Genomic DNA, 87,481 nt, shown 5'->3' on the forward strand with positions numbered 1-87,481 from the left:
GAACCGCTGGTCGACTACATCTCACCCACGGGCGGCGGCTACTTCTTCGCCCTGCCGGGCGCCAAGGACAGCGCCGACTGGCTCGGCCGGGGGCTCTTCGCCGCAGCGGTCTGACGGGCTCCCGAACCCGCGAGCTCTCCCCGGGCTCCGGCTCCCTCGCGCCGATCATGACGGTCCACACCTCGTCAGAGCGGTTCGCGACCGGGAGCCGGAGCCCGGCTTTTCCCGGCTTGTCACAGGCACCAGCGATGATGGTCCGGACACGACGACCGACGGATGGAAGGACACCCCGCATGAGCTGGTGGAAGGAGCCACTGGTCGGCTTCGACCTGGAGACCACGGGCACCGATCCGGCCGAGTCCCGGATCGTCACCGCCGCGCTGGTGGACACCCTCGGCGGTCACCTCGAGCTGGTCACCAACTGGCTGATCGACCCGGGCGTGCCGATCCCGGCGGAGGCCGCGGCGATCCACGGCATCACCGACGACCAGGTCCGGGCCAAGGGCCGCAAGCCGGCCGAGGCCGTCGAGGAGATAGCCGAGGCGCTCTGCGCCCGGTTGGCGGCCGGACGGCCGGTGGTCGCCTTCAACGCCCCCTTCGACCTCTCGCTGCTCGACGCCGAGCTGCGCCGGTACGGCCTCCCGGACCTCGCCGAGCGGCTCGGCGGCAGTGTCGGCCCGGTGGTGGACGCGCTGGTGATCGACCGCTCGGTCGACAAGTACCGCAAGGGCTCCCGGACGCTGCAGCACGTCTGCACGGTGTACGGGGTCGAGCTGGCGGACGCCCACGAGGCCGGCAGCGACGCCCTGGCCGCCGTCCGGGTCGCGGTGGCCCTCGGCGAGCGCTATCCGGCGCAGGTCGGCGACCTGACACCGGACGAGCTGCACGGGCGTCAGGCCGGTTGGTACCGGGACTGGGCCGAGGGCCTGCAGTCCTGGCTCCGCAAGGGCAAGGACGCCGAGGCGGTCGTCGACCAGCGCTGGCCGATCAGGTAGCCGCCGCCGGTTACCGGTCGGTCTCAGCGCCTGGATGTGTACCTGTGCCGGTCAGGCCACGGGTGTACTTCCAGGCTCTCAGAGCGCCGGGAAGTCCACGGAAGAAGCCCTGGGCGACGAGCCGGGGCAGCAGTTGGCGCAGCGTCGCGACGCCGCCCACCATCTGCCGGTCGGTCTCAGAAGGGGTACCAGCGGACGGTCGCCCGGCCGTCCCGGAGCGAGCCGACCCGGCGGCGGAACTCGGCGGCCGCCGCCGGGCTGCCCGGCACCCGCTGGGCGACCCAGGCGGCGCTCGCCGTCTCCCGGGCGCCGCGCAGGACCGCGAAGCCGGGCCAGTCCCGGACGTCCCAGCCGTACCCGGCGGTGAAGGCCCGGTACTCCTCGGCCGGGACGCCGTAGCGGTCGTGGCTCAGGGCGAGCACCACCAGATCGTGTTCCCGCAGGTCGGCGGAGACCGTCTCCAGATCGAGCAGGACGGGCCCGTCCGGGCCGACGTGCACGTTGCGCGGCAGTGCGTCCCCGTGGATCACGCCGGGGGTGAGCTCCGGCGTCAGCCCGTCCAGTGCGGCGGCGAACTCGTCCTTGCGGTGGCGCAGGAACTCGGCGTCCGCCGGGTCGAGGTGCCCTTCGGCGGCGGCCAGCCAGCGGTCCACCGGCCCCAGCAGGTCGCGCCGCCCGAGCGGGAAGGGCGGTTCGGGCAGCCGGTGCAGGGCCAGCAGCAGCGGCGCGAGGTCGGCGGTCCGGGCCGGGGCCACGGCCGGGGCGAGCCGGTGCCAGAAGGTGACGGGGTGTCCGCCGGCCGGCCACGGTTCGGGCAGGTACGGGCGGACCACCGGCACCCCCTGCCCGTCGAGCCACCGGGCCACCAGCAGCTCACGCCGGGCCCGTTCGGCGAGTCCGGGCCCCCGCCCGACCTTCGCCACCACCGCCGTCGGCCCGAGGTCGAACACCGCGTTCTCCCCGAGCGCCAGCAGCCGGGCGTCCACCGGGTCCGGCAGCCCGGCCGCCGCACAGGCGGTGGCCAGCAGGGCCCGGGCGAGTGGTTCGTCGAAGGCGGCGGTCATACCCCGCAGGGTACGAGGCCGAACCTCGCGCGGAGCGAGGCCCGGCCGAGGTGACGCCGGCTCAGGCCCGCGCACCGAGCTCAGGCCCGCGCACCGATCGGGGAGGGCCCGAGTAGGGGTTTTCCCTGGCTTCGACCCTGGGTCTCTCCTGCTTGCGGGAGTCGCGGGATCCACCCTGAGGCGTAGGCGTCTCCACCCGGAGTACGAGGTGGGAAAGGGTGGGCACAGGTCAGGATGGAGCGGGGCCGGTTTCAGCGGTTCCTAGGGGGCGTACACCCGGCGGGGGTCGCTTGCCGGGCGGCAAGCAAGCTGCCGTAGGATGCTCACACTTACTTACTTACTTACCTGCCGACCGGCTAAGAGCTCGCCGCTCCGTCCCGGTCCAGCCGTCGCCCGGCTTCCCGTCCCCCAGGGCTGCGGTGAACCATGCCCAGGAGGCACACGAGCATGTTCCACCGAATCGGACAATTCGTCGTCAGACGGGCATGGTGGGTGATCGCCGCGTGGGTCGTCGCCGCGATAGCTATCGTCGCCAGCGCGCCGACGCTGACCGCACAGACGGACGAGAGCAGCTTCCTCCCCAAGCACTACGAGTCCATCCAGGCCTCGGTGCTGCAGGAGAAGGCGTTCCCGGCCAACTTCACCCCCTCCGCGATGCTGCTCTTCGAGCGGACCGACGGCGGCAAGCTGGACCAGGCCGACCAGACTGCCATGAACAAGGTGGTCAAGGGTCTCGCCGACGAGCACATCAACCTGGTCGAGACGATCCTGCCGGTCAGCGAGAAGGCGATGTCGAAGGACGGCAAGTACGCCCTCTCGATGATCGCGTTCGACAAGAACTCCCAGCGTGACCCGAAGGCCGTGGACGCGGCGCAGAAGCTGCGCGACGACTCCAAGACGCTCGCCTCCGGCAGCAACCTGAAGGTGCAGCTGGGCGGCCAGGCCGCGCAGAACCTGGACCAGCAGGACTCCTCGAAGCTGGCCAACGCGCTGATCGCGTTCGGCACCGTCGGCATCATCCTGCTCACGCTCGGCCTGATCTTCCGCAGCCCGATCATCGCGCTGCTGCCGGTCCTGTCGATCGCCGTCTACTCGATGGTGGCCAACGGCCTGATCGCGGACGCGAGCAAGGCGTTCGGCCTGAACGCGGACAGCTCGGTCTCGGCCATTCTGATCATCGTGCTGTTCGGGGTGGGGACGGACTACTTCCTCTTCCTGATGTTCCGCTACCGGGAACGGCTGCGTGCCGGTGACGACCGCAAGACGGCCGTGATCAACGCGGTCGGCCGGGTCGGCGAGGCCATCGCCTCGGCGGCCGGCGCGGTGATCGTGGCGTTCAGCGTGCTGCTGCTCTCCAGCCTCGGCATGTTCAAGGCGCTCGGCCCGTCGCTGGCCATCGCCGTCTTCGTGACCGCGCTGGCGTCCATCACGCTGGTGCCCGCGATCCTCTCGCTGATCCCGGAGAAGGTGCTGTTCTGGCCGTCCAGGGCCTGGCAGCGCGAGCCGAAGAACGCCCGATTCGCCGCTCTGGGGAACACCGTCCAGCGCAAGCCCGGGCTGGTCGCCGTCGTCTCCGGTGGCCTGATGGTGGTCCTCGCGCTCGGCGCCTTCGGCTTCAAGGGCACCTTCGACCTGGCCTCCGGCTCGATGCCGAAGACCAAGGAGTCGATGGTCGTCCAGAACACCCTGATGGCCAACTTCTCGGCCGGTGCGTCCGCTCCCTCGGAGGTCTACCTGACCTCCGCCGCCGGCACCCCGCTCGACAAGGCCGGTTTCGCCTCCTTCACGGCCACCCTCGGCAAGGTGAGCGGCGTCGGCCAGGTCGTCCCCCAGCCCAAGCTGAGCAAGGACGGCCAGACGGCCGACTTCACCGTGCTGCTCAAGGACGACCCGGCCAGCAACGGCGCGATCGACGCGGTCGGCAAGCTCCGGGACGCCGCGCACGCCGCCGCTCCGCAGGGCACCCAGGTGTACGTCGGCGGCATCACCTCGGTCTACAAGGACATCAACACCGCGATGGCCCGCGACTACTCGCTGGTCTTCCCGATCGCCGCACTGTTGATCATGGTGATCCTCGGCCTGCTGCTGCGCAGCGTGGTCGCGCCCTGGTACCTGATGGCGGCCGTCGGGCTCGGCTTCGGTGCCACCGTCGGCGCCACCAGCCTGCTCTTCCAGCACGTGGAGCACGAGTCCGGCCTGATGTTCATGCTGCCGATGTTCATCTACCTCTTCGTGGTGGCGATCGGCACCGACTACAACATCCTGATGATCGCCCGGCTCCGTGAGGAGGCCGCCGAGGGCCACAGCCCGCGGGTGGCGGCCGGCCTGGCGATCCGGCACGGCGGTCCGACCGTCGCGGCGGCCGGCGGGATCCTGGCCGCCACCTTCGCCACCATGCTGCTGGCGGGGAACGTGCTGTTCAGCGAGATCGGTTTCTCGGTCGCGTTCGGCATCTCGGTCTCGGCCTACGTGATGGCGCTCTTCTTCACCCCGGCGCTCACCGCGCTGCTCGGCCGGGCCGCCTGGTGGCCCGGTCACGGGGAGCTCTCCGGCCACGGCGAGCGCACTGAGCTGCGCATCGTCCAGGGCGATCCGGAGCCGGCCGGTCGTCGCTGACGGTCCGTGCTGCTCCGCTCTTCGAGGTACTTCGGGGCGGAGGACCTGCCCAGGTCAGAGGGGGTACTCGGTGCTCGCGCCGGGTGCCCCCTCGGGCGTTTCGGCAAACCTGATCGGGGGCCGATGTGGTGAAGAAAACTTCTTCGATCACCCGGGCCGCACCGTGCTACAGTCGAAGCAGTTGCAGTTTTGGTTCCCATGAACGTACGTGTGCGCCTGCTGGTACCAACCAACAGGCGCATTTGTTTTGTCCGGTGTTTTGTCTCCGGATGGGGATCGCGGCTACTTGGAGTCCACGAGGTGTGGGCTCTGATGCCCCAGAGAAGGAGACGGTTATGGCTACCGGCGTCGTGAAGTGGTTCAACAGCGAAAAGGGCTTCGGCTTCATCGAGCAGGAGGGTGGCGGCCCGGACGTCTTCGCCCACTACTCGAACATCGCTGCCCAGGGCTTCCGTGAGCTCCAGGAGGGCCAGCACGTCGAGTTCGACGTGACGCAGGGCCAGAAGGGCCCGCAGGCCGAGAACATTCGCACCATCTGAGTCCAGCCACTGAGCTGACTCACACAGCGCGAAGCGAGGGCCCGTACCGCACGGTGCGGGCCCTCGTCGTGCATGCCGCCGAACGGCCGAGGCGGCGCAGCAGTCCTTTCCTGTCGGCCGACCCCACCAGGTCCTTCGCCACGGCGTCCTCGTACCCGTGGCCTTCGGCCGATCAGGAAAGAGAATCCTGGATGTCAGATCAAGCACGCCCGCAGCGCGACCGTTCCGCAGGCCGTCCCCAGGGCGGCGGCGGCCAGGCAGGCCGCAGTGGCGGCCGTGGCCGTTCCGGTGCCACCAGCAGCAGCGGCGGGTTCAGTGACGCTCAGCGGCGCAGCGGTACCAGCAAGGGCGGTCTGCGCAGCTCCGGTTCCGCCTCCGGTGGTGGCCGTGGCCGTGGCGGCTCCTCCCGTGAGCGTGCCGTCGAGGCGCCCGCCGACTTCGCCGTCGTCGAGGGCACTCCGGCCCGCCCGCCGGCCGCGACCTTCGCCGAGCTGGAGATGCCCAAGGGGCTGCTCTCCTCGCTGACCCGCGAGGGCGTCACGGCGCCGTTCCCGATCCAGTCGGCCACCCTGCCGGACGCGATCGCCGGGCGCGACGTGCTCGGCCGTGGCCGTACCGGCTCCGGCAAGACCCTCGCCTTCGGCCTCGCGCTGCTGGCCCGCACGGCCGGCAAGCGCGCCGACGCCCGCCGTCCGCTGGCACTCGTCCTGGTGCCGACCCGCGAGCTGGCCCAGCAGGTCACCGACGCCCTGACCCCGTACGCGACCGCCGTGAACCTGCGGATCGCCACCGTGGTCGGCGGCATGTCGATCACCCGGCAGGCCAACGCCGTCCGCCGTGGCGCCGAGGTCCTGGTCGCCACCCCCGGCCGCCTGGACGACCTGATCAACCGTCAGGACGTCCGGCTCGACGACGTGCAGATCACCGTCCTCGACGAGGCCGACCAGATGGCCGACATGGGCTTCCTGCCGCAGGTCACCAAGCTGCTGGAGCAGGTCGCCGAGGGCGGGCAGCGGATGCTGTTCTCCGCGACCCTGGACCGCAACGTGGACCGGCTGGTCCGCCGCTTCCTGACCGACCCGGTGACGCACTCCGTCGACCCGTCGGCCGGCGCGGTGACCACCATGGACCACCACGTGCTGCAGCTCGAAGCCGCCGACAAGGCCTCGGTGGCGGCGCACATCGCCTCCCGCGAGGGCGGCGTGATCATGTTCGTGCACACCAAGCACGGCGCCGACCGCCTGGCCAAGCAGCTGCTCGCCACCGGTGTGCGGGCCGCCGCGCTGCACGGTGGCAAGTCCCAGCCGCAGCGCAACCGGACCCTCGACCAGTTCCGTGAGGGTCACCTCACCGCGCTGATCGCCACCAACGTCGCGGCCCGTGGCATCCACATCGACGGCCTCGACCTGGTCGTGAACGTCGACCCGCCGATCGACCACAAGGACTACCTGCACCGTGGCGGCCGCACCGCCCGGGCCGGCGAGTCCGGCACGGTCGTCACGCTGGTGCTGCCCGAGCAGCGCCGCGACGTCAGCAAGCTGATGACGGTGGCGGGCATCCGCCCGACCACCACCAAGGTGCGCCCCGGCGACGCCGAGCTGGCCCGGATCACCGGCGCCCGTACGCCTTCGGGTGTCGCGGTCACCGTCGCGCTGCCCGCAGCGGCCGCGCCCGCCCCGGCGGCCGCCGGCGCCCCGCGCCGCCGTCCGGTCAAGCGTTCCGGCCTGCCCGCCGACGTGGACATCAACGGCAACGCGCGTCGCCCCCGCCCCAAGCAGCGGATGGGCGCGGGCGGTGGCGGCGCGAGCGGCGGCACCGGTGGCGGCGCCCGTACGGCGGCCGGCTTCCTGGGCAAGTCCTCAGCCGGTTCGAAGCCGGGCTCCGGCTCCCGGAGCGGCTCCAACTACGGCACCGGCCGCCAGCGCCGCAAGTCCGACTGACGTTCGGTCGGTCGGCCGGTCTTTCGGTCGGACTCTCGGTCGGTTCAAGGCCACGCCGCAGGGGCACCGGATCCACGTGATCCGGTGCCCCTGCGGCGTTTCCGTGCTGCCTGACTGCCTGACTGCCTGACTGCCTGACTGCCAGTCAGGGCCGCCGCAGCGCCCAGGGCAGGACGAACCAGAGCCCGGTGAACATCAGCGCGCTGGCTGTGGTGATCGCGATGGCCGGGGTCCGGCCGAGGACGACGTCCGTCAGCAGCGCCGCCCGGCTGCCGACCCCGGGTGGCCGTCGGGAGGGGGCCGGAGGGGGTGGCCGGAGGGGGTGGCCGGAGGGGGTGGCCGAAAACCATCGGTGCTGCGTACACTCACCGCTGTTCCGTTTCACCGTACGCCGGTGTGCGGTCCATCATCTGCTGTACCTGTTCCGGGCAGGATCGGGCGGGGCGCTTCGGTGGCCGTCCTACCGGCTTTGCCGCGGCAGGTCCAGAGCTATGTCAAGGGGGAGAGCATGGCAGCGGCACTGTGGCTCGAAGTACGGCTCGGCGGCGTGGAGGATCTTGCTCCCGAGGAGCTTGAGGAGCTCACCCGCTCGTTGCTGGAGGAATTGTCCGCCGCAGGTGTGGATGAGCTGCGGACGCCGTCGATGGCGTCTCCTGCCGGGGCACGTTCCGCCGGGACGGCCGCACTCGGAGCGCTGCTGGTGGCGATCGCGCCTCCTCTGTTCCAGCACACCGCCGCCACGATCCAGGCGTGGTTGGCACGTGCCGGGCAGCGCAGCGTGGTGCTGGTGAAGGGTGACAACCGGCTGGAGCTGACTGCGCTGCCCACTGCGGACATGAAGGACCTCGCCGAGCGGTTCATCACCGCCTGCCTCGACGAGGACCGGGAGCCCCGGGCGCTCGGCGAGGACCGAGAGCCCCGGGGATGAGGCGCGCCCTGCTCATCGGGACGACGCGGTACACCGATCCGGGCCTGCACGACCTGCCCGGAGCACGTGAGGACGTGAGGCTGCTCCAGGGGTTGCTGGAGGACCCGCTCGTCGGCGCGTTCGAGGTCCAGGTACTGCTCGATGCCACCAAGGAGCAGATCGAGTCAGCCTTGGAGACGCTCATCCAGGGGACTCGGCGCGGTGACACGGTCCTGATCCACCTCTCCGGCCACGGCTTCAAGTCTCTCGGCGGCGAACTGTACTTCGCGGTCCGGCAGACGCGCCGGGAGACACCGGTGTCGACTGCTGTCTCCGCCCAGGACCTGCGTAGTTTCCTCCGCAGCAGCAAAGCGGGCAGCAAGATGGTGCTGCTCGACTGCTGCTACAGCGGGGCGGTGGCCGACGGGTTCGCCGGGCGGTCGTCCGCCGACTCGCTGGACCTTCCCGCGCATTTCAAGGACAGTCAGGGCACCCACATCCTCGCGGCCGCCGGGCCCACCCAGCAAGCGCTGGAACCGGCACCGCAGGCCGGGATCGCGCAGCCGTCCGTGTTCACCAAGGCGGTGGTGGACGGCCTGCGGAACGCCGTGGACAGCGACCTCGACGGGTGGATCAGCTCCTCCGATCTCGCCGACCACGTGGAGCAGGCCCTCGCCGAGGAGGCGCAGCGGCCGACGAACTTCGAGCTGACCCGGCAGGGAGCGATCCGGATCGCGCAGAAGGCGCGCCGGGGCGGTCCACCGGCCGGCCCTGCGAACGGCCCCGCGAACGCGCGGGCCCAGCAGCCGGAACAGGCACGGCGTCGCAGTGCCGGCTCGCCCGCACAGAGCGTCGCGACGGCCGCCGGCGAGCCGGACGATCCCGCCGACGCGCCGTTCGACGCCGTGCGCTGGCAGCGGCTCCTGCACTACTACCGCGACTGCCTGCTCCGGGAGGGTGCGCTGAGCGAAATCCTCCCCTTGAAGAGTGCCGACCGCTTCGCCCTCGTTCCCGGCGGGCCGGAGGAAGTTCTCAGCGGCGCGGCGGGGCGGCTCGCGGTGCGCGGGGAGCTCACCGGGATCGTGGCCCGGGGCGTCGCAGCGGGACAGCAACTTCGCTACGGCTACCCGGTGGTGCTGTCCGGACCCAAGGGCAGAAAGCAGAGCCGTGACTCGGACTGGGGCCTGGCCCCGCTGCTCACCGTCGACTTGGAGATGCGCCAGGACGGGGCAGGCGAGCCGGAGCTCGTCCCGGTCGGGGACTTCACCCTCAACCTGGGCGCCCTGCAAGCGGTGACCGGAGTCTCCGCCGGGGAGCTGGAGGAGATCGAGGCCTGGTTCTCGATGCAGTGGCCGCAGGGCGACCATGCGGCGTTGACCTCGCAGATCGCCAATCTCCTGACCATCACGGACCTACCCGCCCGGCACGCCGTCGACGCCGCCGCTCTCCGCCCGGACCTGGAGTTGACCCCACGTCAGGAAGGCGCGCAGAACGCAGCCGTCCTCTACCTGGCCGATCCCGGGAGCAGCGCGTCCAGCGGCCTGCTCGAAGACTTCGACAAGGAGCTGATCGACCAGCCCGCGAGGCTCGCCACGACGGCGCTCAGCGGTCTGGGCGGCCCTGACGACGCCCGGAAGGGCGACCCGCGCCCGTGGCAGCTGGTGTCCGCCGGAAAGCCGCTCAACCAGGGACAGGAGGCGGTTCTGCAGTCTGCGATGTCACGTCGCCTCACCGTCGCCACCGGTCCCCCCGGCACCGGCAAGAGCGAGCTCGTCGCTGCGGTCGTGACCACGGCGGTCGCGGCCGGACAGACCGTGCTGGTCGCCTCCACCAACAACCAGGCCGTCGACGTCGTCGCCACCCGGGTCGGCGAGCTGGTCCCCGGCAGCATCATCAGAACCGGCGCCCAGAGGTACCGGGAGCAGGAACCCGAGCTGCTCGGCAAGCTGCTGATGCAGACCGCGCAACCCGGGCTCAGCCCCGCGACCGCCGCGCACGGCCTCCGACTCGTCGAGCAGCGGGTCGACCGGGCTCGTGCCGCTCTCGCGGCGCGAGCCCGTGCGGAGGGCCGCCGGTACGAGGCATGGCTCGCGCTCCGGGACCACGCCGCCGTACTCGGCTGGGACCTCGACTCGCTCCCTGCACAACTGTCCGACCCCGGCTGGCTCGGCCGTTGGCGCAGGGCGGCGGAACGTGCGGCCGGCAGCGGAGTCCGTGCGAACTGGAACCAGCGGAAGGTGCGGCGCGAGCTCGGAATCGATCTGGACGAGGAACGGCTGAGCGCCCTCGCGAAGCTGCTTGCCGCCGAAGAACGCCGCCTGGAGGCGGCCGCCGAGCCTGCGGCGGCTGTTCTGCTCGATCTGCAGGCCGGGGAACTCCTCGACCTTCAGGAGGAGCGACGGCTCGCCGGCGGTGATCTCGTACGTGCCGTGGTGGCGGACGCGCTCGTCCAGGGGCGGCCCGCGATCGAGCGTCGCATCGTACGGCTCCAGGTCAACGCACGCAGAAGCTGGGACGGCTTTGCCGAGATGCTGCCGTACGTGCGGGCCTGGGCGGTCAGCTCGCTGTCGGCCCGCAGGCTGCCGCCCCGGGCGGCGCTGTTCGACCTGGTGGTGATCGACGAGGCCAGCCAGTGTTCGATCCCGGCCGTGCTGCCGTTGCTGCTCCGGGCGAAACGCGCCCTGATCATCGGTGACCCGCAGCAGTTGCGCCACATCGCGACCATCGAGGCGGAGCGGGCGGATGGGCTCCGCCGAGCCTCGGGGCTGTCCGCCGAGTGGATTTCCGAGCGCCGGCTCGACTTCCGCGAGCACTCGGCCTTCGACGCCTTCGCGGAGGCCGCCGGCGAGGTCCTGCTGCTGGACGAGCACTACCGCTGCCACCCCGACATCGCGGGCGTCGTCAACGAGCGGTTCTACCGGAGGCAGCTCCAGGTGCTCACCGATCCGTCCCGGCTGGCCTGCCGGATGGACCCGGCCGTGCGCTGGGCGGACACACCCGGGAGCAGAGCCGAGCCGTCGGGCAGCTCCTGGGTCAACCACGCCGAGGCGGCGGCACTTCCGCGAGTGCTCCGGCATGCCGCCGGGCTGCTGCCGGCCGACGGGAAGATCGGCGTGGTCACCCCGTTCGCGCCACAGCGCGCCCTGCTGGAACGCAGTGTTCCGCAGGAGCTGAGGGACCGGGTCACGGTGGGCACCATCCACACGTTCCAGGGGGACGAGAAGGACCTGATGGTCTTCTCACTCGTCGCGGCACCGGGGATCCAGCAGGGCAGTCTGAACTGGCTGCTCTCCCAGGCGAGTCTGTGGAACGTGGCGATCACCCGGGCCAAGTCCGTGCTGGTCGTACTGGGGGACCGTGACTACTGGGCTCAGCAGACCGGCCCAGTGAAGGATCTCCTGCGGGTCGCTGCCTCGGCCGGCCCCGCCGCGCACGCGGCGTCCCCGGACCTCGCGACGCCGTCGGCCGCGAACACCTCGGCGGACCTCCTCCACCAGGCCTTCCGGGCCCGCCGTCTGGACTTCGAGCGCGATGCACGGATCGGCGGCTACAGGTGCGACTTCATGGTCCGCACCGCTCTGGGCACCGTCGCCGTCGTCATCGACGAGCCGGAGCTCTCCCGCTCGGCCCAGGAACGGGCGCGGGCGATGCTCCTGCTGCGGCAGCGGTGTGTGCTGCTGGAGAAGTCCGGCGCCGATCGTGCCCTGCTGGTTCCCGCATGGCGCTGCGTGGAGCAGCCGGAGGCCGTGGCCCAGGAGGTTGGTGGCCGGTGATCCCGCTCGCAGACGGCACGTTGCCATCCGTACCCGGCCCGCTCCTCGGCGCTGCGGCGATGCTGCTGGCCATCCTGGCCGTCCGCCGCCGACGCCGCCGCGAGCGTCTTCGGCACATCGCCCGGGCCGAAGCCTGGGCCTGCCTCCAGCGCGACCTGCCCGCTCTTCGCGCTCAAGGCGTCCATCTCGCCCAGGTGACGCGGGTCTACCAGCGCGCCCGGACCGGATCGAAGGCCATCGTGGTCTGGCACGACACCGGGACGGCCCAGGACACCTGGTTCGAGGGACGACAGGTGCGGCCCGGCGCCTACCTGCTGCTGAGGGGCAACACCGGATACGGCCCGCACAACCGCAATCCGAAAGTCTTCTATGTCGAGCCGCGAGGGGTGGTCCAGGAACTCTCCGGGTAAGCGGGACCCGCGGCAGATCCCGTGCCGCCGGGCCTTCCAGACGGCGGGTCACCCGGACCGGACCGGTGCGGCCTGCGTGCCCTTCTGCCCTTGCCCGGCGACGAACGAGACCATTTGTATACCGTGCGTATCGGCCACCACAGGCCGTCACGGACCCGGTCGTGCCCAGGCTCCTCCTCCGGTAGGGGTTGAGTAGTCTGTTCGGATGAAGTCCGGCCGCCAGGCGCGGGCGGCCTCACCGTTCGACAACCGGGCCGGACCGGCTCTCCGAGGGACGGATGTACGGGAGATGGATCAGGGTGCGCGGCTGATGCTGCAGGAGAGCCACCTCGACAGCCTGCTGGCGGCGCTCCGCCTGGAGTGGGCCGAGCCGGAGGACCCGCGGATCGCCGCGCTGGCGGAGCGGGAGCCGCTCTTCCCGCAGTACCACCGGATCGGCCACAAGCGGCAGTCGGCCGTGCGGGCGCTGACCGGGAACCGCGCGCTGGTCGAGCGGCACTACGAGCGGGTGCTGTCGGCGCTGGTCCACGACGACGGTCCGAGCTCGCCGCGCTGGTTCGCCGCCCTGCTGGTACCGGCGGTGAGCCGGCGCCGGGTGCTGGAGGACCTGCTCCGGGTGGTCGAGGACGGGACGCCCTACCCCCGGGCTTGCGCGGCGGCGGCCTGGAAGTGGCTGGAGCCGCCGCTCAGGTACGCGAGCGAGGACGACCTGCGGGCTGGGCGGCCGACGCTCAGCAGCCTCGCGGAGCGGGCCGCGCTCGCCGATCTCGAAGCGCGCTTCCGGGCGGCCCGGCCCGAGGCGTAGCGGCTCCACGGCCTGCCCGCTCCATGGCCTGCCTGCCTGCCTGCCCGCCTGCCCGGCGGGTGAACAGACGGGCAGGCAGCCTGCCTTCAGGCGATCAACACCTGCCAGTCAGGGCCGCCGCAGCGCCCAGGGCAGGACGAACCAGAGCCCGGTGAACATCAGCGCGCTGCCGGAGGTGATCGTGATCGCCAGGGTGCGGCCGAGTACGACGTCGGTCAGCAGCAGGACGGCGCCGTTGAGCGCCAGGGCGAGGAAGACCAGCCCGGCCTGGGTGAGCTTGGTGGACAGGGCCACGATCCGCTGTTTGGCGCCCCGGTGGAACAGGCCCCGGTGCACGGCCACGGGGGTGGCCAGGACCGCCGATGCGACGACGGTGAGCAGCAGGGTCGCGACGTAGATGTCCTGCTGCGCGTCGTCGAGCCGCGCGAAGCGGTCGGTGAACGCCACCCCGAGCAGGAACGCGAAGACGATCTGCACACCGGTCTGCAGGACCCGCAGCTCCTGGAGCAGCTCGATCAGGTTCCGGTCGGCCCGCTCGTCGGCGGTCTCGTGACGCGGTGGTGGGGTGCCCTCCGGCTGTACGGTCATGAGCCAAACCCTCTCCCGGTGCCAGTGCGGCGGCCACTCGTTTCCGGCGGTGATCAGGCGCGCTCACCACCCTCGGACCGTGACCGGTGGGGCAGCGGGCTGCGGCCGCCCCACCGGATGCCTCAGCTCACTCGGCCCGGACCTGTGCGGCTTGCATGCCCTTCTGCCCCTTCTCGGGGACGAACGAGACGGCCTGCCCCTCCGCGAGGGACTTGAAGCCCTCCGATTCGATCGCCCTGAAGTGCACGAAGAGGTCATCGCCGCCACCCTCCGGGGTGATGAAGCCGAAGCCCTTCTCGTCGTTGAACCACTTCACCGTGCCGCGCTGCCTGTCTGCCATGCCTGCTCCTGGAATCGTCCGTACGACGTGACGGCCGCGCCGGCCGCCCGTTGACCGAACTGATCATGCCTCAGCCGTAGCGGTCCGCGCACGGAACCTGACGAAACGTAAGGAACGGACTGACCGTCAGTACGCCCGCCAGCCGCCCGGGTCGACTCCGCCCGGGATCGGCGTGCCGGGGTCGTACGGTGCGCGGGTCAGCACGAAGCTGCCGATGTCGAGGTGGCTCGCCGTGCCGTCCGCCGCCCGGACCACCCGGAGGGTCTCGCCCGCGTAGTAGCCGTCCAGGCCGGTCCAGGTGCCGTCCGCCTCGGCTCGGAAGCCGGCGCCCCGGCCCGGTCCGTTCAGCGGTGCGAGTTCCAGGGCGCGGTCCGCGCGCAGGCGGAGGATGTGCGGCGACGCCCCCCAGTACCAGGGACCGGTCAGCGCGAGAAGCTCCGGGTCGGCCTCGGGCAGTGGGCGCCACGGCGCCGGGAAGCGCGGTTCGTGCTCGACGACGATCCGGATCAGGTCGGCGGCGATCTCCCCGACCGGTGTCCCGGAGGTCGCGTTGGCCAGGACGACGGCGCTCACGTCGTCCTGCGCGCTCACCCAGAGGGTGGCCAGGAAGCCGGGCATCGAACCGGTGTGCCCGTACAGCACGCGGCCGTCCCGGCGCAGCAGTTGCAGGCCGAACCCGTACGCCGAGGTCCACTCCGCGCCGTCGGGCTCCGAGGCGGGACGCCGCATCTCGGCGATGCTGCCGGGGCTCAGCACCAACTCGTCGCCGGCGGCGAGAAACGCGGCCCAGCGGCACAGGTCGGCGGCCGTGGACCAGAGTTGCCCGGCCGGTGCCATCACCTCGGTGTCCTCAAGGGGCTCCGGCAGCATGACATCGGCCCACGGGTGAACCGCGAAACCTCCGGCGTGCGGCGCCTGCGGCGCCAGAGTGGTCCGGGTCAGGCCGAGCGGCTCCAGCACCTCCCGGCGCAGTACCTCGCCCCACGGCTCCCCGCGCAGCCGCTCGACCAAGGCGCCCAGCAGCGCGAACCCGGGGTTGGAGTAGTGGAACCGGCTCCCGGCCGGGTGCCGCACCGGCTGCTCGCCGAGCACGTCCGCGAGCTCGGGCCGCAGCGTCCCGGTGGTCCGCTCCCACCACGGCCCCGGCGTCTCGGAGGCCAGCCCGGAGGTGTGGGCGAGCAACTGGGCGATCGTCAGCCGACCGGCCGCAGTACCGGGGAGGTGCTGCTCCAGCGGATCGGTCAGGCTCAGCAGCCCCTCGTCACGAAGCCGCATCACCAGCACCGCGACGAAACTCTTGGTGATCGACCCGATCCGGTACTGCACGTCGTCGTCCGGGGCGTGACCGTCGATCATGCTCCGGCCGTCCGTCCAGACCGGGTGTCCACCCCGGACCACCGCGCCCACCAGGGACGGTGTCCGCCCCTCCGCCTGCCCGACGGCCAGCCGGTGCAGCAGAGCTCGGCGGGTTCCGGCGAGCAACTCCTCGGGGGGAAGGGCCATCTGACTCCTCGATCCTGTCTCGTCCGACCTGAACCGACCGACCCTACCCCGGCCCCGGTCGGGCCTGCTCCCAATTACCGCCCGGCCCGTTGCCTGCGGCGGCCGTGATCACGGCGGCCGTGGCGGAGTACCAGCACCGCAAGGCGTCCTGAGACCGACCAGCAAGTGGTGGGCGGATGAAGGACCGGTCAGGCGCTGAGTGCGGGTGCGGCCGGGACGGCCAGGCGGGCCTGGTCGTAGCGCTGGAGCAGCAGGCGGGCGATTTCGGGGGCCGCGCCGAGGACGGGCGCGACGATGTCCGCGTCGCCCGCCGCGTCGGCGATGCGGTCCGGGAGGACTCCCGGCGCCAGCAGGTACGGCGCGACGGCGACCCGGGCGATGCCCCGGGCGCGCAGGGCTGACACGGCGTCGGGCACCTGCGGGGGAGCGGCCGAGGCGTACGCGACCTCGACGGCAGCCCAGCCACGGGTGCGCTGCCACTCGGCGGCGACCGCGCGGGTGGTGGCGTTGGCCGTCCGGTCCGAGGACCCGGCGGCGGCGAGCACGACGCCCGTCCGGGCGCGGACGGCGGCGGAGCGTACGTCGAGCCCGGTCTCGGCGAGCCGCCGGTCCAGCGCGTCGAGCAGCAGCGGGGACGGGCCGAGCACGTCCGCGAGCGGGAGGTCCGCGCCGGCCGCCCGCAGCGCGGCCGGGATGTCGCTCTTGGCGTGGAAGGCCCGTCCGAGTAGCAGCGGCACGGCCACCGCCGCGCCGTCGAGCCGGCCGACGACCTGCGGGACGCGCGGGGCGCAGTGCTCCAGGTACGCGGTGGCGATCTCCGCCGAGGGCCGCAGCAGCCGGAGCCGCCCGGCCAGCGCCTCCACGGTGGCGGCGTGCCGGGGGTCCCGGCTGCCGTGGGCGATCAGCAGCAGGGCAGGGGAGCTGTACGTCGGAGAGCCGCGCATCAGCGGCTGCCGGCCAGCAGGCCACGGCTGCGCAGCACGCGGCGTTCGATCGGGGAGAAGACCAGCAGGTCGATGGCGATGCCGACGAACAGGATGATGACGATGCCGAGCAGCACGCCGGGCATGTCGTTCTGTTCGCGCTGGTTCTCCAGGTAGCGGCCGAGGCCGAGGCCCAGGTCGGGGGAGGAGGCGACGAGTTCGGCGGCCATCAGGGAGCGCCAGGCGAAGGCCCAGCCCTGCTTGAGGCCGGCCAGGTAGCCGGGGAGGGCGGCGGGCAGCAGGACGTGCCGGGCGCCGGCGAAGCCGGTGGCGCCCATCGTCCGGCCGGCGCGCAGGAAGAGCGGCGGGACCTGGTCGATGCCGGCCACCAGGCCGTTGGCGATGGAGGGGACGGCGCCGAGCAGGATCACGGCGAACATCATCTGGTCGTTGATGCCGAGCCAGATGACGGCGGCGGGGACCCAGGCGACCGAGGGCAGCGACTGCAGGCCGGAGAGGATCGGGCCGATCGCGGTGCGGACGGGCTTGACCCGGGCGACCAGCAGGCCGATCGGGGTGCCGATCACCACGGCGGCGGCGAAGCCGGAGACGCCGCGCCACAGGCTGGTCCAGATGATCGAGAAGAGTGTGCCGGCCTGCCAGAGGTCGACCAGGCTCTGCCAGACCATGGCGGGGCTGGGCAGCTTGTAGGAGTCGGTGAGCTTGAGGTCGAAGGCGAGCTGCCAGGCGCCGAGCACCAGCACGACGGCGAGCACCGGCGGCAGCACCTTCTTGCGCAGCGTCTCGCTGAGCGGGACGCGCTGCAGGACGACGGCGTCGAGCGCGTCGAGGCCCGCTCCCAGGTCGTCGGTGGTCGCCGGGGCGGCGGGTGCGGGGTTCGGTGCGGGGTTCGGGGCGGGGGAGGTGTCAGTGCTGGACATGGCGGCGGATCTCCCCACGCAGTTCTTCGGTGATCTCGATGGAAAGCTCCGCGACGCCGGCCGACTCGATCCGGCGCGGCTGCGGGAGGTCGATCTGCCACTCGCGGGCGACCCGGCCGGGGCGGGAGGAGAGCAGGACCACGCGCTGCGCGAGCCGGACGGCTTCGCGCACGTTGTGGGTGACGAACAGGACGGTGAGCTTGCGTTCGGCCCAGATCCGGGTGATCTCGTCGTGCAGCACGTCGCGGGTGATGGCGTCGAGGGCGGCGAACGGCTCGTCCATCAGCAGGACGTTGCTGCCCTGGGCGAGCGAGCGGGCCAGGGCCACGCGCTGGCGCATGCCGCCGGAGAGCTCGTGCACGCGCTTGCCGTACGCGCCGCCGAGCCGGACGAGGTCGAGCAGGCGCTCGGCCTCGGCGCGGCGCTCGGCGCGGGCCACACCGGCCAGCCGCAGCGCCAGTTCGATGTTCTTCCCGGCCGTGAGCCAGGGGAAGAGCGCGTGCTCCTGGAACATCAGGGCGGGACGGGCACCCGGGACCTCGATGGTCCCGGCGGTGGGCTTGTCGAGCCCGGCGACCAGGTTGAGCAGGGTCGACTTGCCGCAGCCGGAGGCGCCGAGCAGGGTGACGAACTCGCCGGGGGCGACATCGAGGCAGATGTCGTCGATCACGTGGTTTGCGGCGCCGGGGCGGCCGAAGGACTTGTGCACGTGCGAGATGCGGATGGCGGGCGGGCCGTCCGGCGCCTCGACGCGGGGGGCGTTCTCCGAGATGGTGGTCAGTACCTGGGACATCTGGGCACCTCCTGCTTTGAGTGGTCCGGCGAGTCGGGCGGTGAGCTTGGCGCTGAGCTTGGCTGGGAGCCGGGGTCCGGCCCGCCACGCCTCGTGATTGGGCATCGACTGAGGCGGGGCGGGAGGCCGGACCACGGAGTCTGGAGTGGGTTACCCGGTGAATGTCACTGCGCTGCGAGGCCCGCGTCCGCGACGGCGGGCAGACCCTTCGCGGTGAGCACCTTGTCGAGCAGGGTCAGGTCGTAGATCCCGGCCAGGTCCGGCTTCTTGAGCAGACCGGCGGTCACCGCGTGGTCGGCCTCGGCCTGCAGGGTGCCGGCCAGCGGGTCGTCCAGGAAGGTGATGCTCTGCCAGGCCGGGTCGAGGATCGCCGGGTCGAGGGAGCCACCGCCGTTCGCCTTGATGGCGTCGTTGGCGTCGGTCCTGGCCTGGGCCGGGTTGGCCTTGATGAAGGCGTTGGTGTTCACCGAGCCGCGCAGGACGGCCTCGACGACGTCCGGGTGCTCCTTGAGGAACTTCTGCGAGACGACGATGTTGGTGATCACGAACTTCTTGTCCGGCCAGAGGTCGCTCTCGTCGAGCAGCACCTTCGCACCGAGGGTGACCAGCTTGGAGGCGGTCGGCTCGGGCACCCAGGCGCCGTCGATCGAGCCGGACTTGTACGCGTCGGGGGTGACCTTGTTGTCGGTGCGCAGCACCGAGACGTCGCCCTTGCCCGACTGCGGGTCCTCCTTGAATCCCTTGCCCGCAAGGTAGTTGAGCAGTGCCACGTCCTGGGTGTTGCCGAGCTGGGGGGTGGCTATCTTCTTGCCCTTGAGGTCGTCCAGGCTCTTGACCTTGTCGGGGTTGACCACCAGCTTGACGCCGCCGGAGGCCGAACCGCCGATGATCTTCAGGTCCTGGCCGCTCGACTTGACGTAGCCGTTGATCGCGGGGGACGGGCCGACCCAGCCGATGTCGATCGAGCCGGCGTTCAGCGCCTCGATCTCCGCCGGACCGGCGTTGAAGACCTGGGGCTTGATCTGGGTCGCGCCCAACTCCTTCTGGAACAGGCCCTCCTTGAGGCCGACCAGCGGGGTGCCGTGGGTCAGGTTGGCGAAGTACCCGATCTTCACCGTGCTCGCCGAGAGCTTCGCGCCGGAGGCGGCGGCGACGGGCGCCACCGACGAGTTGTCGGTGCTCTTCGAGCCGTAGCCGCAGGCGCTCAGCAGGCTGACGGCGGTCAGCGCGGCGGTGACGGCGACGGCGGACCGTCTGATCCGGCCGGCGCCGAGGCGGGTCACTATATGGGGGAAGGGCGAGTTCTCAGCCATGGGAGTCGTCCTGTTCACGGACGGACCGTCAGGTCCGGGAGGGAAGATGGTGGTGGTGCCTTCGGCATCGCGATACCGGGCAAGCCGGGCTGTCACGGGAGTGACGGCCCGGTGGCAGGGGTCAGAGCCCCTGTCCGCCAACACATCGGGTCAGTCCGCCCTGGCCGCTGCCGAGGACGCCGCTGCCGATGCGGCCGCCTTCCTTGTCCATGTCCGAGAACGCCTCGCGGGCCATCAGACCCAGTCCTCCTCTGCCGCCGGGATGGCGACGGTCTTGAAGGACTCGCCCGCCATGCCGGCGGTGAGGGTGGTGCCGTCGGCCGGGTCGATCAGCAGGAAGGACCCGGTCCGGCGGTTCTGGGTGTAACCGTCGAGCGCCAGCGGCTCGGAGGTGCGCAGCACCACGCGGCCGATGTCGTTCACGCTCAACCCCTCGGCGCCGGAACGCTGTTCGAGAGTGTCGATGTCGATCCGGTAGGTGATCTCCTTGACCAGCGCGCGCACGGTCCGGGTGGTGTGCTTGAGCAGCACCTTGTCCCCGGCCCGCAGCGGGCGCTCGTGCAGGTGGCTCACCGTCGCCACAACATCCTTGGTGGGTACGGGAGTCGGCCCGGCCGCGATCAGGTCGCCGCGCGAGACGTCGATGTCCTCGGTGAGCCGGACGGTCACCGACTGGGGGGCCCAGGCGATGTCCGTCTCCCTGCCGAGCGCGTCGATGCCCGCGACGGTCGTGGTGTGGCCGGAGGGCAGCACCGTGACGGTGTCGCCGGTGCGCAGGACGCCGGACGCCAACTGGCCCGCGTAGCCCCGGTAGTCGCGGTGCTCACCGCTCTGCGGGCGGATCACGTACTGGACGGGGAACCGGGTCGGCTCCGCGCTCGGGTCGCTGCCGACCGGGACGGTCTCCAGGTGCTCCAGCAGCGTCGGGCCGCCGTACCAGTCCATGTGCGCGGACGGTTCGACGACGTTGTCGCCGGCCAGTGCGGAGATCGGGACGGCGACGATGTCGTCGATGCCCAGCGAGGCCGCGTACGCGGTGAACTCGGCTGCGATGGCGGCGAACACGGGCTCGGCGTACTCGACCAGGTCCATCTTGTTGACCGCGAGCACCACGTGCGGGACGCGCAGCAGCGCGGCCACGGCGGCGTGCCGACGGGTCTGCTCGACCACGCCGTTGCGGGCGTCGACCAGCACGACGGCGAGTTCGGCGGTGGAGGCGCCGGTCACCATGTTGCGGGTGTACTGCACGTGCCCCGGGGTGTCGGCGAGGATGAACCGCCGCCTGGGGGTGGCGAAGTAGCGGTACGCCACGTCGATGGTGATGCCCTGCTCGCGCTCGGCCCGCAGGCCGTCGGTGAGCAGCGCCAGGTCGGGCGTCTCCTGGCCCCGGCCCAGCGAGACGCGCTCGACGGCCTCCAACTGGTCGGCGAGCACCGACTTGGAGTCGTGCAGCAGGCGGCCGACCAGGGTCGACTTGCCGTCGTCGACGGAGCCGGCGGTGGCGAAGCGCAGCAGCGCGGTGCCGGAGGCGGCGCCGAACACGTCGGTCGGGATCACGTCTGCCGGGATCACCTTTGCCGGGATCACGTGTGCCGGGATCACGTGTGCCGGGATCACGTCCGTCGGGGTCACGGTGCCCGAGGCCACGGGATCCGAAGGCGCGGCGTCTGAAGTCAGGTTGGTCGGCATCTTAGAAGTACCCCTCGCGCTTGCGGTCTTCCATGGCGGCCTCGGACATCTTGTCGTCCGCCCGGGTGGCGCCGCGTTCGGTCAGGCGGCTGGCCGCGATCTCGGCGATCACGTCGGCGATGGTGGTCGCGTCGGAGTCGACCGCGCCGGTGCAGGACATGTCCCCGACCGTGCGGTAGCGCACCAGGCGCCGCTGCGTGCTCTCGGTCTCCTTGGGGCCGCCCCACTCGCCGGCGGTGAGCCACATGCCGTTGCGGGCGAAGACCTCGCGCTCGTGGGCGTAGTAGATCCCGGGGAGCTCGATCTTCTCCCGCTCGATGTACTGCCAGACGTCCAGCTCGGTCCAGTTGGAGAGCGGGAAGACCCGGACGTGCTCGCCGACCGCGTGCTTGCCGTTGTAGAGGCTCCACAGCTCGGGGCGCTGGCGGCGCGGGTCCCAGGCGCCGAACTCGTCGCGCAGGGAGAAGACGCGCTCCTTGGCGCGGGCCTTCTCCTCGTCGCGGCGGCCGCCGCCGAAGACCGCGTCGAAGCGGTTCCGCTCGATGCCGTCCAGCAGCGGCACGGTCTGCAGCGGGTTGCGCAGGCCGTCCGGGCGCTCGCGCAGCCGGCCGTCGTCGATGAAGTCCTGGACGTGGGCGACGTGCAGGCGCAGGGAGTGCTCGGCGACCGCGCGGTCGCGGTACTCGATGACCTCGGGGAAGTTGTGCCCGGTGTCCACGTGCAGCAGCGAGAACGGTACCGGCGCGGGGTGGAAGGCCTTCAGCGCCAGGTGCAGCATGACGATGGAGTCCTTGCCGCCGGAGAACAGGATCACCGGACGCTCGAACTCCCCCGCCACCTCGCGGAAGATGTGGACGGACTCCGCTTCCAGGGCGTCCAGGTGGGAGAGCGCATAGGGGTTCTCGAGCGCTGCTGCCACCGGGGTGTCGGTCACGGTCGTCATGCCAGGCCCCTCGTCGTCAGGAATGCGTGCAGGTCGGCGGCGGACTCGGCCACCGAACGGTTGTGGGTCTCGATGCGGAGCTCCGGTACGACCGGCGCCTCGTACGGGTCGTCGACGCCGGTGAGATGCGCGATCTCGCCCGCCGCCTGCTTGGCGTACAGGCCCTTGACGTCACGCTCCGAGCAGACCTCGACCGGCGTGGCGACGTGGACCTCCAGGAACTCCGTACCGGCCACCGCGTGTTGGGCGCGGACGGCCGCACGGGAGTCGGCGTACGGGGCGATGACCGGGGCCAGCACCTTGACGCCGTGCGAGGCCAGCTTCTGCGCGACGAAGCCGATCCGGGTCACGTTGGTGTGCCGGTCCTCCTTGCTGAACCCCAGTCCCTTGGACAGGAATTCGCGGATCTCGTCACCGTCGAGGACCTCCACCTTGTGGCCCTCGGCGCGCAGGCGCTCGGCCAGGGCGAAGGCGAGGGTGGTCTTGCCCGCGCTGGGCAGCCCGGTCAGCCACACGGTGGCGCCGAGTTCGCAGGGGGCGGCCGTGCGGGCCGCCTCTGCGGCTCCGCCGACGGCCAGTGTGTCTGTCGTCACGGTGGACTCTCCTGAAGGTAACCTGGGGAAACGGGATATGACGATCGGTCAGAGATGTATGCCGCACTCGGTCTTGCCCGAGTCGGCCCAGCGGCCGGAGCGGCCGTCCTCGCCTTCGGCGGGCTTGCGGGTGCAGGAGAGCGGCGAGCAGCCGACCGAGGTGTAGCCCTCCCACAGCAGCGGGTTGAGCAGTACCCCGTTGGCGGCGACGTACACGTCGACGTCCTCCTGCGTCCAGCGGGCTATCGGGGCGATCTTCACCTTGCGGCGCTTGGCGTCCCAGGCGACCACCGGGGTGCCGGCCCGGCTCGGCGACTCGTCGCGGCGCAGCCCGGTCGCCCAGGCGTCGTACGCTCCGAGCCCCCGGTTCAGCGGCTCGACCTTGCGCAGCGAGCAGCACAGGTCCGGGTCGCGGTCGTGCAACTGCGGTCCGTACTGCGCGTCCTGCTCGGCCACGGTATGCAGCGGCTTGAGCGTGATGACGTTGACCGGCATCACCGCCGCCACCGCGTCCCGGGTGCCGATGGTCTCGGCGAAGTGGTAGCCGGTGTCGAGGAACACCACGTCCACGCCCGGGAAGACGGACGAGGCGAGGTGCGCGACGACCGCGTCCTCCATCGAGGAGGTGACGCAGAACCGCTTGCCGAAGGTCTCGGCGGCCCAGCGCAGGACGTCCTGCGCGGACGCCTCCTCCAGGTCGCGAGCGGCCGCGATGGCCACCGCCTCCAGGTCAACCGTGCTGGTCATTTCCCTTACCCCCGTTGGTCGGTGACAGCAGTCCGAGGAACTTGAGCTGGAAGGCGCGTCGGCAGGACGCGCACTCCCAGGCGCCGTGGCCGCCCTCGGCGGAGGGCCGCAGATCCTCGTCGCCGCAGTACGGGCAGTAGAAGGGGGCAGCGCGCTCGCTCACGACAGCGCCTCCTCACTGGCCCGGGCCGTCCACTGGGCGAACCGCTCGCCCTCGGCGCGCTCGGCCTGGAAGCGGGTGAGCACCCGCTCGACGTAGTCCGGCAGGCCGGCGCTGGTGACCTTGAGCCCACGGACCTTGCGGCCGAAGCCGGCCTCCAGGCCGAGCGCGCCGCCCAGGTGGACCTGGTAGCCCTCGACCTGCTCGCCGTTCTCGTCCGTCACCAGCTGGCCCTTGAGACCGATGTCCGCCACCTGGATACGGGCGCAGGCGTTCGGGCAGCCGTTGATGTTGATGGTGAGCGGCTCGGCGAACTCCGGGAGGCGGGCCTCCAGTTCGTCGATGAGCGTGCGGCCGCGCTCCTTGGTCTCGACGATCGCGAGCTTGCAGTACTCGATGCCGGTGCAGGCCATCGTGCCGCGCCGGAACGGGGACGGCGTGACCCGCAGGTCCAGCGCCTCCAGCCCGGCGACCAGCGACTCGACCTGGTCCGCGGCGATGTCCAGGACCAGCATCTTCTGCTCGGCGGTGGTCCGCAGGCGGTCCGAGCCGTGGGCGGCGGCCAGGTCGGCGATCTGCCCGAGCAGCTTGCCGTCCACCCGGCCGACGCGCGGCGCGAAGCCGACGTAGAAGTTGCCGTCCTTCTGGCGGTGCACGCCGACGTGGTCGCGCCAGACGCCGGTGGGCTGCTCGGGCGCGGGGCCGTCGATCAGCTCGTACTTGAGGTACTCGTCCTGCAGCACCTGGCGGAACTTCTCCACGCCCCAGTCGGCGACCAGGAACTTCAACCGCGCGCGGTTGCGCAGGCGGCGGTAGCCGTAGTCGCGGAAGATGCCGATCACGCCGCCGTAGACATCCGCGACCTCGTCCAGCGGAACCCAGGCCCCCAGTCGCACACCCAACTTGGGGTTGGTGGAGAGCCCGCCGCCGACCCAGAGGTCGAAGCCCGGGCCGTGCTCGGGGTGGTTCACGCCGACGAAGGCGACGTCGTTGATCTCGTGCGCCACGTCCAGCAGCGGCGAGCCGGAGATCGCCGACTTGAACTTGCGCGGCAGGTTGGAGAAGTCCGGGTTGCCGATGAAGCGGCGCATGATCTCGTCGATGGCGGGGGTGCCGTCGATGATCTCGTCCTCGGCGATCCCGGCCACCGGGGAGCCGAGGATGACACGCGGGGTGTCACCGCAGGCCTCGGTGGTGGAGAGACCGACGGCCTCCAGCTTCTGCCAGATCGCGGGGACGTCCTCGATCCGGATCCAGTGGTACTGCACGTTCTGACGGTCCGTCAGGTCGGCGGTGTTCCGGCCGTAGAGCTCGGAGACCTCGGCGATGGCCTTCAGCTGGGCGACGGTGAGCCGGCCGCCGTCGATCCGCACCCGCAGCATGAAGAACTCGGCGTCCAGCTCGTGCGGGTCCAGGATCGCGGTCTTGCCGCCGTCGATGCCCTCCTTGCGCTGGGTGTACAGCCCCCACCAGCGCATCCGGCCGCGCAGGTCCGACGGGTCGATCGAGTCGAAGCCGTTCCGCGCGTAAATCGTCTCAATACGTGTCCGCACGTTGAGACCGTCGTCGTCCTTCTTGAACTGCTCGTTGGCGTTGAGCGGCGTGAAGTGGCCCATGCCCCACTGGCCCTCGCCACGATGGCGGGTCACCTTGCGGGCGGCGGCGGGACGGCGCGCGTCGGCGCCGTCGACCTGGGGCTCGGCCGTTTCGGGGGTGGGGGCCATGGTGTCGTCCTTAAGGCAGCTGGCTCTGGGGCGGAACGCTGACGTGCTCTGAGCATGGGCCTGCCTCTGACCTGCTCGTTCACGGTTTTGCCGTGGCAGGTGCGGGGGAGACAGTGACCTGGCCCGAATGGCGCGCGGGCACCCGCGGAACGCGGGTGGGGCGAGGTGGTGCGCCGGGTGCGGTGGTGGCAGCGGGGTGGGGCTCAGGTCACCGGACAGATGGCGCTGGCCACGCGAAGCAGGTCGACGTGGAGTCGACCGACCAGGGTGGTTCCGGCGCTAGGCATGGCAAGAGATTCGCATGGCGAACGACCCACGGTCCACTAACGTCCGTATGCTGGACATTCTTGTTTCGTATGTCGAGATGGAGGTCACGTTCCCCAGTATGGAGGCCTGCTGGGTGTCGGTGGGTGAGGCGCACCGATCGGCTCCGGGCCGGGCCGACGTGCGGCCGACGCGCGAGCCTGGACGGGCCTCGCGGGGATCTCGGCCGATCAGAATATGGCAGTTCGCTGTGTTGTGGCGCGGTAGGTGGTAGATAACGTGAGAGCTGGGTGCCTCCTGGGGGGGAGCGCGGCTCGTGATCATCCGTCCCGGACCGTTGAGAGGCATCCTCCACATGCGCGACCAGGCACCGAGCACCGCCACCGATCCAGGATCCGACCGGCTGCGGGCGGTGCTCGACGGCTGGCGGGACTCGCTGCTCGACCTGGGCGGGCGTAACCGCCTGCTGAACTTCAGACACACCAGAACGGCCACCCTGGAGCTCAGCGCCCCCGCCGCGCCCGCGCTGCTCGCGGGCCTCCCCCGGGGCTGGGACTTCGCCCCGGTGGTCGAGGCCAACGGCGTCGTCGACCGGGTCACCCATCGCGTCGCGGACCGGGTCACCGACCGCGTTGCGGATCGCGTCCCGGGCCTGGTCACCCAGAAGACCACCCAGTCCGGCCTGGACGCGGCGCTCACCCAGCTACGGCGCAAATCCGGCCAGATGTTCAACGACTACGGCCTCTGGGTGCTCTGGCTCGGTGTCGGGATGCTGGACTGGCGCGAGCAGGGGGCGACCGAAGCCAGCGCGGCCCCCCTTGTCCTGGTGCCCGTCGAGCTGTGCAGGGACCGCGCCGGCCGGACCAGGCTGCACGAGGCCGAGGGGCAGGACCCGATCCACAACCCCGCCCTCGCGGTGAAGCTCGGGCGCCTCGGCGTCGACTGGAGCGCGGTCGGCGAGGTCGACTGCACGGACGTGACCGCCGTCCTCGCCGCCGCCCGGGCGGCCGTCCGGCGGCAGGACGGCTGGGAGGTGGGCGAGCGCGTGGTGCTGGGCCTGTTCGCCTCGCACCGGGAGGCGATGTACCGCGACCTCCAGCAGAACGAGCAGCTGATCCTCGCCCACCCCCTGGTACGCGCCGTCGGCCTGGGACCGGACTCGGGCCTGCCGGACGACCTGATCGGGTTCGAACCGCCCGCCCTCGACCGGATCGACGAGATCCAGCTGCCCGAGCAGACCCCGCTCGTCCTGGACGCGGACGCCTCCCAGCGGCAGTGCATCGCGGCGGCGATGGCCGGCCGCTCGTTCGTCATGAACGGCCCACCGGGCACCGGCAAGAGCCAGACCATCACCAACATGATCGCGGCCCTGATGCACGCGGGCCGCAGCGTGCTCTTCGTCAGTGAGAAGGCCGCCGCCCTCGACGTCGTCCGCAACCGCCTCGCTGAAGTCGGCCTCGGTGACTTCGTGCTGGCCCTGCACAGCAGCGACACCGGCAAGCGGGCCGTCGCGCAGGAACTGAACCGGGTGCTCACCACCGAGCTGCCCGCCGCCGGCGCCGCGCCGCACGAGCTGGAGCAGGCCCGGCGGCTGCGCGAGCAGCTCTCGGCGTACGCGGCGGCGATGAACGAGCTGCGCCCGCGCCTCGGCCGCAGCCTGCACGACGTCCTTGGCCGGATCGCGCTCCTCGAACGGGAGCTGGAGCGGGCGGGCGTCCCGCGCCTCGCGCTCCGGCCGGGCAGTGGCGAGGCCGCCACGGCGCTCAGCGCCGAGAGCCTGCAGGAGCTGCTCACGGCGGCCGACTCGGTGTCGCGCAGCTGGCGGCCGGTCCTGCTGGGGGAGGAGTTCGTCTGGCACGGGCTGCGGAGCCGCGCCGAGCTGAACGCCTCGCCGACGACCGTACTGGCCGAGGCGGAGGATGCGCTGGCCGAGCTGGGCGTCGCGGCGGAGCGCCACCCGCTGGGGGCGGCCGTCCCCGCCCCGCGTGGCGCACAGGAGTTGGACCGGGCGGCCACGGCGCTGCGCGCCCGGCTGCCCGAGCGCCGGCCGGCCCCGGGCCGGGCGCCGGCCCTGCCGGGGGACCAGGGCGCGGTGCTCACGGAGCTGGCGGGCCGGTTGGGGCTCGCTGAGCCGCCCGGCGTGGACGAGGCGCTGGCGCTCTGCGAGCTGACCGACCTCGCGCAGGCACCGCATCGCCCGCTGCCCGGCTGGTTCGAGCCCGCGACCATGACCAGAGTGGTGGCGGCCGTGGCGGAGCTGCGGGAGGCCGTCGCGGTCCGGGACGCCGCCCGGGCGGCGGCAGCGGACCTGTTCGGGCCGCAGGTGGTGGCCTTCGCCGAACTCCCCGAGCTGGCCCGGCGGCTGGCCGAGAACCACGGGCTGCTGGCCCCGCTGCACAAGCAGTACCGAGCGGACAAGGCGGCGGCGGCCGGCCTCACCCACGGCGGGCGCTGGAGCAAGCAGCTGCTCACCCGCCTGCCGCAGGCCGTCGCCTGGCAGGAGGCCGAGACTCGGGTCGGCGGGCTCGCCGCAGGCCACCGCGAGCTGCTGGGCCGGTACACCCCGGAGGCCCGCGACGCCTTCGAGCCGCTCGACCGGGCCGTGGCGACGGCGGGCCGGATCGCCGAGCTGACCGGGGGCACGGCCCAGCCCGCGCTGCTGGCGACCCGGCTCGGGGACGGCGCGCCACCGGACGGGCTCGCCGAAGCGCAGGTCCAGGCGGTGCGGGCCGCGCTCGCCGACTGGTGCGAGGTGGCGCTGACGCGGGGCGATCGGTGGCGCGGCGCGGTCGACGCGCTGCTCGCGCTCTTCGAGGACGCCCGGCGGACGCGGCTCCAGCCCGCCCTGCTCGCCGGTCTCGGCCAGGCGGGGGAGACGCTGGCCGTGCTGCGGTCGGACACGGCCGGAGTGGAGGAGTGGCAGGCGTACCGCAGCGGGCTGGCGGTGCTGGCCCGGCACGCCCTGGACGACCTGCCGGCCCGCAGCGCCGAGCGCGGCGTCGCGCCGGAGTGGTTCACCGGTGCCGTCGAGCGGGCGGTGCTGGGCCGCTGGGCGGACCGGCTGCTCGACACCGACCAGCGGCTGGCCGTCAGCCGGGCGGCAGACCTCGACGCGCGGGTGGCGGCGTTCAAGGAGGCCGACCAGCTCCTGGTCAAGGCCGCCGGAGGCGCGGTGGCCGCCGCGTGCAACGCCCGTCGGCCGCGGAACGTCGCTGCGGGCGCGGCGGCCCGGATCACCCGCGAGGCGGAGAAGAAGAGCCGTCACCTCCCCGTGCGCGAGCTGCTCGGCAGCACGCGCGAGGTGGTCGGGGCGGTGAAGCCGTGCTTCATGATGAGCCCGTTGACGGTCAGTCAGTTCCTCCCGACCGACTACCGGTTCGATGTGGTGATCTTCGACGAGGCGTCGCAGGTCAAGCCGAGCGACGCCGTCAACTGCATCTACCGGGGAGCGTCCCTGGTCGTCGCGGGCGACGAGAAGCAGCTGCCGCCCACCTCGTTCTTCGGCTCCTCGGCGGACGACGACTCCGACGAGTACGACGAGGAACTCCCCGACTCGTTCGAGTCGCTGCTGGACGCCTGCAAGGCGGGTGCGATGCGTGCCCTGCCGCTGCGCTGGCACTACCGCAGCCGCCACGAGGACCTGATCACCTTCAGCAACCGGTCCTTCTACCGGAACTCGATGATCACCTTCCCAGGCGCACAGGAGCGCGGCGCGGACGTGGGCGTCGCCTTCGTCCACGCGCACGGCGTCTACGACCGGGGCGGCCGCCGGGACAACTGGATCGAGGCCGAGGCGGTGGCGCAGCGAGTACTGCACCACTTCGCCACCCGCCCGGGCCGCAGCCTCGGCGTGGTCGCGCTCTCCCAGGCCCAGGCAAGCGCGATCGAACTCGCCGTCCAGCAGGCCCGGTTGGCCCGTCCGGAGCTGGATCACTGCTTCACCGAGAGCCGCCTCGACGGGTTCTTCGTCAAGAACCTGGAGTCCGTCCAGGGTGACGAGCGCGATGTGATGATCATGTCGATCGGCTACGGCCCGGACGAGCGGGGACAGCTCGGCCTCAACTTCGGCCCGATCAACAAGGAGGGCGGCTGGCGCCGGCTCAACGTCGCCGTCACCCGCGCCAGGTACCGGATGGAGGTCGTCTCCTCCTTCCAGGGCGTCCAACTCAAGGAGAGCGGAAACCCTAGCGTCCAGCACCTGAAGCGCTACCTGGAGTACGCGGAGCAGGGGCCCGCCGTGCTCGCCCGCGACCTGCTCCAGGCCGACGCCGAGCCGGACAGCCCGTTCGAGGAGTCGGTGCTGGATGTGCTGCGCGACTGGGGCTACCAGGTCCAGCCACAGGTCGGCGTGGCCGGCTTCCGGATCGACCTCGGGGTGCGCCATCCGGCCGCCGAGGGCTCGTACGCCCTCGGCATCGAGTGCGACGGGGCGATGTACCACTCCTCCCGGGCGGCCCGGGACCGGGACCGGCTGCGCGAGCAGGTGCTGATCGGCCTCGGCTGGCGGCTGCACCGGATCTGGGGCACCGACTGGTACCGCAACCGCGCCGAGTCCGAGACCCGGCTCCGGGCGGCGGTGGAGCGCGCGGTCGCCGTCTCCCCGCTCGCCGAGCCGGCCCGGACTGCGCCGGTTGACCCGCCTGCCGGGACTATCCCGCCGGCCGGGTCGGCCGTCGAGGCGGAACCAGCAGTAGAACCCGTTGCAGAATCTGCGCCAGAACCCGTCCGGGTACCGGTCGGCCGCGACTACGTCCGGACCTGGAGCAGCGTCTACCGCCCGGCCGACGTCCAGGTCACCGGCTCGGTCGAGCTGCACACCCTCGAGGCCCGGCGGCCGTTGCGGCGCGCGCTGGTGCAGATCATCGAGACCGAGGGGCCGATCCACCCGGACCTGCTCGTCCAGCGGGTCCGCGAAGCCTGGCAGGTCGGTCGGGCGGGCAGCCGGATCCGGGAGAACATCGAGCAGGTGCTGCGCGAGCTGGTGAGCAGTGGGGCCGCGAAGCGGACGGGCGAGTTCCTGAGCAGCGCCGAGGGCCGTGAGCTGACGGCCCGTGAGCCCGTCGAGCGCTGCGCCCGGAAGGTGAGCCAGGTGCCCGGGGCCGAGCGGCGGCTGGCGGCGGTCGAGCTGGCGCGCGAGTCCCCGGGGATGAGCGAGGACGAGCTGATGCAGCAGGTGCGCGAGTTCTTCGGCTGGAAGCGGATGGGCGCCGAGATCCGGGAGGCGCTGGCCGGGGACATCGCCGAACTCTGCGCGACGGGGCAGCTCTCGGACTCCCACGCGGGGCTGGTGGCCGTGCGCTGACCCGCCGGGCGGCGGGCCGTCTGCCCCGGACCGCTACCGTAGGGGCGTGCAACCAGCAGGGGAAACGACCAGGACGGCGGCCGAGCGGCCGTCGCGGCGACGAGGCAAGGGCTCACGACGCGCGGCCAGACGCATCACCTGGCGCAGCACGATCTGGGCGCTGCTGAAGGACACCACCAACACCTGCGTCGAGTACCGGGTCACCGGGCTCGCGGCGGAAGCGGCGTTCTTCACCCTGCTGTCCATTCCGCCGCTGCTGCTCTGCCTGGCGGGCACCCTCGGCTACCTCGACGACATCCTCGGCGCGGGCACCATCGACAAGCTCAAGGAGGACATCGTCTCGGCCGCCGGGACGGTCCTCTCGCCGAGCTCGGTCAGACAGACCGTCCAACCGCTGCTGACGGGCGTCTTCGACAACGGCAGACCGGACCTGATCTCGATCGGGTTCCTGCTCTCCCTCTGGTCGGGGTCGCGGGCGCTGTACATCTTTATCGACACCATCACCGTGATGTACGGGCTGGACGGCAAGCGCGGCCTGGTCAAGACCCGGCTGATGTCGCTGGGCCTCTACCTCGGGGCGCTGGTGATCGGCTCGCTGGTGCTGCCGCTGCTGGTCGCGGGCCCCGGGCTGGTGGTGGCCGCGCTGCCGTACTCGGCGGGCGTGGTCAGCGCGCTCTACTGGCCGGCCGCGATCCTGCTGCTGGTGGTCTTCCTCACCACGCTCTACCACCTCGCCGTCCCGGTCAGCACACCGTGGCGCGAGGACATCCCGGGTGCGCTGGTCGCACTCGGGATGCTGGTGATCTGCAGTGTGCTGCTCCGGCTCTACCTGGTCAGTTCGGTCGAGGGTCACTCGGTGTACGGGTCGCTGGCCGCGCCCGTCGCGGTGCTGCTCTGGATCGGCGTGGTGGCGCTCGCGGTGCTGATCGGCGCCGCGATGAACGCCGCGATAGACCGACGCTGGCCGACCGTCGAGACGGCCGACGCCCGCGCCGAGAACGAGCGCGCCAACGAGGAGGCGGCAGTGGCGGTGGTCCGCGAGGTCACCGCCCGGCGCGCCGTCGAACGGGCCCGGCGGGCGCGTGAACTCGGGTTGGCCGAGGGCATCGAGGACGAGTTCGACGAGGACGACGACGAAGGCAACCCGCCCTCCGAGTACCCCGAGCGCTGGGCCGACTTCCTCCCGCCGACCAACGTCCGCAGCCGCCTGCGCCCGTCCGGCATCCACCGCCGCCGGACCCCGCCCCCACCGGACAGCGACCGCCCCGCCCCCACCCCGGGCAACCCGCACCGGGGCCCGTGGGACGGCATTTAGACCGACTGCGAGACCCCGATCCTGATCGGCGCGTCCACCGGCCGGGTCACCGGGCCCCTGCGGGTGGACCGGCCGAGCCGGCGGGCGGACAGCAGTGCCGCCCCCAGCAACAGCAGGTCGCGGGCGGCCAGCAGCCCGGCGGCGGTCGGCGATCCGTCGACGAGCGCGCGGCCCATGAACGGGAACACCGCCATCGTCAGCGGACAGGCCGCCAGCACCAGGTACGCCACCGGCCGCTGCGAGGTCCCGGGGTGCACCAGGCACACGGCCGCCAGCGCCACCAGCCAGACCAGGTACTGCGGACTCAGCACCCGGCTGGTGACGGTGAACAGCAGCACCGCCGTGAACGCGGCGTCCGGCAGCACCCAGCCGGGCCGCAGGTCCGACCTGAGCCGCCACCGCACCAGCCAGACCAGCGCGAGCACGGTGGACGCCTCGCTCAGCCGCGTCACCACCCCGACGTACGGTCCGAGGAACTCCGTCGAGCCGTAGTGCACCGCGAGCCGCCCGGGCCAGCCGAGGTGACGGACGAGGTGGAACGGCAGGGCTCCCAAGGACTCGAACTGCACGCCGCGATCCCGCTGCGCCGTCAGAAACCCGAAGGCCCCCGGCATGGCCAGGGCCGCCGTGCCGGTCAGCAGCACCACCGCCGTCAGCGCGGCGAGGGAGGAACGGCGGGTGCGCGGACCGCGTTCCGTACCGATCAGCAGCAGTACCGGCCACGCCTTGACCAGTGTGCCGAGCGCCACGAGCACGCCGAACCACCGGTCCCCGCCCGGGCGGCCCCGCCCGGCCGCCAGCAGCGCCGTCACGGTGAGAGCGGCGGCCGCGATGTCGAAGCGGGTCCACGGGACGGTCCAGAGCAGTGGCAGTCCGAGAGTCCAGAGCCAGCACGCTGCAGGCCCGGCGGTGCGTCCGCCGTCGGCCGGGGGACGGCGGCTCGCGCGGACCAGGGCGGCCAGCACCACGGCGTCGCAGAGCGCGCACAGCAGCACGAACGCGCGGTCGTACCCGACGAACGGCACCAGCCCAGGGGCGAGGATCACCCCGGCGGCGCCGGGCGGGTACTGCCAGGTGACGTCGCCGATGGGGAAGCTGCCGGAGGTCAGCACGTCGAACCAGCCGTGGTAGACGTGCGAGACCGAGTAGTCGAGCGGGTCCTCGGTGGCGAACGGCCCGGCCTTCAGCGCCCCGGTGACCAGCACGGCCCGGCTGAGCAGCCAGCAGAGCACGGGCCACGCCAGGTCCGGGACACGGGACAGGAACCGTCGGTGCGGGGAGGAGGGCATCACATCAGTCTCCAGTACCTCTGGTACCTCCAGTACCTTCCCCACCCCTCCCGCGTCTCCGGCACCGGACTCCGGTGCCTGTGCGCCGGACAGCTGTCCGCATACTGAGTGATCATGATATCTACTGACTCGTCACCGCCCGCCGCGATACGCCCGTGGGCGGTCGCGCTCGCCCCGGCCGCGCTGACGCTGGTGCTCGGCCTCTGGGGCATCGAGCGCGGGGGCAGCATCTGGCGGGACGAGGTGGTGACGTATCAGGTCGCCCACCGAAGCCTCCCCGGGATCTGGCGGATGCTCGGCGGGATAGACGCGGTGCACGGGCTCTACTACCTCCTCATGCACGGCGTCTTCGCGGTCTGGGACGGTGGTCTGCCCGCCCTGCGGCTGCCGTCGGTGCTCGCGATGGCCGCCGCCACCGCCACGCTCGCGGAGATCGGCCGCCGCCTCGCCGGAGTGCGGGTGGGGCTGCTCGCGGGGCTGGTCTTCGCGCTGCTGCCCGCTGTGCAGCAGTACGCGCAGGAGGGGCGCTCGTACGCGCTGGTGTGCGCGGCCGTGGTGGGCGCCACCCTGCTGCTGGTCCGGGCCTGGCGGCGGCCGGGCCCGGCGGCCTGGGCCGGGTACAGCGTCACCGTGCTGGTCGCCGCCGTGCTGCACGAGTTCGCCGTACTCGCGGTGGCCGCGCACGGGCTGACGCTCTGGTGGGGGCGGGCGCCGCGCGCGGTCCGCCGTGGGTGGGCGCTCGCGACGGCGGCCGCGCTGCTCGCACTGGCACCGCTGATCCTGATCAGCCGTCAGCAGGCCGACCAGGTCTGCTGGATCAGCACGCCGGGCTGGTCCGACCTCTGGGCCCCGGCTCTCACCGCCGTCGTCGGCGCGCTCTGTGCCTGCCTGCCCTCGGTGCCGGGCAGCGCCGAGAGCGTCGTCCGGCTGCGCGCGGTCGCGTTGCCGCTGCTGGTCCTGCCGCCGGTGGCGCTGATCCTGGTCTCCTACCTCGACCCGCTCTACGTGGACCGCTATGTGCTCTACAGCTACGCCGGGCTGGCGCTGCTGCTCGGGCCGGTCCTGGACCGGGCGTGGTCGCGCCTGGGGCCGGCCGCCGGTCGGACGCGGTCGGCACTCTCGATCGCCGTACTGCCGGTCGTCCTGCTCGCGCTGCTGCCCGTGGAGCTCGGTCTGCGTTCACCCACGGCCAGGCCCAACGACGTCGCGGCGGCCGCCAGGGCAGTGCGCGACCTGGCCAGGCCGGGCGACGGAGTCCTGTTCATCCCCTCGGCCCGCCGGGAGGCCGCCCTCTACGACCCCGGTGCCTTCGCCGCGCTGCGGGATCTCGCGCTGGCCGAGACGGGGAACGACTCAGCGACGATCAACGGGGTCGAGGCCGAGCCGGGCCTGATCCGCTCGGCGCTGACGGCGGACCGGGTCCAGCGGGTCGTGGTGGTCACCGACCCGAAGCCGCGCCCGAACCCCTCGGCCCGTGACCGCGTGAAGCTGACCGTGCTCGCCGAACGCTTCCGGCTCTGCCGCACCGAGTTGGTCCACGGCCTGGAAGTGGCCCGCTACGCCACCCCCGGAGGGTGCGGTGATCAGGACGAAATCGCAGGTCAAAAATAGGATGCGGGCATTTCCTCGGACCCCGTAGGCTCTGACCTGACATCAGATCGGGGCCCTGTCACAGGGCCGGTACGAAGTGGGAGGTGAGCCTCATGGCTGTCGCCGTGATTTCGGCTGCCCAGGGCAGCAAGCGCACTCACCTCACCCTCCCGGCCGCCGGCTGACGCACGAGCAAGCCGCTCGCGCAGCCGTAGACCCGCCGGGATCGCATTCCTCCCGAAGGGCCCCACTGCGTTGTCGTACGCGACTCCGAGCACCACCAGCACCACTGCTCTCTCCGGCTATGGCTGGACTCCCGAGCTCGAAGAGCTCTTTGCCCCCCTCGCCGAGGCCGGGCTCACCCCTGCCCGGATCGCCCGGGTCGACCGTGGCCAGTGCGATGTCGTGCTCGCCGACCCCGGCACGGGCGAGCTGCGCACCGTCCGGACGGACACCCGTCCGGTCGGCGATCCCGATCCGATCAACTGCCCCTGTACCGGCGACTGGGCGGCCGTCGACCTGGCGGCCGCGCCCATGCCCACCGTCTCGGCCCTGCTGCCGCGCGGCACGGCGATCATCCGCAAGGGCGCGGGCGCGCGCTCGGACGGCCAGGTGCTGGCGGCCAACATCGACACCGTCCTGATCGCCGTCTCGCTCGCCGCCGAGCCGGATCTCGGCCGGATCGAACGCTTCCTCGCCCTCGCCTGGGAGAGCGGCGCCGAGCCCCTGGTCGTCCTCACCAAGGCCGACCTGGTGGACGACGCCGACTTCGTCCGCTCGGACGTCGAGGAGATCGCGCCCGGCGTCACCGTCCTGGTGGTCAGCGCCGAGACCGGCGAGGGCGTGGACGTGCTGCGCGCCTGCGCACCCGGCTCCACCGCGCTGATCGGGCAGTCCGGCGCGGGCAAGTCCACGCTGACCAACGCGCTCGCCGGCACCGACGTGATGACCGTCCAGCAGACTCGGGCCGCCGACGAGAAGGGCCGGCACACCACCACCACCCGCGAGCTGATCCCGTTGCCCGGCGGCGGCGTGGTGATCGACACCCCCGGCTTGCGAGGCGTCGGCCTCTACGGCGGGGAGGGCCTGGCACACGCCTTCTCCGACATCGAGGAGCTGGCGGAGAACTGCCGCTTCCACGACTGCGGCCACCGCTCCGAGCCGGGCTGCGCGGTCGGCGCCGCCCTCGCGGACGGCACCCTGCCGCTGCGCCGGATGGACAGCTACCTGAAGCTTCAGCGCGAGAACGAGTGGATCGCCTCGCGCAGTGACGCCCGCCTCGCGGCCGAGCGCCTGAAGAAGTGGAAGACCATCGTCAAGTCGGCCGGCAAGGTCCGCCCGTAGCTAACGGATCAACCCCAGGCAGGGGCGCGGGAACCCTCCCGCGCCCCTGCCTACCACCGGAGCCTCCTACGCGGGGTTCACCAGCCGGAACCGCACCAGCACCACGGGCGTGGTGTCGTCGACGGTGAACCCGGGGTCGCCGAGCGCCTCCACGGTGATGTCCGATTTCCGCCGGTCGAGTCCCGGGCGGTGCCGCAGACTGGACTACGTGATCGACGACGAGACCAGATACCGGGCCGTGGGCAGCCGGGACGCCCGCTTCGACGGCGTGTTCTTCACGGCAGTCCGCACCACGGGCATCTACTGCCGCCCGAGCTGCCCGGCGGTGACACCGAAGCGGGTCAACTGCGCCTTCTACCCGACGGCCGCCGCCGCCCAGGGCGCGGGCTTCCGCGCCTGCCGCCGCTGCCGTCCGGACTCCGTGCCGGGCTCGCCCGAGTGGAACCACCGCGCCGATCTGGTCGGCCGGGCGATGCGCCTGATCGGCGACGGGGTGGTGGACCGCGAGGGCGTCGCGGGCCTCGCCGGCCGCCTCGGCTACAGCTCCCGGCAGCTCCAGCGGCAGCTGACCGCCGAGCTGGGCGCCGGCCCGATCGCGCTGGCCCGCGCGCAGCGCGCACAGACCGCCCGACTGCTGCTGCAGACCACCGAACTCCCGGTCACCGAGGTCGCGTTCGCGGCCGGCTTCGCCTCCGTACGGCAGTTCAACGACACCGTCCGCGAGGTCTACGACCGCACCCCGAGCGGCCTGCGCACCGAGGTCTCGGCCGATCGGCGCGGCGGGGCCCCGGCGGGCACGCTGAGCCTGCGACTGGCGTACCGGGGCGCGCTCGACAGCGACCACCTGATCGACTTCCTCGCGCTGCGCGCCGTGCCCGGCGTCGAGGAGGTGGTGGCCGGCGGCCGGCCCGGTGTCCGGACGTACCGCCGCACGCTCACGCTGCCCTACGGGCACGGCATCGCCGAGGTGGACGGACTCGGGACCGGCGTCCGCCCCGACCGGGGGTGGCTGGACTGCCGCCTCCGGCTCACCGACCTGCGCGACCTGACCACCGCCGTGCACCGGCTGCGCGCGCTGTTCGACCTGGACGCCGACCCGGATGCCGTGGACGGGCAGCTGGCCGCTGACCCGCTGCTCGGCGGCCTGGTCCGGTCCCGTCCGGGCCTCCGCTCCCCGGGCCACGTCGACCCGCACGAGCTGGCCGTGCGGGCGGTGCTCGGCCAGCAGATCACCGTCGCGGCCGCCCGCACCCTGGCGGCCCGGCTCGCCGAACGGTACGGCGCCGCGCTGCCCGAGCCGAGCGGCGGGCTGCGCCTGCTCTTCCCGACCGCCGCCGCCCTCGCCGACGCGGAGCCGGCCGACCTCGCCATGCCCGAGGCCCGCCGCCGCGCGCTGCGCGGCCTGTGCGCGGCGCTGGCGGACGGCACGGTCCGCCTGGACGGCGGGGTCGAGCGCGAGCAGGCGGCGGCGGAGCTGCTCGCGCTGCCCGGCATCGGCCCGTGGACCGTGGGTTACCTTCGGATGAGGGCACTCGCCGACCCGGACGTCTTCCTGCCGGGCGACGCCGGAGTGCGGCACGGGCTGCTGCGCCTGGGACACCCCGGCGACCCGAAGGCGGCCGCTGCGGCGGGCGCGGCGTGGGCGCCGTGGCGCTCCTACGCCGTCCACCGGCTCTGGGCGGCGGCCTCCGCCGCGCCTGCCCCTGCTGCTACCTCTGCTTTCTCCTCCTCTGCTTCCGCTTCTGGCTCGGAGAGTGACAACGCATGACAACTGTGTTCACGACCATGGAGAGCCCGCTGGGCCGACTGCTGCTGAGCGGTGTCCTGGACGGGAACGGCCCGGCGGCGCTCGCCACGGTCACCGCTCCCGGACAGAAGGGCGCACTCGCGGAACCGGCCGACGACTGGACCCGCGACCCGGCGCCGCTCGCACCGGCCGTCGAGCAGCTGACGGCCTACTTCGCGGGGGAGCTGACCGCCTTCGACCTGCTGCTCGCACCGGTCGGCACCGAGTTCCGGCACCGGATCTGGGACGCTCTGGACGACATCCCGTACGGCGTGACCGTCACCTACGGCGAACTGGCGGCTTCGGCCGGGCAGTCGCCGCGCGCGGTACGCGCGGTGGGCGGCGCGGTGGGGGCCAACCCGCTGTTGGTGGTCCGGCCGTGCCACCGGGTGATGGGAGCGAACGGCACGCTCACGGGCTTCGCGGCCGGCGTCGACAGCAAGCGCTGGCTGCTGGAGCTGGAGAGCGGATCGCCGGGGAGCAGCCCGGCGGGGACGCTGTTCTGAGCCGGTCGGCTGATGGGCCGTCAGTTCGTACGGTCGTCCGAAGCGGTGTCCGTGGCGGTGTCCGAAGCGGCGTCCGTGCCGGTGATTCCGCTGCCGCTGCCGCCGGCCAGGGCCTTGGCCAGCAGCTCCAGGCCGGGGAGCGCACCCATCACGGCTTCACGGTTCGCGGGCGAGAGGCTCTCCAGAGCCTCGGCCAGGCGGCGCTCGTGGGCCCGTTGCCAGTCCCGCAGCTGCTGGTGGCCCGCTTCGGTCAGCGCGATCCGCGCGGTGCGGCGGTCGCCGGGGTCGGCCTGCCGGTCCACGAAGCCGGACTCCAGCAGCTTGCCGATCAGTCCGCTCACGGTGTTCGGCGCCAGCCGCTGGCGGGCGGCGAGTTCGCCGACCCGCAGCGGTGCCGCCGCCAGCGTCTGGAGCAGCTCGACCTGGGCCATCGGCAGCGACTCCCACGGATAGTCGGTGCGGATGCTGCTGCGCAGCGCCCGGCGCAGCCGGGTGATCACGTCGGTGAGGCGCTGTGCGCGCTCGATCGCCGCAGTCTCCTCCAGCGCTGAGCCACCGTCGGAAACGGCGCTGGTGGGGGTGGGTGTACCGGGGCTGGGCAGCGACGACATGGCGGAAAGCGTAGCGCTTGCCGGCACCCACCTCGTCCGCTGACCAGTAGGCAGGACGGGGCATCCCAGGGCGCGGGGAACTGCGCGAATCGGAAGGCCGCTGACCGTTGCATTCCGACCCTTGCGCGGCCCCCGCGCCCCCTCGGTTAGCGAATGCGTCAGGCGAGCGGCTTCGCACCCCGCTCGGCGAGCATCTGCGTGATCATGTCGATCTCGGAGAGCTGCCCGTTCACCATGGTCTGGGCGAGCCGCTTCTCGACCGGGTCGGTGCTGACGTCCACGTACCCCTGGGCCATCTCGACCCCGCCCTTGTGGTGCTGGACCATCAGCTGCAGGTAGAACACCTCGGCGTCCCGCCCGCTGAGCGTACGCAGCTTCGCCAGGTCGGCGTTGGTCGCCATGCCGGGCATCAGCGAGCCGTCGTGCGCCACGTAGGTGTGGTCCATCTTCATCCAGGCCATCGGCTGGTCACCCGAACTCTGCGGCAGCCCCCAGTGGTCGAGCCACCCCATCAGCATGCCCCGCTGGTTGGCCTGGGTGTTGATGATGTCGAACGCCAGGTTCCGGACCGCGCTGTCCTGCGTACGGTCCCGGACGATGAACGACATGTCGATGGCCTGCTGGTGATGCGTCGCCATGTCCCGCGCGAACCCGGCCTCGGGCGAGCTGTTCGAGGGCGCGGTCGCGGACGTACCGGAGGCGGACGGGCCGCCCGCCAGCAGCGCCGGAACGCCCAGGCAGAGCGCCACGGCCGTGGCCAGCGCGGCCGGCCACCACACCCGCCGCGCGCGGGAGCGCGGCGGGGTGGTTGCGGTGGTTCCAGTGGTGTCGGCGGCGGCGTCGAGCTCCTCGGTGCCGGTCACCGGCTCGGACTCGCTCACTGGGTGCTGCACGACGCGCCCGGCTCCTGGGTCTGCGGACCCTGGACGTACTTGGTGAAGAACTCGGCGACCCGGGGGTCACTCGCGCTGTCGAGCACCAGCTGGGTGCCCCAGGCGGTCAGCGTGATGGTGCCCTTCTCGTCCGGGTACGGGCTCATCAGCGAGTACGGCGTCTTCGACACCCGGTCCGACAGCGTCTTGATGTCGGCGGCCGACGCCTTGGCGTTGTAGGTGACCCAGACCGCGCCGTGCTCCATGGAGTGGACGGCGTTCTCGTTCACGACCGGCTTGTCGTAGACCGTGCCCATGCAGTTCAGCCAGACCGGGTTGTGGTCACCGCCGACCGGCGGGGTCTGCGGGTAGTTGACCTTGGTCTGGACGTGGTTGCGGGTGAGCTTGTCGTAGGTCTGCACGCCCGGGATCGGGGCCTTGGCCGCAGCGATCTTGGCGTCCCGCTTGTCCTTGGCGTCCACGGCCAGGTAGACGCTGCCGCCGATCATGCCCGCCACCAGTACCGCGCCGACGCCGATCGCGATGAACTTGTTCCGGCGGTCGCGACGCTGCTCCTCGGCGCGCAGCTCGGCGATTCTGGCGCGGCGGTCGGTCTGGCCGGGACGGCCTCCGGACGTACGGTTTCCCGACTTACTGGACTGCTTGGAGGCGGAACCCATGGAAAGTGTCCTTGTCCCCGCCGGCGCTCAGGGCACGGCGGTATGAGGGAGTGGCAGGGGTGGCGGAGCCGCCGGGCCGCCCACGACGTGGGGCCGGCGGTGGGTTCCGCTAGGTCCGGTGGACCTGAAGGGCATGGAGATCGGGCGCGTGATCGGGACCGACCTGGGCCGTGAGCGCTGCGTGGCCCGGCACCGCCCGCTCCAGCACGAGCTGGCCCGGCACGGTGGCCGTGGGCTGCGGTGGCGGGTTCGGGAGCTGGCTGTTGGCGCCCCGGAACGGCTGGTTCGAGCAGCCGTCACCCGGGCGCGGGTGCTCGCCGTCGGCGGAACACCAGGTCAGCGCCGGACCGGCGGCCACCTGGGTGCGCGCCGGTGCCTGGGCACCTGCCCGTGTCCGGGTGCTTGCTTGTACCTGGGTGCTCGCCTGTACCGGCATGCCCGTCCGTATCTGGGGATGGGCTGAGTGCAGCGCGCTGCTCTGTGAGATCAGGGTGGTCACGGTGGTCGGGCCGACCATCGTCGTAGCGGCGCCCGCCGGGGGTTCGGCCGTCATGGCCCCGGCGCGGCCCGCACACGGCAGCAGCGCCAGCAGTGCCACGAGCAGCAGCGCCCACACCGCGTACGCCGGGTGGCCCACGTGGGTGGTCCTCCCCGGCTGCGGTGCGGTCGTTCCTGGCGCGGTCATGCGCACATATTAATCAGCCGAAGGAGTGAAGCGATGCCCCTTACCGGCCTTCATTTTTCCGCTCTCCTCCTGCTCAGCGCCGGTGAATCACCCCTGCTTGGGGCACTTCCGGGCAGGTCGGACGGATCGGACCACGGTTCGGCCGGAACAGTGCACCCGCCGGGTGATGGGTTGTCCCCGAATCCCGGACACCGTCGTTCTCCTTGGGGACAATGACGTCGAGTCCGGCACAGAGCCTGCTCGGCAGACGGCACACACGGACGAGGAGCCGCCAGATGAGCAAGCAGGGCGCACCCCCGCAGCAGCACCGGCCGGAGGACGGCTGGTGGCAGGCGGTCTACACGGGCCCGGCGGACACCCTGCCGGACACCCCGGGCGCCGTGGCCGACGAGGGCAGCGTCGACGACTGGTTCGACTCGGCGGCGGGCATGATCGGCACTCAGCGCACGGGACGGCAGGCCCCCGCCCCTGGGACGGTGGTCGAGCTGACCAAGCCGGTGGAGCCGGCCGATCCGGGTGAGCCGGGCGAGGGTGGTGAGCCGGGTGAGCCCGGAGATCCTGGTGATCCCGTCGAGGTGACCGTCGACGAGTGGTTCGACTCCGCCGTCGGCATGATCGGTGCGCAGCGCCAGGAAGAGGCACCAGATCAGCCCGCCCCTGCTCCTGCCCCGACCCCCACTGTCCCGGACGAGAAGCCGGCTCAAGCCCTGACCCCGGCGCCGACCCCAGCCCCGGCCCTGTCGCCCTCCCCGCCCTCGTCCCCGCCGCTGCCTCCGCGCCCGTCCACCCGCAAGCCGGACCAGCCCCCGGTGCCGCACGTCGGAGAGCGCCCGCCCACCTACGGCCCCGAGCCCACCGCGCTGCCCGACGCCGACCCCGACGAGCTCACCACCGTCGTCCCCGACACGGTCCTCGAAGGCGCGAGGTACGGCGTCGCCACCCTCCGGGCGGTCTCCGTCCGGGGCGACTCGGCCCGCTACCGGGGGGAGCCACGCCGCGACACGCTCCTGGTCACCCGCTTCGGCGACGGCCCCGACGGCCTCCTGCTGGCCGTGCTCGGCGCGCCGAGCCGCTCGCAGCCGCCGTCCTCCGCAGCGGCCGAGGCCGCGCGTCAGCTCACGGCCGCGATCGGCCGCAGCAGGCCGGAGCTCGCCGCCGACCTGCGCGACGGCGCCCGCGACCGCCTGCGCTACGGCCTGCAGCGCCTGGCGGCCCGCGCCGCCGCCCCCCTCCGGGCTGCCGCCACCGCCTCAGCCGCCACCGCCACCACCGACGAGAACCCGCCGTCCGACGGGCCGTCGTCGGACCTGCCGTCCCCGGACGCGGGGTCGTTGCACTGCCTCCTCGTCCCGCTCGACCCGGCCGCCACCCACCGCGCGGCGTTCGGAGTCGGCCCCGGCGGGCTCTACCTGCTGCGCTCCGGGCACTGGATCGACGCGTACGCCGCGCGCCTGCTGCACCATCCGGACGGGGAGCAGCCCGTCCCCGCCGTCGGTACGGCCCCGCCGCGTCCGTTCCGGTTCCGGCTCGTCCCGGCGACCCCCGGTGACATCCTGCTGCTCTGCACGCCCGGGCTGGCCGATCCGGTCGCCGACGAGCCGGCCGTGGCCCACTTCCTCTCCAGCCACTGGGCGCACCCGCACCCGCCCGGCACGGTCGACTTCCTGCGCCAGGTGCAGGTCCGGGCGAAGGGGTACGCCGACGACCGTACGGCCGTGGCGCTCTGGACCGAGTAACCCGGGGCGTAACAGGGCGTCAGTGCCCGCCGCCCAGCAGTACGGCCGCCACCGAGGCCACCTGTGCCGCAGCCGCCCGGCGGCCGGCGCCGGGCAGTCCGATCGCGACGGGCACGGCGAACCCGTCCAGCAGCGCCCGGAGCTGGACGGCCCGGTCGTCGGGGGCCACCGCCGAGAACGTCCCGGCCGCCACGCCCTCCTCGATCAGGGCCACCAGATCGGCCTGCCAGGGCGCCTCGATCTCCAACTGCCCCTGCCGGATCTCCGCACTGGCCGGTGACCGGCCCCAGACCTCCAGCCAGAGGATCCAGCGCGGATCGCCGGGCCCCTCGGGCAGGTACAGCTCCGTGTAAGCCGCCAGCCGCTCCCACACCCCGGCGCCGTCCCGGTCGAGCGCGGAGCGGCGGCGCTCGCCGAGCTGCTCCTCGCTCCAGCGCAGGGTCTCCAGCAGCAACTGGTCCTTGCTGCCGAAGTAGTAGAGAAGATGACCGGCACTCATCTGGAGCTGCTTCCCGAGCCCGGCCATGGTCAGCTTCGCGAGCCCGTGCTCGGCGATGGCCGCCCGGGCGACGGCGAACACCTCTTCGCGCGGTCGCGCAGCGCGGCGCGCCCGTGGCTCCGCCATCTGCTCTTCCTCCTGGCTACCGGGACCGGCCCCCCACGATACGGCCGAACCGGCCTCCGCCCCGGCACCGGGAACCGGACGCCGGACTCGCGCCCCCACCGCACTCACGTCCCGGACCGACGTCCGCCTCGACTTCCCGCCAGGCCGGTCCGTGCAGCTGGGGCCCGGTGAGCGGCGTACGACCGACAGTACCGGCAGCGCCGCCGGGGGTCGGCAGAGCGGGTGGGATCCGTGCGTCAGCCGGCGCCGGCGTGGGTACCTTCCCAGTGCCTGTACGGAACGGAGTCAGTATGTCCCGGAGCACCACCACTGCGGTGGGGTTGCACCTTGTAACCGCCCGCAGCAGACACCAGTTGACCCACCAGATATCGGCAGACCCGTCAGCACCAGTCCGCAGAGCACCACTTGGCGTCGGCGTGGTGCCGACCGGCCGGGCCGGGGGTGCGTAGTGGGCATCTACGGCCAGGACTGGTCCTCATACCAGGACAGCCAACCGGACACCAGCGGCCTGAGCTTCGCGTTCGTGAAGGTGACGGAGGGGCTGGGGTACGTCAATCCGGAGTGGGTCTCGCAGCGGGACCACGCGAAGGCCAACGGCCTGGTGTGGGGCGCCTACCACTACCCCCACATGCACAACAGCGACCGTAGCGAGGCCGACTTCTTCCTCTCCCAGGTCGCCTGGCAGCCGGGCGACCTGGTGGTCCTCGACTGGGAGGGGTACGACTCCGCGAACCAGGACGTCGGCGCAGCAGACCAGTTGGCGTACAAGGAGGACTATCTCGCCTACCTCAAGAGCCGGTTGCCGAACAACCCGACCGGGCTGTACTGCAACCTCGACTACTGGAACCGCGTCGACACGACCGGCCACGTCGGTGACTTCCTCTGGATCGCCACCGCCGGACGCGGCGCCGGTGACCCGGGCATAAGAGCGAGCTGGCTGTTCCACCAGTACAGCGACAACCCCGTCGACAGCGACTACTGCTATCTCGGCAGCACGGACGAACTCCGTTCGTGGGCACTGTCGTTCACTCCCCAGACCACACCAACACCGGCGCCCCCACCCGTCGAGGAGGACCCTTTGGCCGCATTCACCGAAGCCGACCTGCGTCGCTTCATCCACGAGGAGACCCTCAACGCGGTAACCTCCGCCCCCGGCCGCGACGCCGTCGCCTTCGCCGTCTGCTGGTGGCTGCAGAAGGCCCTCACCGGCACCCCGGTCCCCACCGACGCCGGCCAACCCTGGGCCGACCTCCTGCCCAAGCTGACCGCCGCCCTCAACTCGCTCAGCCCAGCGGTCCGCGCCGAACTGGAAGCCGCGATCGCCACCGCCGTCAAGGACGCGACCGTCCACGTCACAGTCTCGGACACCAGCACCACCCCGCCCACCAAACCGCCCACCACTGTCTGAACGGCCCGCCGGCCGAGCACGCGCCACGCGGTACAACGGTGGTGGCAGCCGGGGTCGTTGGCGTAGTACCGACCGGCCCTTGTCCTACATCTCTCGTCCTCGCCCTGAAGCACCGCGCCCCTGCTCTCCTTCGGGAGGGCAGGGGTCTTGTCGTGCTGGCGGTCACCTCAGGGCCGCAGCGGCGTTGCTGAGCTGCGACCGGTGCGGTCCGGCCGCCGTAGTCCCCGCAGTCGTCCGAGGTCGGCTCGGCCATCATGTGATGGCAATCCCGAGAATCGGCCCCGCACTTGGGCTCACCACGTCATCCTGGTCCGGCGAGAACTTCGTCGTCGTCCCCCGCGACCCGCACTTCGACCAGGCCGATAGCTACCTCGGTGCGGAGCTCGTCGAGGACGAGGCTGCGGTTGTGAACGCCTGCCAGATCCGTGATGCCGCTTGGCACTACGCAGTGTCCCGCGAGGAGTTCGCGAAGGCGGTACTGTCCACCACGTGACGACGGACTCCTCGACCTTCACCCGGTCGACTCTATGCCAGGATCCACCGCCAGGGACCCGACGAGAGGCACGACGTTGAGCGAGTGGACCATCCACGGCAGCCGGACCATCTACACCAGCCCCTGGGTCGAACTCGACCTCGTCGACGTCGAACCGCCAGGCCACCCCCGCTACGAGCACCACCTCGTCAAATGGGCACCTGTTGCCGCCACCGTCGTCCTCAACGAACGCGACCAGGTGCTCATGATGTGGCGCCACCGCTTCGCAACCGACACCTGGAACTGGGAAATCCCGAGCGGGATCGTCGAGGCCGGTGAGTCTCTGGAAGCAGCCGCCATTCGCGAGGTCGAGGAAGAGACCGGCTGGCGTGTCACCACGGTCGAGCCCCTCGCCTACAACCAGCCCGTGGGCGGCATGTCCAACGCCGAACACCACGTCTTCCTCGCCCGCGAAGCCACGTACATCGCTCCGCCCGTCGACACCCACGAAGCCGACCGCATCGAATGGATCCCCCTCGACCGGGTCCAAGAGATGATCGACCGGCGGGAGATCGTTGCCGGAGTCGCCGTCACCGGCCTTCTCCAACTCCTCGCCCGCCACCCCTAACCCGGCAACGCGAGCACAGCCGACCCGACGATCGCCTCACGGAAGTCCCGCACCGAGGGCATCCGCGAGGCCCGTGCCGGAATTGCCGCCGCCACCTCCCGGGCACGCGACACCACGATCCCCGTCCGATGCTCGGCGGGCAGCGTCTCCAGCGTCAGCAGCCCGACCTGCGCAGCCGTCGCGACCTCGCCCACCTTCAGCAGCCCTGCCGCCTGGTCGAACGTGATGAGCGCCCGGTCCAGGTGCTCCACGGGCGCGTACATCGTCATCGCCTCGTCCAGGGACGCCTGTGCGCGTCGGGTGTCACCGAGAACCGTGTGCATGCTGCCGATGTGCCAGCGGAGCTGACGCTCCGTGTAGCCGTACGCCGTATCACCCGTGTCGTGAGAGCTGAGCCGCGCGAACGCCCTCTCCGCGATGCGCATCGCCTCGCGGGCATCATCAGCGCGCCCGAGCCGAGCCAGAGACCGGGCCTCAAGCGCGGGCGCCCACGCCGCAGTCGCGCACGCCGTACTGCCGGCCACCAGCCGGGCGCGCTCCGCCAGATCGGCAGCGGCCTGAGGCGACCCGAAGTAGAACGGGATGACCGCCTCTCTCGTGAGCAGCCACGCCCGAAGAGCCCGGTCGCCTGTCTCCTCCGCAGCCAGGTGGGCGCAGCGGAACCACCCCCGCGCTTCCCGCTGTTCTCCCAGTGCGACCAGCGCGATGCCAGCCGTGCCGGCAAGCTGGGCGGCGACGCGGCAAAGGCGCAGCCGGTAATCGGCGGGCTGACGGCGGCCGAGCAACTGCTGCACCTCGACAAAGTCGAGGACGCTCTCGGCGAGCAGCTGGTTGGGTGGGCTCATCTGGTAGGCGTGGCCGTACTCCCCGGCTGAGCGTTCCCACTGTTCCATCGTCGTTTCGGACAGGGACTCCCCAAGGGTGTCGGCCATGCTCCGGCGAACTTCGCCGAGGGCGTCCAGGACCGACCCGGACAGGGCGATCCCGGCGGTGGCGAACAGGCTGCGCAGTATCGCGCGCCTCTCCGGGTCCTCCGTCGTCTTCGCGCTGTTGGGCTCGGGGCGCCGGGGTGACGCCTTAGGCGCCGAAGGCTGAGGTTCCGTGCCGTTGGTGTAGTCGGCGCCGAAGCCAAGCCGGTCCGGGCGTGTCCGATACAGCTGGCACAGGCCGTCGAGATGCAGCTCACCGGGCCGTCCCGGCCCGTTCTCCCATGCGGACAGCTGCTGCACCGTCAGGCGGCCCCGGATCTCCGCGTACGCCGTCACGGCCGCGTCCAGCGTCCAGCCCCGGGCCAGGCGGTGAGCGTGCAGCAGGGACGTCCCGCACTCGGCGGCGATCGCAGAAGCCAGCTGCCAGGGCGACCATCCGTCTGTAGTGGCCTGCTGATGCAGCCGGTTCGCTGCCGGCTTGTGGTTGACGCGTGGCATCGCGAGCTCCGGGCATCTGGGTGAAGGGCTGTGCTCACGGTAGCCCGGCGGTGACGGTCCGGGGCGCCGGCTTCACGAGCCCCGCGTGATTCAGGCTCAGCCTTTCCTGGGCAGCCGGCGAAACCCTGGCAGTTTCACGAGCCGACCGTCATTGCCGCACGCGGGTGTCCGGGCCGATGCTCTCGGCGTAGCAATCGGCCGACGGCTCGAGGAGCAGAACATGGCAAGAGAGCACACGGGTTTCACCGTTGAGATCCGGGAGGTGACGGCGCCCGCGACGTTCAACCGGCTGCCTGCTGCGCTGGGGGCTCTCTGGGAGTCGCTCCGGGCTCTGCCGTTGGGTTGGGAGCAGTTTGATGCGGCGAGCTACGTCCTTGGGCCCGGTTCGGTGGAGCGCGTCGAGCGGACATTGGCTCGGGACGGCGAGCTGTCCCTCACCTTCACCCTGAAGGGCTGTTCTCACACGGTGTCAGTGCGTCCTGCCACTGTCGGGGGCGATCGGTGAATGCCCGCGAGCGGTATACCGTGGAGCGGCAGGCCCCCGTCGGGCGGCAGCCCGGCCTGTACGCGATCCGCGACAAGGCGACCAGTGAGCTGGTTCTCGGAAGTGACGGCCGGTTGGAACTCTTCACGATGGATTTCAGCGCCGAACGCTGGATCATCAGTCAGATCTCCAACGGCCGGCCCGCGCCGGTGGTGCGGGGAGCGGTGAGCCGCAGTCAGTGGCCCGCCGTCACGGTGAGCGTAGACGGCATTCTGGACCCGCTCGCCGCACCACTCCCGCAGGCCCTCGGCGCCCTCTGGGAGGTTCTGCGTGCACTGCCGCTCGGGTGGACGCAGTTCGAGGCGTACCGGTACTTTTTCGACACTCCGGGGGCCGAGGAGCGGGTGAGCACGTTCCTGGAGCGTGACAGGTGCCTGGTCCTGTCGTTCGCCATGGACGGCCGCTCGCACGTTGTCCGGGTGGAGGTCCCGAGGTGACTGCCGTGTGGATTCCGACGGCAGGGCAGACCGCGTACCTGCGCTCCACCGGCGAGTCCGTCAGGGTGAAGGACTTCAGCGAGGAGCGCGTGTACGTCCGGGCGCTTCGGGGTGGCACCGAAAGGGCGCTCAGGGTGGGTGAGTTGATTCCGCCGGACGACGCTCCGGGCGGCCTGCACGACTGGCAGGTGTCGCGCGGATGAGGCGGCCACCGGCTCAGGTGAGCGAGCTGGCCCGGAACGTCAGGAGGATCCTCGGCAGCCGCGCGCCGGCCCGCATCTGGCGCTCTGCCGGGGACGGGTATCGCGTGGTGGTCGACCTCGAAGCCCCACCGGACTCCTACAACACCGCTCAGGTCCTCGCCCTCCAGGCAGCCCTGGCCGATGCCCGGACGTGGGGTGTCGCCACCAGGAGCAGGGCCCGGAAGGTCATTTGGGCCGAGGTGGGTCGGGTGGCGAAGTGAGCGCGATCACGGGCAGCGAGTCGATGCTGTCCGTGATCGCGCAAACTGTTATCGCGGTGACCTCTGCTTTCAGCCCGCCTGCGGCTGCTGCTGGGTGATGCAGTGGATGCCGCCGCCGTTGGCGAAGATCTCGCGGGCGTCGACGAGTTCGATCTTGCGGCCCGGGTAGGCCTCGGCCAGGATGCCTGCGGCGACCTGGTCGCGGGGGTCGTCGAAGGCGCAGAGGATGACCGCGCCGTTGGCGACGTAGTGGTTGATGTAGGAGAAGTCGACCGGCTCGCCGTCCTCGTCGGTGAGGACGGTCGGTGCGGGCATCTCGATGACCTCGAGCAGGCGTCCGGCCGCGTCCGTGGAGGTGCGGAGGATGGCGACCAGTTCCTTGCAGACCTCGTGGTCCGGGTGGGCCGGGTCGGGCTGGACGTGGGCGACCACGACGCCGGGGCGGACGAAGGAGGCGACGATGTCGATGTGGCCCCGGGTGCCGAACTGGTCGTAGTCGCGGGTGAGTCCGCGCGGGAGCCAGATGGCCTTGGTGGTGCCGAGGAAGGCATGCAGCTCGGCTTCGACGGCCTCCTTCGTCCAGTCGGAGTTGCGTCCCTCGCCCAGCTGCACGGTCTCGGTGACCAGGACGGTGCCCTCGCCGTCGACGTGGATGCCGCCGCCCTCGTTGATCAGCTTCGAGGCGAAGCGCTGTACTCCCGTCAGCCCCACGCTGGTCAACTCGACAATAGCTTCCGCGATGTGCTGGTCGTGCTCCCAGCGGGCCCAGGACTGCGCGCCCCAGCCGTTGAACACCCAGTCCGTGGCGGCCAGTTCACCGTTCTCGCCGAGCAGGAAGGTCGGGCCGATGTCGCGCATCCAGGCGTCGTCCAGCGGGCGCTCGACCAGCTCGACCTCCGGTGACACGTACCTGCGCGCGTCGGCCAGCTCACCGGTGTTGACGATCAGCGTCACCGGCTCGTACCGGACGATGGTGTTGGCGACCCTGGCCCAGGCCTCGCGGGCGGCGTGCAGGTGCGCGGGCTCGTCGAAGGTCGGGTTGTCGGTGGGGAACGCCATCCAGGTGCGCTCGTGCGGGTGCCACTCTGCGGGCATCCGGTAGCCGAGGGAAGCGGGAGTCGTCATGAGGGTGGAGTCCTAAGAAGTGGGGGAGGCAGGGGAGTTACAGGGTCTGCTTGATCACAGGAAGTACAGGCGGCTGAGCGAGACGCTGTCGGCCGGCTCCGAGCGGAGCGGCGATCCGTCGAGCGAGACGAGTCCGGTGGCCGCCTCGACCTGGACGTTGCCGATCCGGGCGTTGCGCACCATGTCGCGCGGCCCGATGCCACGGGTGTTGCGTACGCCCACCCGGCGCCTGCGGGTTGGGAGTTGGTCGGCTGCGCGGTCCAAGTACGAGCCGTCGGCGGCTGCTTGGGCGACGAAGGCGACCGAGATGTCCGCCGCAGTGGTGCCGTGGGCGCCGAACTGGGGGCCCAGGACGAGGGGTTCGCAGCGGTCGGTGGAGGCGTTGGGGTCGCCGGTGACGCCGTAGGCGGGGAAGCCGGCCTTGAGGACGAGTTGCGGCTTGGCGCCGAAGTGGTCGGGCCGCCAGATCACGATGTCGGCGAGCTTGCCGATCTCGATCGAGCCGACCTCGTGGGCGAGGCCGTGTGCGATGGCGGGGTTGATGGTCAGCTTGGCGATGTAGCGCAGCACGCGCTCGTTGTCGTCGCCACCCTGGTTGGTGCCGTACGATCCATCGCCGTCGAGCGGGCCGAGTTCGGCCTTCATCTTGCCGGCCATCGCGAAGGTCCGGCGTACGGTCTCGCCGGCCCGGCCCATGCCCTGGGCGTCGGAGGAGGTGATGCCGATGACCCCGAGGTCGTGCAGCACGTCCTCGGCGCCCATCGTCCCGGCGCGGATGCGGTCGCGGGCCATCGCGGCGTCGCCGGGCAGGTCGACCTTGAGGTCGTGGGCCGAGACGATCATGCCGAAGTGCTCGCCGAGCGCGTCCCGGCCGAACGGCAGGGTCGGGTTGGTGGAGGAGCCGATGACGTTCTCGACGCCCGCCATCTTCAGGACGTTCGGCACGTGTCCGCCTCCGCAGCCCTCGATGTGGAAGGCGTGGATGGTGCGGCCGTCCAGCACGGAGAGGGTGTCCTCGACGGAGAGGCACTCGTTCAGGCCGTCGGTGTGCAGGGCGACCTGGACGTCGTACTCCTCGGCGACCCGCAGCGCGGTGTCGAGGGCCCGGGTGTGGGCGCCCATGTCCTCGTGGACCTTGAAGCCGGACGCTCCCCCCTCGGCCAGCGCCTCGATCAGCGGGGCCGGGTCGGAGGACGAACCCCGGCCCAGGAAGCCGATGTTGACCGGCCAGGCGTCGAAGGAGTTGAACGCGTGCCGCAGCGCCCAGGGGGAGTTGACCCCGACGCCCCAGACCGGGCCGAACTCCTGCCCGATGATCGTGGTGACGCCGGAGGCGAGCGAGGCCTCCATGATGCGCGGGGACAGCAGGTGGACGTGGGTGTCGATGGCGCCGGCGGTGGCGATCATGCCCTCGCCGGAGACGATCGTGGTGCCCGTGCCGACGACCACGTCGATGCCGTCGAGGGTGTCCGGGTTGCCGGCCCGGCCGATGGACGCGATCCGGCCGTCGATCAGGCCGATCGAGGTCTTGCGGATGCCCTGGACGGCGTCGATCACCAGCACGTTGCTGATCACGACGTCGCAGGTGTCGCGGACGGCGGCGGCCTTCAGGTGCAGGCCGTCGCGGGCGGTCTTGCCGAACCCGGCCAGGAACTCGTCACCGGGGGCCTGGGAGTCGGACTCGACGCGGACGATCAGCCCGCTGTCGCCGAGGCGGATCCGGTCGCCGGCCCGGGGGCCGTGCACGGTGATGTAGTCATGGGGGGTGATGGCGCTCACGACTGGGGCTCCGCATCGTCGAAACTGGTCAGGTACCCGGTCGCGCGGGCCTTGGCGAGCGCCGCCTCGCGGGCGCCGGGGGCGTCGAGCGGCCCGTCCACCAGTCCGGCGAAGCCGATCGCCACCCGTCCGCCGCCGATCGGGACGAGTCCGACCTCGACGGTGGCGCCGGGGTCGAAGCGAACCGAGGAGCCTGCGGGCACGGCGAGGTGGGTGCCGTAGGCGGCGGACCGGTCGAACGCCAGCCGGGGGTTCGCCTCGAAGAAGTGGAAGTGCGACGTCACCGAGATCGGCACCGCCGAGGTGTTGTGGACGAGCAGCACCACCGTCTCCTCCACCGGGTCGTACCCCTCGCCGGCACCCACCAGTGCGCCGCCCGGGGCGTCGTCGCCGAGCGAGCCGCCACCCCGGAACGGGTCGTTGATCACCGCGAGCCGGGTGCCGTCGTCGAAGACGGCCTCCACCTGCACCACCGTGACGACGTCCGCGACACCGGGCAGCACGTCGTCGGCGCTCAGGATGCTGCGCCCGGCCTCGATGGCCTCGGCGAGGCGGCGGCCGTCGCGGGCGGCTTCGCAGACGGTGTCGGCGATGAGGGCGGTGGCCTCGGGGACGTTGAGGCGTACGCCGCGTGCGCGGCGGGCGCGGGCCAGCTCGGCGGCTGTGAAGATCAGCAGCCGGTCCCGCTCGGTGGGGGTCAGTCGCACGGTTCCTCGCTCGCGGTTGCCGGGGGGTCGGAGAAGTTAGAACGACGTTCAAACATCTTCCGCCATTGAACCTGGGTCGCGCCGCCCTGTCCAGCGTTGCCCACCGCGAACCGTTCGGCGCGCCGGGTGTCGCAATCGAGTCGCCGGTATCAGTGTCACGAGATGTATCAGGTACCTGATATAACTAAGCCACCTTGCTCGATGAGTGACCCACGAACCGTGAGGAGCGCAGCCATGCGCGCAGTCCGCTACACCCGTACCGGTGGCCCCGAGGTCCTGGAGACCGCCGACATCCCCGTCCCGCAGCCCGGCCCCGGCGAGGTCGCCATCGACGTCAGCCACGCAGGCGTGCACTTCGCCGACGTGATGTTCCGGCGCGGGCAGTTCCCGCTGCCGCTGCCGGCGGTACCCGGCCTCGAGGTGGCGGGCACGGTGGCCGTACTCGGGGAGGGCGTGACGGGCCTGCGGGTCGGCCAGCCGGTGGCCGCCGTACCGACGGGCTTCGGCGGCTACGCCGAGCGCGTCATCGCGAGCGAGCTGACCACCGTCCCCCTGGAGGGTGAACTCGCGGGCCTGACCCCCCTGCTCGCCGCCGCGACCGCCTGCAACGCCGCCACCGCAGTCGGCACCCTGCGCGGCGCGGCCCGGATCACCGAGGGTGACCGGGTGCTGGTCCTCGGCGCCTCCGGCGCGCTCGGCGCCCTGCTCGGCGGGCTGGCCCGCGCGTACGGCGCCGCGCTGGTGGTCGGCGCCGCGAGCACGCCCGAGCGGGCCGCCCGCGCGGCCGGGGGCGGATGCCACCAGGCCCTGACGTACGGGGAGTTGGCCGACCGTACGCCCGAATTGACGGACGGCCAGGGCTTCGACGTCGTCATCGACTCGGTCGGCGGCGAGCCGCGCGAACAGGTGCGCGGGCTGCTCGCCGTCCTCGGCCGGCACGTCGTCATCGGCAACGCCGCCGACCAGGACATCACCCTGGACGCCAACCAGGTCTGGTACGACAGCTTCACGCTGGCCGGCTACAACATGGGCGGCGTGCTGGCCCGGCGCCCCGACCTGTTCCGGGCCCACCTGGAGGAGGGGCTGCGGCTGGTCGCCGACGGCACCCTCCGGATCGACGTCGAGGAGATCGGCTGGGACGGCGTGGTCAAGGCGCACGAGCTGCTGGAGGGGCGCGCGGCGACCGGGAAGTACGTCCTGCGGACCGTGTGAGCCCCTCTCGTGCGGTGGGCGCGATACTGGTCGGGGCCCGTCCGGGGTTCGAACGGGCCGCCGGTGAACCGGGCCCGCCGAGGAGAGGCTGCCGCTGATGACCACCGACCCCGCCGAGCTGCTGGCCGGCCCCCGAGGGGCGCAGCTGCGCCTCGGGCTGGCCATCAAGCAGGCCGAGCAGGCCATGATGGCGGCCAAGACCGACGCGCTGCGCGAGCTGGAGCTCACCGTCCCGCAGTACGCGGTACTGCTGCAGCTCACCGAGCGGTCCGGGATGTCCGGTGCCCAGCTGGCGCGCGGGGCGGCCGTCACCCCGCAGACCATGGCGGGCGTGCTCGCCAATCTGGAGGCCAAGGGGCTGGTCGAGCGCGAGCCGTCCGAGGTGCACGGCAAGGTGCTGGTCACCCGGCTGAGCGAGGCGGGTCGCACGCTCGTGGCGGCGGCCGACGCGCGTGCGGTCGGGATCGAATCGGTGCTCTGGACGGCGTTCGACGCGGGGGAGCGCGAGCAGTTCCGGTCCTTCCTCGAACGGGCAACCGCCGCGCTGCACAGGTGAGTAGAGGATCTTCCGGCCGCCGGTAGGGTGACCCGCCGTCACCCAGACTTCGGCAGGCGGGAGAACAGCCGTGACGGATCGGCGAAGTGTGCTCAGGACAGGGACCCTGGCGGTGGCCGCGCTGGCGGCGAACATCGGGTTCACGGCCGGCGCCGCGCCGGTCGCCGCGCCGGCCGTCGGTCCGATCTGTCCGGTCGTCGGTCCGGTCGGCACGCCGGAGCAGGCGTTGGCGCGGCTGCGGGCGGGCAACGCGAACTGGGTCGGTGACCGGTCCTCCCACCCTGACGCCTCCTCCTCGCGCCGACGGGACCTGTCGACCCATCAGGAGCCGTTCGCGGTGGTCTTCTCCTGCATCGACTCCCGGGTCGCGCCGGAGCTGGTCTTCGACCAGGGGCTGGGCGACCTGATGGTGGTCCGGACGGCCGCCCACACCCACGACGCGCTGGTGGCGGGCAGCCTGGAGTACGGGCCGGTCGAGCTGGGCACCAAGCTGCTGGTCGTCCTGGGTCACCAGCACTGCGGTGCGGTGACGGCGGCGGTCAAGTCCTTCCAGGACGGTGCACAGCTGCCCGGCCACCTGGAGGACGTCGTCCAGGACCTCCGCTCACCGTACGAGGAAGCCCGCCGCCAGGGCACCCCGCCCGACCAGCTGGTCGAGGCGACCATCCGGGCCCAGACCGCGCAGACCGTCGCCCGGCTGCGCGCGGACCGGTTGCTGCGGCCACTGGTCGAGGCGGGCCACCTGGACGTGGTCGGCGCCCACTACGTCCTGGACAGCGGCGCCGTCATTTTCTCGGCCTGACTCCGGACCGGCCGACGGGCTGACTGGCAGGTGGACTGATGGGCCGGCTAATGGGCTGACTGGCGGGCAGGTTGATGGGCTGACTGACGTTTCCGGCCGAGATCACCGGCGCGAGCCAGCGCAAACCTCCGCACCGCCGCGAATTGGATCACTCAGGCGTCCCCGAACTCCCGTTTCACCCCCGATGACCGCGTACGCACTGTTGCAAACCGTGGCAGCCGGGCACCAGGATGGTCATCGGCAGGAAGGGGGCGGCCCGGCCGGTGGGGGACTCGGTGCGGCGGCCACCCGGGAGAGGGCGGGGGCGTACGGTGATGGATGGTCAGGCGAGGTTTCCGCGCCAGCGAACGGCTTCGAACAGTGACACGGTCGCGTCCGCCGGCCCCGGCGACACCTCGGCGCCGGTCCGCGACCCGGGGTGCGCGTTGCACCGGAGACTGCACACGGCGCTCGACCCGGCCGATCTGCTCGCGGTCGGAGCCGTCCGGCACCGCCTGCGCGCGGCGCTGACGCTCTGGGGTGTGCCGGAACTCGCGGACACCGCCGAGCTGCTGGTCTCCGAGCTGGTCACCAACGCGCTGGTGCACACCGAGCGCGGGGCGGTCTTCGACGCCGTCCTCACCCCCGAGCTGCGGCTGCGCGTCGAGGTGCAGGACGGCACCTCCCGGCTGCCCGGCCGCCGCCCCCCGTCCGACTTCGCGACCTCCGGCCGGGGGCTGCTGCTGGTCGAGGCGCTCGCCGACGACTGGGGTGTGAAGCTGCGCGGGGACGGCAAGGTCACCTGGTTCGAGCTCGGCGCGTCCTGAGCGGTTGATCGCGTCCGCTCTGCTCGACCCGAGCGGGCACGCCGTTCGGGAGCGGATGTGCCGATCCCGAGTGGTGTGTCTGCGGATCTTGTGCAGAGTCCGGGCCGGTTTTTGTTATGCGGGCGCTATCTGTCCGAGCGAGGCGGTACTAGTAATCTTTCGACAGGATAGTGAGAATGTGTGCCCACGCGGTCCGCTCGGACGGCAATGGCACGGCAGCGGCAGGAGAAGCATGGCGACTGAGCCCGAGCCGCAGGGGCCCGCACGCCGCACCCCACCGGCCCAGACCGCCAGAAGCGCGGCTGCGGCCGGTGCTCTGCGCACCGCGGCGGGCCTGACGCCCGGCAGAATCGCGCCCGTGGTCTCCACAGCGACGGCGGCCAGGCAGGGGCTGCCCACCCGCAGTGGTGACTCCACCCCCGACTGGCTCGAACCGGCGATGGCCGCGAACGGCATCGGCTCGTTCGACTGGGACATCCGCCGCGACGTCCTGGAGGGCGACCCCCGGGCCTGCGCCATCCTCGGACTGCAGGGCGGCCGCCTCGACCGCAGCTCGGCCGCCTTCCTGGCGATGCTCCATCCCGAGGACGCTCCTGTGGTGCGGCGCCGGGTCGAGCGCGCGGTGACCGAGCTGGGCCAGTGCGGCGCCTACTACCGCACCGTCTTCCCCACCGGGGAGATGCACGCCGCGCGGTTCCGTGGCCGGGTGCTCGCCGACGCCTTCGGGCGGGCCTCCAGAATGGTCGGTTTCGTCTGGGACGCCACCGTCGAGCTGCACAAACGCGTGCGGGCCGGCGAACTCGCCGCGCTGCGGGAGGACCGCTCGCGGTTCATCAAGGAGGCCGCCCGGGCCCTCTCCGAGGCCGTCACCGTCCGGGACGTGGCCCGGGTCTTCACCGAGCTGCCGCTCCCCGGCCTGCCGCCGGACGGCCTGGTGCTGACCTCGCTGGAGGCGGGCCGGCTGACGATACTCGGCGCGTCCGGCTACCGGCCCGAGGACGTCCACCCGTACGACCGCTCGCCGCTCGCCCCCCACCACCCGGCCGCCGAGGCCATCCGGACCAGGGGCCCGGTGGTCATCGCCAGCCGGGACGAGTACCGCGAGCGCTTCCCCGAGGCCTGGCCCCGGGTCAGCGAGACCGGCCGCAGCGCCTGGGTCTTCCTGCCGCTGGTCGCCAGCGGCCGGGTGATCGGGGTCTGCCTGGTCAGCTTCGACGACGACCGGGAGCTCGACGCGGACGAGCGCACCCTGCTCGCCACCCTCGGGGGCCTGGTCGCGCAGTCCCTCGCCCGGGCCCGGCTGCACGACGCCGAGCACGAGCTCGCGGCCGGGCTGCAGCGCGTCATGCTGCCGCGTACCGTGCCGTCCGTCCCCGGGGTCACCACCGCCGTTCGCTACCTGGCGGCCGGTTCCGGGCTGCAGATCGGCGGGGACTGGTACGACGTCGTCCCGCTCCCCGGCGGCCACGTCGGGCTGGTGATCGGCGATGTGCAGGGGCATGACGTGCACGCTGCCGGGATCATGGGCCAGCTGCGGATCGCCCTGCGCGCGTACGCCGCCGAGGGTCACCCGCCCGCCGCCGTGATGGCCCGCGCCTCCCGCTTCCTCGCCGACCTGGACACCGACCACTTCGCGACCTGCCTGTACGCCGAGGTGAACGTCGACTACGGCGTGGTCTACGCCGTGCGGGCCGGCCACCTCGACCCGGTGGTCCGCCGCGCCGACGGCACTACCACCGTGGTGCCGGTGGTGGGCGGGCTGCCGCTGGGCATCTCACCGGACCAGGAGTACCGGGTCACCAGGTTCAGCCTGGACCCGGGCGAGACCGTGGTGCTCTGCACCGACGGCCTGGTGGAGTCCCGGGCCATGGACCTCGACACCGGGTTCGCCCGGCTCCGCGAGGCCGTCTCCCGGGAGCTGCCCGGCCGGGGCGAGTCGGCCGTCGACCCGCTGGACGTGCTGGCCGACCGGATCGCCTCCCAGGCGGCGGACTCCACCGAGCGCGAGGACGACATAGCGCTGCTGCTGCTCCGCTGGGACGGCCCGGCGGGCGGCCTGGCCGCCCAGCAGCTCCGCCGCCGGATCGGCCAGGCCGACCTGGCCCGGATCTCCGAGCTGCGCGGCGAGCTGCGGGACGCGCTGCGGCGCTGGGGCGTGCCCGGGCTGGTCGACACCGCCGAGCTGCTCGCCTCCGAGCTGGTCACCAACGCGATCCGGCACACCGACCGGGACGCGATGTTCACCGCGCGGCTCTACCGCGACCCGGCTCAGGGCGCCGGGGCCAGGCTGCGGGTCGAGGTGGAGGACGAGTCCGACCTCTGGCCGACCCGCCGCACCCCGGGGGAGCAGGCTTCCTCGGGACGCGGGCTGATGCTGGTCGAGGCGCTCGCGGACGGCTGGGGCGTGGAGCCTCGCGGCTCGGGCAAGCGGATGTGGTTCGAGCTCTCGGCGGAGGGCTGACCGTACGCAACCGGGTTCCTACCGGGGCGCGGGGAACTGTGTGACCAGAGCACGACGTAGGTGCGTGGTTGGTCGCGCAGTTCCCCGCGCCCCGGTTGTGGTTGCCGTGAGCGCGGACAGTTCAGGTCAGCCGAACTGCTGCTCGAGGTCCTTGAGTTTCTGTTCCAGGGAGTCGAGTCGCGGCAGGGTCATGGTGTCCTCCTCCGGGGTGAGGTCGACGGTGGGCCGACCCGGTCGGGCGGGGAGGCCCGGCTGGGTGACCGCTCCCTCGGCGGGGGCTATGGCGGGCTCCGAGCCGCCGGCCTCCAGTTGTGCGGGTAGTTGGCGCGCGCCGGCGCGTGGGCGCCAGACTCCGCCGTGCTGCCGTCCGATCGCCCGGATCTCGGCCCGTTCGCGCCGGCTGGCGAGTCGCTGGCGCTCCCGGTTGGCGGCGGCCTCGCGCTTGTCGTCGCGGACTTCCTCGACCGCTTCGTCCAGCGTGCGGACGTTCTCCAGCAGCATCAACGACCAGGCGGCGTAGGTCTCCAGCGGAGCCCGCAGCCAGCGGACCATCCTGATCTGCGGCAGCGGACGGGGCACCAGGCCCTGCTCCCGCAGCGCGGCCCGCCGGGTCTGTTTCAGTGCCCGGTCGAACAGCACGGCGGCGGACAGCGACATCCCGGCGAAGAACTGCGGGGCCCCGGCGTGGCCGAAACCACGTGGCGCGTGCACCCAGTTGAACCAGGCGGAGGCCCCGGCGAACAGCCAGACCAGCATGCGCGAGCCGAGCGCCGCGTCCCCGTGGCTGGCCTCCCGGACGGCCAGGACGGAGCAGAACATCGCCGCACCGTCCAGGCCGAACGGCACCAGGTACTCCCAGCCCCCGGAGAGGTCCAGGTTCTGGATGCCGAAGCCGACCAGGCCGTGGAAGGAGAGCGCGGCCGCGACGCCGGCGCAGCAGAACAGCAGGGTGTACGAGGCTCCCCCGTACAGGGACTCCTTGCGGCGGCGGCGGTCCTCGCTGCGCTCCCAGGAGTCCGGGCCGCCGGCCCGGCCGGTGGCTCTGGTGCGAGCGAAAGCCACCAGGACGGCGGTCACCACCAGTGCGACCACACCCGTGATGGCCCAACCCAGTGGTATGTCGGACAGTTTCATGGCCTGAACCAGCCTCGCTTTCCTGCGTAATGACGGCGGGGACCATCATGGCGGAAGTGTGAGTTGGTTATGGCTGATTTGCTGTCAATGCACCTGGGAGGGCTAATTCTGACCCATATCCGGATCGATAATAGAACAATTGATGGGCTGTTAATTCTTTTCGCGCAGGCCCGGCGAGCTCGGCAGGCTCGGCGGGCTCTGGGTACTCCGCGCGGTCCGTGGGCAGCTGAAGCAGGATTCGGCAGGCCCCACGGTGTACAGCAGGCAGCAGCTCAACCGGGTGCGGGTACGCATCGGCGGCGAGCCGGGGTGTTCCAGCAGCCGGAATCCCGGTCGGCCGGTGAAGCAGGTGCCCTCGGTGGCCCCCGGCAGCAGGCCGGCCAGTTCGGCGGTGGCCCGTTCCTCCTCACCGAGCAGGCTGCCGATGTACCAGAGGCCCTCGATCACGTCGTCGGTCGCCATGCCCCGGAGGGTGTGCGGGCCGCGCCGTATCTCCGGGCGGAAGGCCGCCAGTACGGGGGCCAGCTGCTCCGTCAGCGTGGCGAGCAGCTCGGCGCGCAGGGCGGCCTCGTCAGGCACCACCCGGGCGGTCGGCAGCCCGGCCGCCGGGTCGTCCGGGAGGCAGTGGAACTCGGTGGCACGGAAGGTGAGTTCGCCGGTGCTACGGCGGATCGACACCTGGTCGGCCGGGATCCGAGGCACCCGCCGCTCCAGGAACCAGGGCAGCGTGAACAACAGTGCCACCGGCCAGCAGTACCGGTGCAGGCAGAACCCCGCCGCGACGTCCGGCCGCAGCGGCTCGCCGTACTGCGCCAGCCCCTGGCGGGCGTCGAAGGCGATCAACTCCCGTAGGGTGTCCGGGTTTCGGAGGAAGTCGGCGGTGCGGATCCACCCCTGGCCCGAGCGCGGCGGCCCCGACCGGATGTGCAGCTCGGGGAAGACCTCGCCGAGGCGCGCGTAAGTGGTCAGGAGGGGTGGACCGGCCAATGGCCCTTTACCCAGCGGCCTTTCGCCGGGCGGCACTTCGCCGGGCGGCGGGGCGGTGCTCGGCTCGATGCTGCTCACGGTCATGGTGTGGGCCCCATCGGGTCGGACCGGGCCCCGGGGACTCGGCGGCGGCAAGGTGGAACCGCCCAGGGTGGCGTTTCACCCTGGGCAGGTTAGGCTCACCTTAGCTGATGGAGTCCCCAACTTCCTGTCCGACGCGGCTGTCAGGGGGAGTTCCCGGCGCGGGCAGGGAGCTCAGACGGCGCGCGAGCCAGACCGGGATGCCCCCGAGCGCCTGCATCAGCCGGGCCGCCTCCGCCCGCAGCCGCGCCGCCTCGGCGGGCTCGGACACCTCCGCGAGCGCGGCGAGCGCCGGCGCGACCCCGACCGTGAACCCCAGCTCCTCGCGCAGTTCCAGGGAGGCCCGGAACCCCTCCTGGGCGCGTTCGAGATCGCCCGCCACCAGCGCCAGCGCCGCCAGGTGCCGCCAGGTGTACGAACGCAGCAGCCGGTCACCGCACGCGGCGGCGCCGTCGTGCGCCCGGCGGTACGCGATCCAGGCGGCGGTCGGGTCGTGCAGCAGGTTCTCGGCGACCAGGCCGCGCCGGAAGTCCAGCAGCGGCCGGCCGGGTGCGTTCGGCGGCAGCAGGGCCGAGGTGCGCCCGAGGGCGGCCTGGGCCTCGTCCAGCCGGTCGCGCGGCCCGAGGACGCTCGCCACGTAGGCCAGGAAGCCGCGCGCGCAGGACGCCGCCGCGCGCTGGCCTCCGCTCGCCACGCCGGCCTCGGCGAGGCGCAGTGCCTGCTCGGCCTGCTCCCAGTGCCTGGCGGTGAACAGGCACTGCTCGATCAGTAGTTCAGCCCGGTCGAGGGCTGCGGCAGGGTCCACCGCAGCGCTGGGCCGGAGTAACTCGGCGGCCTCCTGCCAACATCCGCGCGACCTGAGTCGCCACACCGTGTCCGCAGTGCCCCCCGGGGCCGTACCGTGCTTCGACAACGCCACCTCCTTGTGTGCGCGTCCAGCGAACGGAACTGCTGTGGCCGCAATTCAACACGGGGGCGAGCTTGTGCACCAGATCACGAACGTCGGAGATTCCGGCGAGTGGCTCGACGGGCCGGTGTGCATCAGGGCGACCAACGGGGGTGCGGGGACTGCGCGAGGCGGAAGGCCGCAGGTCCCTGCCTTCCGGTTCGCACAGCCCCCGCACCCCCGGGGTGGCCGATCTGTCAGAGGGTCAGGAAGTCCATCCCGTCTCCATCAGGGCCTCCGCCGCGCCGTTTGCTGGTTGCGGGACGCCCGCGAGGTCGAGCCGGAACAGGGCCACCAGCAACTGCTCGCCGCGTACCGTCGCCTGGTGCGAGAAGCCGCCCAGGACGAACATCGCGGCGGCGATCTCCTCGGCGTGCAAGGTCTGCAGCCAGAGGCACTCGACGGCCTTGTTGTCGGCCGGTTCCGAGCCGGCGTCCACCAGGGCGACCATCCGTGAGCCCAGCAGCGTTACCGGCGACTCACTCTGATCGTCCGTCAGTTCGAGATCGTCGAAGCCGAGCCACTGGAGGTAGCGGGCGGCCGTCAGTACGGCGTCCTCGGGGCTGCGCACCGGGTGCGGCCGGAACGGCGCCCGGGGCCGACTCTGCGGTTGGCCCTGCGGCCGGCCCGCCGGGTGCGTACTCGGGTGCGTACTCGGGCGCGTGCCCGGGTACGCACCCGGCGAGCTGCCTGGCCGGCCGCCGGTGGGGTTGCCTTGGTGGCTGCCCGGCTGGCCCTGCGGCGGCACGGTCGGGACCACGCCGGTGGACGGGCGTGAACCGTACGGGTGCAGCGTCGGCCCGCCGGCGTGCGGCGGGATCTCGTACTGCGGGGCCGGGCCGAGCAGGCCGGTGCTCTGCAGGCGCGGGGCGCGGTCCACCGGAAGACGTACCGTGGCACCGCAGTTGCAGGTGAACTCGGGCTGCGGCCACTGGTCGTTGCGGCCGCAGTGCGGACACCGCATGCTCAGCCAGGAGTCCTCCCAGGACCGGAACCGCACCTGCACCGGCACGCCGCCCCGCAGCAGCGGCACCCGGAGTTGCGCCCCGCACGGGCAGGGCAGGCACGGTGGCTCGTACAGGTGCTCGCGACGGCAGGCCGGGCAACGGATCGCGCTCGCCCCACCGTTCTGGCTCCCGTTCTGGCTTCCGGAGGAGGCCGGACCGAACCGAGCCGGGTCGCTGAAGTCGTCGGGCAGCGGCAGTCCGGGCATGGCTCGCACCGTCCGTTCGGGTCGGCTGGGCAGGTCAGGTCGTTCCCATCGTCCCCGATGCGTGTCGGGATTGGCAGCGTTTGCGCTAATCCTCAGGGAGAGATCAGGGGTGTTCGCCGTCCGCTACCGCTCCGGGCGCTCGGGCGGGTTCGGCCGCACTGCACCGGCCGCGCTCCACCGGGCCAGGTCCTCCGGGGTGTCGAGGTCGTCGGGGACGGCGACGTCGCCGCACTCGACCAGCACGATCTCGGCGGCGTGCGCCGCGAGCAGCGTGCGGGCCCCGGCGTCCCCGGTCGCCCCGGCGGCGGCCTCGGCCAGGTAGCGGGCGCCGATCAGTACGGGGTGACCGCGCCTGCCCGCGTACGCCGCTGCCGCGAGTTCGGCGCCCGCGAGCCGGGCGGCGAGCAGCCGGGCCACGGCGGCTGGGGTGACGCCCGGGGTGTCCACCAGCATCACCAGGACGGCGTCGGCTCCTGGCGGCAGCGCGGCCAGACCGGCGCGCAGCGAGGAGCCCATGCCGCTCTCCCAGGCCGGATTATCGACAAGTCGGCAGTCGCCCAGCTCCGCGACGGCCCGCACCTGCTCGCCCGAGGCACCCAGCACCGCCACCGTGGACGAGCAGCCGCCGGCCCGGACCACCGAGAGCGCGTGCTCGATCAACGGCCGCCCCTGGTACGGGATCAGCGCCTTGGGTCGCCCGCCCAGCCGCCGCCCACCGCCCGCCGCCAGCACCAGAGCGGGTACCAGGGCGGGTACTGGGGCGGGCACCGGACTCTTCGGGTCTTCCATGAGGACAGTCTGGTCGGCCCGCCCGGGTGGAGGTAGTTGTATGAATCTACAAGGTAAACCCGCAGGTCGGTGCGGTGCGCCGGGCCTTCCGCCGCTGGATCTTCGGCAGGGCGCAGCCTGTACTGGGCAGATGGCACTTCTGGCATCCCGTACTCAGCAGACGCACGGCGCACCCGCCCCGCTGGTCGACCGCTTCGGCCGGGTCCACACCGACCTGCGGGTATCGCTCACCGACCGCTGCAACCTGCGCTGCACGTACTGCATGCCTGCCGAGGGCCTGAACTGGCTGCCCAAGGCCGAGGTGCTCGGCGACGACGAGATCGTCCGGCTGGCCCGGATCGCCGTCCGGGATCTGGGGATCAGGTCCATCCGGCTCACCGGGGGCGAGCCGTTGCTGCGGCGCGGGCTGCCCGGCCTGGTCGCCCGGCTCGCCGAGCTGGGTCCCGAGCTGTCCCTGACCACCAACGGCATCGGGTTGGCCCGGACGGCGGTGGACCTCAAGGCCGCCGGGCTGCACCGGGTCAACGTCAGCCTGGACACGCTGCGGGCCGACCGTTACGCCGAGATCACCCGGCGGGACCGGATCGCCGACGTGTTCGCCGGGATGGCCGCCGCCCAGGCGGCCGGGCTGGCGCCCGTCAAGGTCAACGCCGTCCCGGTGCGCGGGGTCAACGACGACGAGATCCTCGACCTGGTCGAGTTCGCGGCCGGGCACGGCTATCGGATGCGCTTCATCGAGTCCATGCCGCTGGACGCCCAGGGCGCCTGGGACCGCAGCAAGATGATCACCGCCGACGAGCTGCTGGAGATCCTCGGGCAGCGCTGGGAACTCGTCCCGGTCGGCCGCCACGGCAACGCACCGGCCGAGGAGTGGCGGATCGCGGATACGGAGACGGTGGTCGGCGTGATCGCCTCCGTCACCCGGCCGTTCTGCGGCGGCTGCGACCGGGTCCGGCTCACCGCCGACGGCCAGCTGCGCAACTGCCTCTTCGCCACCCACGAGTCCGACCTGCGCGCGCTGTTGCGGGGCGACGCCGCCGACGCCGCGATCGAGCGGGCCTGGCGCAACACCATCGCCCGCAAGGGCCCCGGCCACGACATCAACTCCGCAGACTTCGTCCAGCCCGACCGCCCGATGTCGGCGATCGGCGGCTGAGCGGCGCTCGCCGCCAGCCGTCGGTGGCACGGTTTCAACCGCCGACGCGTACCTGCCGACGACGCGGCCTCAACCGCCGACCTGGACCACGTACTTGCCGGTGGCGCGGCCCTCGGCCATCAGGTCGTGGGCGGCGGGTACGTCGGCGAGGGACGCCAACTCGCTGAGGGGGAAGGCGAGTCGGCCATCCGCGAGGAAGCCGAGGACGCGGCTGGTCGCGTTGGCGACCTTGGCCGGTGCAGCGGCGACCAGGCCGCGGTGGCTGAAGCCGGTGATGGTGAGGTTGCCGCTGAGCAGGCGCCCGGCGGGCGGCAGGGCGTCCACCGTGCCGCCGCCGGCGTTGCCGAACAGGACGATCCGTCCGCCGGGCGCGGCCACCTCGAGGTCGAGCGCGAGGGCTGTGGTGCCGAGCGGGTCGAGTACGAGATCGACCCCCCGGCCGCCGGTCGCGGCGCGGACGGCTTCGGCGAGGCCGTCGCCCCGGGCGATCGCGAGGTCGTAGCCGCCCTTCTCGGCGGCGGCGGCCTTCTCGGGGCGCCCGACGGTGCCGATCAGCCGTCCGCCGCCCAGCAGCGGTACGAGCTGCGCGATCGCGCTGCCGATCCCGCCGCCGGCCGAGTGCACCAGGACGGTGTCACCGGGGGTGAACCGGCCGGCCTCGGTGAGCAGCAGGAGTGAAGTCGCCAGCCCCAGCGGTACGGCGGCGGCCTCCCGCAGTGCCACCCCGTCGGGGACCGGTACGACCAACTCGGCGCGGGCGAGTGCGACTTCGGCGAGGCCCCGGCCGGTCGGCACGGCCGCGACCCGGTCCCCGACGGACAGGCCGCCGACCTCCGCCCCGAGTTCGCGGACGGTGCCCGCGATCTCCAGGCCGGGCCGGTGCGGCCACTCGAAGGCGTACCCGGTGTCGCCGCGCCGGGCCATTACATCGACGAAGTTCAGCCCCGCGTAAGCGACGTCGATCGACACCTCGCCCGGCCCCGGGCGAGGCGCGTCGACCTCTCGCACCTCCGAGTTCTCCGATCCTCCAGGCGCGGTCATCACCAAGGCACGCATCTCCGGCTCCCCTCCAGCGGTTACGATGTTCTACGAACGACGAAATTAGTACCACGCATATTCGATGATTGTCGAACATGGAGGCTGTCCGTGCCCCGATCGCGCCAGCGCCGCGCTCCGCTGACCCATCCGGAGGCGGCCGACATCGAGCTGCTCGATGTCCTGCACGCACTCTCCGATCCCAGCCGGATGACGATCGTCCGGATTCTCCGGGCCGAGCCGGAGCGCGCCTGCGGCACCTTCCCGGTCGACGTGGCGGCGTCCACGCTCAGCCACCACTTCAAGGTCCTCCGCGAAGCCGGCCTCATCCACCAGCGCGAGGAGGCCAACCGCAGGCTCACCGCCCTGCGCGCCGACGAGCTGCAGGTCCGGTTCCCGGGCCTGTTGGACGCGATCCTGGCCGCCGCCGAGCCCACCGAGCCCGCCGAGTCCTGACGGGCACGCGAAGGGCCTTCCGCCCCACCGGGTGACTCCGGTGAGGCGGAAGGCTTCTGCGTTCACTGACGGAGTGTCAGCTCTTCGGGGTGGTCAGGTCGTAGACCGTGGTGCCGCCGACCGTCCGGGCGGTGAAGTGCGCCGCCACCCAGGTCGAGATCTGCTGGGAGTCGGAGGACGAACCGGAGCCGGACGAGCCTCGGCCCGTACCGCCGCCCATGCCGCCGCCACCGAGGAAGTAGTGCACCTTGCCGTCCTTCACATACTGCTGGAAGGCGCTCAGGCTCAGCGACGGGTCGGTGCCGTTGAAGCCGCCCAGGGCCATCACCGGCTTGCCGGTGGCGAGTTGGTAGCTGGCCTGGTTCTGCGAGCCGATCGCCGCCGCCACCCAGGTGTAGGAGCCGGCGTTCTGCTTCAGCAGGTCCGCGAGCTGGCTGCTCACCTTCGCGCCGTCGATCAGGCCGCCCATGCCGCCGCCGCCCGCTCCGCCGAAGCGCCCGCTCTCCCGGGCGCCGCCGGCACCCCCGAAGCCGGGGAAGTTACCGCCGCCCGGAACCCCGCCCGGGACCCCGCCCGCGAGGCCACCCTGGAACCCGCCCGGCCGGCCCTGCCGCTGCCCGCCCGGGAACCCGCCGCCGGCGAAGCCCCCACGCTGACCGGCCCGGCCGCCCTTCCCGCCGAAGCCGCCCTTGCCACCGAAACCGCCGGGCCCGCCGAAGCCGTTGGCGCCGCTCACCCGGGGCCCGGCCGTCGGGATCGAGCCGGTGTGCCCGGTCGAGACCGTGTCCAGCGCGTACGCCGTCGGCCCGCCGAACGAGGCGGCCAGTGCCACCAGCCCGACCACCGCCGCCAGCCGCCCGGCCAGCCGTCCCGTCAGCAGCAGCGCGCCCGCCGCCGCCAGCCCGCCGAGCAGCACCGCCCAGCGCAGCCATGGCGCGAACGACGCGCTGCGCCCGAGCAGTACGTACCCCCAGACGGCGGTGACGGCGACCACGGCGGCGAGCATCGCCGCGTACGGCAGCTGCTTGCGCGCCCGCCACAGGCCGTCCGCGCCCATGCCGACCAGCGCGGCGACGGCCGGGGCGAGTTCGACCGTGTAGTACTGGTGGAAGATCCCGGACATGAAGCTGAAGACCAGCCCGGTGGAGAGCAGCCAGCCGCCCCACACCAGGAACGCGGTCCGGGCGCTGTCGGTGCGCGGGTGCCTGCGGGTCGCCCAGAGGCCGAGCACCAGCAGGATCAGCGCGGCCGGGAGCAGCCAGGCGATCTGACCGCCGATGTCGGTGCCGAAGAGCCGGGTCGGCCCGGTGCTGCCCCACCCGCCGCCACCGCCCCCGCCGCCCCCGCCGCCGACGCTGCCGGTCTCGTTGCCCGTCAGCCGGCCGAAGCCGTTGTAGCCGAAGGTGACGGAGAGGAAGCTGTCGTCCTGCGAACCGCCGACGTACGGCCGCGCGGAGGCGGGCAGCAGCTGCACGATCGCGACCCACCAGCCACCGGCGACCACCATCGCCAGTCCGGCGTAAAGCAGTTGGCGGACCCGCCGCCAGACCCCGGTCGGCGCGACCACCAGGTAGATCACCGCGAAGGCCGGAAGGATCAGGAACGCCTGCAGCGTCTTGGTCAGGAAGCCGAAGCCGAACATCACGCCGACGAACAGCAGCCACCGGGTGCTCGCGGTCTCCGTCGCCCGGACCAGCCCGTACGCGGCCAGCGTCATCAGCAGCGTCAGCAGGGCGTCCGGGTTGTTGAACCGGAACATCAGCGCCGCCACCGGGGTGAGCGCGAGGGCCGCGCCCGCCACCAGGCCGGCCAGCGGCGAGAAGCGGCGGCGGACCGTCGCGTACACCGTGCCGACCGTGGCCACCGCCATCAGCGCCTGCGGCGCGAGCACGCTCCAGGAGCTCAACCCGAAGACCCGGGCGGCGAGTTCCATCGGCCACAAGGACATCGGCGGCTTGTCGACGGTGATGAAGTTGGCGGCGTCGGACGACCCGAAGAAGAACGCCTTCCAGCTCTGGCTGCCGGCCTGGACGGCGGCGGAGTAGAAGGAGTTGGCCCAGCCGGAGGCGGAGAGGTTCCAGAGGTAGAGCAGCGCGGTCGCGGCCAGCAGGCCGAGCAGCGCGGGGCGGACCCAGCTCGGGTCGTCCGGGCGGCCGCGCCAGGCGCGGGCGGGGAGGGTGCCGAGCCGGCCGCCCCAGGAGCCGGGGCCCTTGGGGCCCGGCTCGGGGAGGTCGGCGGGCGGGAAGAGCGGGCCGACCGCCGCGCTCCCCGCTGGAGTCCCCGCCGGGGTCGGCGGCGGGAAGTTCGCAGCCTCGGGCCACGGTTCACTGGTCGGCGGGAGAGAACTGGTCGTGGTCATGGGGGATACGCTCGGTCGCGCCGCTGAGATTTCCGTGAGACCCAGCTATGAGCGCGGTGTAATCTCCCGCAAGCACTCCCGAAGCCACTCCCGCAACCGCTGTCGCCGCAGGTCAGGCGGTGTGCACCTGCTGCGGCGGGGTGAGCCGCTGCCCGAGCCACGCCAGGGCCGGGGGGATCTCCCTGGTCCAGGTGTGGAAGTTGTGGCCGCCGCTGTCCAGCGTGATGGTCGACAGCTTGGTCGGGGCCTTGAACGCGGCGACCATCTTCTGCGTCGCCGGGTAGTCGTCCTCGTTGGGGCTGGACGCCAGCAGCAGCGAGACCGGAGCCGCCGGGGTGTTCTGCAGCCGCCAGAGCAGGTCGTTCTGCTGCTTGAGCTGGGCGCTGCCGGAGAAGAGGTCACCGGTGGTCGGGTCGATCGGCGCGGTGTAGTAGCCGGAGAGCGAGACCGCCGCGCTGTACGCGCCGGGCTTGCGCAGCGCGAACTTCAGCGCGCAGTACCCGCCGGTCGAGTTCCCGATCACCGCCCGCGCCTGCGGGGTGTCGTTGATCCGGTACTCGCCGGACATCGCCTTCGGCAGGTCCTGGGTGAAGAAGGTCTCCACCTGGGGGCCGTTCGGGACGTCCATGCACTCGGTGTCGCGGTTCCCGTCGCCCTCGACGGTCGACCGCATCATCACCAGCACGGTCGGCGGCAGCTGCCCGGCGTTGATCGCCTTGAGCGTGGAGGCCGGGTACGCCATCAGCGAGATCAGCTTCTCGGCCGAACCCGGGTAGCCCGCCAGCACCAGGGCCATCGGGAACTGCTGCTGGGCGAAGCCTGGTTGGAAGTACTGCGGCGGCAGGTACACGTACGCGGTGCTGCTCAGCCCGGAGCTGGCGCCCTTGATCGAGACGGCCTGGATCACCCCGGAGCGGTCCTTCGCCGACCCCTTGTCGGAGTACATCTTCTGCTCGCCGGTCACCGAGATCGCCTGGCCGGGCTGGTGGTCGACCACCACCCCGGGCTTGCCGTCGAGGCCCAGCAGGTCGCTCCAGGTGGTGTAGAACCCGAAGTACGAGTTCGCCACCAGCCCCATCGCCACCAGCACGGCGACCTGGGTGACGAGGAACGCGCCGATCCGCCCCACCCAGGCCTTCCAGCCCCGGCCGGCGAGCTTGGGCCAGAGCCACATGGTGGCGGCGAAGACGGCCACCGCCAGCACGGCGGCGATGATCTGGAGCGGGAGTCCGGTCAGGCTGGGCATTGGCTGATCGTAGATGACCGTTCTGAGAGCCTTCGCGAGGCCCCTGCCGTGGAGCCCGAGCGCAGGTCAGGAGGCTGCTCGAGGGGTCCGCCGCTCCCAGTCGCGGTCGAAGACGACCGAGCCGCCCTCCAGCGCGGTGAGGTGGTTGTGGGTGGTGAAGTGGGTGGCGTCGCAGCTGATCTCGGAGCGGGTGCGGACGGTGACGTCCCAGCCGATGTCGGGGCGTTCGAAGCGGATGGTCCAGTCGGAGCGGGTGCGGGCGCTGAGCGGGTCGTCGGAGTGGATCTGGTACGACTGCACGGCCTGCTCGTCGACGACCAGGCCGTCCGGGTAGGTACGGGAGCCGCCGTAGCCGGGGTCGACCTCCAGCCGCCATTCGCCGGTGGCGACGTCGTGGAGGACCAGGCGCTCGGGGCGGGCGGCGAGCGGCTCGGTGACGTGGACATCCAGGCCGGCGGCCTGCTCGGGGGGCTCGAAGGTGATCGGCGGGCTGCCGGCGTCGGCGGCCAGGTGGCGGACGGGCAGGGTGAGGACGCTGTGGCCCGGGTCCAGCTCGAAGCCGCCGGTGCCGGGCTGCGGCCAGACCCACGGCCAGTACGCGGAGGAGAGCGCGAGCCGGAGCCGGTGGCCGGCGGGGAAGGCGTGGGCGATACCGGTCAGTTCGAGGTCGACGTCCTCGACGGCGCCGGGCGACCACTCCACGATCCGGTCCCGCCCCTGCCGGGCGGAGAGGTTGAGTACCCCTCGGGTGACCAGAGTTGACGATCCGTCAGGTGTTACGTCGCAGATCCGCGCGACCACCTGCCCGCGCCGCTCGTCGCACCGCACCCGCAGCCGCAGGCCCGTCCGCCCGAGGATCTCGACCCGCTCGGGCAGTGGGGTGGAGTCGAAGCAGACCGACCGCCCGTCCTCCGCCCGCTGGTCCGCCGGCAGGTCGGAGGCGTTGCCGAACGGGACGAACCGCCCGGCGTCCACCCCGGTGTGCTGCGGTGACCGGACCCGTACGAAGCGGTCGTCGGAGGGCGTCCCGGCCGTGCGCAGCGCGTCGTCCAGTCCGTAGTGGATGCCCCGGACGTCGGGTGAGGGCCAGGCGTCGTCGCCGACCCAGCGCCCGGGGCGGTTGGCGTAGGCCGTCGCGGGCGGGACGGACTCGTTCATCCAGGTCCGCAGTGCGGGGTCGGCCGGTACGCCGGTGTCGAGGTCCTTGAGCCAGTGGTCCCACCAGCGCAGCGTCTCCTGCAGGAAGCCGATCGCCGGGCCGGGCGGCAGCCCCTGGTCCGGGTACTGCTGCGGCCACGGGCCGATCAGGCCCCGGACGGGCGCGTCCAGGTGCTCGACCAGCCGCAGCACGGTGTCCCGGTACGGATCGGCCCAGCCGCCGACCGCCAGGACGGCGGCTCTGATCGCACCGTAGTCCTCGCAGACGCTGCCGCGCCGCCAGTAGTCGTCCCTGGTCTGGTGGGCGAGCCAGGGGTGGACGAGCGGCTCGACGGCCCCGAGCCGCTCCAGCCACATCGGCCGCCAGTCGTCCCCGACGAACTTCGGGTCCGGCGGCCGGGCGGTGAAGGCCAGCGAGGTGGCCGACCAGGCGTGCGTTCCGACGGCCAGCAGTGAGCCGCCCAGGTAGTGGGCGTCGTTGTCGTACCGGTCGTCGGTCGAGCAGACCGTGACCACGGCCTTCAGCGCGTCCGGCGCGAGCGCCGCGATCTGCAGGCTGTTGCAGCCACCCCAGGAGACGCCGAACATCCCGACCCGGCCGCTGCACCAGGGCTGCTCGGCGAGCCACTCGACGACCGCGACACCGTCGGCGAGTTCCTGTTCGGAGTACTCGTCCCCGGGCAGCCCGCCCGAGTTCCCGTGCCCCCGGAGGTCCACCCGGACGGAGGCGTACCCGTGCCCGGCGTACCAGGGGTGGCGCTGGGCGTCGCCCGCCGCCGTCCAGTCGGTGAGCCGGTGCGGGAGGTACTCGAGCAGCGCGGGCACCGCTTCCTCGGTGAGGGGGCGCCAGATCCGGGCGTACAGCTCCGTGCCGTCCGGCAGCGGGATGCGCAGATCCTCGCGGGTGGTCCGGTGGGGATACGAGGCTGGGTGCTGCATGGACGCTCCCGGACTGGTCAGCGGACGGGTCATAACGGACTTTACGTCCCATTTCCTGACTCTTCGTGACCTACGGGTCTATCGGGGTGGGATTCGGGGGCGCTTCGACTCATCGCGGGGGCTCGCAGTTGCACATAAGTTGCAACTGCTACCAAGTCCGGGGAAAGATGGCCCAGCTCAGCCGCCAGATTCTCCGAAAGGACCCCGCATGCCAGCGCCAAGCCGCCTGCGAGACCGGCTCACCCGGGACGAGTGGATCCGCCTCGCCGGGATGGGCGGTTTCATCCTCGCGCTGCACGTCATCGGCTGGTTCACGCTGCTCGCGATCATCGCGCCCAAGCACTACGACATGGGCGGTCAGGTCTTCGGCGCGGGCATGGGCCTGACGGCCTACACGCTCGGCATGCGGCACGCCTTCGACGCCGACCACATCGCCGCGATCGACAACACCACCCGCAAGCTGATGGGCCAGGGCAAGCGGCCGCTCTCGGTCGGCTTCTGGTTCTCGCTCGGCCACTCGTCCATCGTCTTCGGGCTCTGCGCGCTGCTCGCCTTCGGCATCCAGTCCCTCGCGGGCCAGGTACAGACCGACGGTTCCTCGCTGCACAAGACCACCAGCCTGATCGGCACCACCGTCTCCGGCACCTTCCTGGTGCTGATCGGCCTGATCAACCTGGGCGCCTTCAACGGCATCCTCAAGGTCTTCCGCCGGATGCGACTCGGCGAGTTCGACGAGGCCGAGCTGGAGAAGCAGCTCGACAAGCGCGGCTTCATGAACCGCATCCTGGGCCGGGTCACCAAGGCCGTCACCAAGTCCTGGCACATGTACCCGGTCGGCCTGCTCTTCGGCCTGGGCTTCGACACCGCGACCGAGGTCTCGCTGCTGGTGCTGGCGGGCGGCGCGGCGGCCTTCTCACTGCCCTGGTACGCGCTGCTGGTGCTGCCCGTGCTCTTCGCGGCCGGGATGAGCCTGCTGGACACCATCGACGGTTCGTTCATGAACTTCGCCTACGAGTGGGCCTTCTCCAAGCCGGTCCGCAAGATCTACTACAACCTCACCGTCACCGGGCTCTCGGTGCTGGTCGCGCTGGTGATCGGCCTGATCGAGCTGATCGGCCTGCTCGGCGACAAGCTGAACATCACCACCGGCCCGATCGGCTGGATCTCCAAGCTCGACCTCAACCTGGTCGGCTACGCCATCGTCGGCCTCTTCGTCCTGACCTGGGCGGGCGCGCTCGCGTTCTGGAAGTTCGGCAAGGTCGAACAGAAGTGGTCAGCCGGCCTGACCACCGAACCGGTAGCGGCCCCGCCCGTAACCCAGGCAGCTGAGTAACCACAATCAGGGGCGCGAGGAACTGCGCGAAACCGGAAGGCAACGACCCGCAACCCTCCCACCTTGGCTCAGTTGCACCATCTGAAGGGGTGCGGGGAACTGCGCGAAACCGGAAGGCTACGGCCCTCAGCCCGGTCCCGCGCAGCCCCCGCACCCCGTAAACGTCAGCTACACGTGAGCTGGGGCGCAGCCCAGTCCGCATGGTCGGAGGTGTTGCCGTCGCCCCCGTCCGTCACCACCAGCCGGAGCTCGTTCGCCCCCGTCAGGTCCGCCGACAGATGCTGGGCGGGCTGGAGCCAGCGCATCAGACCGGTGCCGGCGACCTTGGTGCCGTCCCGGTAGATCTCGAAGGTCACCGAGCCCCGGGGGCCGGCCTCGTCGTCGACGCCCACGTCGGTGCTCACGTTGGTGCAGGTGCCGCCGAGGTAGTAGACGACCTCGCTGTAGGCGTTGGTGCCCAGGCCCTTGCTGTACTTCACGCCCTGGATGGTGATCGGGCCGCCGTCGCCGGGGGCCTGCTCGCCGTTGCTCATGTCCTTCTCGACCGGGCCCCAGCCGTTGACGGCCGAGGTCCAGGTCAGGTCGCTGACGGCATGGGTACCGGCCGCCGGGCCGTCGCCGCAGGCGATCCGGGGGTTGGCCCAGTCCGCGTGGTCCCAGGCGATGCCGTCCCCGCCGTCGGTGACCACCAGGCGCAGCTTCGCCGCGCCGGTGAGGTCGGCGCTCAGGTGCCGGACCGCGTCCTTGCCGGTGACCACGCCGGTGTCGGCGACCTTGGTGCCGTCCCGGTAGATCTGGAAGTCCACCGTGCCGTTCCCGTACGTCTCGTCGTCGACGCCGACGTCCACCGTGAGGTTCTTGCAGGCGCCGCCCAGGTAGTAGCCGACGTCGCTGTTGGCGTGCACCCCTAGCCCCTTGGCGTAGGTGGCGCCCCGGATCGAAATGGTCCTGCCGTCCCCGGCTTTGATGTCGCCGTTGCTCTCGTTGCGCTCGACCGGACCCCAGCCGTTGACCGCCGAGATCCACGGCAGGTCACTGAGCTGGTTCATCCCGGTCGGCGGCGGCACCGGGCTGCCCGGGGTGACCCGGAGCATGACCGTCCCGTGGGCGGGGACGGCGACGCTGATGGCGCCGGTGGTCGAGCTGGTCTGCTTGGACCACAGGTCCTTGACGCCGTACGAGGTCGCGCCGCCGATGCCGAGCGTCTGCACGGTGGTGGAGATCGTGGCGGGGGAGGAGTTCTCGTTGGTGAGCGTGACCGCCCGGCCGCCGTCCGCCAGTGGCTTGGACATCACCACCTGGCCGCCGGAGGAGGAGACGACGGTGCCCTGCCGGCCCAGCGAGTCCTGGTCGACGGCGATGACGTCGGTGTTCGTCAGGATGTCGAGGGTGGCCTGCGAGGCGGTGCGCAGGTCGCTGCCGATCAGCAGCGGCGCGGCCATCTCGGACCAGAGGCTGAAGTGGGTCCGGTACTCCGCGTCGGTCATGCCGCCGTTGCCGACCTCCAGCATGTCCGGGTCGTTCCAGGCGCCGGTCCGGGCGTAGGGGGCGAGCGCCTGGTTCTGGTGGGCGATGGCGATCATGGTCGCCCAGTTGTCGCTGATGTCGCCCGTGGTCCGCCAGGAGTTGCCGACCGGCTGCGCCCACGTCCACGGCTCGGTCGAGCCCCACTCGCAGATGCTGAGCAGGATCGGGCGGCCGGTGGCGTTGAGCGCGTCGCGCATCGCCTTGTAGCGGGTCTGCGTGTCCAGGCCCTCGTTGTTGCAGTTGTCGTACTTGAGGTAGTCGACGCCCCAGGAGGCCCACAGGTTGGCGTCCTGTTGCTCGTGCCCCAGGCCGCCGGGGAAGCCCTGGACGTCGCAGGTCTTCGAACCGGCGCTGGAGTAGAGCCCGAACTTCAGGCCCTTGCTGTGCACGTAGTCCGCGACGGCCTTGATCCCGTGCGGGAAGCGCACCGGGTCCGGCACGAGGTTGCCGGAGGCGTCCCGGTTGGGCAGCGCCCAGCAGTCGTCGATGTTGACGTACTGGTAACCGGCCGCCTTGAGGCCCTTGCTGACGAAGAGGTCGGCGATTCCCTCGACCATCGTCTCGTTGAACTCCGCCCGGCAGTGGGTGGAGTTCCAGTTGTTGAAGCCCATCTGCGGGGTCAGCGCCAGGCCGTTGTCCAGGGCCATCGCGGGTGGGGCCACGGCGAGTTGGACGGCTGCGGCGAGGGCGCCGCCGCCGGTCATCAGGGCGAGCGAGGTGAGCGCTGCGGCTGAGCGGCGGCGCCAGGAAGTTCTGCGGGACAGCACTGGGCGGCTCCTGCAGTGTGAGGGTAGGTGTCGGCCACGAAGGCATCAAAGCTCGACGTGTTCCAACGGAATGCAACATATGACAGCGGCGTTTCAGGTCCACGTCAAGAGGGCCGACCGAGCCGGGTTGTGGCTGATGACGGGCTGGCAACTGGAACTGACGTTGACTCAGGCTGATCCGTGCAGCGCAATCCGCATGTTCGATAATGTTTGATCTTGGCCTCGGCGGGCCAGAATCCAAGTCGGGTCGAGCGGACATGCCGAGAGGGCGTGGCCGCCGGTGCGGTCACGCCCTCTGGGGGTTCTGTGCTCTGTGGGTCTGTGTTCTGTGGGTCTCTCGGGCTCTGGTCAGTGGCCGAGCGCGGTGAGTACCGCTCCCGCCATCGCCTTCTCGCCGTAGGCGTTGGGGTGGAACGGCACGGCGGGCTGGCCCGGCAGGGCGCCCTCGATCCAGCGGTCGTCCGAGCAGACGTCGTGCCCCTTGGTGGCGGCGGTGGTGTCCACGAAGGTCGCGCCGTTGGCGGCGGAGGTGTCGGCGAGCATCGAGTTGACCTGGCCGAGGATGCCGTGCAGGTAGGCGACGTCGCCGACGGTCACGGGCTGGCGGCCGGCGCAGGTCGACGCGTCGGCGGGCAGCACCTCGGGGTAACCGACCACGACGACCTTGGCGTTCGGGGCCTTGGCGTGGATCTGCTGCAGGGTGTCGGCGAGTTGCGGGGCGGCGGCGTTGATCCGGTCGACGAGGGTGTCGTCGCCGTACTCCCAGGCCCAGTCGCTCCAGTTGAAGTACTTGTGCCCGTAGTAGTTGTGGCAGGGCGTGCCGAACGGGTCGACCACGGCGCCCGCGATGCAGGTGGCGATCACGTCGGCGATGCCGAGGGACGAGGTGCCGAGGTCGTTGCCGCCGATGCCCAGAGTCACCAGGGAGGTACCGGAGTTGACGGCGTTCAGCTGCGGGTCGTTGACCCGGATGAACGCGTCGTACTGGGCGGAGGTGATGTCCTTGATCTTGGCGGCCGAGCAGGTGACGTCCGTGTAACTGCTGCTGCCGAGTGCGGCGGCGACCAGGTGGCCGTAGTTGTGGTCCGAGCGCAGGCAGAGTCCGGCGGACTGGCCGGGCACTCCGGCGCCGGCCGCGTACGAGTCGCCGAGCGCCACATAGGCGCCGGAACCGCTGTCGGCGTGGGCTGCGGGGGTGGCCAGCGCGGTGAGCGTGGCCGCCAGGACCACGGTGCTGACCAGGGTGGACGTTCGCTTCAGGGCAGGGCTGAGCACGGTTCCTCCTGGGGGAGAGAAACAAACAAGGCGGGTGGGGGTGTGCCGGGCCACAGCTACTACTCAGTAAGTTACTGTCAGGTTACATAGCTGTCCAGGGAATTGGGCGATAAGTTTCCCGAATATCCATCAGGCGGGTATTCCGAATTTCGCTCCACGGTGTAGCGCAGGTAATTCGGATACGGGGTGGAGCGTAATTCGCGGCCCGGCCCGGCCCGGGTGGGCCGCCGGCTGGTTGACCCCGCGCCCGGCAGACCGCAGAATCCGACACACCCCGCTGTCCCCGCCGTCCACCGGAGGAACGCTCGTGGCACTCGACGCCGACGTCATCGTCATCGGAGCCGGACTCGCGGGCCTGGTGGCCACCGCCGAACTGGCCGACGCCGGGCGCAAGGTGATCCTGCTCGACCAGGAGCCCGCCGCCTCGCTGGGCGGCCAGGCGCACTGGTCCTTCGGCGGCCTCTTCCTGGTCGACTCGCCCGAGCAGCGCCGGATGCGGATCCGGGACTCGTACGAACTGGCCTGGCAGGACTGGCTCGGCACGGCCGGCTTCGACCGCGCGGAGGACGGCTGGCCGCGTAAGTGGGCCGAGGCGTACGTCGCGTTCGCGGCGGGCGAGAAGCGGGCCTGGCTGCGCGCGCAGGGCGTGCGGTTCTTCCCGGTGGTCGGCTGGGCCGAGCGCGGCGGGCTGCTGGCCAGCGGGCCGGGCAACTCGGTGCCGCGCTTCCACATCACCTGGGGGACGGGCCCCGGCCTGGTCGAGCCGTTCGCCCGGCGGGTCCGGGCGGCGGCGGCCCGCGGTCAGGTCGAGCTGCGCTTCCGCCACCGCGTCACCGGCCTCGCCGCCACCGGCGGCGTCACCGACACCGTCAACGGCGAGGTGCTGGTGCCGAGTTCGGCCGAGCGCGGAGTGGCCAGCACGCGCGAGGTCGCGGGCTCCTTCGAGCTGCGGGCGCAGGCGGTGATCGTCACTTCCGGTGGCATCGGCGGCAACCACAACCTGGTCCGCAAGGCCTGGCCCGCCCGGCTCGGCACACCCCCCGAGCGGATGCTCTCCGGCGTTCCCGCGCACGTGGACGGGTTGATGCTGGGCATCACCGGCGCCGCCGGGGGCAACCTGATCAACGGTGACCGAATGTGGCACTACACCGAGGGCATCGAGAACTGGAACCCGATCTGGCCGAAGCACGGCATCCGGATCCTGCCCGGCCCGTCCTCGCTCTGGCTGGACGCGCGCGGGCGGCGGCTGCCCGTCCCGCTGTTCCCCGGCTTCGACACGCTGGGCACGCTGGAACACATCATGACGACCGGTTACGACTACACCTGGTTCGTCCTTACCCAGAAGATCATCGAGAAGGAGTTCGCCCTCTCCGGCTCCGAGCAGAACCCCGACCTGACGGGCAAGAACATCGGCCAGGTGCTCGGGCGGGCGCTGCCCGGCGCCACCGGGCCGGTCGAGGCGTTCAAGGAGCACGGCGCGGACTTCGTCGTCGCCGACGACCTGGCGACGCTCGTGCGCGGGATGAACGACAAGACCCCGGAGGCCCTGATCGACGAGGCCGAGCTGCGCCGCGAGATCGAGGCCCGCGACCGCGAGATGGCCAACCCGTTCAGCAAGGACCTCCAGGTCACCGCCATCCACGGCGCCCGCCGCTACCTCGGCGACAAGCTGATCCGCACCGCCACCCCGCACCGCCTGCTCGATCCCAAGGCGGGGCCGCTGATCGCCGTCCGGCTGAACATCCTCACCCGCAAGTCGCTGGGCGGCCTGGAGACCGACCTGTCCTCGCGGGTGCTACGGGCCGACGGCTCGGTGCTGGACGGCGTGTACGCGGCGGGGGAGGCAGCCGGTTTCGGTGGCGGCGGGATGCACGGCTACCGCTCGCTGGAGGGCACCTTCCTCGGCGGCTGCCTCTTCTCCGGCCGGGCGGCCGGCCGCGCGGCGGCCCGGGCCACGGCGTAGCGGGAGTGGGGCAACCAGGAGGGGCGCGGTGCTCGGCCCGATGGACAGGCAGAGCACCGCGCCCCTGCTTTGGTTGCCGACGGAGGCGTCAGCGGCTGACGTAGACGCTGTCCATGAAGTTCATGATCTGCTGGTCCGTCAGGTGCTGGCCCTCGCGGTGGCCCTTGGCGAGGTCGGCCTCGCTGATCATGCCGACCAGGCGGTCGCCGTCGATCACCGGGATGCGGCGGATCTGGTGCTGCTCCATCTTCTTGAGGACGGTGTCCATGTCGTCCTCCGCGCGCACGCAGTGCAGATGACCGCCGAGGTCCATCGCCTTCATCATCGACGGGTCCTTGCCCTCGGCGATACATCGGACGATGATGTCACGGTCGGTGATGATGCCCTTGAGCTTCTGGTCGCTGCCGCAGATGGGCAGCGCGCCGACGCCCATGTCGCGCATCATCCTGGCCGCGTCCATGAGGGTCTGGTCGGCCTGGATGCACTGGGCTCCGCTGTGCATGATGTCACGCGCTGTGATCACGGGAGATCCTCCTCGTTCGCCCCGTTCCGTCGGCCCCGGCGGTCGCGGCCGTGCGGGATCGGAGCAGAGTGTGATGGTGTCGTCACCATAAGCAGGGTGGTGCTGACCCCGCACGCCGAGGAGTCCGGTCGCGGTGGGTGCACCAGGGCCGGGCACGGGTCGGACACGGTTGCGTCGGGCCGGATCGCGTCGGGCAGAATCATCGGGTGCGGGGGCCGTCGGCTCCGCCGTGATCGCCGGACCCAACGGCCTGCGGCTGCTGCGCGTGAGCGCGTGTCGGCGGGCCCTCTCGGAAGGAAGCTGATGGCTCGTCGCCCCCGCAAGGAGACCGCCGCCCCGGCCGCACCTGTCACGGTCACCGTCTGCCGGGGCTGCTGCTGCGGAGTGGCGGTGAAGCACCCGGACGTCGACCACCCCGGTCAGCTGGAGCGGCTGCGTACGGGCATCGGTACGGCAGGGAAGGTCCGGGCGGTCCCGTGCCTGGACGCCTGCGACCACTCCAACGTGGTGGTGGTCAGCCCCTCCGCCGAAGGGCGGAAGGCGGGCGGACGGCCGGTCTGGCTGGGATGGGTGCTGGCCGACGACATGCTCGACGAGATATCCGACTGGGTCCAGGCGGGCGGCCCCGGCATCGCGGAGCCGCCCGGGACGCTCGACCTGCAGCAGTTCGCGGTCTCGCGGCGCGTCGGCCAGGGCCTGCCCGCCTGAGGCTGTCGGAGTTGACACCGCCGGAGTTGACATCGTCCGCCGAACCGGATCGAACCGGCCCGGCGGACGGTGGGATGCTGGGCTCATGGAGGAACTGAATGGCAGGCCGGTGGGCCCCGAGGAGCTCCGGGCGCTGGCACTGACCAACTACGGGCACTTCACGACGATGCGGGTCGAGGGCGGCCGGGTGCGCGGGCTGGCGCTGCACCTGGAGCGGCTGGTCCGGGACTGCCGGGTGGTCTTCGGGGCGGAGCTCGACCCCGGACGCCTGCTGGAGTACCTGCGCCGGGCGGTGCCGGCAGGCGGCGGCGCGGCGGTACTCCGGGTGACGGTCTTCGACCCCGCGCTCGACATCGGGCACATCGGCGGCGACGCCGACCCGGCGGTACTCGTGACGGCCCGCCCGGCGGGCGGCATGTCGCTGCCGGCGATCCGGGTGCGGTCCATGGAGTTCGTACGCGATCTGCCCGCCGTGAAGAGCGTCGGTCTGTTCGGGGCGCTGCACCAGCGACGGCTCGCGCAGCGGGCCGGTTACGACGACGTCCTGTTCGTCGACGGCCGGTCGGTGGTCTCCGAGGGCGGCACCTGGAACATCGGCTTCGTCCGGGGCGACGAGGTGGTCCGGCCCGAGGCCGACAGCCTGCCGGGCACCACGATGGAGCTGCTGCGACAGGTCCGCGACTGGCGGACGGAAGAGGTGACGCTCGGTCGGCTCGGCGGGTTCGAGGCGGCCTTCGCGACCAACGCCGCCATCGGTGTACGGCCCATCGCCGCCGTGGACGACATCGCCTTCGCGGCGGACCACCCGGTGATCGACGAGCTGCGCAAGGCGTACTTCGGCATCCCGGACGATCAGTTGTAAGCCCGGACGGGCCCCGGCGCCCTCCCCGCTCGAATCGGCCCTACGATGGGGGCAGGATCGCGGGGGGCCGTCGAATTCTGGTTTCCATGGCACTGCCCCGCAACAAGCCGGGGGTGTGGGGGACGTGCGTATTCGGGCCCAGGTGGGAATCATCGGAGCGGGGCCGGCCGGACTGGCGCTGGCCAACTCCCTTGAGCAGCTCGGGATAAGCACGGTGGTGCTGGAGAAGTACTCCCGGGCCCACGTGGAGTCCCGGGCCCGGGCCGGTCTCATCGAGCACCGCACGGTCGCCTTCCTCGACTCGCTCGGACTCTCCGGGCGGCTGCGGGCCGAAGGGGTTCCGCACGCGAGCTGCGAGTTCCGGTACCGGGGCGAGAGCTTCTCGATCCCGTACGGTGAGCTGGCGGGCGGCTACGAGCACTACGTCTATCCGCAGCAGTTCCTGGTCCGGGACCTCGCCGACGCCTATCTGGAGCGCGGCGGGCGGCTGTACTTCTCCCACCCGGTCACCGGGGTGGACGTCGACTCGGCGGTGATCAGCGCGCAGTCCGCGGCGGATGGCGCGGAGTTGGTCGTCGAGTGCGACTTCGTAGCCGGATGCGACGGCTTCCACGGCGTCTCCCGCCAGGCGGTCCCGGCGGAGCGGCTCGGCGCGTTCTCCAAGCGGTATGAGTTCGGCTGGCTGGCGGTCCTCGCGCAGGCGCCCCCCTCCACCAAGGAGATCGTCTACGCCCTGCACGAGGACGGGTTCGCCGGCCACATGCTGCGCACCCCGACGGTGAGCCGCTACTACCTCCAGTGCCCGGTCGGCGACTCGGCGGACAACTGGAGCGACGCGCGCATCTGGGAAGCCCTGGAGCGGCGGCTCGCGGTGCCCGGCTGGGAGCTGTCGACCGGCCCTGTCATCGAGAAGGCCGTGCTGGACATGCGGAGCTACGTCGCGGAGCGGATGGACCACCGGAAGCTGTTCCTGGTGGGGGATTCCGCCCACATCATCACCCCGGCGGGCGGCAAGGGGATGAACCTGGCGATCGCCGACGCACAGGAGCTGGCCGCCGGGCTGCGGGCCCACTACGCCGACGGGGAGAGCGGCCGCCTGGCCGGCTACTCCGCCACCTGCCTCTCCCGGGTCTGGCAGGCCCAGGAGTTCTCGCACTGGATGCTGCAGCTGCTCCACGCACCGGAACCGGGCTCCGGCGAACGGGAGTTCATGCACCGGCTCCAGCTCTCGAGGCTGTCCCAGCTGAGGAGCGTGCCCAGCTACGCCGCCATGTTCGCGAACTCCTACGTCGGCGTCGTCTGACCCGCCCGGGTCCGCTGCCCAGACCTGCGCACCGGGTGGGACGGCGGCGTTCAGCAAGCACCGTCGGGACAGTCGGCACCGGCTGACGGCGGATCCATGCGTGGGTGTCCGGCGTGGGTGTCCGGATGTGTCCAGGCCTGGAGTCTACAACTGAGGCCGTTCCAGGGGGAGATCTTGATCATGTCAACCATTACTGTGTCACCTGCAACGGCGTTCAGTGCTGCCGAGACGCGGATGCTGCTCGCCTCCGACGGGTCGACCACGCTGCTGCTGCAGGCGCTGCTGGGGCGGCGGCTGCACCTCGAAGTGCCGTATCAGAGCAGGTTCCTGGCACTCGAGTTTCCGCACGAGATCCGCGCCGCCATCGAGGCGGACCCGCACCACGAGCTGCTGGTGCGTCACTCGGAACTGCGCACCGAGTCCGGAGCCGTCGTCTCCCGCAACCTCGTGGTGGCCAACGCGGAGCAGCGCGGAGCCATGTACGGGCTGCTCGGCGATCGCCGTACCCCGCTGGGACACGGCCTGATCGCGCTGGGGCTCAGCCAGTCCCGACGGTTGATCGCGTCGGGGCTGGACCACTGGGAGGCCGACGGCAGCGCGGCCCGCTGCGCCTTCAAGTCCTACGTGCTCTCCGAGAGCGGCGTCCCGTCGATCTACATCCACGAGAGGTTCAACCCCGAATTCGTACCGGCGGACCGGGCGCCCGCCGCCACCGCCCTGGACGCTCCCCGAGCGAGCGCTGCCGTACCCGAGGACGGCACGCGGATCGACGACTACGCGATCCTGCGCCGCGCCGGCGAGCAGTGGGACGACCGGCCCTGACGGTCGGGCGGGCCCGCAGCTGTTGCGGGCCCGCCGCCGCTCCCACTTTCCTGAGAGCGTCACTTCCTCAGAGCGTTACTTCTGTCAGAGCGTCACTTCTTGAGCGCGGCGAGCTGTTCGGCGAGGGTGTCGCTGTGCTGGAACGTCAGACCCGCGAGTGCCACGTGCTTCCAGCGGACCGCCCCGTTCTCGTCCAGGATGAACACCGACCTGCGCAGCCCGAGCCCGGGCACCGCGATCCCGTACGCCTTGGCGACCGCCCGGTCGGCGTCGGCCAGCAGCGGGAAGGCCAGCCGGTGCTTGCGCGCGAACGACTCGTGGCTGTCCAGATCCTGCGGGCTGACGCCCCAGACCGTCGCGCCCAGCTCCTTGAACCGGTCGAGGTCCGAGGTGTACGAGCAGAGCTGCTTGGTGCACACCGTCGTGTCGTCACCGGGGTAGAACACCAGCACCAGCGGGCCGCCCTTGGCATCGGCGAGCCGGTACTCACGCCGCTCGGCGGTGTCGCCGCCCAGCAGCAGACCGGGCAGCACGAAGTCGGGGGCGGTGGAACCGGGCTCGGGGGGCTTGGGCATCGGGATTCCTTCGGGGGGCGGGGACCTTCGGGGGCGGTGCACTGTGGCCCGGGGCACGGCGGTCACGTCCGCCGTCGTGGGGCCATCTCGGTAGTACGGTGGCACAGTAACGGCTGAAGGAGTTCATGATGACCGCCATGGCCACCGGCCGGCCGCAGATGCGGGTCGAGGAGTTCGAGCAGATCGCCGCAGCGGCTCCCGAGACGGTGACGCTGGAGTTCATCAACGGACGGTTGGGGGTCAAGGCCGTGCCCGACGGCGACCATGGCGCGATCATCATGTGGCTGCTCCGGCAGTGCATGCAGCACCGGCCGGAGCTGGACCTGCACATCGATCAGGGGCTGCGCGTCGAGCAGTACCGCAGCGGGTGCGCCCGGCCGGACGGCGTGCTGGCGCCGGTGGCTCACTTCGCGGGGCAGGGGGAGTGGGCGGCGCCCGAGGGCGTCCTGATGGCGGTGGAGATCACCTCCTACGACACCGACACCGACCGGCGCGACCGGGTGGAGAAGCCTGCCGCGTACGCCCAGGCGGGCATCCCGGTGTACCTGCTGGTCGACCGTGAGCGCTGCGAGGTCGCCGTCCACAGCGATCCGCGAGGTGGCAGATACCGCACTGCTGTGACCCGCGCTTACGGAGACCCGGTCGACCTTCCCGCTCCGGTCGGGTTCAGGCTGGAGACGGAGATCCTCAAGACGTACGTGCGCTGAGCCGCTGCCCGAGTGGTCCGGTTCAGCGGCGGGGGCCGTACATGATGACCGCGACTCCGGCCAGGCAGATGGCCGCGCCCGTCACGTCGTACCTGGTCGGCCGGAAGCCGTCCACGACGACGCCCCAGAGCAGCGAACCGGCCACGAACACCCCGCCGTACGCGGCCAGTACCCGGCCGAAGTGACTGTCCGGCTGGAGGGCGGCCACGAAGCCGTAGCCGCCCAGCACCACGACGCCGATCCCGGCCAGCCACCAGGGCCGGGACTCGCGCACACTCTGCCAGATCAGCCAGCAGCCGCCGATCTCGGCGACGGCGGCCAGGGCGAAGAGGGCGATGGAGCGCAGGACGGTCATGTTGATGAGCCTAGGTCACCGGCCCAGGTGACCGGCCAGGGTCACCGGCCAGGGTCACTGCCGGTACGTGGTGAGGAAGCGCCCGATCCGGCTGATGGCCGTCTCCAGGTCGTCCGCGCGGGGGAGGGTGACGAAGCGGAAGTGGTCGGGGCGGGGCCAGTTGAAGCCGGTGCCCTGGACGATGTGGATCTTCTCGCGGAGCAGCAGGTCCAGCACGAACTTCTCGTCGTCGACGATCCGGTGCACCGCCGGGTCCAGCTTGGCGAAGGCGTACAGCGCGCCCTTGGGTTTGACGCAGCTCACGCCGGGCAGCTCGTTGAGCGCCCGCCAGGTGACGTCGCGCTGCTCGGTGAGGCGGCCGTTCGGCAGCGTGAGGTCGTTGATCGACTGGTGGCCGCCGAGTGCTGCCTGGACGGCGTACTGGGCCGGGACGTTCGGGCAGAGCCGCATGCCCGCGAGCATGGTGAGGCCCTCAAGGTAGTCCTTGGCGTGCTGCTTGGGGCCCGAGACCATCAGCCAGCCGCTCCGGAAGCCCGCCACCCGGTACGCCTTGGAGAGGCCGTTGAAGGTCAGCGTCACCACGTCGTCGGCGAGCGCGGCGAGGCAGTGGTGCTCGACGTCGTCGTAGAGGATCTTGTCGTAGATCTCGTCGGCGAGCACCATCAGGCCGTGCCGGCGGGCGAGTTCGAGGATGCCCTCCAGCAGCTCCTTCGGGTAGACCGCGCCCGTCGGGTTGTTGGGGTTGATGACGACGATGGCCTTGGTGCGGTGGCTGATCTTCGAGGCGATGTCGTCGAGGTCGGGGTACCACTCCGCCTCCTCGTCGCAGAGGTAGTGCACCGCCTTGCCACCGGCCAGGCGCACCACCGCCGTCCAGAGCGGAAAGTCGGGCGCAGGGACGAGCACTTCGTCGCCGTCGTCCACCAGCGCCTGGACGGCCATCTGGATCAGCTCGGAGGCACCGTTGCCGAGGTAGACGTCGTTCACCGTGACGCCCTCGACACCGCGCTGCTGGTAGTACTGCACCACGGCCCGCCGGGCGGGCAGGATGCCGCGCGAGTCGCTGTAGCCGTGCGCGTTGGGGAGGTTGCGGATGATGTCCTGCAGGATCTCCTCCGGCGCCTCGAAGCCGAAGGGCGCCGGGTTCCCGGTGTTCAGCCGGAGCACGCTGTGCCCGGCCTCCTCCAGCGCGTTCGCCTGGTCGACCACCGGCCCACGGATCTCGTAACACACGCCCGCAAGCTTGCTGGACTGTCGAAACTCCATCAGCGGCCTCCCGACCGTCACACCGCACCATCGTCTGGTTGCTTTGTTCTACCAAGTAACCACTTGGAAAGTCCAACCTTTTGACTATGCTGATCCGCATGTCACGCCGAAGCTACGACCAGTACTGCGCCATCGCCCGCGCCCTGGACGCCGTGGGCGAACGCTGGAGCCTCCTGATCGTCCGTGAGCTGCTCGGGGGCCCGCGCCGCTACACCGACCTGCACGCCGACCTGCCGGGCGTCTCCACCGACATCCTCGCCACCCGCCTCAAGCAACTGGAGGGCGAGGGCCTGGTCGTCCGCCGCAAGCTGGAACGCCCGGCCAACGCGACGGTGTACCAGCTGACGGAGCGCGGACTGACGCTCCGTCAGGTCGTCGGGGCGCTGGGGGAGTGGGGCCTCGACGCGTTGGGCGAGCCCCGGCCGACGGACGCCGTGCGGGAGCACTGGGTCACGGGGGTGGCGGGTGGCGCCTCTGCGGCTGGTGTTGCTGCTGGTGGGGGATCGTAGGGCTGAGCGAGGGCGTTGGGCGATGCCCTACGCGCTGTGCCCATCTGTCGACACAACAGGAGCCTCCATCAGAGTGATCTGATGGAGGCTCCTGAATTTCCGCCATTCCTGTGGAGCCGAGGAGAACTTATTTAAATGTCCGTGACTGCCCAGTTCCTGTTGGCCAGAAGCCTCAGATTGGGCCCGATATCCTTCCCGGTGACTTCCTCCGAGCGCCAAGCCACTGGGAAGGCATGGAAGGGCAGCAGCTTGTCTTCACCGCGCCGGATGGTTCACCCATCGAGCCGTCCACGCTTACCCGGCACTTCACAGCGTTGTGCGGAACGGCCCGGCTTTTCCGCATCCGGTTTCATGACCTCAGGCATACCGCCGCGACCCTGCCGCTCGAACAGGGCGTCGAACTGGTCGTGATCAGGGAACTCCTCGGCCATGCCCACATCGGCGTTACCTCCACCGTCTACACGTCCGACTCCGCCTCCAACGCGACGCCATCGACCTCCTCGGCAACGCCCTCCGCAACCCCGCCCAGCCCGCCACCCGGCCCGACGACAGCGACGAACCGCCACTTTGTGCAGCAGGGCTTCGGCGTAGTTGGCTGACGCCCGGTTTGTGGTGATCTGTTGGCTGGTGGGTGCCCTGAAGGCAGGACAGGCGCGGCTTCCAAGATCATGGAGTTCTCGACACCCCGTGACCTGTCTGGAAGACCGTGCCTGCCGACGCAGCATCCCCGATCCCGCCTGCCCTTGACC

75 protein-coding genes and 3 pseudogenes are annotated in these 87,481 nt (G+C 71.7%); 38 read left to right on the plus strand and 40 right to left on the minus strand.

Going from position 1 to position 87,481, the window contains the following annotated elements:
- Window positions 1-293: 293 nt before the first annotated feature.
- Window positions 294-995, plus strand: a complete 702-nt coding sequence (locus tag P3T29_RS24240; RefSeq protein ID WP_280718724.1) for an exonuclease domain-containing protein — start codon at window positions 294-296, stop codon at window positions 993-995.
- 176 nt (window positions 996-1,171) lie between these two features.
- Here P3T29_RS24240 and P3T29_RS24245 read toward each other — a convergent pair whose 3' ends face one another.
- Window positions 1,172-2,059 carry an aminoglycoside phosphotransferase family protein gene (locus P3T29_RS24245; RefSeq protein WP_280718725.1) on the minus strand — a complete coding sequence of 296 codons (888 nt, stop codon included), beginning with the start codon at window positions 2,057-2,059 and terminating at the stop codon, window positions 1,172-1,174.
- Window positions 2,060-2,506: 447 nt separating this feature from the next.
- On the opposite strand from P3T29_RS24245, the gene P3T29_RS24250 reads away from it, so the two are divergent.
- The 7 genes from P3T29_RS24250 (at window position 2,507) to P3T29_RS24280 (ending at window position 13,049) form a co-directional block, all read left to right on the plus strand.
- Complete coding sequence (locus P3T29_RS24250; RefSeq protein WP_280718726.1) at window positions 2,507-4,675, plus strand: MMPL family transporter; 2,169 nt, start codon at window positions 2,507-2,509, stop codon at window positions 4,673-4,675.
- A gap of 335 nt (window positions 4,676-5,010) precedes the next feature.
- Complete coding sequence (locus tag P3T29_RS24255) at window positions 5,011-5,214, plus strand: cold-shock protein (protein ID WP_280718727.1); 204 nt, start codon at window positions 5,011-5,013, stop codon at window positions 5,212-5,214.
- A 191-nt stretch (window positions 5,215-5,405) separates the two neighbouring features.
- Window positions 5,406-7,154: a DEAD/DEAH box helicase gene (locus P3T29_RS24260; RefSeq protein ID WP_280718728.1), complete on the plus strand. Its 1,749-nt coding sequence runs from the start codon at window positions 5,406-5,408 to the stop codon at window positions 7,152-7,154.
- 508 nt (window positions 7,155-7,662) lie between these two features.
- Window positions 7,663-8,082, plus strand: a complete 420-nt coding sequence (locus tag P3T29_RS24265; protein ID WP_280718729.1) for a hypothetical protein — start codon at window positions 7,663-7,665, stop codon at window positions 8,080-8,082.
- Entirely contained in the window at window positions 8,079-11,834 is a 3,756-nt protein-coding gene (locus tag P3T29_RS24270; RefSeq protein ID WP_280718730.1) for an AAA domain-containing protein, read from the plus strand. The genes P3T29_RS24265 and P3T29_RS24270 overlap by 4 nt, the downstream gene beginning before the upstream one ends.
- Window positions 11,831-12,244 (plus strand): hypothetical protein, encoded by a 414-nt coding sequence (locus tag P3T29_RS24275; protein WP_280718731.1) that lies wholly within the window; start codon window positions 11,831-11,833, stop codon window positions 12,242-12,244. The genes P3T29_RS24270 and P3T29_RS24275 overlap by 4 nt, the downstream gene beginning before the upstream one ends.
- 205 nt (window positions 12,245-12,449) lie before the next feature.
- A complete protein-coding gene (locus P3T29_RS24280; RefSeq protein WP_280718732.1) occupies window positions 12,450-13,049 on the plus strand; it encodes a hypothetical protein in 600 nt (199 codons plus the stop codon).
- Window positions 13,050-13,157: 108 nt separating this feature from the next.
- Here P3T29_RS24280 and P3T29_RS24285 read toward each other — a convergent pair whose 3' ends face one another.
- The 14 genes from P3T29_RS24285 to P3T29_RS32735 form a co-directional block, all read right to left on the minus strand.
- Complete coding sequence (locus P3T29_RS24285; RefSeq protein WP_280718733.1) at window positions 13,158-13,637, minus strand: DUF6328 family protein; 480 nt, start codon at window positions 13,635-13,637, stop codon at window positions 13,158-13,160.
- Between the two features lie 127 nt (window positions 13,638-13,764).
- Window positions 13,765-13,977 (minus strand): cold-shock protein, encoded by a 213-nt coding sequence (locus P3T29_RS24290; protein WP_280718734.1) that lies wholly within the window; start codon window positions 13,975-13,977, stop codon window positions 13,765-13,767.
- A 126-nt stretch (window positions 13,978-14,103) separates the two neighbouring features.
- Window positions 14,104-15,480: a serine hydrolase domain-containing protein gene (locus tag P3T29_RS24295; RefSeq protein WP_280718735.1), complete on the minus strand. Its 1,377-nt coding sequence runs from the start codon at window positions 15,478-15,480 to the stop codon at window positions 14,104-14,106.
- Window positions 15,481-15,668: 188 nt separating this feature from the next.
- Window positions 15,669-16,424, minus strand: coding sequence for a sirohydrochlorin chelatase (locus P3T29_RS24300; protein WP_280718736.1), 756 nt, complete (start codon window positions 16,422-16,424; stop codon window positions 15,669-15,671).
- Window positions 16,424-17,344: an ABC transporter permease gene (locus tag P3T29_RS24305; protein WP_280718737.1), complete on the minus strand. Its 921-nt coding sequence runs from the start codon at window positions 17,342-17,344 to the stop codon at window positions 16,424-16,426. Before P3T29_RS24305 ends, P3T29_RS24300 begins: the two co-directional genes overlap by 1 nt.
- On the minus strand, window positions 17,331-18,137 hold the full coding sequence (locus P3T29_RS24310) for an ABC transporter ATP-binding protein (RefSeq protein ID WP_280718738.1): 807 nt from the start codon (window positions 18,135-18,137) through the stop codon (window positions 17,331-17,333). The genes P3T29_RS24305 and P3T29_RS24310 overlap by 14 nt, the downstream gene beginning before the upstream one ends.
- 164 nt (window positions 18,138-18,301) lie before the next feature.
- Window positions 18,302-19,450, minus strand: coding sequence for an aliphatic sulfonate ABC transporter substrate-binding protein (locus P3T29_RS24315; protein WP_280718739.1), 1,149 nt, complete (start codon window positions 19,448-19,450; stop codon window positions 18,302-18,304).
- A gap of 234 nt (window positions 19,451-19,684) precedes the next feature.
- Window positions 19,685-21,139 (minus strand): GTP-binding protein, encoded by a 1,455-nt coding sequence (locus P3T29_RS24320; RefSeq protein WP_280718740.1) that lies wholly within the window; start codon window positions 21,137-21,139, stop codon window positions 19,685-19,687.
- 1 nt (window position 21,140) lies between these two features.
- Window positions 21,141-22,082: a sulfate adenylyltransferase subunit CysD gene (gene cysD / locus P3T29_RS24325; RefSeq protein ID WP_280718741.1), complete on the minus strand. Its 942-nt coding sequence runs from the start codon at window positions 22,080-22,082 to the stop codon at window positions 21,141-21,143.
- A complete protein-coding gene (gene cysC / locus P3T29_RS24330; protein ID WP_280718793.1) occupies window positions 22,079-22,660 on the minus strand; it encodes an adenylyl-sulfate kinase in 582 nt (193 codons plus the stop codon). Before cysC ends, cysD begins: the two co-directional genes overlap by 4 nt.
- Before the next feature lie 63 nt (window positions 22,661-22,723).
- Window positions 22,724-23,422 carry a phosphoadenylyl-sulfate reductase gene (locus P3T29_RS24335; protein ID WP_280718742.1) on the minus strand — a complete coding sequence of 233 codons (699 nt, stop codon included), beginning with the start codon at window positions 23,420-23,422 and terminating at the stop codon, window positions 22,724-22,726.
- Window positions 23,406-23,585, minus strand: coding sequence for a hypothetical protein (locus P3T29_RS24340; protein WP_280718743.1), 180 nt, complete (start codon window positions 23,583-23,585; stop codon window positions 23,406-23,408). Before P3T29_RS24340 ends, P3T29_RS24335 begins: the two co-directional genes overlap by 17 nt.
- Window positions 23,582-25,306, minus strand: coding sequence for a nitrite/sulfite reductase (locus P3T29_RS24345; protein ID WP_280718744.1), 1,725 nt, complete (start codon window positions 25,304-25,306; stop codon window positions 23,582-23,584). Before P3T29_RS24345 ends, P3T29_RS24340 begins: the two co-directional genes overlap by 4 nt.
- Window positions 25,307-25,509: 203 nt before the next feature.
- Window positions 25,510-25,593, minus strand: coding sequence for a putative leader peptide (locus P3T29_RS32735; RefSeq protein ID WP_348532859.1), 84 nt, complete (start codon window positions 25,591-25,593; stop codon window positions 25,510-25,512).
- Window positions 25,594-25,886: 293 nt separating this feature from the next.
- Between P3T29_RS32735 and P3T29_RS24350 the strand changes: the two genes are divergently transcribed.
- Together P3T29_RS24350 and P3T29_RS24355 are read left to right on the plus strand one after the other, a co-directional pair.
- Entirely contained in the window at window positions 25,887-30,872 is a 4,986-nt protein-coding gene (locus P3T29_RS24350) for a DUF3320 domain-containing protein (RefSeq protein ID WP_280718745.1), read from the plus strand.
- Window positions 30,873-30,918: 46 nt separating this feature from the next.
- Window positions 30,919-32,085: pseudogene (locus tag P3T29_RS24355) on the plus strand (YihY/virulence factor BrkB family protein); the annotation flags it as partial.
- Window positions 32,086-32,183: 98 nt separating this feature from the next.
- On the opposite strand, the gene P3T29_RS24360 reads toward P3T29_RS24355, so the two are convergent.
- On the minus strand, window positions 32,184-33,476 hold the full coding sequence (locus P3T29_RS24360; protein ID WP_280718746.1) for a glycosyltransferase family 87 protein: 1,293 nt from the start codon (window positions 33,474-33,476) through the stop codon (window positions 32,184-32,186).
- A gap of 114 nt (window positions 33,477-33,590) precedes the next feature.
- Between P3T29_RS24360 and P3T29_RS24365 the strand changes: the two genes are divergently transcribed.
- The 4 genes from P3T29_RS24365 (at window position 33,591) to P3T29_RS24380 (ending at window position 38,702) form a co-directional block, all read left to right on the plus strand.
- Window positions 33,591-35,087, plus strand: a complete 1,497-nt coding sequence (locus P3T29_RS24365) for a glycosyltransferase family 39 protein (protein ID WP_280718747.1) — start codon at window positions 33,591-33,593, stop codon at window positions 35,085-35,087.
- A 234-nt stretch (window positions 35,088-35,321) separates the two neighbouring features.
- Window positions 35,322-36,410, plus strand: coding sequence for a ribosome small subunit-dependent GTPase A (gene rsgA, locus P3T29_RS24370; protein ID WP_280718748.1), 1,089 nt, complete (start codon window positions 35,322-35,324; stop codon window positions 36,408-36,410).
- A gap of 208 nt (window positions 36,411-36,618) precedes the next feature.
- Window positions 36,619-38,178, plus strand: coding sequence for a DNA-3-methyladenine glycosylase 2 family protein (locus P3T29_RS24375; protein ID WP_280718749.1), 1,560 nt, complete (start codon window positions 36,619-36,621; stop codon window positions 38,176-38,178).
- A complete protein-coding gene (locus tag P3T29_RS24380; RefSeq protein WP_280718750.1) occupies window positions 38,175-38,702 on the plus strand; it encodes a methylated-DNA--[protein]-cysteine S-methyltransferase in 528 nt (175 codons plus the stop codon). The genes P3T29_RS24375 and P3T29_RS24380 overlap by 4 nt, the downstream gene beginning before the upstream one ends.
- A 20-nt stretch (window positions 38,703-38,722) precedes the next feature.
- Here the strand turns inward: P3T29_RS24380 and P3T29_RS24385 are convergent, their stop codons facing one another.
- The 4 genes from P3T29_RS24385 to P3T29_RS24400 form a co-directional block, all read right to left on the minus strand.
- Entirely contained in the window at window positions 38,723-39,313 is a 591-nt protein-coding gene (locus P3T29_RS24385; protein ID WP_280718751.1) for a MarR family transcriptional regulator, read from the minus strand.
- 158 nt (window positions 39,314-39,471) lie between these two features.
- Window positions 39,472-40,050: a DUF305 domain-containing protein gene (locus tag P3T29_RS24390; RefSeq protein ID WP_280718794.1), complete on the minus strand. Its 579-nt coding sequence runs from the start codon at window positions 40,048-40,050 to the stop codon at window positions 39,472-39,474.
- A gap of 140 nt (window positions 40,051-40,190) precedes the next feature.
- Entirely contained in the window at window positions 40,191-40,865 is a 675-nt protein-coding gene (locus tag P3T29_RS24395) for a DUF3105 domain-containing protein (RefSeq protein ID WP_280718752.1), read from the minus strand.
- A gap of 109 nt (window positions 40,866-40,974) precedes the next feature.
- A complete protein-coding gene (locus tag P3T29_RS24400) occupies window positions 40,975-41,550 on the minus strand; it encodes a hypothetical protein (protein ID WP_280718753.1) in 576 nt (191 codons plus the stop codon).
- 275 nt (window positions 41,551-41,825) lie between these two features.
- Between P3T29_RS24400 and P3T29_RS24405 the strand changes: the two genes are divergently transcribed.
- The gene (locus tag P3T29_RS24405) at window positions 41,826-43,286 is read left to right on the plus strand and encodes a protein phosphatase 2C domain-containing protein (protein WP_280718754.1); all 1,461 of its coding nucleotides are present in this window, start codon (window positions 41,826-41,828) and stop codon (window positions 43,284-43,286) included.
- Window positions 43,287-43,305: 19 nt separating this feature from the next.
- Here P3T29_RS24405 and P3T29_RS24410 read toward each other — a convergent pair whose 3' ends face one another.
- Window positions 43,306-43,911 carry a TetR/AcrR family transcriptional regulator gene (locus P3T29_RS24410; RefSeq protein WP_280718755.1) on the minus strand — a complete coding sequence of 202 codons (606 nt, stop codon included), beginning with the start codon at window positions 43,909-43,911 and terminating at the stop codon, window positions 43,306-43,308.
- 448 nt (window positions 43,912-44,359) lie between these two features.
- On the opposite strand from P3T29_RS24410, the gene P3T29_RS24415 reads away from it, so the two are divergent.
- The 3 genes from P3T29_RS24415 to P3T29_RS24425 all read left to right on the plus strand — a co-directional run bounded on the left by P3T29_RS24415 (window position 44,360) and on the right by P3T29_RS24425 (window position 46,419).
- The gene (locus tag P3T29_RS24415) at window positions 44,360-45,319 is read left to right on the plus strand and encodes a glycoside hydrolase family 25 protein (protein WP_280718756.1); all 960 of its coding nucleotides are present in this window, start codon (window positions 44,360-44,362) and stop codon (window positions 45,317-45,319) included.
- 259 nt (window positions 45,320-45,578) lie between these two features.
- A complete protein-coding gene (locus P3T29_RS24420) occupies window positions 45,579-45,812 on the plus strand; it encodes a DUF6879 family protein (RefSeq protein WP_280718757.1) in 234 nt (77 codons plus the stop codon).
- 76 nt (window positions 45,813-45,888) lie between these two features.
- Window positions 45,889-46,419: an NUDIX hydrolase gene (locus tag P3T29_RS24425; RefSeq protein ID WP_280718758.1), complete on the plus strand. Its 531-nt coding sequence runs from the start codon at window positions 45,889-45,891 to the stop codon at window positions 46,417-46,419.
- Here the strand turns inward: P3T29_RS24425 and P3T29_RS24430 are convergent.
- Window positions 46,416-47,846 carry a hypothetical protein gene (locus P3T29_RS24430; protein ID WP_280718759.1) on the minus strand — a complete coding sequence of 477 codons (1,431 nt, stop codon included), beginning with the start codon at window positions 47,844-47,846 and terminating at the stop codon, window positions 46,416-46,418. The genes P3T29_RS24425 and P3T29_RS24430 overlap by 4 nt on opposite strands.
- Before the next feature lie 220 nt (window positions 47,847-48,066).
- Between P3T29_RS24430 and P3T29_RS24435 the strand changes: the two genes are divergently transcribed.
- The 4 genes from P3T29_RS24435 to P3T29_RS24450 are packed head-to-tail and all read left to right on the plus strand — an operon-like array spanning window position 48,067 to window position 49,290.
- Entirely contained in the window at window positions 48,067-48,351 is a 285-nt protein-coding gene (locus tag P3T29_RS24435) for a hypothetical protein (RefSeq protein WP_280718760.1), read from the plus strand.
- Entirely contained in the window at window positions 48,348-48,827 is a 480-nt protein-coding gene (locus P3T29_RS24440; RefSeq protein WP_280718761.1) for a hypothetical protein, read from the plus strand. The genes P3T29_RS24435 and P3T29_RS24440 overlap by 4 nt, the downstream gene beginning before the upstream one ends.
- Window positions 48,828-48,832: 5 nt before the next feature.
- The gene (locus P3T29_RS24445; protein ID WP_280718762.1) at window positions 48,833-49,030 is read left to right on the plus strand and encodes a hypothetical protein; all 198 of its coding nucleotides are present in this window, start codon (window positions 48,833-48,835) and stop codon (window positions 49,028-49,030) included.
- Window positions 49,027-49,290 carry a hypothetical protein gene (locus P3T29_RS24450; RefSeq protein ID WP_280718763.1) on the plus strand — a complete coding sequence of 88 codons (264 nt, stop codon included), beginning with the start codon at window positions 49,027-49,029 and terminating at the stop codon, window positions 49,288-49,290. Before P3T29_RS24445 ends, P3T29_RS24450 begins: the two co-directional genes overlap by 4 nt.
- 69 nt (window positions 49,291-49,359) lie before the next feature.
- On the opposite strand, the gene P3T29_RS24455 is transcribed toward P3T29_RS24450, so the two are convergent.
- Genes P3T29_RS24455 through ureA form a run of 3 tightly spaced genes read right to left on the minus strand, consistent with a single transcriptional unit; the run spans window position 49,360 to window position 52,901 of the window.
- The gene (locus P3T29_RS24455; protein WP_280718764.1) at window positions 49,360-50,415 is read right to left on the minus strand and encodes an agmatine deiminase family protein; all 1,056 of its coding nucleotides are present in this window, start codon (window positions 50,413-50,415) and stop codon (window positions 49,360-49,362) included.
- A gap of 54 nt (window positions 50,416-50,469) precedes the next feature.
- Window positions 50,470-52,194, minus strand: a complete 1,725-nt coding sequence (locus tag P3T29_RS24460) for an urease subunit alpha (RefSeq protein ID WP_280718765.1) — start codon at window positions 52,192-52,194, stop codon at window positions 50,470-50,472.
- Window positions 52,191-52,901 (minus strand): urease subunit gamma, encoded by a 711-nt coding sequence (ureA, locus tag P3T29_RS24465; RefSeq protein ID WP_280718766.1) that lies wholly within the window; start codon window positions 52,899-52,901, stop codon window positions 52,191-52,193. Before ureA ends, P3T29_RS24460 begins: the two co-directional genes overlap by 4 nt.
- A gap of 234 nt (window positions 52,902-53,135) precedes the next feature.
- On the opposite strand from ureA, the gene P3T29_RS24470 reads away from it, so the two are divergent.
- From P3T29_RS24470 to P3T29_RS24490, 5 genes are all read left to right on the plus strand, one after another.
- Entirely contained in the window at window positions 53,136-54,113 is a 978-nt protein-coding gene (locus P3T29_RS24470; protein ID WP_280718767.1) for a zinc-binding dehydrogenase, read from the plus strand.
- A gap of 97 nt (window positions 54,114-54,210) precedes the next feature.
- Window positions 54,211-54,669: a MarR family transcriptional regulator gene (locus tag P3T29_RS24475; RefSeq protein ID WP_280718768.1), complete on the plus strand. Its 459-nt coding sequence runs from the start codon at window positions 54,211-54,213 to the stop codon at window positions 54,667-54,669.
- An 88-nt stretch (window positions 54,670-54,757) separates the two neighbouring features.
- Window positions 54,758-55,471: a carbonic anhydrase gene (locus P3T29_RS24480; protein WP_280718769.1), complete on the plus strand. Its 714-nt coding sequence runs from the start codon at window positions 54,758-54,760 to the stop codon at window positions 55,469-55,471.
- Window positions 55,472-55,896: 425 nt separating this feature from the next.
- Entirely contained in the window at window positions 55,897-56,277 is a 381-nt protein-coding gene (locus tag P3T29_RS24485) for an ATP-binding protein (protein WP_280718770.1), read from the plus strand.
- Between the two features lie 232 nt (window positions 56,278-56,509).
- Window positions 56,510-58,738, plus strand: coding sequence for a SpoIIE family protein phosphatase (locus P3T29_RS24490; protein WP_280718771.1), 2,229 nt, complete (start codon window positions 56,510-56,512; stop codon window positions 58,736-58,738).
- Between the two features lie 126 nt (window positions 58,739-58,864).
- On the opposite strand, the gene P3T29_RS24495 is transcribed toward P3T29_RS24490, so the two are convergent.
- The 5 genes from P3T29_RS24495 to P3T29_RS24515 all read right to left on the minus strand — a co-directional run bounded on the left by P3T29_RS24495 (window position 58,865) and on the right by P3T29_RS24515 (window position 63,888).
- Window positions 58,865-59,872, minus strand: coding sequence for a DUF2637 domain-containing protein (locus P3T29_RS24495; protein WP_280718772.1), 1,008 nt, complete (start codon window positions 59,870-59,872; stop codon window positions 58,865-58,867).
- Window positions 59,873-60,022: 150 nt separating this feature from the next.
- The gene (locus P3T29_RS24500; RefSeq protein ID WP_280718773.1) at window positions 60,023-60,943 is read right to left on the minus strand and encodes an iron-sulfur protein; all 921 of its coding nucleotides are present in this window, start codon (window positions 60,941-60,943) and stop codon (window positions 60,023-60,025) included.
- Between the two features lie 100 nt (window positions 60,944-61,043).
- A complete protein-coding gene (locus P3T29_RS24505; RefSeq protein WP_280718795.1) occupies window positions 61,044-61,811 on the minus strand; it encodes a hypothetical protein in 768 nt (255 codons plus the stop codon).
- 280 nt (window positions 61,812-62,091) lie between these two features.
- The gene (locus P3T29_RS24510) at window positions 62,092-63,099 is read right to left on the minus strand and encodes a hypothetical protein (protein ID WP_280718774.1); all 1,008 of its coding nucleotides are present in this window, start codon (window positions 63,097-63,099) and stop codon (window positions 62,092-62,094) included.
- A gap of 123 nt (window positions 63,100-63,222) precedes the next feature.
- Window positions 63,223-63,888, minus strand: coding sequence for a nucleotidyltransferase family protein (locus tag P3T29_RS24515; RefSeq protein ID WP_280718775.1), 666 nt, complete (start codon window positions 63,886-63,888; stop codon window positions 63,223-63,225).
- A gap of 130 nt (window positions 63,889-64,018) precedes the next feature.
- Here P3T29_RS24515 and moaA point away from each other — a divergent pair, with 130 nt between their 5' ends.
- Complete coding sequence (gene moaA, locus P3T29_RS24520) at window positions 64,019-65,044, plus strand: GTP 3',8-cyclase MoaA (RefSeq protein WP_280718776.1); 1,026 nt, start codon at window positions 64,019-64,021, stop codon at window positions 65,042-65,044.
- Between the two features lie 69 nt (window positions 65,045-65,113).
- Here moaA and P3T29_RS24525 read toward each other — a convergent pair whose 3' ends face one another.
- Window positions 65,114-66,100 (minus strand): zinc-binding dehydrogenase, encoded by a 987-nt coding sequence (locus P3T29_RS24525; RefSeq protein ID WP_280718777.1) that lies wholly within the window; start codon window positions 66,098-66,100, stop codon window positions 65,114-65,116.
- A gap of 90 nt (window positions 66,101-66,190) precedes the next feature.
- On the opposite strand from P3T29_RS24525, the gene P3T29_RS24530 reads away from it, so the two are divergent.
- A complete protein-coding gene (locus P3T29_RS24530; RefSeq protein WP_280718778.1) occupies window positions 66,191-66,535 on the plus strand; it encodes a helix-turn-helix domain-containing protein in 345 nt (114 codons plus the stop codon).
- Between the two features lie 76 nt (window positions 66,536-66,611).
- Here the strand turns inward: P3T29_RS24530 and P3T29_RS24535 are convergent, their stop codons facing one another.
- The 3 genes from P3T29_RS24535 to P3T29_RS24545 form a co-directional block, all read right to left on the minus strand.
- Window positions 66,612-68,894: a glycosyltransferase family 39 protein gene (locus P3T29_RS24535; RefSeq protein ID WP_280718779.1), complete on the minus strand. Its 2,283-nt coding sequence runs from the start codon at window positions 68,892-68,894 to the stop codon at window positions 66,612-66,614.
- A gap of 112 nt (window positions 68,895-69,006) precedes the next feature.
- On the minus strand, window positions 69,007-70,140 hold the full coding sequence (locus P3T29_RS24540) for an alpha/beta hydrolase-fold protein (RefSeq protein WP_280718780.1): 1,134 nt from the start codon (window positions 70,138-70,140) through the stop codon (window positions 69,007-69,009).
- Between the two features lie 66 nt (window positions 70,141-70,206).
- On the minus strand, window positions 70,207-72,237 hold the full coding sequence (locus P3T29_RS24545; RefSeq protein ID WP_280718781.1) for a CocE/NonD family hydrolase: 2,031 nt from the start codon (window positions 72,235-72,237) through the stop codon (window positions 70,207-70,209).
- A 208-nt stretch (window positions 72,238-72,445) separates the two neighbouring features.
- On the opposite strand from P3T29_RS24545, the gene P3T29_RS24550 reads away from it, so the two are divergent.
- Complete coding sequence (locus P3T29_RS24550) at window positions 72,446-73,570, plus strand: HoxN/HupN/NixA family nickel/cobalt transporter (protein WP_280718782.1); 1,125 nt, start codon at window positions 72,446-72,448, stop codon at window positions 73,568-73,570.
- 164 nt (window positions 73,571-73,734) lie between these two features.
- Here the strand turns inward: P3T29_RS24550 and P3T29_RS24560 are convergent, their stop codons facing one another.
- Both P3T29_RS24560 and P3T29_RS24565 read right to left on the minus strand, forming a co-directional pair.
- Window positions 73,735-75,864, minus strand: a complete 2,130-nt coding sequence (locus P3T29_RS24560; RefSeq protein WP_348532858.1) for an NPCBM/NEW2 domain-containing protein — start codon at window positions 75,862-75,864, stop codon at window positions 73,735-73,737.
- A 348-nt stretch (window positions 75,865-76,212) separates the two neighbouring features.
- The gene (locus P3T29_RS24565; RefSeq protein WP_280718783.1) at window positions 76,213-77,139 is read right to left on the minus strand and encodes an SGNH/GDSL hydrolase family protein; all 927 of its coding nucleotides are present in this window, start codon (window positions 77,137-77,139) and stop codon (window positions 76,213-76,215) included.
- A gap of 307 nt (window positions 77,140-77,446) precedes the next feature.
- On the opposite strand from P3T29_RS24565, the gene P3T29_RS24570 reads away from it, so the two are divergent.
- Window positions 77,447-79,102: an FAD-binding dehydrogenase gene (locus tag P3T29_RS24570; protein WP_280718784.1), complete on the plus strand. Its 1,656-nt coding sequence runs from the start codon at window positions 77,447-77,449 to the stop codon at window positions 79,100-79,102.
- An 88-nt stretch (window positions 79,103-79,190) separates the two neighbouring features.
- Here the strand turns inward: P3T29_RS24570 and P3T29_RS24575 are convergent, their stop codons facing one another.
- A complete protein-coding gene (locus tag P3T29_RS24575) occupies window positions 79,191-79,625 on the minus strand; it encodes a CBS domain-containing protein (RefSeq protein WP_280718785.1) in 435 nt (144 codons plus the stop codon).
- A gap of 303 nt (window positions 79,626-79,928) precedes the next feature.
- Between P3T29_RS24575 and P3T29_RS24580 the strand changes: the two genes are divergently transcribed.
- The 4 genes from P3T29_RS24580 to P3T29_RS24595 all read left to right on the plus strand — a co-directional run bounded on the left by P3T29_RS24580 (window position 79,929) and on the right by P3T29_RS24595 (window position 83,320).
- Window positions 79,929-80,333 (plus strand): (2Fe-2S) ferredoxin domain-containing protein, encoded by a 405-nt coding sequence (locus P3T29_RS24580; RefSeq protein WP_280718786.1) that lies wholly within the window; start codon window positions 79,929-79,931, stop codon window positions 80,331-80,333.
- A gap of 85 nt (window positions 80,334-80,418) precedes the next feature.
- Entirely contained in the window at window positions 80,419-81,195 is a 777-nt protein-coding gene (locus P3T29_RS24585; RefSeq protein ID WP_280718787.1) for an aminotransferase class IV family protein, read from the plus strand.
- Window positions 81,196-81,337: 142 nt separating this feature from the next.
- Window positions 81,338-82,498: a 4-hydroxybenzoate 3-monooxygenase gene (locus tag P3T29_RS24590; RefSeq protein ID WP_280718788.1), complete on the plus strand. Its 1,161-nt coding sequence runs from the start codon at window positions 81,338-81,340 to the stop codon at window positions 82,496-82,498.
- A 180-nt stretch (window positions 82,499-82,678) separates the two neighbouring features.
- Window positions 82,679-83,320 carry a hypothetical protein gene (locus P3T29_RS24595; RefSeq protein ID WP_280718789.1) on the plus strand — a complete coding sequence of 214 codons (642 nt, stop codon included), beginning with the start codon at window positions 82,679-82,681 and terminating at the stop codon, window positions 83,318-83,320.
- Between the two features lie 92 nt (window positions 83,321-83,412).
- Here the strand turns inward: P3T29_RS24595 and P3T29_RS24600 are convergent, their stop codons facing one another.
- Window positions 83,413-83,895, minus strand: a complete 483-nt coding sequence (locus P3T29_RS24600; protein WP_280718790.1) for a peroxiredoxin — start codon at window positions 83,893-83,895, stop codon at window positions 83,413-83,415.
- Between the two features lie 128 nt (window positions 83,896-84,023).
- Between P3T29_RS24600 and P3T29_RS24605 the strand changes: the two genes are divergently transcribed.
- Complete coding sequence (locus P3T29_RS24605) at window positions 84,024-84,602, plus strand: Uma2 family endonuclease (protein WP_280718797.1); 579 nt, start codon at window positions 84,024-84,026, stop codon at window positions 84,600-84,602.
- A 22-nt stretch (window positions 84,603-84,624) separates the two neighbouring features.
- On the opposite strand, the gene P3T29_RS24610 is transcribed toward P3T29_RS24605, so the two are convergent.
- Both P3T29_RS24610 and P3T29_RS24615 read right to left on the minus strand, forming a co-directional pair.
- On the minus strand, window positions 84,625-84,957 hold the full coding sequence (locus tag P3T29_RS24610) for a YnfA family protein (RefSeq protein WP_280718791.1): 333 nt from the start codon (window positions 84,955-84,957) through the stop codon (window positions 84,625-84,627).
- A gap of 54 nt (window positions 84,958-85,011) precedes the next feature.
- Entirely contained in the window at window positions 85,012-86,223 is a 1,212-nt protein-coding gene (locus P3T29_RS24615) for a pyridoxal phosphate-dependent aminotransferase (protein WP_280718792.1), read from the minus strand.
- Window positions 86,224-86,321: 98 nt separating this feature from the next.
- Between P3T29_RS24615 and P3T29_RS24620 the strand changes: the two are divergent.
- Together P3T29_RS24620 and P3T29_RS24625 are read left to right on the plus strand one after the other, a co-directional pair.
- Window positions 86,322-86,672 (plus strand): annotated as a pseudogene (locus P3T29_RS24620) (helix-turn-helix domain-containing protein); the annotation flags it as partial.
- A 270-nt stretch (window positions 86,673-86,942) separates the two neighbouring features.
- Window positions 86,943-87,348, plus strand: a pseudogene (locus P3T29_RS24625) (site-specific integrase); the annotation flags it as partial.
- Window positions 87,349-87,481 lie beyond the last annotated feature (133 nt).

The sequence above is a fragment of the Kitasatospora sp. MAP5-34 genome (assembly GCF_029894335.1).
In the GTDB taxonomy this organism is placed as follows: domain Bacteria; phylum Actinomycetota; class Actinomycetes; order Streptomycetales; family Streptomycetaceae; genus Kitasatospora.

Coding starts and splice junctions, on each gene's coding strand:
- P3T29_RS24240 (WP_280718724.1), top strand. CDS start 294: ATGAGCTGGTGGAAGGAGCCACTGGTCGGCTTCGACCTGGAGACCACG.
- P3T29_RS24245 (WP_280718725.1), bottom strand. CDS start 2,059: ATGACCGCCGCCTTCGACGAACCACTCGCCCGGGCCCTGCTGGCCACC.
- P3T29_RS24250 (WP_280718726.1), top strand. CDS start 2,507: ATGTTCCACCGAATCGGACAATTCGTCGTCAGACGGGCATGGTGGGTG.
- P3T29_RS24255 (WP_280718727.1), top strand. CDS start 5,011: ATGGCTACCGGCGTCGTGAAGTGGTTCAACAGCGAAAAGGGCTTCGGC.
- P3T29_RS24260 (WP_280718728.1), top strand. CDS start 5,406: ATGTCAGATCAAGCACGCCCGCAGCGCGACCGTTCCGCAGGCCGTCCC.
- P3T29_RS24265 (WP_280718729.1), top strand. CDS start 7,663: ATGGCAGCGGCACTGTGGCTCGAAGTACGGCTCGGCGGCGTGGAGGAT.
- P3T29_RS24270 (WP_280718730.1), top strand. CDS start 8,079: ATGAGGCGCGCCCTGCTCATCGGGACGACGCGGTACACCGATCCGGGC.
- P3T29_RS24280 (WP_280718732.1), top strand. CDS start 12,450: ATGAAGTCCGGCCGCCAGGCGCGGGCGGCCTCACCGTTCGACAACCGG.
- P3T29_RS24285 (WP_280718733.1), bottom strand. CDS start 13,637: ATGACCGTACAGCCGGAGGGCACCCCACCACCGCGTCACGAGACCGCC.
- P3T29_RS24290 (WP_280718734.1), bottom strand. CDS start 13,977: ATGGCAGACAGGCAGCGCGGCACGGTGAAGTGGTTCAACGACGAGAAG.
- P3T29_RS24295 (WP_280718735.1), bottom strand. CDS start 15,480: ATGGCCCTTCCCCCCGAGGAGTTGCTCGCCGGAACCCGCCGAGCTCTG.
- P3T29_RS24300 (WP_280718736.1), bottom strand. CDS start 16,424: ATGCGCGGCTCTCCGACGTACAGCTCCCCTGCCCTGCTGCTGATCGCC.
- P3T29_RS24305 (WP_280718737.1), bottom strand. CDS start 17,344: ATGTCCAGCACTGACACCTCCCCCGCCCCGAACCCCGCACCGAACCCC.
- P3T29_RS24310 (WP_280718738.1), bottom strand. CDS start 18,137: ATGTCCCAGGTACTGACCACCATCTCGGAGAACGCCCCCCGCGTCGAG.
- P3T29_RS24315 (WP_280718739.1), bottom strand. CDS start 19,450: ATGGCTGAGAACTCGCCCTTCCCCCATATAGTGACCCGCCTCGGCGCC.
- P3T29_RS24320 (WP_280718740.1), bottom strand. CDS start 21,139: ATGCCGACCAACCTGACTTCAGACGCCGCGCCTTCGGATCCCGTGGCC.
- cysD (WP_280718741.1), bottom strand. CDS start 22,082: ATGACGACCGTGACCGACACCCCGGTGGCAGCAGCGCTCGAGAACCCC.
- P3T29_RS24335 (WP_280718742.1), bottom strand. CDS start 23,422: ATGACCAGCACGGTTGACCTGGAGGCGGTGGCCATCGCGGCCGCTCGC.
- P3T29_RS24345 (WP_280718744.1), bottom strand. CDS start 25,306: ATGGCCCCCACCCCCGAAACGGCCGAGCCCCAGGTCGACGGCGCCGAC.
- P3T29_RS32735 (WP_348532859.1), bottom strand. CDS start 25,593: ATGCCTAGCGCCGGAACCACCCTGGTCGGTCGACTCCACGTCGACCTG.
- P3T29_RS24360 (WP_280718746.1), bottom strand. CDS start 33,476: ATGCCCTCCTCCCCGCACCGACGGTTCCTGTCCCGTGTCCCGGACCTG.
- P3T29_RS24365 (WP_280718747.1), top strand. CDS start 33,591: ATGATATCTACTGACTCGTCACCGCCCGCCGCGATACGCCCGTGGGCG.
- P3T29_RS24380 (WP_280718750.1), top strand. CDS start 38,175: ATGACAACTGTGTTCACGACCATGGAGAGCCCGCTGGGCCGACTGCTG.
- P3T29_RS24385 (WP_280718751.1), bottom strand. CDS start 39,313: ATGTCGTCGCTGCCCAGCCCCGGTACACCCACCCCCACCAGCGCCGTT.
- P3T29_RS24395 (WP_280718752.1), bottom strand. CDS start 40,865: ATGGGTTCCGCCTCCAAGCAGTCCAGTAAGTCGGGAAACCGTACGTCC.
- P3T29_RS24400 (WP_280718753.1), bottom strand. CDS start 41,550: ATGACCGCGCCAGGAACGACCGCACCGCAGCCGGGGAGGACCACCCAC.
- P3T29_RS24405 (WP_280718754.1), top strand. CDS start 41,826: ATGAGCAAGCAGGGCGCACCCCCGCAGCAGCACCGGCCGGAGGACGGC.
- P3T29_RS24410 (WP_280718755.1), bottom strand. CDS start 43,911: ATGGCGGAGCCACGGGCGCGCCGCGCTGCGCGACCGCGCGAAGAGGTG.
- P3T29_RS24420 (WP_280718757.1), top strand. CDS start 45,579: ATGGCAATCCCGAGAATCGGCCCCGCACTTGGGCTCACCACGTCATCC.
- P3T29_RS24430 (WP_280718759.1), bottom strand. CDS start 47,846: ATGCCACGCGTCAACCACAAGCCGGCAGCGAACCGGCTGCATCAGCAG.
- P3T29_RS24435 (WP_280718760.1), top strand. CDS start 48,067: ATGGCAAGAGAGCACACGGGTTTCACCGTTGAGATCCGGGAGGTGACG.
- P3T29_RS24450 (WP_280718763.1), top strand. CDS start 49,027: ATGAGGCGGCCACCGGCTCAGGTGAGCGAGCTGGCCCGGAACGTCAGG.
- P3T29_RS24455 (WP_280718764.1), bottom strand. CDS start 50,415: ATGACGACTCCCGCTTCCCTCGGCTACCGGATGCCCGCAGAGTGGCAC.
- P3T29_RS24470 (WP_280718767.1), top strand. CDS start 53,136: ATGCGCGCAGTCCGCTACACCCGTACCGGTGGCCCCGAGGTCCTGGAG.
- P3T29_RS24475 (WP_280718768.1), top strand. CDS start 54,211: ATGACCACCGACCCCGCCGAGCTGCTGGCCGGCCCCCGAGGGGCGCAG.
- P3T29_RS24490 (WP_280718771.1), top strand. CDS start 56,510: ATGGCGACTGAGCCCGAGCCGCAGGGGCCCGCACGCCGCACCCCACCG.
- P3T29_RS24495 (WP_280718772.1), bottom strand. CDS start 59,872: ATGAAACTGTCCGACATACCACTGGGTTGGGCCATCACGGGTGTGGTC.
- P3T29_RS24500 (WP_280718773.1), bottom strand. CDS start 60,943: ATGACCGTGAGCAGCATCGAGCCGAGCACCGCCCCGCCGCCCGGCGAA.
- P3T29_RS24510 (WP_280718774.1), bottom strand. CDS start 63,099: ATGCCCGGACTGCCGCTGCCCGACGACTTCAGCGACCCGGCTCGGTTC.
- P3T29_RS24515 (WP_280718775.1), bottom strand. CDS start 63,888: ATGGAAGACCCGAAGAGTCCGGTGCCCGCCCCAGTACCCGCCCTGGTA.
- moaA (WP_280718776.1), top strand. CDS start 64,019: ATGGCACTTCTGGCATCCCGTACTCAGCAGACGCACGGCGCACCCGCC.
- P3T29_RS24525 (WP_280718777.1), bottom strand. CDS start 66,100: ATGCGTGCCTTGGTGATGACCGCGCCTGGAGGATCGGAGAACTCGGAG.
- P3T29_RS24535 (WP_280718779.1), bottom strand. CDS start 68,894: ATGACCACGACCAGTTCTCTCCCGCCGACCAGTGAACCGTGGCCCGAG.
- P3T29_RS24540 (WP_280718780.1), bottom strand. CDS start 70,140: ATGCCCAGCCTGACCGGACTCCCGCTCCAGATCATCGCCGCCGTGCTG.
- P3T29_RS24545 (WP_280718781.1), bottom strand. CDS start 72,237: ATGCAGCACCCAGCCTCGTATCCCCACCGGACCACCCGCGAGGATCTG.
- P3T29_RS24550 (WP_280718782.1), top strand. CDS start 72,446: ATGCCAGCGCCAAGCCGCCTGCGAGACCGGCTCACCCGGGACGAGTGG.
- P3T29_RS24580 (WP_280718786.1), top strand. CDS start 79,929: ATGGCTCGTCGCCCCCGCAAGGAGACCGCCGCCCCGGCCGCACCTGTC.
- P3T29_RS24585 (WP_280718787.1), top strand. CDS start 80,419: ATGGAGGAACTGAATGGCAGGCCGGTGGGCCCCGAGGAGCTCCGGGCG.
- P3T29_RS24595 (WP_280718789.1), top strand. CDS start 82,679: ATGTCAACCATTACTGTGTCACCTGCAACGGCGTTCAGTGCTGCCGAG.
- P3T29_RS24600 (WP_280718790.1), bottom strand. CDS start 83,895: ATGCCCAAGCCCCCCGAGCCCGGTTCCACCGCCCCCGACTTCGTGCTG.
- P3T29_RS24605 (WP_280718797.1), top strand. CDS start 84,024: ATGACCGCCATGGCCACCGGCCGGCCGCAGATGCGGGTCGAGGAGTTC.
- P3T29_RS24610 (WP_280718791.1), bottom strand. CDS start 84,957: ATGACCGTCCTGCGCTCCATCGCCCTCTTCGCCCTGGCCGCCGTCGCC.
- P3T29_RS24615 (WP_280718792.1), bottom strand. CDS start 86,223: ATGGAGTTTCGACAGTCCAGCAAGCTTGCGGGCGTGTGTTACGAGATC.